At 53.1% G+C, this 115,343-nt stretch carries 93 protein-coding genes, 1 pseudogene, 1 riboswitch and 1 other annotated feature (2 of these 96 only partly in view); of the genes and pseudogenes, 36 read left to right on the forward strand and 58 right to left on the reverse strand.

What is annotated here, in order from left to right; all coding sequences use genetic code 11:
- The 8 genes in view from KXR87_RS06465 to KXR87_RS06500 are tightly spaced (at most 39 nt apart) and all read left to right on the forward strand, a layout consistent with a single transcriptional unit that may run on beyond the window.
- Window positions 1-228 carry the end of a 1-propanol dehydrogenase PduQ gene (locus tag KXR87_RS06465; RefSeq protein WP_437431431.1) on the forward strand. 885 nt of this gene lie to the left of the window's left edge, so the window shows 228 of its 1,113 coding nt (coding positions 886-1,113); the start codon falls outside the window, past its left edge; the stop codon is at window positions 226-228.
- A complete protein-coding gene (locus KXR87_RS06470) occupies window positions 225-1,595 on the forward strand; it encodes a 4Fe-4S dicluster domain-containing protein (RefSeq protein WP_437431432.1) in 1,371 nt (456 codons plus the stop codon). Before KXR87_RS06465 ends, KXR87_RS06470 begins: the two co-directional genes overlap by 4 nt.
- 2 nt (window positions 1,596-1,597) lie before the next feature.
- Entirely contained in the window at window positions 1,598-2,152 is a 555-nt protein-coding gene (gene pduT / locus KXR87_RS06475) for a propanediol utilization microcompartment protein PduT (protein ID WP_437431433.1), read from the forward strand.
- Complete coding sequence (pduU, locus tag KXR87_RS06480) at window positions 2,152-2,502, forward strand: propanediol utilization microcompartment protein PduU (RefSeq protein ID WP_437431434.1); 351 nt, start codon at window positions 2,152-2,154, stop codon at window positions 2,500-2,502. The genes pduT and pduU overlap by 1 nt, the downstream gene beginning before the upstream one ends.
- 4 nt (window positions 2,503-2,506) lie before the next feature.
- Window positions 2,507-2,959, forward strand: coding sequence for a propanediol utilization protein PduV (pduV, locus tag KXR87_RS06485; protein ID WP_437431435.1), 453 nt, complete (start codon window positions 2,507-2,509; stop codon window positions 2,957-2,959).
- A complete protein-coding gene (locus KXR87_RS06490; protein ID WP_437431436.1) occupies window positions 2,944-4,152 on the forward strand; it encodes an acetate/propionate family kinase in 1,209 nt (402 codons plus the stop codon). Before pduV ends, KXR87_RS06490 begins: the two co-directional genes overlap by 16 nt.
- Window positions 4,149-4,892 carry a uroporphyrinogen-III C-methyltransferase gene (gene cobA, locus KXR87_RS06495; protein WP_437431437.1) on the forward strand — a complete coding sequence of 248 codons (744 nt, stop codon included), beginning with the start codon at window positions 4,149-4,151 and terminating at the stop codon, window positions 4,890-4,892. The genes KXR87_RS06490 and cobA overlap by 4 nt, the downstream gene beginning before the upstream one ends.
- A gap of 39 nt (window positions 4,893-4,931) precedes the next feature.
- Window positions 4,932-5,798 carry an L-threonine kinase gene (locus tag KXR87_RS06500; RefSeq protein ID WP_437431438.1) on the forward strand — a complete coding sequence of 289 codons (867 nt, stop codon included), beginning with the start codon at window positions 4,932-4,934 and terminating at the stop codon, window positions 5,796-5,798.
- Window positions 5,799-5,822: 24 nt separating this feature from the next.
- Here KXR87_RS06500 and KXR87_RS06505 read toward each other — a convergent pair whose 3' ends face one another.
- The 4 genes from KXR87_RS06505 to dacD form a co-directional block, all read right to left on the reverse strand.
- Window positions 5,823-6,158, reverse strand: coding sequence for a DUF496 family protein (locus KXR87_RS06505; RefSeq protein ID WP_437431439.1), 336 nt, complete (start codon window positions 6,156-6,158; stop codon window positions 5,823-5,825).
- A gap of 167 nt (window positions 6,159-6,325) precedes the next feature.
- Window positions 6,326-7,384, reverse strand: a complete 1,059-nt coding sequence (locus tag KXR87_RS06510; protein WP_437431440.1) for an FUSC family protein — start codon at window positions 7,382-7,384, stop codon at window positions 6,326-6,328.
- 132 nt (window positions 7,385-7,516) lie between these two features.
- On the reverse strand, window positions 7,517-7,987 hold the full coding sequence (sbmC, locus tag KXR87_RS06515) for a DNA gyrase inhibitor SbmC (RefSeq protein ID WP_437431441.1): 471 nt from the start codon (window positions 7,985-7,987) through the stop codon (window positions 7,517-7,519).
- Window positions 7,988-8,107: 120 nt separating this feature from the next.
- Window positions 8,108-9,271, reverse strand: a complete 1,164-nt coding sequence (gene dacD, locus KXR87_RS06520) for a serine-type D-Ala-D-Ala carboxypeptidase DacD (RefSeq protein ID WP_437431442.1) — start codon at window positions 9,269-9,271, stop codon at window positions 8,108-8,110.
- A gap of 206 nt (window positions 9,272-9,477) precedes the next feature.
- Between dacD and sbcB the strand changes: the two genes are divergently transcribed.
- Window positions 9,478-10,902, forward strand: a complete 1,425-nt coding sequence (gene sbcB, locus KXR87_RS06525; RefSeq protein WP_437431443.1) for an exodeoxyribonuclease I — start codon at window positions 9,478-9,480, stop codon at window positions 10,900-10,902.
- Between the two features lie 49 nt (window positions 10,903-10,951).
- Here the strand turns inward: sbcB and KXR87_RS06530 are convergent, their stop codons facing one another.
- The gene (locus tag KXR87_RS06530) at window positions 10,952-12,313 is read right to left on the reverse strand and encodes an APC family permease (protein WP_437431444.1); all 1,362 of its coding nucleotides are present in this window, start codon (window positions 12,311-12,313) and stop codon (window positions 10,952-10,954) included.
- A 385-nt stretch (window positions 12,314-12,698) separates the two neighbouring features.
- Window positions 12,699-13,523: an SDR family oxidoreductase gene (locus tag KXR87_RS06535; RefSeq protein WP_437431445.1), complete on the reverse strand. Its 825-nt coding sequence runs from the start codon at window positions 13,521-13,523 to the stop codon at window positions 12,699-12,701.
- A 176-nt stretch (window positions 13,524-13,699) separates the two neighbouring features.
- Between KXR87_RS06535 and hisL the strand changes: the two genes are divergently transcribed.
- From hisL to KXR87_RS06585, 10 genes are all read left to right on the forward strand, one after another.
- The gene (gene hisL / locus KXR87_RS06540; protein ID WP_437431529.1) at window positions 13,700-13,750 is read left to right on the forward strand and encodes a his operon leader peptide; all 51 of its coding nucleotides are present in this window, start codon (window positions 13,700-13,702) and stop codon (window positions 13,748-13,750) included.
- Window positions 13,726-13,849: a sequence feature (His leader region), on the forward strand. Its footprint overlaps the gene before it by 25 nt.
- 34 nt (window positions 13,850-13,883) lie before the next feature.
- Window positions 13,884-14,783, forward strand: coding sequence for an ATP phosphoribosyltransferase (gene hisG / locus KXR87_RS06545; RefSeq protein ID WP_437431446.1), 900 nt, complete (start codon window positions 13,884-13,886; stop codon window positions 14,781-14,783).
- A gap of 87 nt (window positions 14,784-14,870) precedes the next feature.
- Window positions 14,871-16,175 (forward strand): histidinol dehydrogenase, encoded by a 1,305-nt coding sequence (gene hisD / locus KXR87_RS06550; RefSeq protein ID WP_437431447.1) that lies wholly within the window; start codon window positions 14,871-14,873, stop codon window positions 16,173-16,175.
- Window positions 16,172-17,233 (forward strand): histidinol-phosphate transaminase, encoded by a 1,062-nt coding sequence (hisC, locus tag KXR87_RS06555; RefSeq protein ID WP_437431448.1) that lies wholly within the window; start codon window positions 16,172-16,174, stop codon window positions 17,231-17,233. The genes hisD and hisC overlap by 4 nt, the downstream gene beginning before the upstream one ends.
- Window positions 17,230-18,297, forward strand: coding sequence for a bifunctional histidinol-phosphatase/imidazoleglycerol-phosphate dehydratase HisB (hisB, locus tag KXR87_RS06560; RefSeq protein WP_437431449.1), 1,068 nt, complete (start codon window positions 17,230-17,232; stop codon window positions 18,295-18,297). Before hisC ends, hisB begins: the two co-directional genes overlap by 4 nt.
- On the forward strand, window positions 18,297-18,887 hold the full coding sequence (gene hisH / locus KXR87_RS06565; RefSeq protein WP_437431450.1) for an imidazole glycerol phosphate synthase subunit HisH: 591 nt from the start codon (window positions 18,297-18,299) through the stop codon (window positions 18,885-18,887). The genes hisB and hisH overlap by 1 nt, the downstream gene beginning before the upstream one ends.
- Window positions 18,887-19,624, forward strand: a complete 738-nt coding sequence (gene hisA, locus KXR87_RS06570) for a 1-(5-phosphoribosyl)-5-[(5-phosphoribosylamino)methylideneamino]imidazole-4-carboxamide isomerase (RefSeq protein ID WP_437431451.1) — start codon at window positions 18,887-18,889, stop codon at window positions 19,622-19,624. Before hisH ends, hisA begins: the two co-directional genes overlap by 1 nt.
- Entirely contained in the window at window positions 19,606-20,382 is a 777-nt protein-coding gene (gene hisF, locus KXR87_RS06575) for an imidazole glycerol phosphate synthase subunit HisF (RefSeq protein WP_437431452.1), read from the forward strand. Before hisA ends, hisF begins: the two co-directional genes overlap by 19 nt.
- Entirely contained in the window at window positions 20,376-20,987 is a 612-nt protein-coding gene (hisIE, locus tag KXR87_RS06580) for a bifunctional phosphoribosyl-AMP cyclohydrolase/phosphoribosyl-ATP diphosphatase HisIE (protein WP_437431453.1), read from the forward strand. The genes hisF and hisIE overlap by 7 nt, the downstream gene beginning before the upstream one ends.
- Before the next feature lie 144 nt (window positions 20,988-21,131).
- Window positions 21,132-22,136 (forward strand): NAD-dependent epimerase, encoded by a 1,005-nt coding sequence (locus tag KXR87_RS06585; protein ID WP_437431454.1) that lies wholly within the window; start codon window positions 21,132-21,134, stop codon window positions 22,134-22,136.
- Between the two features lie 44 nt (window positions 22,137-22,180).
- On the opposite strand, the gene ugd is transcribed toward KXR87_RS06585, so the two are convergent.
- From ugd to KXR87_RS06755, 34 genes are all read right to left on the reverse strand, one after another.
- Window positions 22,181-23,347: a UDP-glucose 6-dehydrogenase gene (gene ugd, locus KXR87_RS06590; RefSeq protein WP_437431455.1), complete on the reverse strand. Its 1,167-nt coding sequence runs from the start codon at window positions 23,345-23,347 to the stop codon at window positions 22,181-22,183.
- Window positions 23,348-23,900: 553 nt separating this feature from the next.
- On the reverse strand, window positions 23,901-25,307 hold the full coding sequence (gene gndA, locus KXR87_RS06595) for an NADP-dependent phosphogluconate dehydrogenase (RefSeq protein WP_437431456.1): 1,407 nt from the start codon (window positions 25,305-25,307) through the stop codon (window positions 23,901-23,903).
- A 191-nt stretch (window positions 25,308-25,498) separates the two neighbouring features.
- Window positions 25,499-26,839: a glycosyltransferase gene (locus KXR87_RS06600; RefSeq protein ID WP_437431457.1), complete on the reverse strand. Its 1,341-nt coding sequence runs from the start codon at window positions 26,837-26,839 to the stop codon at window positions 25,499-25,501.
- A 24-nt stretch (window positions 26,840-26,863) separates the two neighbouring features.
- Complete coding sequence (locus tag KXR87_RS06605; protein ID WP_437431458.1) at window positions 26,864-27,796, reverse strand: NAD-dependent epimerase/dehydratase family protein; 933 nt, start codon at window positions 27,794-27,796, stop codon at window positions 26,864-26,866.
- 78 nt (window positions 27,797-27,874) lie between these two features.
- A complete protein-coding gene (locus KXR87_RS06610) occupies window positions 27,875-29,215 on the reverse strand; it encodes a glycosyltransferase family 4 protein (protein WP_437431459.1) in 1,341 nt (446 codons plus the stop codon).
- Window positions 29,216-29,226: 11 nt separating this feature from the next.
- Window positions 29,227-33,021, reverse strand: coding sequence for a methyltransferase domain-containing protein (locus KXR87_RS06615; protein ID WP_437431460.1), 3,795 nt, complete (start codon window positions 33,019-33,021; stop codon window positions 29,227-29,229).
- A gap of 59 nt (window positions 33,022-33,080) precedes the next feature.
- On the reverse strand, window positions 33,081-34,526 hold the full coding sequence (locus tag KXR87_RS06620; protein WP_437431461.1) for an ATP-binding cassette domain-containing protein: 1,446 nt from the start codon (window positions 34,524-34,526) through the stop codon (window positions 33,081-33,083).
- The gene (locus KXR87_RS06625; protein ID WP_437431462.1) at window positions 34,516-35,334 is read right to left on the reverse strand and encodes an ABC transporter permease; all 819 of its coding nucleotides are present in this window, start codon (window positions 35,332-35,334) and stop codon (window positions 34,516-34,518) included. The genes KXR87_RS06620 and KXR87_RS06625 overlap by 11 nt, the downstream gene beginning before the upstream one ends.
- 56 nt (window positions 35,335-35,390) lie before the next feature.
- Window positions 35,391-36,320 carry a glycosyltransferase family 2 protein gene (locus tag KXR87_RS06630; protein WP_437431463.1) on the reverse strand — a complete coding sequence of 310 codons (930 nt, stop codon included), beginning with the start codon at window positions 36,318-36,320 and terminating at the stop codon, window positions 35,391-35,393.
- A gap of 101 nt (window positions 36,321-36,421) precedes the next feature.
- Entirely contained in the window at window positions 36,422-36,970 is a 549-nt protein-coding gene (gene rfbC, locus KXR87_RS06635; RefSeq protein ID WP_437431464.1) for a dTDP-4-dehydrorhamnose 3,5-epimerase, read from the reverse strand.
- Between the two features lie 12 nt (window positions 36,971-36,982).
- Window positions 36,983-37,864, reverse strand: a complete 882-nt coding sequence (gene rfbD / locus KXR87_RS06640; RefSeq protein ID WP_437431465.1) for a dTDP-4-dehydrorhamnose reductase — start codon at window positions 37,862-37,864, stop codon at window positions 36,983-36,985.
- A 27-nt stretch (window positions 37,865-37,891) separates the two neighbouring features.
- On the reverse strand, window positions 37,892-38,758 hold the full coding sequence (gene rfbA / locus KXR87_RS06645) for a glucose-1-phosphate thymidylyltransferase RfbA (RefSeq protein ID WP_437431530.1): 867 nt from the start codon (window positions 38,756-38,758) through the stop codon (window positions 37,892-37,894).
- Window positions 38,759-38,773: 15 nt separating this feature from the next.
- Window positions 38,774-39,862: a dTDP-glucose 4,6-dehydratase gene (gene rfbB, locus KXR87_RS06650; protein WP_437431466.1), complete on the reverse strand. Its 1,089-nt coding sequence runs from the start codon at window positions 39,860-39,862 to the stop codon at window positions 38,774-38,776.
- A 409-nt stretch (window positions 39,863-40,271) separates the two neighbouring features.
- Window positions 40,272-41,165, reverse strand: a complete 894-nt coding sequence (galF, locus tag KXR87_RS06655; protein ID WP_437431467.1) for a GalU regulator GalF — start codon at window positions 41,163-41,165, stop codon at window positions 40,272-40,274.
- 173 nt (window positions 41,166-41,338) lie between these two features.
- On the reverse strand, window positions 41,339-42,760 hold the full coding sequence (wcaM, locus tag KXR87_RS06660) for a colanic acid biosynthesis protein WcaM (protein ID WP_437431468.1): 1,422 nt from the start codon (window positions 42,758-42,760) through the stop codon (window positions 41,339-41,341).
- 12 nt (window positions 42,761-42,772) lie between these two features.
- Complete coding sequence (gene wcaL / locus KXR87_RS06665; protein ID WP_437431469.1) at window positions 42,773-43,993, reverse strand: colanic acid biosynthesis glycosyltransferase WcaL; 1,221 nt, start codon at window positions 43,991-43,993, stop codon at window positions 42,773-42,775.
- Window positions 43,990-45,267: a colanic acid biosynthesis pyruvyl transferase WcaK gene (gene wcaK, locus KXR87_RS06670; protein WP_437431470.1), complete on the reverse strand. Its 1,278-nt coding sequence runs from the start codon at window positions 45,265-45,267 to the stop codon at window positions 43,990-43,992. The genes wcaL and wcaK overlap by 4 nt, the downstream gene beginning before the upstream one ends.
- Before the next feature lie 167 nt (window positions 45,268-45,434).
- Complete coding sequence (gene wzxC / locus KXR87_RS06675) at window positions 45,435-46,913, reverse strand: colanic acid undecaprenyl disphosphate flippase WzxC (RefSeq protein WP_437431471.1); 1,479 nt, start codon at window positions 46,911-46,913, stop codon at window positions 45,435-45,437.
- Between the two features lie 10 nt (window positions 46,914-46,923).
- A complete protein-coding gene (gene wcaJ, locus KXR87_RS06680) occupies window positions 46,924-48,318 on the reverse strand; it encodes an undecaprenyl-phosphate glucose phosphotransferase (RefSeq protein ID WP_437431472.1) in 1,395 nt (464 codons plus the stop codon).
- 80 nt (window positions 48,319-48,398) lie between these two features.
- On the reverse strand, window positions 48,399-49,769 hold the full coding sequence (gene cpsG, locus KXR87_RS06685; RefSeq protein ID WP_437431473.1) for a colanic acid biosynthesis phosphomannomutase CpsG: 1,371 nt from the start codon (window positions 49,767-49,769) through the stop codon (window positions 48,399-48,401).
- Between the two features lie 193 nt (window positions 49,770-49,962).
- Window positions 49,963-51,399, reverse strand: coding sequence for a mannose-1-phosphate guanyltransferase (cpsB, locus tag KXR87_RS06690; RefSeq protein WP_437431474.1), 1,437 nt, complete (start codon window positions 51,397-51,399; stop codon window positions 49,963-49,965).
- Window positions 51,396-52,700, reverse strand: a complete 1,305-nt coding sequence (wcaI, locus tag KXR87_RS06695; protein WP_437431475.1) for a colanic acid biosynthesis fucosyltransferase WcaI — start codon at window positions 52,698-52,700, stop codon at window positions 51,396-51,398. Before wcaI ends, cpsB begins: the two co-directional genes overlap by 4 nt.
- Window positions 52,697-53,170 (reverse strand): GDP-mannose mannosyl hydrolase, encoded by a 474-nt coding sequence (locus tag KXR87_RS06700; RefSeq protein ID WP_437431476.1) that lies wholly within the window; start codon window positions 53,168-53,170, stop codon window positions 52,697-52,699. Before KXR87_RS06700 ends, wcaI begins: the two co-directional genes overlap by 4 nt.
- A gap of 2 nt (window positions 53,171-53,172) precedes the next feature.
- The gene (gene fcl / locus KXR87_RS06705) at window positions 53,173-54,138 is read right to left on the reverse strand and encodes a GDP-L-fucose synthase (protein WP_437431477.1); all 966 of its coding nucleotides are present in this window, start codon (window positions 54,136-54,138) and stop codon (window positions 53,173-53,175) included.
- 2 nt (window positions 54,139-54,140) lie between these two features.
- Window positions 54,141-55,262: a GDP-mannose 4,6-dehydratase gene (gene gmd / locus KXR87_RS06710; protein WP_437431478.1), complete on the reverse strand. Its 1,122-nt coding sequence runs from the start codon at window positions 55,260-55,262 to the stop codon at window positions 54,141-54,143.
- A 27-nt stretch (window positions 55,263-55,289) separates the two neighbouring features.
- Entirely contained in the window at window positions 55,290-55,838 is a 549-nt protein-coding gene (gene wcaF / locus KXR87_RS06715; RefSeq protein ID WP_437431479.1) for a colanic acid biosynthesis acetyltransferase WcaF, read from the reverse strand.
- Between the two features lie 35 nt (window positions 55,839-55,873).
- Window positions 55,874-56,623: a colanic acid biosynthesis glycosyltransferase WcaE gene (gene wcaE / locus KXR87_RS06720; protein ID WP_437431480.1), complete on the reverse strand. Its 750-nt coding sequence runs from the start codon at window positions 56,621-56,623 to the stop codon at window positions 55,874-55,876.
- A gap of 13 nt (window positions 56,624-56,636) precedes the next feature.
- Entirely contained in the window at window positions 56,637-57,857 is a 1,221-nt protein-coding gene (gene wcaD, locus KXR87_RS06725) for a colanic acid polymerase WcaD (protein ID WP_437431481.1), read from the reverse strand.
- Complete coding sequence (wcaC, locus tag KXR87_RS06730) at window positions 57,832-59,049, reverse strand: colanic acid biosynthesis glycosyltransferase WcaC (RefSeq protein WP_437431482.1); 1,218 nt, start codon at window positions 59,047-59,049, stop codon at window positions 57,832-57,834. Before wcaC ends, wcaD begins: the two co-directional genes overlap by 26 nt.
- Entirely contained in the window at window positions 59,046-59,537 is a 492-nt protein-coding gene (gene wcaB, locus KXR87_RS06735) for a colanic acid biosynthesis acetyltransferase WcaB (RefSeq protein WP_437431483.1), read from the reverse strand. The genes wcaC and wcaB overlap by 4 nt, the downstream gene beginning before the upstream one ends.
- Complete coding sequence (gene wcaA / locus KXR87_RS06740; protein WP_437431484.1) at window positions 59,537-60,379, reverse strand: colanic acid biosynthesis glycosyltransferase WcaA; 843 nt, start codon at window positions 60,377-60,379, stop codon at window positions 59,537-59,539. Before wcaA ends, wcaB begins: the two co-directional genes overlap by 1 nt.
- Window positions 60,380-60,683: 304 nt before the next feature.
- The gene (wzc, locus tag KXR87_RS06745; protein WP_437431485.1) at window positions 60,684-62,846 is read right to left on the reverse strand and encodes a tyrosine-protein kinase Wzc; all 2,163 of its coding nucleotides are present in this window, start codon (window positions 62,844-62,846) and stop codon (window positions 60,684-60,686) included.
- A gap of 2 nt (window positions 62,847-62,848) precedes the next feature.
- Window positions 62,849-63,292, reverse strand: coding sequence for a low molecular weight protein-tyrosine-phosphatase Wzb (wzb, locus tag KXR87_RS06750; RefSeq protein ID WP_437431486.1), 444 nt, complete (start codon window positions 63,290-63,292; stop codon window positions 62,849-62,851).
- A 6-nt stretch (window positions 63,293-63,298) separates the two neighbouring features.
- Window positions 63,299-64,438 (reverse strand): polysaccharide export protein, encoded by a 1,140-nt coding sequence (locus tag KXR87_RS06755; RefSeq protein ID WP_437431487.1) that lies wholly within the window; start codon window positions 64,436-64,438, stop codon window positions 63,299-63,301.
- 695 nt (window positions 64,439-65,133) lie between these two features.
- Here KXR87_RS06755 and KXR87_RS06760 point away from each other — a divergent pair.
- Entirely contained in the window at window positions 65,134-66,717 is a 1,584-nt protein-coding gene (locus tag KXR87_RS06760; protein ID WP_437431488.1) for a TerC family protein, read from the forward strand.
- Window positions 66,718-66,751: 34 nt separating this feature from the next.
- On the opposite strand, the gene asmA is transcribed toward KXR87_RS06760, so the two are convergent.
- From asmA to udk, 3 genes are all read right to left on the reverse strand, one after another.
- A complete protein-coding gene (gene asmA / locus KXR87_RS06765; protein WP_437431489.1) occupies window positions 66,752-68,605 on the reverse strand; it encodes an outer membrane assembly protein AsmA in 1,854 nt (617 codons plus the stop codon).
- A 26-nt stretch (window positions 68,606-68,631) separates the two neighbouring features.
- On the reverse strand, window positions 68,632-69,213 hold the full coding sequence (dcd, locus tag KXR87_RS06770) for a dCTP deaminase (RefSeq protein ID WP_437431490.1): 582 nt from the start codon (window positions 69,211-69,213) through the stop codon (window positions 68,632-68,634).
- A gap of 80 nt (window positions 69,214-69,293) precedes the next feature.
- On the reverse strand, window positions 69,294-69,935 hold the full coding sequence (udk, locus tag KXR87_RS06775; protein WP_437431491.1) for a uridine kinase: 642 nt from the start codon (window positions 69,933-69,935) through the stop codon (window positions 69,294-69,296).
- Between the two features lie 354 nt (window positions 69,936-70,289).
- On the opposite strand from udk, the gene KXR87_RS06780 reads away from it, so the two are divergent.
- Window positions 70,290-73,619, forward strand: a complete 3,330-nt coding sequence (locus tag KXR87_RS06780; RefSeq protein WP_437431492.1) for a diguanylate cyclase — start codon at window positions 70,290-70,292, stop codon at window positions 73,617-73,619.
- Here the strand turns inward: KXR87_RS06780 and alkA are convergent.
- On the reverse strand, window positions 73,612-74,457 hold the full coding sequence (alkA, locus tag KXR87_RS06785) for a DNA-3-methyladenine glycosylase 2 (RefSeq protein WP_437431493.1): 846 nt from the start codon (window positions 74,455-74,457) through the stop codon (window positions 73,612-73,614). The two genes, KXR87_RS06780 and alkA, sit on opposite strands and share 8 nt — an antisense overlap.
- Window positions 74,458-74,590: 133 nt before the next feature.
- Here alkA and yegD point away from each other — a divergent pair, with 133 nt between their 5' ends.
- From yegD to KXR87_RS06825, 8 genes are all read left to right on the forward strand, one after another.
- Entirely contained in the window at window positions 74,591-75,943 is a 1,353-nt protein-coding gene (gene yegD / locus KXR87_RS06790) for a molecular chaperone (protein WP_437431494.1), read from the forward strand.
- A gap of 249 nt (window positions 75,944-76,192) precedes the next feature.
- Window positions 76,193-77,434: an MdtA/MuxA family multidrug efflux RND transporter periplasmic adaptor subunit gene (locus tag KXR87_RS06795; RefSeq protein ID WP_437431495.1), complete on the forward strand. Its 1,242-nt coding sequence runs from the start codon at window positions 76,193-76,195 to the stop codon at window positions 77,432-77,434.
- A complete protein-coding gene (locus KXR87_RS06800) occupies window positions 77,434-80,556 on the forward strand; it encodes an MdtB/MuxB family multidrug efflux RND transporter permease subunit (RefSeq protein WP_437431496.1) in 3,123 nt (1,040 codons plus the stop codon). Before KXR87_RS06795 ends, KXR87_RS06800 begins: the two co-directional genes overlap by 1 nt.
- Window positions 80,557-83,634: a multidrug efflux RND transporter permease subunit MdtC gene (mdtC, locus tag KXR87_RS06805; RefSeq protein WP_437431497.1), complete on the forward strand. Its 3,078-nt coding sequence runs from the start codon at window positions 80,557-80,559 to the stop codon at window positions 83,632-83,634.
- Window positions 83,631-83,807, forward strand: a complete 177-nt coding sequence (locus KXR87_RS06810; RefSeq protein ID WP_437431498.1) for a hypothetical protein — start codon at window positions 83,631-83,633, stop codon at window positions 83,805-83,807. The genes mdtC and KXR87_RS06810 overlap by 4 nt, the downstream gene beginning before the upstream one ends.
- Entirely contained in the window at window positions 83,804-85,249 is a 1,446-nt protein-coding gene (gene baeS / locus KXR87_RS06815) for a two-component system sensor histidine kinase BaeS (RefSeq protein WP_437431499.1), read from the forward strand. Before KXR87_RS06810 ends, baeS begins: the two co-directional genes overlap by 4 nt.
- Complete coding sequence (gene baeR, locus KXR87_RS06820) at window positions 85,246-85,968, forward strand: two-component system response regulator BaeR (RefSeq protein WP_437431500.1); 723 nt, start codon at window positions 85,246-85,248, stop codon at window positions 85,966-85,968. Before baeS ends, baeR begins: the two co-directional genes overlap by 4 nt.
- A 132-nt stretch (window positions 85,969-86,100) precedes the next feature.
- Window positions 86,101-87,429, forward strand: coding sequence for a HEAT repeat domain-containing protein (locus tag KXR87_RS06825; RefSeq protein WP_437431501.1), 1,329 nt, complete (start codon window positions 86,101-86,103; stop codon window positions 87,427-87,429).
- A 34-nt stretch (window positions 87,430-87,463) separates the two neighbouring features.
- Here KXR87_RS06825 and KXR87_RS06830 read toward each other — a convergent pair whose 3' ends face one another.
- Entirely contained in the window at window positions 87,464-88,801 is a 1,338-nt protein-coding gene (locus tag KXR87_RS06830; protein WP_437431502.1) for a fimbrial protein, read from the reverse strand.
- Window positions 88,802-89,136: 335 nt separating this feature from the next.
- Here KXR87_RS06830 and trhP point away from each other — a divergent pair, with 335 nt between their 5' ends.
- Window positions 89,137-90,498 carry a prephenate-dependent tRNA uridine(34) hydroxylase TrhP gene (trhP, locus tag KXR87_RS06835; RefSeq protein WP_437431503.1) on the forward strand — a complete coding sequence of 454 codons (1,362 nt, stop codon included), beginning with the start codon at window positions 89,137-89,139 and terminating at the stop codon, window positions 90,496-90,498.
- A 253-nt stretch (window positions 90,499-90,751) separates the two neighbouring features.
- Window positions 90,752-91,663, forward strand: a complete 912-nt coding sequence (yegS, locus tag KXR87_RS06840; RefSeq protein WP_437431504.1) for a lipid kinase YegS — start codon at window positions 90,752-90,754, stop codon at window positions 91,661-91,663.
- Between the two features lie 98 nt (window positions 91,664-91,761).
- Here the strand turns inward: yegS and fbaB are convergent, their stop codons facing one another.
- The 3 genes from fbaB to thiM form a co-directional block, all read right to left on the reverse strand.
- Window positions 91,762-92,814 carry a class I fructose-bisphosphate aldolase gene (gene fbaB, locus KXR87_RS06845; protein WP_437431505.1) on the reverse strand — a complete coding sequence of 351 codons (1,053 nt, stop codon included), beginning with the start codon at window positions 92,812-92,814 and terminating at the stop codon, window positions 91,762-91,764.
- Between the two features lie 147 nt (window positions 92,815-92,961).
- Entirely contained in the window at window positions 92,962-93,762 is an 801-nt protein-coding gene (gene thiD, locus KXR87_RS06850; RefSeq protein ID WP_437431506.1) for a bifunctional hydroxymethylpyrimidine kinase/phosphomethylpyrimidine kinase, read from the reverse strand.
- On the reverse strand, window positions 93,759-94,547 hold the full coding sequence (gene thiM / locus KXR87_RS06855; RefSeq protein ID WP_437431507.1) for a hydroxyethylthiazole kinase: 789 nt from the start codon (window positions 94,545-94,547) through the stop codon (window positions 93,759-93,761). Before thiM ends, thiD begins: the two co-directional genes overlap by 4 nt.
- Before the next feature lie 34 nt (window positions 94,548-94,581).
- Window positions 94,582-94,678: riboswitch (TPP riboswitch) on the reverse strand.
- An 883-nt stretch (window positions 94,679-95,561) separates the two neighbouring features.
- On the opposite strand from thiM, the pseudogene KXR87_RS06860 reads away from it, so the two are divergent.
- From KXR87_RS06860 to KXR87_RS06870, 3 genes and pseudogenes are all read left to right on the forward strand, one after another.
- A pseudogene (locus KXR87_RS06860) lies at window positions 95,562-96,206 on the forward strand (HNH endonuclease signature motif containing protein); the annotation flags it as partial.
- 16 nt (window positions 96,207-96,222) lie between these two features.
- On the forward strand, window positions 96,223-96,717 hold the full coding sequence (locus tag KXR87_RS06865; protein ID WP_437431508.1) for a YrhA family protein: 495 nt from the start codon (window positions 96,223-96,225) through the stop codon (window positions 96,715-96,717).
- Window positions 96,718-96,899: 182 nt separating this feature from the next.
- Window positions 96,900-97,259, forward strand: coding sequence for a putative T6SS immunity periplasmic lipoprotein (locus tag KXR87_RS06870; RefSeq protein ID WP_437431509.1), 360 nt, complete (start codon window positions 96,900-96,902; stop codon window positions 97,257-97,259).
- A 743-nt stretch (window positions 97,260-98,002) separates the two neighbouring features.
- Here KXR87_RS06870 and KXR87_RS06875 read toward each other — a convergent pair.
- The 4 genes from KXR87_RS06875 to KXR87_RS06890 all read right to left on the reverse strand — a co-directional run bounded on the left by KXR87_RS06875 (window position 98,003) and on the right by KXR87_RS06890 (window position 105,192).
- Window positions 98,003-101,329: an AAA family ATPase gene (locus KXR87_RS06875; protein WP_437431510.1), complete on the reverse strand. Its 3,327-nt coding sequence runs from the start codon at window positions 101,327-101,329 to the stop codon at window positions 98,003-98,005.
- Window positions 101,330-101,340: 11 nt separating this feature from the next.
- Complete coding sequence (locus KXR87_RS06880) at window positions 101,341-102,921, reverse strand: hypothetical protein (protein ID WP_437431511.1); 1,581 nt, start codon at window positions 102,919-102,921, stop codon at window positions 101,341-101,343.
- Complete coding sequence (locus KXR87_RS06885; RefSeq protein WP_437431512.1) at window positions 102,911-103,831, reverse strand: helix-turn-helix transcriptional regulator; 921 nt, start codon at window positions 103,829-103,831, stop codon at window positions 102,911-102,913. The genes KXR87_RS06880 and KXR87_RS06885 overlap by 11 nt, the downstream gene beginning before the upstream one ends.
- A 287-nt stretch (window positions 103,832-104,118) precedes the next feature.
- The gene (locus KXR87_RS06890) at window positions 104,119-105,192 is read right to left on the reverse strand and encodes a LacI family DNA-binding transcriptional regulator (RefSeq protein ID WP_437431513.1); all 1,074 of its coding nucleotides are present in this window, start codon (window positions 105,190-105,192) and stop codon (window positions 104,119-104,121) included.
- A 268-nt stretch (window positions 105,193-105,460) separates the two neighbouring features.
- Between KXR87_RS06890 and KXR87_RS06895 the strand changes: the two genes are divergently transcribed.
- Window positions 105,461-106,726 carry a maltoporin gene (locus tag KXR87_RS06895; protein WP_437431514.1) on the forward strand — a complete coding sequence of 422 codons (1,266 nt, stop codon included), beginning with the start codon at window positions 105,461-105,463 and terminating at the stop codon, window positions 106,724-106,726.
- A 248-nt stretch (window positions 106,727-106,974) separates the two neighbouring features.
- On the opposite strand, the gene KXR87_RS06900 is transcribed toward KXR87_RS06895, so the two are convergent.
- The 6 genes from KXR87_RS06900 to KXR87_RS06925 all read right to left on the reverse strand — a co-directional run bounded on the left by KXR87_RS06900 (window position 106,975) and on the right by KXR87_RS06925 (window position 114,362).
- Window positions 106,975-107,289: a glucose PTS transporter subunit EIIB gene (locus KXR87_RS06900; protein WP_437431515.1), complete on the reverse strand. Its 315-nt coding sequence runs from the start codon at window positions 107,287-107,289 to the stop codon at window positions 106,975-106,977.
- A 69-nt stretch (window positions 107,290-107,358) separates the two neighbouring features.
- The gene (locus tag KXR87_RS06905) at window positions 107,359-109,416 is read right to left on the reverse strand and encodes a beta-galactosidase (protein WP_437431516.1); all 2,058 of its coding nucleotides are present in this window, start codon (window positions 109,414-109,416) and stop codon (window positions 107,359-107,361) included.
- Between the two features lie 159 nt (window positions 109,417-109,575).
- Window positions 109,576-110,778, reverse strand: coding sequence for a glycoside hydrolase family 53 protein (locus KXR87_RS06910; protein ID WP_437431517.1), 1,203 nt, complete (start codon window positions 110,776-110,778; stop codon window positions 109,576-109,578).
- 4 nt (window positions 110,779-110,782) lie between these two features.
- Window positions 110,783-111,634, reverse strand: a complete 852-nt coding sequence (locus KXR87_RS06915) for a sugar ABC transporter permease (RefSeq protein ID WP_437431518.1) — start codon at window positions 111,632-111,634, stop codon at window positions 110,783-110,785.
- Window positions 111,635-111,643: 9 nt separating this feature from the next.
- Entirely contained in the window at window positions 111,644-112,951 is a 1,308-nt protein-coding gene (locus KXR87_RS06920) for a carbohydrate ABC transporter permease (RefSeq protein ID WP_437431519.1), read from the reverse strand.
- Window positions 112,952-113,129: 178 nt separating this feature from the next.
- Window positions 113,130-114,362 carry an extracellular solute-binding protein gene (locus KXR87_RS06925; RefSeq protein ID WP_437431520.1) on the reverse strand — a complete coding sequence of 411 codons (1,233 nt, stop codon included), beginning with the start codon at window positions 114,360-114,362 and terminating at the stop codon, window positions 113,130-113,132.
- Between the two features lie 356 nt (window positions 114,363-114,718).
- Here KXR87_RS06925 and KXR87_RS06930 point away from each other — a divergent pair, with 356 nt between their 5' ends.
- Window positions 114,719-115,343, forward strand: the 5' portion of a protein-coding gene (locus KXR87_RS06930) for an ABC transporter ATP-binding protein (protein ID WP_437431521.1). 485 nt of this gene lie beyond the right edge of the window; 625 of the gene's 1,110 nt are visible here — the first part of the coding sequence; the start codon lies at window positions 114,719-114,721; its stop codon lies beyond the right edge, outside the window.

Here is a 115,343-nt window from a genome sequence, read left to right on the forward strand (position 1 = left end):
ACGGCTAATGAACAGTTGGCCGTCAATGCTCTGGTGCGACAGATCGAGCAACTGAAAAAGCAGTGCAACATTCCGACCCTTGCGGGGGCGCTCAATACCACCGCTTCTGCTTTTCGCGCGCGCATTCCCGGCATGGTCGACGCTGCTCTGGCAGATGTCACCCTCAAAACGACACCGCGCCATGCTGATGCCAGCGCCATTCGTCATTTGCTGGAGGAATTATTGTGAGTGAAGTCGCCTTTGTCGCCCCTGCGTGGGGAGAGGTTAGCCCTGCCAGCGCAGATGATATTCGTGAAAGCGTCCGTGCTGGAGGCGTGGTTGGTGCCGGAGGCGCAGGTTTTCCCACCCACGTGAAATTACAGGCTCAGGTCGAGATTTTTCTCGTTAACGCCGCTGAATGCGAGCCTATGTTAAAAGTGGATCAACAGCTTATGCCACAGCAGGCCGCGCGTCTGGTGCGCGGCATTCTTTATGGCATGCGCGCGACCGGGGCAACGCAAGGCATTATCGCGCTAAAAGAGAAGTATCACGCCGCAGTCGAGGCGCTAACCCCCTTGCTGCCGCCGACAATCCGTCTGCATATTTTGCCGGATGTCTACCCTGCGGGAGATGAAGTTATCACCATCTGGCTGGCAACGGGTCTGCGGGTGCCTCCGGCGGCATTGCCTACCAGCGTTGGCGTGGTGGTGAACAATGTGCAGACGGTGTTGAATATCGCCCGGGCCGTGGAAGATAACTACCCCGTTACGCGCCGCACGCTGACCGTCAACGGCGCGGTTCATCATCCACTGACGGTGACCGTTCCCCTGGGCATCTCCCTCAGGGAGGTGCTTACCCTTGCCGGAGGAGCAACGGTTGATGCGCCGGGTTTTATCAACGGCGGGCCTATGATGGGAGGGCTTATCACCTCTCTGGATACCCCGGTCACCAAGACCACCGGCGGCTTGCTGGTTCTGCCAGATACGCATCCGTTAATTACCCGCCGCAGGCAGGATGACAAAACGGTACTCAGTATTGCCCGTACTGTTTGCGAGCATTGTCGACTCTGCACCGATTTATGCCCGCGCCACATTATTGGTCATGAACTCTCGCCACACCTGCTGGTGAGAGCGGTCAATTATCAGAATGTCGCCACCCCTTCCACGTTACTGAGCGCATTAACCTGCTCAGAGTGCAACGTTTGCGAAAGCGTTGCCTGCCCGGTCGGCATTTCGCCTATGCGGGTAAATCGTCTCCTTAAAGCCGAACTTCGCGCCAGCGGCGCACGTTATGAAGGCCCGCTGCGTGAGGCTGATGAAATGGCGCGCTATCGCCTGACGCCGGTCAAAAGGCTGATAACCAAACTCGGATTAAACGACTGGTATCAGGATGCACCAATTAAAGCGCTCACCGTTACCCCTGCTCAGGTGGTACTCCCGCTGCGTCAGCACATTGGCACGCCCGCCGTACCCTCCGTAAGGCAGGGCGACAGGGTTTCACGAGGTGAATGCATTGCGGACGTTCCTCTGGGGGCGCTCGGCGTGCCGCTGCATGCCAGCATCGACGGCGTTATTGCGTCGGTGACGGACCAGGCAATTACAGTTGTACGAGGATAACCATGTCACAAGCTATTGGAATACTTGAACTTACCAGCATTGCGAAAGGGATGGAGCTTGGCGATGTCATGCTGAAAAGCGCTAACGTCACGCTACTTGTGAGTAAAACCCTCTGCCCCGGCAAGTTTCTGCTGATGATTGGCGGTGATGTGGGTGCCGTGCAGCAGTCCATTGCGGCCGGTGAGAGCAGAGCCGGCGAAATGCTGGTCGACAGCATTGTGCTTGCCAATATTCATGCAGCAGTCTTACCTGCGATCAGCGGACTGAACGCTGTAGAAAAACGGCAGGCCGTGGGTATCGTCGAAACCTGGAGCGTGGCCGCCTGCATCAGTGCCGCCGACAGGGCAGTCAAAGCAGCGAACGTGACGCTGGTACGCGTACATATGGCTTTCGGCATCGGTGGTAAGTGTTACATGGTGGTTGCGGGCGACATTTCTGATGTTGAAAACGCGGTGACAGTGGCCAGTGAGAGTGCAGGAGAGAAAGGGCTGCTGGTCTATCGGTCCGTTATTCCTCGTCCTCACGAGGCTATGTGGCGACAGATTGTGGAGGGCTAATGGAAACGCAACACACTACGGAACGCATGATCCAGGAGTATGTCCCGGGTAAACAGGTCACACTGGCCCATCTGATAGCCAATCCCGGAAAAGATCTCTACAAGAAACTGGGGTTGAGCGAGACGGCATCGGCGATTGGTATTTTAACCATTACCCCCAGTGAAGCCTCCATCATTGCCTGCGATATCGCCACAAAATCAGGTGCCGTCGAGATCGGTTTTATCGATCGATTTACCGGTGCCGTGGTACTGACCGGGGATGTCTCTTCAGTGGAATATGCCCTGCGTCAGGTGACCCGTTCGCTGGGGGAAATGCTGCGCTTCACCACCTGTCAGGTGACACGGACCTGATGCCATGAAAAGAATGATGTTAATTGGCCCAAGCCAGTGCGGTAAAACCTCACTCACCCAGCGTCTGCGGGGTGAGGCGATTCGTTACCAGAAAACACAAGCTATCGTCTGGTCACCGGAAACGATTGATACACCGGGTGAGTACCTTGAAAACCGTTGTCTCTACAGCGCGCTGCTAACCAGCGCCTGCGAGGCAGACATTGTCGCACTGGTACTCAATGCCGATGCCCGGTGGTGTCCGTTCTCCCCGGGATTTACCTTACCGATGAATCGCCCGACCATTGGCATCGTCACTAAAGCCGATCTGGCTGGTAAAGACCAGACAGACCTGGCAGGTCAGTGGCTGACGCAATCCGGCGCTCAACAACTTTTCATCACCAGCGCGCAGACCGGTCAGGGCATTGCGGCGGTGATTGCTCATCTTCAGTCTCAGGAGTCTTCATGTCCCGCACCATAATGGCGGTTAACGCCGGTAGTTCTTCCCTGAAATTTCAGCTCATTACCATGCCTGCCGGAACGGTACTGTGTCAGGGTTTGATTGAACGTATTGGGCTTTCAGATGCCATCTTTACCCTGAAACAGGGTGAGAAAAAATGGCAGGAGACTCGCGCCATAGCCGATCACAACACCGCGGCGATGCTGCTGCTGGAAACGCTGCTTTCACATCAGATAATCTCCTCATTGGCGGCGATTGACGGCGTCGGGCATCGTGTCGCGCACGGTGGTGAAAGCTTTAAAGATTCGGCCCTCATAACCGATGAGGTGCTGGCAGAAATTGAACGCTTGTCAGAACTGGCGCCGTTACACAATCCGGTCAATGCGGCAGGCATTCATGTTTTTAAGCAGGCACTGCCCCACGCTCCTGCCGTTGCCGTTTTCGATACCGCTTTTCACCAGACGCTGGATCAGGGGGCTTTTATCTATCCTTTGCCGTGGCGTTATTACACCGATCTGGGCATTCGTCGTTACGGCTTCCACGGCACCAGCCACAAATATGTCAGCCAGTTAATGGCAGAGAAACTGGGTGTACCTTTGAGTGCTTTGCGCGTCGTTACCTGTCATTTGGGCAACGGTAGTAGTCTGTGCGCCATTAAAGAGGGGCGCTCTGTTAATACGTCGATGGGCTTTACGCCGCAGTCAGGTGTGATGATGGGCACGCGCAGTGGCGATATCGACCCCTCGATTTTACCCTGGGTGGCACAGCGTGAAGGGCTTACGCCACAACAGCTGAATACCCTGATTAATAATGAATCCGGATTGCTGGGTGTATCGGGCGTGTCCAATGATTTCCGCGATGTCGAAGAGGCCGCCCGGGAAGGCAACGAGCGTGCGGCGCTGGCGTTGACGCTTTTCGTGGAGCGCATACGGGCAACCCTTGGAAGCTACATAATGCAAATGGGTGGGCTGGACGTCCTGCTGTTTACTGGTGGTATTGGTGAGAACTCGGCGCGTGTGCGAGCGGCGGTGTGCCGCGATCTTCACTTCCTGGGAGTGGAGGTTGACGCCGGAAAAAACAGCCGCAATGAGACCTTTATTCAGACGGAACAATCGATGGTAAAAGTCGCCGTTATCAGCACCAACGAAGAGCTGATGATAGCGCGTGATGTGATGCGTATTGCGCTGCCGGAATACGCCGGGGAGTGCGTATGATAGGTAAAGTCTGGCTGGTCGGCGCAGGCCCCGGCGATCCGGGGCTGATGACGGTAAAAGGATTAGCATGTTTGCGCGACGCGCAGGCAGTGGTCTATGACAGACTGGTTAATCCGCTTCTGCTTAAGGAAGCGCCTGATAACAGTGAGTTTTATGATGTGGGCAAAGAAGCCAACTGCCACCCGATTCCACAACCACAGATCAACCAGATCCTGATTGACTGCGCCCGTCGTGGACTCAGAGTGGTCCGCCTGAAAGGTGGTGACCCTTTTGTTTTCGGACGCGGGAGTGAAGAGGCTCAGGCCTTGCATGAAGCAGGGATCGCGGTCGATATCGTACCTGGAATAACGTCTGCCATCGGCGGACTGGCAATGGCGGGGATCCCAGTGACGCATCGCCACTGTGCTTCCAGCTTCCATGTTGTGACGGGTCATTTACAGGATGGCAAAGCCCCGCAGGACTGGAGCGCACTGGCGCAACTGTCGGGTACGCTGGTCATTCTGATGGGTATGTCGCAGATTCATACGATTTGCGATGAACTTATCAGGGCGGGGAAAGCGTCGGCAACACCCGCTGCGGTCGTGATGCGGGCAAGCACCCCCGCCCAGCAGGTACTGACGGCTCCGCTGTCGCAACTTGCAGCAAAAAGTGACGCCGCAGGCTTTTGCGCACCGGCGCTCATCGTCATCGGTGAGGTTGTTTCATTACGAGAAATCCTGGCCTTCAGCGGATCCGCGTGACACTATCCGTCGGTAAGTGCTTTAGTTGAGAGGTAAAGTGTGGCGCTGGCACGGTGTCCCGCATCCTGCGGTGAAATCATTCAGGGTTGGATCCTGGGCAGTGAAAAACTGGTTTCCTGCCCGGTTGACTGGTACAGCGAGGTTGAAATCTCCACTGGTTCACCTTTGCCGACTGAACGCACGCGGATGCGGGCGATGGTTAATCTTGTGCTCCGACACTGGCAACTTCCCTCTTCCTTAAGCCGGGAGATTCGTATTGAGTGCCGCTCGACCATTCCGGTTGCTAAAGGAATGGCGAGCAGTACAGCAGATATTGCCGCCACGGCCGTCGCTACCTCACGGCACTACGGCTATTCACTGGATGAACCGACCCTTGCCCGGCTCTGCGTCATGCTCGAACCCACCGACAGTACCGTTTTTCGCCACCTGACCCTCTTCGATCACAATAGCGCCAGCATGCATATCGCCTGTCACGGTCTGCCCGCAATGGATATCCTGCTGCTTGAAAGTCCGTTGATTTTGCGTACGGAAGATTATCATCGTCTGCCGCGTGAGCCTGTACTGAAAACCCATGCGGCGGAACTGGACAGTGCGTGGCAGCAGGTGCAGCAGGCCTGCGCGCACCGCTCTCCTGCTTTACTTGCCGAAGCGGCCACCCGCAGCGCGATCGCCAGCCAGCGGCTGCTTCCTAAACCCGCCTTTCGGGAGTTAATGTCGCTGGTGGAGAAGTGCGATCTCTATGGCTTGAATGTTGCCCATAGCGGCAGCGTGGTTGGGCTCTTTTGTGACAGGAAAAAGCAGGATGTGGAAAAAGTGTGCTGGCATCTGAAAAAAACGCAGCTATCTGCTCACTGGCCAGAGCAGCATCTGTTACGGCTGGTTGAGGGGGGAGTAAAAGAACGGTGAGGAGTTCCCTCACCGTAATAAGCGTTATTCTGCTTTAAGATCAATGGTTTTTTGTTCGCCCATTGTTTTCAGCTTTTTGGAGATTTCGCGACGCTCTTTAGAAATTTCAGCGTTTTTGATGATGTAATCATCTACGCGATCTTCGTAATCGCTTTTCATGCTGGCGATGATGCCCTGGATGGCTTCAACGCTCATACCCGGTTTGATGTAGTCGCTCAGGTTGTCCAGCAGCAGAACACGCTTCTGGTTGTCACGGATCTTTTTCTCGACGTCCTGGATTTCACGCTGCAGTTTATTCTTACGACGGAACAGACGAACAAACTCCAGAACGTCCTGGAATGAAGGCTTGGTTGTTTCCATTTTGACACCCCTGATAATGTGAGATTCGGATTCGTTAAAGCAACCGCTGAAGGGTAGACCTTACTTTTTGCCGTTGCTGATGACAATGGTTTTATCCTTTTACCTATCATAACCTCAAATCAGGCTGAATCGAAACAACCTCCCTGCTTTTCAGCATCAGATGAGGCTTATTTGCGCAGCGCCCGGCAAATGAGGTGCGACAGTAATTCCAGCTGGCGGGCCAGTTCCATACTCAGCCACACATACCCGTGAATGGAGTTTTCCGCCAGCGCATCACCCTGATGATCGCGCAGAAGCTCGCGCAGCTCGGTAACTATCTCAGTGAGTTTTTCGGTATTAGCTATAATCGGCTGCGGATTCCCTTCGTATAATGCATGCGCAATGGTCAACAGCGTCTGTTGAGTCATCTGCTGCGTTTCACGAAGCGTGTGGGCATTGAGCATCACAAAATGGCTGGAGCGCGATGCCCAGTGGGCGTTAATCTGTAACTCGAGCATGCAAACCAGATTGCGGCTGACCGTCTGAATGGCTTCAAAAATAGCTTTCTGGATGTGAGTCTCTTTGCTCGCAGGGGTGATCAGTCCGCGCATTCTGACGACATCATTAAGGATTTTTTGCAGATGTTTTTCCAGGCGGGGACGTTCAACCAGATTCACTGAGAACCCCGCCTGGTAGACCCGGTTAAAGGCCGTGACATAACCCGCCATCTGAATTCGCCAGTGCAGAAATGCCCGTTGAGGCCAGATGCCGGTAAATAACATGGCCAGAAGAGAGCCAAAAATGACATCACCGCTTCGCCAGAGTGCCGTTTCCATGTCGCCTGCAGGCGCACCCACGACCACTGCCAGCGTAATACCAATAAGCAATGCCTGATAGGGTTTCTTCCCCAGTGCCAGCCAGCCGCAAAGGAACATAGCGGCCGCGCACCAGAGCAGCATGACTGGCATTGAGAGGAGTTCAAGCCGCAGGGCAACCAGGCCCAGAGCAGAGCCGCAGATAGTGCCGCCAATACGGTCAAAGGCCCGGGGAACCACATTCCCCCAAAAGGAGATGGGCCCCATCACGACAACAAGCGTAATCAAAGGCCAGGTCCCTTCAGGGATGTTCAGCAGACGCACCAGTAAAAATGTCAGAACGAAGGCCAGCGCAATACGCACCCCATGCACAACGCGGTAGTGACGATAAAGCCTGATTTCAAAAGGACTGAGTGACTTGTCGGGACGCACACCCGTTCTCCAGCCAAAAACGAAAGCGCGATTGTAACGACTTTTCTGCGGTACAGATCACTGTTCAGGACAAAAAAAGGGTAACTGACCGCATTCTGCGCTTCAGTTACCCGGTACAGGCAAGGCTAACTGTCAGGACTTGGGCTCAACCGGAATGTACATGTCGATTTCCCAGTAGCCATCCTCCTGGTCACCATTGAGGTAAAGCTCAAAGCACGGGCGCAGCGCAATCTGGTAGTGCTCATCCACCAACAGCTCGTCGAAGAAAAGATCCCAGGATTTTTCAAACTCATTGTTATAGACCTTCGCGCGAGCCACGGCGTAGTCCCCACCCGGTAACTCCGTTTTCATTACCCCTTCGCTGTTTTCCGGAATAACAAAGTCCTCGGGCACAGACACCACCACATCACAACGTAACTTGTCCGCCGGAACCTCATCGGGGTTATCGTAGTAAGCGCAAATCCAGTCGATGGGCTGAATGTGCTTATTCTTTACCCACATGTTCAACTGCGCGAAGCCCTGTTTCACCGTGACATCCCACGGCCCCACCAGATGGAACCCGGCGATAGTGCGCGTATCAACCTGCTTAACGTGGTATTCCATGCGACTCTCCTCACTGACACCGATGTTTTATACAGTGTAAATAACGGATGCTCGTCCGCCATCCTGCACGGGTCAATTATGGGAGCAGACTCGTGCACTCGCCACTTTGCCATGTCAGCCTCATTCTGGATGGTGGAAGTAATCGCTCAGACGGGAAAACAGTCCACCCTTGCCCACGTTGTCCAGGGCTACCAGCGGCCAGTGCGCTATCACCTGGTCGCGATCGTAAAGCTGGATCTCTCCTACCCGCTGGTGTGCCGCCATCGGCGCTTCCAGACTCTTGTTGTCCATGATGTAGCGCGCTTTAATATTGGGCAATTCGGCTTTTGGCAGCGCTAGCCAGAAATCATCCTCGGTGCCGACGTTCACCTTTTCTTTATCGCCGTACCAGATACGTTCACTGCCCACCTTTTTGCCCTTGTGCAGAATTTGTACGGTGTCAAAATTATCCTGCCCCCAGTGCAACAATTTACGCGCCTGCTCTTCACGCCCTTTCGGGCTTTCCGCCCCCATGATGACCGCAATCAAACGACGCTGCCCGTCCACACTTGAGGCGATAAGATTGAAGCCTGCGCCAGAGGTATGGCCGGTTTTCAGGCCATCCACATTCAGGGACTTGTCCCATAAAAGACCATTACGGTTCTGCTGGGTGATACCGTTCCAGGTCAGGCTCTTTTCACTGTACATATGATAAAAAGCGGGCTCGCCATGAATGATGGCACGTGACAATACGGCAAGGTCATAGGCCGAGCTGTGTTGGCCCGGCGCATCCAGCCCATGCACGGTTTCAAAGTGAGTGTCTTTAAGGCCAAGTTTGTGCACATAGTCGTTCATCATGGCGACAAATTGCGGTTGCCCACCGGCGACATGGTCAGCCAGGGCAACACAGGCATCGTTGCCTGAGTCGACAATCAGGCCCCGGCTCAGGTCGCGCACCGTGATCCGATCGCCGGGCTTAATAAACATGAGCGATGACCCTTCAAACACCGGATTTCCTCGTGCCCACGCGTCTTTCCCTACCGTGACCACATCGTCAGCACTGATGCGATGGCTATCAATCGCACGGTCGACCACATAGCCGGTCATCAGTTTAGTGAGGCTGGCCGGGTTACGCTGCTGGTGTTCATTGCCTGCGGTTAAAATCTGTCCGGTGGTAAAATCCATCAATACCCAGGCACCGGCCTGAATGACCGGAGGCTTCGGTGCCTGAGGCATCTCATCAGCACAGGCATGATGGACGGCGGCTGACAGAAGAGTGAAGGCAAAAAACAAACGGCATTTCAATGGAATATCCTCATTTACGTCAAATTCGCCGTCCTTTTTACGCAACTTAGTGTGTAGATACTCGGACAAATTGCAAAAAAATGTGACGGAGATCAGCTTTTACCGGCCTGATGGAGGCAAAAAAACGGGCATAGCGGGGTTTTTCTTCGGCAGAAATGGCCTGATGGTTTACCATGCAGGGGTTATTAATGAACAGGATAAGCTCAGTGTCAGATTCCAACGCAGCGCCGACATTTCTCTTCCATGACTACGAAACCTTTGGTACCCATCCGGCGCTGGACAGGCCCGCGCAGTTTGCTGCCATTCGCACCGATGCTGATTTCAACATCATCGGGGAACCTGAAGTTTTCTTCTGCAAACCTGCCGATGATTACCTGCCACAACCTGGTGCCGTACTTATCACCGGCATCACTCCGCAGCAGGCGAAAGCGAAGGGGGTGAATGAAGCCGGGTTTGCCAGGCGTATTCACGATCTGTTTACCGTCCCGAACACCTGCGTACTGGGCTACAACAACGTTCGCTTTGATGACGAAGTGACACGTAACATTTTCTACCGCAATTTCTACGATCCCTATGCCTGGAGCTGGCAGAATAATAATTCACGTTGGGATCTGCTTGATGTCATGCGCGCCTGCTATGCGCTGCGCCCGGAAGGTATTAACTGGCCGGAGAATGACGACGGCTTACCCAGTTTCCGGCTTGAACATCTCACCCGGGCGAACGGGATTGAGCACAGCAACGCCCATGATGCGATGGCTGATGTATACGCCACCATTGCGATGGCAAAGCTGGTGAAAACACATCAGCCGCGTCTGTTTGAATACCTGCTTAGCCACCGAAGCAAGCAAAAGCTGGCCACCCTGATTGACGTGCCGCAAATGGCTCCGTTAGTGCATGTTTCAGGCATGTTCGGAGCCGATCGCAGCAACACCAGTTGGGTCGCACCTCTGGCCTGGCACCCGGAAAACCGCAATGCAGTGATCATGGTTGATCTGGCAGGCGACATGACGCCTCTGCTGGAATTGAATGCCGATGCGCTTCGTGAACGGCTCTATACGGCAAAAGCCGCGCTTGAGGGGAAATCCCCCATCCCGGTGAAACTGGTGCACCTCAATAAATGCCCGGTGCTGGCGCAGGCTAAAACGCTACGTCCTGAAGATGCTGAACGGCTGGGCGTTGACCGCAAACGCTGTCTTGATAATCTGAAAATCCTGCGCGAAAACCCGCTGGTGCGGGAAAAAGTGGTCGCAATTTTTGCAGAAGCGGAACCCTTTGTGCCTTCGGATAACATCGATACACAGCTCTATAATGGTTTCTTCAGCGACGCGGATCGCGCAGCGATGCGCATCGTACTGGAGACTGATCCGCGTAACCTGCCTGCCCTGGACATCACCTTTGCCGATAAACGCATCGAGAGATTACTCTTCAACTACCGGGCGCGTAATTTCCCCGGCACGCTGGATGAAGTTGAGCAGCAGCGCTGGATGGAACACCGTCGCGAGGTGTTTACGCCCGCGTTTTTGCAGGCCTATGCTGACGAATTACAGATGCTGTTTGCACAATATGCGGATGATAAAGAGAAGGTGGCCCTGCTGAATGCCCTGTGGCAGTACGCTCAGGAGATAGTGTAGGGTAAAAAAAACCGGAGGTCAGAGCCTCCGGTTTTTAATGACGCCGTTATTACTGCGGAATGTCTTCGTACTGCGGCACCGGGTTGCGGAAGCTTCTGGTCACGCAGGCCAGATACAACAGACCAATCGCACCCCAGATAAGACCCAGAATCATTGAGCTCTGCTCCAGGTTCACCCACAACGCGCCAACAGTAAGCGCACCACACATCGGCAGTACCAGATACTGGAAGTGGTCTTTCAGCGTTTTGTTACGCTTCTCGCGGATCCAGAACTGAGAGATCACCGACAGGTTTACAAAGGTGAAGGCGACCAGCGCACCGAAGTTAATCAGAGCCGTTGCCGTGACCAGGTCAAAGTTAATCGCCAGCAGCGCAATGGCACCTACCAGCAGTACGTTCCACGCCGGCGTACGCCATTTCGGATGAACGTAGCCAAAGAAACGGGTCGGGAAAACACCGTCACGGCCCATCACGTACATCAGACGGGAGACACCTGCATGAGCAGCCATGCCGGAAGCGAGAACGGTGATGGTAGAGAAGACCAGCACACCGAACTGGAAGGTTTTACCCGCCACGTAGAGCATGATTTCCGGCTGTGACGCATCCGGATCTTTAAAGCGAGAGATATCCGGGAAGTACAGCTGCAGGAAGTACGACGCCACGATAAACACCAGACCCCCGATCAGCGCGGTCAGGAAGATGGCTTTCGGAATCACACGCTCTGCGTCTTTGGTCTCTTCAGACAGTGAAGAGATACCATCGAAGCCCAGGAACGAGAAGCACAGAATGGTCGCACCGGTAATCATCGGCACCACATGCGCACCTTCAGACCAGAACGGACGTGAACTGGTCAGGGTCCCTGCGCCTTCGCCGTGCGCCACACCGTAGACGATCAGGCCAACGATAATGGCAACGATACCCATCTGCAGAATAACAATCAGGGTGTTGAAGTTCGCAACGGACTTAATGCTGCGCAGATTGGAGATGGTCATAAAGGCCACCAGCGCAACCACAAACAGCCACGACGGTACGCTCGGAACCAGCGCTTCAAAGTAAATTTTTGCCAACAGAATGTTGATCATCGGCATGAACAGGTAGTCCAGCAGCGACGACCAGCCCACCATAAAGCCAACAGCCGGGCTAATGGATTTCTGGGCATAGGTATAGGCAGAGCCAGCGGACGGGAAGCGGCGGACCAGCTTACCGTAGCTCAGCGCAGTAAAGAGGATGGCAACCAGAGCAAAGGCATAGGCCGTTGCAACGTGACCATCAGTCAAACCAGAGACAATGCCGAATGTATCGAACAGCGTCATCGGCTGCATATAGGCAAGACCCATCATGACAACCGGAATCAACGTAAGCGATTTACGCAATTCCACGCGAGAGGTTTTTGGAGTAACGTTATGCGACATGATTATCCTCCTGAATGGCGGAAACCATTGCAAATACAAAAAATTGCCCCATTTTTTTCTGTTTCCTCAGCGACAACAACTGTCGGTTTTTAAGTAAATATCTATCCGGTACGAAGCCCGGCCTCTTGGTATTGAATGATGTTTCAAGAATGCAAAAAAATAACCGACGTGTTTACGTCGGCTATTCCTTTTTTGCGGGGCATATTTTGCACCAAACTGAGGCGCAATGACAACCCTGTGAGACGCGGCTCAACCAATAATTTCTGTCAATCGGTTGATTTTTAACACCTCAGGCAGGATTCGGATAAAAAAAAAGCATTTTTTGCAACAAATAAACGCGCCCCCGCAGGGGGACGGTTAGCCCCCTGCGGTTTGGTTAACCCGGTTAGTTCATTGGCATGGTCATCGGGTCGGGGTACTGGTATTCAAAACCCAGTTCATGGCAGATTCGGTTGCCGTCGACAAGTTTGCCTTTTCCCTGGCCGGGAGCGTCAAGAAAGAGAGGTTCAGCCAGACCAAGCTGGCGGGCCATCAGCGGATAAAAAACCGAACGGGCCGGGTGCTGCGGCGCGCAGAGATTATATATATGTCCGCCTTTTGGGGACTGAAGCAGCAATGTAATTGCAGAGATAACATCGTCCAGATGCACCAGATTCACGCCGTGCTGCCCATCCGGTGCCGTTTTGCCTGCAAAGAAGCGTCCGGGATGGCGCCCTGGCCCCACCAGCCCGGCGAGCCGTAAAATATCGACGGAGGTTCCCGGCAGATTATGCAACCAGTCTTCCAGCTCTTTTAGCACCCGCCCGCTCGCGGTAACCGGGTTGCGTGGCATCGTTTCTTTAACACTACCGCTGACATCACCGTAGACCGAAGTCGAGCTGGTAAAGAGTATCCGCGGAACACGCCAGGCCAGCGCGCTGTCGACAATTTCCTGTATCGCCTGCAAATAGAACTCTTCACCCGGACCGCTGCGCCGTGCCGGTAGCGTGATAACCAGCGCATCTGCCTGCATTAACGCCTCCAGATCGTCGGCGTCGCAGACCAGTTCAGGCTCAAGTTTCAGCACGTAGCTTTCGACGCCGCTCATTCTGGCCGCCTCCACCCCGTCCTGGGTCGTTTTGCTGCCGACCACCTGCCAGCCTCGCGCGGTAAGCGACAGCGCTAATGGCATACCCAGCCACCCTAAACCGACAATTGCGACCTTTTTCATCTGTCTCTCCCGACGTTTTGCTGATTCCCTTGTAAGGCTACGCCAGCGGGGCAGAACTGACAATTCATACCCTGAATATGAAATCATTTAATGATGTAAAAAAGCCCTTGCCTTCGTAGGCAAAAGTGGTTTAGGTTAAACGACATCAATGTGAATAAGCATTCAACGAGATTTTTATGACAAGCGTTCAGATTAAACTTCACCACCATCATCATCATCCTGACTAGTCTTTCAGGCGATGTGTGCTGGGAGACGATAAAATCTTCCAGTGGTGCATGAACGCAGAAAAAAGCCCCCGGAAGATCATCTTCCGGGGGCTTTTTTTTGAACCAAATTTAGCAGGATAACGAGGACAACAGAATGTTAGACAACAGCCGTTTACGCATAGCTATTCAGAAATCTGGCCGACTTAGCGAAGAGTCCCGCGAATTACTCGCCCGCTGTGGCATTAAAATCAACCTGCACACCCAGCGTCTGATTGCTCTGGCCGAAAATATGCCGATTGATATTCTGCGCGTGCGTGACGACGACATTCCAGGGCTGGTCATGGATGGCGTGGTTGATCTGGGTATTATCGGCGAGAACGTGCTGGAAGAAGAGCTGCTGACCCGCCGCGCTCAGGGAGAAGATCCTCGTTATTTCACCCTTCGTCGTCTCGACTTTGGTGGCTGCCGCCTGTCACTGGCGACCAACGTAGATGAAGTCTGGGACGGCCCGGCGGGGCTTGATGGCAAACGTATTGCCACCTCCTATCCGCACCTGCTCAAACGCTATCTGGATCAGAAAGGCGTCTCCTTTAAATCCTGTCTGTTAAACGGTTCTGTTGAAGTCGCGCCGCGCGCTGGACTGGCGGACGCTATCTGCGACCTCGTCTCGACAGGGGCTACCCTTGAAGCCAATGGTCTGCGGGAGGTGGAAGTCATTTACCGCTCCAAGGCCTGCCTGATCCAACGTGACGGTGAAATGGACGATGCCAAACAGCAGCTCATCAACAAACTGCTTACCCGTATTCAGGGTGTGATTCAGGCCCGTGAATCGAAGTACATCATGATGCATGCGCCTACCGAGCGCCTGGACGAAGTGATTGCTCTGCTACCGGGCGCTGAACGCCCGACTATTCTGCCGCTGGCAGGTGACCAGCAGCGCGTCGCCATGCACATGGTGAGCAGCGAGACCCTGTTCTGGGAAACTATGGAAAAACTCAAAGCACTGGGTGCCAGCTCCATTCTGGTTCTGCCGATTGAGAAGATGATGGAATAACCCTGCCTTTACGCCCGGTGAAAATGCGCCGGGCCAACGGGTTTAACGTGAGTGGGCCTCAGGCGCTTACAATAAAGGAAAACACTTATGAGCTTTAACACCCTCATCGACTGGAACGGCTGCAGCCCCGAACAGCAGCGCGCGCTACTTATGCGCCCGGCAATGTCGGCCTCCGAAAGCATAACCCGCACGGTGGCGGAAATACTCGAAAACGTCACTGCCCGTGGCGACAGCGCCCTGCGCGAATACAGTGCAAAATTTGATAAAACGGATGTCACTGACCTGAAAGTCACCGCCCAGGAAATCGCCGACGCCAGCGCGCGCTTAAGCGATGATATTAAACAGGCGATGGCCGTGGCGGTGAAGAATATCGACACCTTCCACGTGGCCCAGCAATTACAGACCGTGGATGTCGAAACCCTACCCGGCGTGCGTTGCCAGCAGGTGACCCGCCCTGTCGCCTCGGTGGGTCTCTACATTCCCGGCGGCTCCGCCCCGCTCTTTTCAACCGTGCTGATGCTGGCAACCCCTGCGCGCATCGCGGGTTGTAAAAACGTCGTGCTGTGCTCCCCGCCACCGATTGCCGATGAGATTTTGTATGCCGCGCAACTTTGCGGGGTACAGGAGGTGTTTAAAGTCGGCGGTGCGCAAGCGATTGCGGCCCTGGCCTTTGGCACCGAATCCGTTCCGAAAGTGGACAAAATCTTTGGTCCTGGCAACGCATTCGTGACCGAAGCCAAACGTCAGGTAAGTCAGCGTCTGGACGGTGCCGCCATTGATATGCCTGCCGGCCCGTCTGAAGTGCTGGTGATTGCTGACAGCGGTGCGACGCCTGATTTCGTCGCCTCTGACCTGCTTTCTCAGGCCGAACACGGCCCCGATTCACAGGTGATTTTGCTCACGCCGGATGCCAGCATGGCACGTGCGGTAGCCGACGCCGTTGAACGCCAGTTAGCCGACCTGCCGCGTGCGGAAACGGCACGCAAGGCGCTCTCCGCGAGCCGCCTGATTATTACCAAAGACCTGGCGCAGTGCGTGCAGATTTCCAACCAGTACGGCCCGGAGCATTTGATTATTCAGACCCGCAATGCACGCGACCTGGTCGATGATATCACCAGCGCTGGCTCCGTCTTTTTGGGCGACTGGTCACCGGAATCGGCGGGTGATTATGCCTCCGGCACCAACCATGTGCTACCGACCTACGGTTATACGGCAACCTGCTCCAGCCTTGGGCTGGCGGACTTCCAGAAGCGCATGACCGTACAGGAGCTCTCGCGTGAAGGCTTTGCCGCACTCGCCCCGACCATTGAAACGCTGGCAGCGGCTGAACTGCTGACCGCCCACAAAAACGCCGTCACCCTGCGCGTTAACGCCCTTAAGGAGCAAGCATGAGTATTGAGGAACTGGCTCGCGCCAACGTTCGTGCCCTGACCCCGTACCAGTCAGCGCGCCGTCTGGGTGGTAAGGGTGATGTCTGGCTGAACGCCAATGAATTCCCGACGGCGGTGAACTTTGATTTATCGCAACAGACCCTGAATCGCTATCCGGAAGGCCAGCCGAAAGCGGTGATTGAACATTATGCCCGCTATGCCGGGCTCAACAGCGATCAGGTGCTGGTCTGTCGCGGGGCGGATGAAGGTATCGAACTGCTGATTCGCGCCTTTTGTGAACCAGGCAAAGATGCCATCTTGTTCTGTCCACCAACGTACGGGATGTACAGCGTCAGCGCAGAAACCTTTGGGGTGGAGTATCGCACTGCGCTGACGAAGGACGACTGGCAACTGGATCTGGAGAGCATCTCCAGCCAGTTGGATAACGTTAAACTGGTTTACATCTGCAGCCCGAACAACCCGACCGGGCAGATCATTAACCCGCAGGATATTCGTGATGTTCTTGAGATGACCCGCGGTAAAGCACTGGTGGTGGCTGACGAAGCCTATATTGAATTTTGCCCACAGGCGACACTCACCGGCTGGTTGAGCGAATATCCGCACCTGGTGATTCTGCGTACGCTCTCAAAAGCCTTTGCGCTGGCCGGTCTGCGCTGTGGCTTCACCCTGGCGAATGCCGAGGTGATTGCCATGCTGATGAAAGTGATTGCCCCCTATCCGCTTTCTACACCGGTCGCTGACATTGCCGCCCAGGCGTTGAGTCCTGAAGGGCTGGTGGCCATGCGCCAGCGGGTTGCACAAATCGTTGAAGAACGTGAATTCCTGGCCAACGCCCTGCGCGACATTCCTTGCGTAGAGACGGTATTCAGCTCCGACACTAACTATATTCTGGTGCGCTTTGTTGCCTCCAGCGCCGTCTTTAAATCACTGTGGGATCAGGGCATTATCCTGCGTGACCAAAATAAACAACCCACCTTAAGTGGCTGCCTGCGCATTACTATCGGCACCCGCGAAGAGAGCCAGCGCGTCATTGACGCTTTACGTGCGGAGTCTGTATGAGCCAGAAGTACCTTTTTATTGACCGTGATGGCACCCTGATCTCTGAACCACCGAGTGACTATCAGGTTGACCGTTTTGACAAACTGGCCTTTGAGCCAGAAGCCATTACCGCGCTGCTGAAACTGCAAAAAGCGGGCTTTAAGCTGGTGATGATAACCAATCAGGACGGGCTGGGCACCGCAAGCTTCCCGCAGGCGGAGTTCGACGGCCCGCACAATCTGATGATGCAGATTTTTACTTCGCAGGGTGTGACCTTCGAAGAGGTGCTGATTTGCCCGCATCTGCCGGCGGACAACTGCGACTGTCGCAAGCCGAAAGTGCAGCTGGTTGAGCGCTGGCTGGTTGAGCAGGCGCTGGACAAAGCGAACAGCTACGTCATCGGTGACCGTCAGACCGACCTTGAACTGGCCGAAAATATGGGCATCACCGGCCTGCGTTATAATCGCGAGACGCTGAACTGGACAATGATTGTTGACCAGTTGACCCGGCGCGACCGCTACGCACAGGTTCTGCGCAACACGAAAGAGACGCAGATTGACGTGCAGGTGTGGCTGGACAGAGAAGGCGGCAGCAAGATCAAAACCGGCGTCGGTTTCTTTGATCACATGCTGGATCAGATTGCTACCCACGGCGGTTTTCGCATGGCCATCACGGTGAATGGCGATCTCTACATTGACGATCACCACACCGTGGAAGACACGGGCCTGGCACTGGGTGAAGCGCTGAGGAAAGCGCTGGGTGACAAGCGCGGTATCAACCGTTTTGGCTTCGTCCTGCCAATGGATGAGTGCCTGGCGCGTTGTGCGCTCGACATCTCTGGCCGCCCGCACCTGGAGTATAAAGCCGAATTTGCCTACCAGCGCGTCGGCGATTTGAGTACCGAGATGGTGGAACATTTCTTCAGCTCGCTCTCCTATACGATGGGTGCCACGCTGCACCTGAAAACCAAAGGCAAAAACGATCACCACCGCGTTGAGAGTCTCTTTAAAGCCTTTGGCCGCACCCTACGCCAGGCGATCCGCGTTGAGGGCGATACCCTGCCTTCTTCAAAAGGAGTGCTGTGATGAATGTGGTGATTCTGGACACCGGTTGCGCCAACCTCAACTCGGTTAAATCCGCCGTCTCCCGCCACGGTTATGAACCGCTGGTGAGTCGCGATCCCGACGTGGTACTGCGTGCAGATAAGCTGTTCCTGCCTGGTGTTGGCACGGCACAGGCAGCGATGGATCAGCTACGTGAGCGCGATCTTATCGACCTGATAAAAGCCTGCACCCAGCCGGTACTGGGCATCTGTCTGGGTATGCAGTTGCTTGGCCGTTTTAGCGAAGAGAATACAGGCGTCGACCTGCTGGGCATCATTGAAGAAGAGGTGCCGAAGATGGTCGACGTTGGCTTGCCGCTGCCGCACATGGGCTGGAATCGCGTCTACCCGAAAGCCGGTAATCGTCTTTTTCAGGGCATTGAAGACGGTGAATATTTCTACTTCGTGCACAGCTATGCCATGCCGGTCAACCCTTACACCATCGCGCAGTGCCATTACGGTGCCCCCTTTACTGCCGCCGTGCAAAAAGACAACTTCTACGGCGTGCAATTCCACCCGGAACGCTCAGGCCGTGCAGGCGCACAGCTGCTGAAAAACTTCCTGGAGATGTAATGATTATTCCTGCATTAGATTTAATTGACGGCACCGTGGTGCGTCTGCACCAGGGGGATTATGGTCAGCAGCGTGATTACGGCACCGATCCCCTCCCCCGCTTACAGGATTATGCCGCGCAGGGCGCAGCCGTGCTGCACCTGGTGGATTTAACCGGCGCAAAAGATCCGACGCGTCGCCAGATCCCACTGATTAAAACCCTTGTCGCCGGCGTTACTGTCCCAGTACAGGTTGGCGGCGGCGTGCGTACTGAAGAAGATGTTGCAGCCCTGCTTGAAGCGGGCGTGGCACGCGTTGTGGTCGGCTCAACGGCGGTGAAATCGCCGGAGGTGGTAAAAGGCTGGTTTGAACGTTTTGGTGCCGAGGCGCTGGTACTGGCGCTTGACGTACGCATTGATGCAGAGGGCAAGAAACAGGTTGCGGTCAGCGGCTGGCAGGAAGATTCCGGCGTCTCGCTGGAAGCGCTGGTGGAGACCTATCTGCCGGTTGGCCTCAGGCACGTGCTGTGCACTGATATCTCCCGCGACGGTACGCTCGCCGGGTCAAACGTCTCTTTATATGAAGAGGTCTGCGCGCGCTATCCACAGGTCGCTTTCCAGTCCTCCGGCGGGATTGGCGACATCAACGATGTTGCCGCTCTGCGCAATACGGGTGTTCAGGGGGTGATCGTCGGTCGCGCCCTGCTGGAAGGTAAATTCACCGTAACGGAGGCTATCCAATGCTGGCAAAACGGATAATTCCTTGTCTTGATGTACGCGATGGTCAGGTGGTAAAAGGCGTGCAGTTCCGCAACCACGAAATTATTGGTGATATCGTTCCGCTGGCCAAACGCTATGCAGAGGAAGGTGCCGACGAACTGGTTTTTTATGATATCACCGCCTCCAGCGATGGCCGTGTGGTTGATAAAAGCTGGGTGTCGCGCGTAGCAGAAGTGATCGACATTCCCTTCTGCGTAGCGGGCGGCATTAAGTCTGTTGAAGAGGCGGCAAAAATTCTCTCTTTCGGCGCGGACAAGATCTCTATTAACTCCCCGGCGCTGGCCGACCCGGAGTTAATTACCCGTCTGGCAGATCGCTTCGGCGTACAGTGTATCGTGGTCGGCATTGATACCTGGTTTGATGAGGCGACCGGTAAATATCACGTCAATCAGTATACCGGCGACGAAAGCCGCACCCGGGTGACCCAGTGGGAAACGCTGGACTGGGTACAGGAAGTGCAAAAGCGCGGCGCAGGTGAAATCGTCTTGAATATGATGAACCAGGATGGCGTGCGCAACGGCTACGATCTGGAGCAACTGAAGAAAGTGCGCGAGGTCTGCCATGTGCCTCTGATTGCCTCCGGCGGCGCGGGCACGATGGAGCATTTCCTCGAAGCCTTTCGCGATGCGGACGTGGACGGTGCGCTGGCAGCGTCCGTGTTCCATAAACAAATCATTAATATTGCTGAATTAAAACTTTACCTGGCAAGTCAGGGTGTGGAGATAAGGGTATGTTAACGGAGCTTCAACTCAGCCAACTGGACTGGGAAAAAACCGACGGGCTGATGCCTGCCATCGTGCAGCACGCGGTGTCTGGCGAAGTACTGATGCTGGGTTATATGGATAAAGCCGCGCTGGCAAAAACCCAGGAAACCGGCAAAGTCACCTTCTTCTCGCGGTCGAAAGGCCGCCTGTGGACCAAGGGCGAAAGCTCAGGCCATTTCCTGAATCTGGTGAGCATTGCCCCGGATTGCGATAACGACACGCTGCTGGTCCTCGCAAACCCTGTTGGCCCTACCTGCCACACCGGCAGCTCAAGCTGCTTTGGCGATACCCGCCATCAGTGGTTGTTTCTCTACCAGCTTGAAAAGCTGCTGGCTGAGCGTAAAACTGCCGACCCGGCCAGCTCTTACACCGCAAAACTGTACGCCAGTGGGACCAAGCGTATTGCGCAAAAGGTGGGTGAAGAAGGCGTGGAAACCGCGCTTGCCGCCACGGTGAATGACCGTGCTGAACTGACCAATGAAGCCTCCGACCTGGTCTATCACCTGCTGGTCCTGTTGCAGGATCAGGATCTTGACCTGACGGCGGTGATTGAAAACCTGCGTAACCGTCACAAATAACCCTGCGGGGAGCCTCGCGCTCCCCTCTTCCCTTCGCTAATAAACAGTTATCTTTCTTCCCGGTAGCAGGTATGATCGTCCGACTGGTTCAGCGTTTGCCATAAAACGCTGCATGTTTAGTACCACCAAATATTGAGGTTGAAGATGAAATTTCTGGTCACCGGCGCGGCGGGCTTTATTGGTTTTCATGTCAGCGAGCGTCTTTTGCAGGCTGGCCATCAGGTCACAGGGATAGATAACCTTAATGATTACTATGATGTCAGCCTCAAACAGGCACGACTGGATCGCCTGACGTCAGCACACTTCAGCTTTAAGAAACTTGATCTGGCGGATCGTGAAGGCATGGCCCGGCTGTTTGCCGACGGGAAATTTGATCGCGTCATCCATTTAGCCGCACAGGCTGGGGTGCGTTATTCACTGGAGAACCCGCATGCCTATGCTGATGCCAACCTTATCGGTCATCTGAACGTACTGGAAGGTTGCCGTCATAATCGAGTAGGTCACCTGCTGTATGCCTCCTCCAGCTCGGTCTATGGTCTGAACCGTAAGATGCCATTCTCGACGGACGACACCGTTGACCACCCGGTATCACTCTACGCCGCGACCAAAAAAGCCAACGAACTGATGTCTCACACCTACTCCCATCTGTACGGTTTGCCGACTACCGGTCTGCGCTTCTTCACCGTTTATGGTCCGTGGGGCCGCCCGGACATGGCGCTGTTCAAATTCACCAAAGCGATGCTCGAAGGCAAAAGTATTGACGTCTATAACTACGGCAAAATGAAGCGTGACTTCACCTACATTGATGACATTGCCGAAGCCATTATCCGTTTACAGGATGTTATCCCGCAGGCGGACCCTCAATGGAGCGTTGAGGAAGGTACCCCGGCGACCAGTTCCGCGCCATACCGTGTTTACAACATCGGCAATAGCTCCCCGGTTGAACTGATGGATTACATTACCGCACTGGAAGAGGCGGTCGGCATCGAAGCTCAGAAAAATATGCTGCCTATCCAGCCTGGCGATGTGCTGGAAACCAGCGCGGACACCAAAGCGCTGTACAGCGTGATTGGTTTCAAACCTCAGACCTCGGTGAAACAGGGCGTGAAAAACTTTGTTGACTGGTATCGCGCTTTTTATCAGGTATAAAAAAACGGCCCTGACGGGCCGTTTTCTTTGGAGCGGTTTATGGCTTAGTCGTTGCCGAAAAGATCGCGGGTATAGACTTTCTCCGCCACGTCAGAAAGCTCTGGCGCCATACGGTTTGAGATAATGACGTCCGCTTCCTGTTTGAAGGCTTCCAGATCACGTACCACACGGGAATGGAAGAACTCCTCTTCCTGCATCACTGGCTCATAGACGATAACCTGTACGCCTTTGGCCTTAATGCGTTTCATGATCCCCTGAATGGAGGAGGCGCGGAAGTTATCCGAGCCGCTCTTCATAATGAGTCGATAGACCCCCACCACTTTCGGACGTTTTGCCAGGATGGAGTCGGCGATAAAGTCTTTACGCGTACGGTTGGCATCCACAATCGCGGAGATAAGGTTGTTCGGCACCGACTGATAGTTCGCCAGCAGCTGCTTCGTATCCTTCGGAAGACAGTAACCGCCGTAGCCGAATGAAGGGTTGTTGTAATGGTTGCCAATACGCGGATCCAGACATACCCCTTCAATAATCTGGCGCGTGTCCAGCCCCAGCGTCTCTGCATAGCTGTCGAGTTCATTAAAGTACGCGACGCGCATCGCAAGATAGGTGTTGGCGAAGAGTTTGATTGCTTCAGCTTCGGTAGAGCCGGTGAACAGCACATCGATATCTTTCTTGATAGCACCTTCCTGCAGCAGAGCAGCAAAGCGCTCAGCACGTTCGGAGCGCTCCCCGATGACGATACGCGACGGGTGGAGGTTATCGTACAGAGCCTTACCTTCACGCAGAAATTCTGGCGAGAAGATGACATTGTCGATGCCCAGCTCTTCTTTGACAGACTGGGTGAAACCCACCGGGATGGTGGATTTAATGATCATTACGGCGTTCGGGTTGATGTGGTGAACATCGCGGATAACGGATTCTACGCTGGAGGTGTTGAAGTAGTTGTTTTTGGGATCGTAGTCCGTTGGCGTGGCGATGATGACATAATCCGCATCACGATAGGCGTCATGCTTGTCAGTGGTTGCTCGAAAGTTGAGCGGCTTATTCTGTAAATACTCCTGGATTTCCTTGTCCACTATCGGGGAGATCTTCTGATTAAGCATGTCAACTTTGGCCTGAACAATATCCAGCGCCACAACCTCGTGGTTCTGCGCAATCAGAATACCGTTTGATAAGCCAACGTAACCGGTTCCGGAGATGGTTATTTTCATTAGATAAGCAACTTATGTGGTTTAGGTTTAGGGCGAACGAACTCTCGTTGCCAGATCAATGTTACTATCGAGGGTTCTACCCCCGCTGGTAGTAAGTGTCAAGAAAACAGCGATATTATAAGAATTTACCGAATAAAAATCTCCGCAATATGCAATAAATTGTTTTCATTCAGTGCGCATAAAGGCCAGGTGTGTTGTGGCGGCAGAGTAAATTCACGAAATATCATAAAAAAACGTTGCACTGTAAAAACAGGCGCGAAAGAGGCGGGCTTAAAATATTGTTATCCGGCGAGGGCTTCGCATTCCTGCGCGAAAATATAAACCCATCAAATATAAACACCCTGAATCACATAAAACTCAAATATATTATTGCGACGCATCAGCAAGCCTTAGTAATAAAATACGCTGAACGCAGTGAAGCCAGACCGGCTCAGCGATACGAAATTCGGTTTCATTCAGGAATGTGCATTAACAGGGTATAGCGAACCTGAAAAAAAAGACCATCCTTGCGGATGGTCTTCGATTTAAAACGCCAGGTCGTTACAGCGGAAAATTAATCCAGCCATTCCGTGTGGAATACGCCATCTTTATCAGTACGCTTGTAGGTGTGCGCACCGAAATAGTCACGCTGTGCCTGAATCAGGTTGGCTGGCAGTACCGCAGCACGGTAGCTGTCATAGTAGGCCACTGCAGCGCCGAAAGTCGGAACCGGAATGCCGTTCTGTACAGCGTAAGCCACGACATCACGCAGCGCCTGCTGGTACTCGTCAGCGATCTGCTTGAAGTAAGGCGCCAGCAGCAGGTTAGCAATAGCTGGAGTCTGCGCGTATGCATCGGTAATTTTCTGCAGGAACTGGGCGCGGATAATACAACCGGCGCGGAAGATCTTCGCGATTTCACCGTAGTTCAGATCCCAGTTGTTTTCGTCAGAGGCGGCACGCAGCTGCGAGAAGCCCTGTGCGTAAGAGACGATTTTACCCAGGTAGAGTGCACGACGGACTTTCTCAACAAACTCAGCTTTGTCACCAGCAGGTTTAGCCTGCGGGCCAGTCAGCACCTTAGAGGCCGCGACACGCTGCTCTTTCAGAGAGGAGATGTAGCGAGCGAAGACGGATTCCGTTATCAGGGAGAGCGGTTCACCGAGATCCAGGGAGCTCTGGCTGGTCCATTTACCGGTGCCTTTGTTCGCCGCTTCATCCAGAATCACATCAACCAGGTATTTACCCTCTTCATCTTTTTTAGTGAAGATGTCTTTGGTGATATCAATCAGGTAGCTGCTCAGCTCACCTTTATTCCACTCGCTGAAGGTTTCCGCCAGCTCTTCATTGGTCAGGTTCAGACCGCCTTTGAGCAGGGAGTAAGCTTCGGCGATCAACTGCATGTCACCGTACTCAATCCCGTTATGAACCATTTTCACGTAGTGACCCGCACCGTCAGCGCCGATATAGGTTACGCAGGGTTCGCCATCTTCTGCAATCGCAGCAATTTTAGTCAGGATCGGAGCGACCAGCTCGTAGGCTTCTTTCTGACCGCCAGGCATGATTGATGGGCCTTTCAGTGCCCCCTCTTCACCGCCGGAAACGCCGGTACCGATGAAGTTAAAGCCTTCAGCAGAGAGTTCACGGTTACGACGAATAGTGTCCTGGAAGAAGGTGTTACCACCATCAATGATGATGTCGCCTTTATCAAGATACGGCTTCAGAGAATCGATCGCCGCATCGGTGCCTGCACCTGCTTTAACCATTAACAGGATGCGGCGAGGTGTTTCGAGGGATTCAACAAACTCCTGAACGGTAAAGAAAGGAACCAGTTTCTTGCCAGGGTTTTCAGCAATAACTTCTTCGGTTTTATCGCGGGAGCGGTTGAAAACGGAAACGGTATAGCCACGACTTTCAATGTTAAGCGCCAGGTTGCGCCCCATCACTGCCATACCAACAACGCCGATTTGTTGCTTGGACATTACATACTCCTGTCAGGTGTGATCGCCCGGACTGAAACAGATGGCCGGGTATAAGTATCAGGAATGTTAACTCAATACTGTCCGCCAGCGATAGTCATAGCTGCTCGCCGAAAGAGCAGTTCGTACAGATTACGCAGATTTAGATAAAAGACGTAAGGCACACTGGCAGACAAGCGCCAGAAAACAAAACCTTATACCCTCCAAATTCCGCTCAGTTCATCCACGTAATACGCCGTCGTTTTGGGAGGGACGGCATTATTACTTAATGTGGCGATCCCTATGGTTTGCGCCTCTGTTATTTTTCTCGCCAGATCCTGTTCACTTCCGGCCTCAAACAAAAGCCCGTTTACGCCATGCGTGATAACGGCTGAAATGCCCGGCATATCCGAACCGATGACCGGACATTTTGCCTGTTGGGCCGAATAGATAACTAAAGGCGTATTTTCAAACCAGACTGAGGGAATGATCAGGATATCCAGCTCCTGAAGAATGTCGGTCATCCGGTTGTTAGGAAAGGTGCCGCAGAAGGTAATGGCTTCATTACCTTTGGTAAGCGCGTCAAGCTCTTCCAGATACTCAGGGAACTCATCACCATTCCCATAAATCTTTAAGGTCGCCACGCCCGGCTCAAGATGATTTAACGCTTTTATTAATACGTGACAGCCCTTGTGGGGCGCCAGCGTCCCAATAAAGCCTAATCTCAGGGGCGAACCGGGTTGCGTTTCTTTCACCGGTACAAGGGTGCTGACAGGCTCACACTCAATGCCGAACGCAGACTCATGCAGGCGATGCGTCTCAACACCATAGCGCTGAAAAAGGTCATACATAAATTGGTTTGGCGCCACAATACCCTGCAGACGATTCAGCGCACCCACGGTTGACGCTAAACGAGACGTGACTGCCCGCACCTCGTTACTCATCGGATACTGAAGCACCTTTGCGCCGCGCGTTATTCTGGCGATTTCGCCAAATACCCGGTCAGGCGTGAGCGAAATAACCTTTGCTGCAATGCCATGCACCGCGTCATAAGCGAAATGCTTAACGCAGTTTCCGGAAAGCGCATCGGGGCCCTGGCAGGACGTGCCATCTGGCAAACGTAACTGCGCCGTTGGACAAACCATCCAGAAATCCGTTGGCGTATAAAACTGTGGAATAGCGTTATCGGCCAGCCAGTTAATTAACCCTATTCCCAGGCGATTAAGATGGAAATGGTGTACCAGCTCAACCTTAAAATCATCACATATTTTCCGGAGGTAGCGGACTGCCAGTTGATTTTTATAACCCACTTCAATCATGGAATTTTGCCCGGCCATCGGGACATAGGCGTGATGAAAGCGATAAATATGAATACCTTCATATTCATATTCATCAAAACGTTCATCTTCCGTAAGCACTGCCGTGGAAGGATAACCGGTAAAAATTCGAACATCATGACCGCGCCGAATCAACTCTCTGGCAACGGATAACGTCAGAACTTCAGTGCCTGCTTTATAATCCGGAAAAAATTGATGAACGGTTAATAAAATACGCATTACAGATGACTTATTCCCCGCGGCTTATTTTTCCAGCGATTTCTTCATCCAGCCTGCGGCACGAGACAGGCCATCACGCATGCTGACCTGTGGCTCCCAGCCTAATTCTTGTCTGGCGAGTTGATTACACAGAACGCTGATATCGAGGTCAAAGGTTCGGCCAGGTTTATACTGAACGTCGAGTGGTTCAGGAATAATGTCACCGAGCATCGAAATTAACTCATTCAGGCTCGTCCCCTTCCCTGAGCTAATATTGAAGCACTCTTTGTCGCCGTTATACTCGATGGCTTTGGCAAAGGCATCAGCAACATCGCTGACATGAACATAGTCACGCTGCACGCTGCCATCACCCCAAATTTCAATAGGCTGACCACGTAAAGCACGATGCAGGAAAACGCCTACCGCCCCCTGCGCCGTTTCAACTCGCTGTCTTTCACCATAGGGGTTCGCCACGCGTAAGATGACCGGCTTGATTCCATGTAATTTATGGAACATATGCAGGTATTTCTCAATCGCCAGCTTGGTAATGCCGTAGGAGACAACGGGTTCGGTCGGATGTTTTTCATCAATAGGAATATATTGTGGGCTACCGTAGACCGTTCCGCCGGAAGAGATAAAGACTATCCGGGAGACCTTCATTTCCACCATCAAATTCAGCATGGTGATAGTCGGTACAATGTTCGTCTGAACATCATATACCGGGTCGTCATTCGAGCTTTTCGGCAGCGTGGTGGAAACCAGGTGCACCACCCCTTCCATTCCCTGAATGGCATCCCGCAGATCGTGTGTGCTGCTGAAATCGCCGGTTGTCCATTCAACCTTTTCATTTTCTGCAAATACCCGATAGGGGGGAACGCGTGGACGCTCAAAAATGCGCAATTCATGACCATCAGCCAGCAGCCGCTCACAAATAGCAGATCCGATAAATCCACCACCGCCAAAAACAACAAGTTTCATTTTCCCTCCGGGAGATTACAGTGCTTCACCATGAAAACAGATGATCCCGGAAGCCTTTGCAGACTCCCGGGTCTTTTATTAGTCCAGTTGGTAAAGGCTAAATGTTTCTTTCGCCATGACTTCCGTGGTACGCAAATACTCTGTCGTCAGAGACAGTTTTCGCAGCAACCCGGGCGTTTGCAATACATAGGCAAGTTTCTCGGCAAGGCTGTCGGCATCGCCACGTTTGAAACTGTACCCATTCTCCCCTTCGGTTAGAAACTCTGTCATGCCCTCTACGTCTGAAACCAGCACCGGCGTGTGAGTTGCCAGGGAATTCAGCAGTACCAAAGGACTGTTTTCATACCAGCGAGACGGAATGACAAAGAGATCAAGATCGCGGAAAACCTCCGCAGTGAGCGATTGCTCGAAAGTGCCCATAAAGTGTACACCCTCTACGCCCTCGCTCATTTTGTACAGCTCTTCCATATAGCTCAGCGACTGATTGGTCGGGCCATAAATTTTAAGCACCGCGCTGTTTGCAGGCAGACGTTTAAAGGCCTCAATAATAAGGTCAGTTCCTTTATGAGGCGCAATCTGACCGATATAACCTATTACCGGAATATGGTCGGGACTGCGTTCAGGTTTTGCCTGGCGGTCAATATCCATACCAAACCACAGTTTGGTCATCGGCACGGTAATGCCGTTACTCTCATAAGCTTTTTTAAGGAAGGCGGTGGGCGCAACGGCCCCTTTATACCAGGAGTTATAAAGGTAAGCGAGCGTATCCGGTCGCTGAATTAAATCCTCCGCCAGCCCTTTAAGATGACCATTTTTGAGGATCCCGGCTTTATGGGTTCCGACCAGTCCTTTGGCGATAATTGTCGCCGCGGCGGGCATCGCTGCTTTTTTAAGCCAGCCACTGGCATAACCGTTTTGTGCGGACTCTTTGAGGTAACAGGCAACGCAGTTCGCTCTCGTCGGGGACGGCCCGGTGCACAAATCCCCATTTGCCGCTTCCAGTTTGTTATTAAAACAAAAACCAAAGAAGTCGGTGAACGTCGTATAGGTGGGGATCTTAAGCTTGCCGGTGACTTCAAGCAGCACTGACGTATGGTTTATCAGATGGGTGACATGAACAACATCTGGCTTCAGCTCCGTCAGCACCTCTTCCAGCACATCACGCATTTCCGGCTGGTAGTACGTTTCCTTAATTCTCGAATGCGGGATCGCATTTTTATCAATAGAGACGACCGGAATGTCTTCCCAGGTATAACGAGTAATCAGCTCTGATTGCTTAGGTTCACCCTGAAAAACAGCAGAAACGACAGAGACATCGTGCCCCCATGCACGATAGTGCTTTGCGAGGCCCAGCGTATAGGTTTCCGTACCATAAAAATGGTCAGGAAAAAAACAGTGTACAAAAAATACAATTTTCATAGTTCGCCGTATTATTTTTTCGTCATTTCAGCGTAAAGGCCAGCATAGGCGCTGATCATTGCCTGCACGGAGAACAGCCCTTCCGCACGCTGCTGATGTTCGCGTCCTAATGATGCACGCAACTCATCGTTTTCCAGGACTTCAACCGCAATTTCAGCCAATTTACTGGCATCACCCGCTGGTGCAAGCATCGCTTTTGAATTAACGATTTCGCTGATAGCCCCCACGTCATAACCGATTACCGGTACGCGCATATTCATGGCAAACGGACTGACCTGCCCGAAGCTCTCTTTCCACACCGGGGCAATGAAGAGCGACATACGGCGGTAGTAATCCGGCAGGGTGTCGTAATCGACATAGCCTGTGAATTCGAACTGCGACTCGACTCCAGCCTTTTTCACGGCTTGCTGGAAGGGGCTCAACAAGCTTCCGCCGCCAACAATCAGTATTTTGGTTTGCGGGCGTTTAAGCGCTATCGCAATAAAGGGCTCAATGGCGTGTTCGTTTAATTTATCGCACTCGAGGCGATAGACCATCCCGACACAATCGCCCGGTACCGCTTCACTGTCATCCCGCATGAAGTGGGAGAAGTCAGAGCCAGGGTAGATGGTGACGTGGGAATCGTCAGGTCGACCAAAGACATGACGGACATAATCACTCACGTAGACATAACGCTTCACCGCCGGAGACATGTGCGGGGCGATTGGCGTATTCACGTTTTCAACGACCGGTATATCCAGCACTCTTGCCGCTTCGATCGCCTGAGCATACCAGGGTTCATCCACGTCGCCCCAGTAATGCACATGGACGAAGTCAGGTTGTGTCCGCTTGAAGTAGTTAATAAACGGCGTGATGTCGTTGCAATCACGCTGCTCTTCAATACTCATACCAATATAGGCAGGCGGATTAGGCGCATAGCTGGTTAAAACAAACTGTTCATAGTCATGGCCCAGGTATTCAACTAAATCCACCACCAGACGCGAGGAGCCGCCGGTCATAAAGTTGGCAATGACGTGAGAAATTTTAGGCGCGCCAGGTTTGGTAACCGGCATTTTAATACGATAACCGCTTGAAACTTCAGCTACCGTGGTCGTGGTCTCAGCGCTTTCCACCTTCGCAACCGGCGCCGGCCGACGCGAGAAACGGGAACGCAACCACTGGGTCATTGGCTGCATGGTGCGGCGTAATGCGCGTGGCGTGGCGAGCGAGGCGCCCAGGTAGCCCATATGCAGCACTTTACGCGCCCCCCAGGGCTGATAGAGCATGACGTTACGCAGGCGCATCAGTCGGGTTTGCATAATGGCATTGAGTTGATGAATATTTGCAGCCTGCTCGGCAATGGCCTGATCTTTGAGCTGCAAGGTATTCATCAGTTCAGTAACCGTGGAGTTTAGATCCGCAATAGTGGTGCTCAGATCAACAACGGTGCTGTTCAGATCGGCATTGGTATTATTGAGATCCTCGACCGTAGTACTCATCTCCATGACGGTACTGTTCAGATCGGTATTGGTGTTATTAAGACCTTCGATCATCGCGCTCAAATCAGCAACGGTATTATTTAAATCCGTCACCGTGGTGTTCATTCCCGTAAGCGTCGTATTTTGCTCGGTAATAACAGATTGCAGTGAATCGATAGTGGTGTCTTTCACCGCCAGAACGTGCTTAAGCGCCTGATACTCTTCCTGCTGCTTACGCAATACGTTAGTCTCTTCAACGGCTTTTTCCAGGGACTGCGCGTACTGACCAAGGGAGGCCAACTGGACGTTAAGCACGCTATTTAACGCGCCTTTGGAAGCCGCCTGAGCATGTGGGCTACGGCTTACCTGCAACCACCACCAGGGTTTATCTTTAAAGCTGTCGATGTTCACCAGCGCATAAGCGCAGTTACTTGCAAAGTCGAGGACCGTCGAAAGCTCCGGCAGACCGAATTCGACCGGATCGCTTAAATCACCGAGACTCTTTTTCCAGTCGGTGCTTAGCGCTCTGTGAGCAAAGGCGATGCCTTCAGCCCAGGATTTGGTGGCAGCCTCAACCTCACCTGCATTCAGATTCAAAATCCCCAGATAGAGATAGGACTCCACCACCCGGTTCGCCAGTAACGGGCTAAATTGCAGCGGATCGGTCGCCACACACTGCTCGAATGAGGCTTTCGCTTTTTGATGCAGGCCGGCTTTGAGCCATAACCGCGCCATGACGAAATGTAACGAGACCATCCAACGGATTGCGTGCGGTGTGCTGGGGTTGCTGGCGATATAACTATCAACACGCTCAGAGAACGCCGTCAACCTGTCGAGATCGGTGCCTTTTTTCTCCCCAAGGAGCTGATAGCCCTGAACGCAGAGTGCCGCGCCCGCGTCGGCGCTATTGTCTTTATTAGAAACGTAAACCTGTTCAGCCATCTGCGTCAGCAGCGCTTTATTTTTCTGTCGCCAGCCAATATCAACAATGCCCCGCACTAACCACGGATTTTTATAATCTCTGGCGAAGGCGGTCACATTCCAGTCAGGGTCCTGATAGGTTTTGTGCTGCGTTTCCTGGTAAGGGACATCCTGCGCGGCTAACGGCGACTTCATGCCCACCGCCAGCCACCACTCTGATGGCGGCGCGTCAGATTCGCTGATGTTGGTATCAATACTGTAAATCTCGCGTCTGGCTGGCACCCACTCTTTGCTTCCCGCCGTTTTCTTATAATGGGTGGCGGACTGCACGGTGATATTTTCGATATCAAAATGGGCGTTTATCTGACTGCGAATTTTATCAAGCGTGTAAACGTGTAAATGGAACGGATTCGGATCTTCTCCCGTTTCGTCGCTCCAGTCATTCGGCACGCTAACAATAATACGGCCCGCAGGCGTCAGGATACGCTGGAATTCTTTAAGCACGCCCTGCGGATCAGGGATGTGCTCCAGGGTTTCAAAGGAGATAACCACATCGACAGAGTTGTCAGCAAAACCATATAACGCTTCCGGGAGCATACCGGCTTCAAAGCGCAGATTTTTCACTTCCGGCGCAAAATTGATGTTCGCATAATCGATTGCATAATCACTGCCATCGATGCCGATGGTCTGCTTTGCCATCGTGCCGCACTGAATAAGATAACTGCCATATCCGAGGCCACAGGCCGCATCAAGGACGGTGTCACCGGGGCGAACAAAAGACGCAGCCCACTGATAACGGGCAATATGGGCATCGGAACGCTCCCCGGCTTCACGGGTCATATCCATGTGCAGATCGCGTTCTTCTTTCAGCGCCTCCAGGGGGTAGCGAGACATTGCTTTCTCAGAGACGCGCTCTAAAAGAATAATGGCCTCACCGCTTTCACGTCCCAGCGCTTCGTAATCGTTAATCAGATAATAAGAAGGATGTTTGCGGAAACCTTCGTCAAAGAAAAGGCGTTCCCATGCATTTCTGTCCTGCACGGTACGGGTTTCATTATCCTCAGGGCGTTCAGTCGTGGTAATACGCAAATAGAGAGAGCGACGGGTTACCCGGCTAATCTCTTTAATCACCGCAGCAAGTTGCTCAGGTTCAATATTTTCCAGACAGAACAGGGCTATTGTGGTGTCGATTTCATGGTCACCAAAAGGCAGCTGCTGGTAATCCGCTTGCGTGAAGCGTTCAGGCATAATGCTATTTGCATAGGCCACGGCATCTGCTGAGTCATCTACACCATGTGCGTCCATACCCCGGGAGAGGAACTCCTGAACAAGCTTGCCGTTTCCGGAGCCGATGTGAAGGTAGCGCTGGCCGCCACATGAATTTAAAATTTCACGAGTAATAACATCAGCGTTTTCAAAATTCTTCATTTAAGTAGCCTGTAATTATCAGGTTTATTTCAGAAACCATGTCGTGGTTTTTAAAAAAATCAAAGCAAGTCACTGGTCATGCGCAAATCGGCAACACCACCAAAATGATAAGCCTGTGGATCCGTGTTAACCGTAAAGAATGCAGCCTCATCAATCCAGTGGATCATCCTTTGTTCGGCATAGTACGGTTTTCCTTCTTCGGTAATCGAAACCTGAATTTCGTAAAGATTCGGTCCCATCCCGCAGATGAATTCAAATTTCACGCTGAAGCGGTGATCTGAGTCGAACTCACGGTGCCAGAAAACATCCTGAGCATCAGAGGCACCATTGAGAATGGCCATATCCTGATTAAGGGTACCCCAGGAGTACATCTTCACGCCCTCTTTATTTCGGATACGTAATCCGACATTAAGATGCTTGAGCGCAGTGTGCGTCTTACATTGCACAATAACCGTGACGGGATCGCGAGGATCAAAATTCGAGCAAGGTTCACCCTGGGCGTTAAAGAGGGAGACATCCAGCACTTCTGCGTCCAGATCGCCAAAGGAGAAGGCTTTTAATCTTTCAGACAGTGCAGGCATTGCCTGTCCATCTGCATCAGCCTCAACGGCAGCTTTTGTATTTTCTTCGCCGTTTTTAACCGCCTGCTCCGCTTTCAGCTGCGCTTTCTCATTCATGATTTCGCGCGTCTGACGGGCCTTCTCTTTCAGCTGCTGCGCCGCCTGATTCAAGCGCTTCGATTCCACTTCATGCAGCGATTTACGATATTCCAGCAGCGCATCCGCTGAAGTCCCGGAGAATTTAACCACGCCATGTTCAAGGAAAATGGCCTTGTTCGTCATGGTACGAACAGATTCCTGATCGTGGGATACAAAAAGCAGTGTCGTCCCGTTAGTACGCAGTCGATCCATTCGCTCGAAACAGCGTTTCTGGAATAAGGCGTCGCCAACGGCCAGGGCTTCATCGACAATCAGAATATCGGGTTCAATACAGACCTGAACGGCAAAGGCGAGGCGTACCAGCATACCGCTGGAATAGGTCTTGGTAGGCTGATCGATAAATTCACCGATGTCGGCGAAATTCAGGATTTCGTCAAACTTCTCGTTAATTTCGGCTTCGCTTAAGCCTAATACCGCGCCGTTCATATAGACGTTTTCGCGCCCGGTAAATTCCGGGTTAAAACCTGAGCCGAGCTCAAGCAGGGCCGCTACGCGTCCGTGGGTTTTGACAAAACCAGAGGTCGGGTTGAGCGTCCCACAGATAAGCTGCAATAATGTCGACTTGCCGGAACCGTTCTGCCCGATGATGCCGACTGATTCGCCTTTTAAAATATCAAAGGAGATATCATGCAGTGCCCAGAATTCACGAAATAACGGTTTCGCTTGCTTGCCGACCAGACGGCGAAGCCCGGAATAGATAGATTGTTTTAAACGATCGGAAGGACGATCGTAAATTTGGTAGCATTTACTCAGGTTTTTAACCTGAATGGCAAAATCAGAGCACATCCGCAAACCCCTTACGCGTTTTCTGGAACCAGGCAAAACCGATCCAGGCAATAACAAAAGCAGCAACCCAGTAAATGGCAAGCACACCAAAATCAGGGTGTTTACCCCAATAAAGCGTGTTCCTTGTTTGTTCAATCACTGTGGTTAAGGGGTTGAAGTACATAAGTTGTCTGAACTCAGGCGGGAGAATTTCCGCTGAGTAAAAGACAGGACTGAGAAACATCAGCGCAGTAGTAAATAAGGTTATGAACTGATTAATATCACGCAAATAAACACCAAGCGACGCCAGTATCCAGCTCACGCCCAGGGTGATAATCATCAGCGGTAGCAAGATAAGCGGGAAATAGAGGACCGTCAGGTGCGGTATCCCAAAGAATACACAGTACGCCACCAGCCACACAAACAGGCTAATCAGGGTGTGAAATAACGCTGACCCTAAGGCAACAACGGGTAAAATCTCGAGTGGGTAAACGACTTTCTTCACATAATTGACGTTAGACAAAATCAACTGCGGCGCTTTGTTCAGACACTCAGAGAAAAGGTTGAAGACAATCAGCCCGGCAAACAAAACCAGTGCAAACTCACCTTTTGACGTACTACCACCGTGCCATCTGGCTTTGAATATTTCACTGAAGACAAAGGTGTACACCGTCAGCATAAACAAGGGGTTAATCAACGACCACACTATCCCCATTGACGAACCACGATAACGCCCCTGCACTTCCCGAATGGTCGTAGTTTTTATTAAATATCTGTTTCGCCAAAGAGTCGCCAGCATTTCAAATGGGCTTATTGAAAATAATTGCATTAAAACACCTTATTGATAACGCCTAAAAAGACATAGCTACGTTGCATTAACATCCATCACACTTTTTTTAATAGTGCTGATATAAAAACAGCTAACGTATCCACAGTATTCTGTCTGTAGACACCCAGTTTAAGAAAATAATAAACCCGGGTTAAAATACATTTGTTATGTATTGCCTTAAACCAGGTAAACTTTTCTTGATTTTCCGCCGTGAGCAGCGCCCGGTTTTTATCAAGCTCACGGATATGCAGCGCATTCCAGTTACGATACTGACCCTGAATAATTTTTTTCAGTCTTAACAGACGTGCGCGATAACCAAGGTTGGTGCCAATCAAATTCTCACCGTGCTGTCTGTAAGCCAGCGTCGGTTCAGAATCATAATGAATGGCGCCATTTGCCCCGGAAATAAGGATGTAAATCCACCAGTCATGACTGACCACGTTCACCAGACCTGCCTGTTTGATCAGGTCCCGTGCAGCCTTGTTCATCACCATCGTATTCCCACCACCAATGTTTTGTACTAACGCATTAGAGAATGAGGGCAGACGACGAAACAGCGGTGAATTCCCAAGGCTTTCCTTATCATTATTGACGAGATGCGTCCGGGAGCAATATAAGGCAGGTTTATCAGAGGGTATCTCTTTCAACCACGCCACCGCACGCTCCAGCTTATCATCAAACCAGATATCGTCTTGATCAGAAAAAGAAAAATAGTCAGCTTCAATGTCGTCTCTGAACAGCAACGAGAGAAAATTACTGACGAAACCTTGTCGTGGTCCGTTGACAATATTAACTTTCGCCGGATTCCTTGATGCAAAGTCATGGACCATGTCGAGAGTCTTATCAGTGGAGCCATCATCTGACACTATTAACTGCCAGTTATCGTAAGTTTGTCTTTCAAAAGAATCCAGCTGGTCGCTAATATATCGTTCACCTTGATATGTAGCCATCAGTATTGCAACGCGGTGTTCTTTTGCAAATGTCATTAAAAGTCTTCTCGTTAAAACATCTAGTCAGGCAAGCCAATAACAGCAAAAATCAAATATGAATTTACATCCATTTTTGCACGATACTTCATGACTATTCTTTATTTGTAGCATTCCGCTTCGGACAAAGATTTACCAGACATATCTTTTTGAGATAATTGCAATTCAGGAAGTTCAGGCCACTCGATATTCAGTGTCGGATCGTTCCAGATAATGCAACGCTCTGTCTGCGGCGCATAATAATTGGTTGCTTTATAGAGAAACTGTGCGCGTTCGCTAAGGGTAACAAAGCCGTGCGCAAAACCTTCTGGGATCCACAGCTGGCGTTTATTTTCAGCGCTTAAAACGACGCCTGTCCACTGCCCAAAGGTCGGTGAAGATTTCCTGACATCAACCGCGACATCAAATACTTCACCCACCACGCAACGGACCAGTTTACCCTGCGCACAGGGGTCAAGCTGATAATGCAAACCACGCAAAACGCCACGCTGTGATTCGGAGTGGTTATCCTGCACGAAATCAACGCTACGCCCTACCGCTTCATCGAAAATGAGCTTGTTGTAACTTTCTAAGAAAAACCCACGCGAGTCACCAAAAACATTTGGCTCGAAAATAATAACTTCCGGAAGATCTGTTTTAACTATTTTCATCTTGAGGCCTGACTACTTTTGCAAAATTTCAGTAACGACACGTTCCACACCAACTTCCCATGCGGGCAAAACAACATTAAATTCACGCTGGAATTTTTCATTCGACAGGCGTGAATTCAGCGGACGTTTTGCAGGCGTAGGATAAGAAGAGGTTGAAACCCCTGATAGCGCATTGATTTTTAATGTTTCGCCCTTCTCTTGTGCAAGAGAAAAAATATAGCTGGCGTAGTCGAACCAGTTTGTCACACCGCTGGCCACCAGATGATAGATGCCGTAGTTTGTGGAACCAGAACGAATCGCAATCGCAGTGCAATCAGCCAGTAACTCAGCACCCGTAGGGGCACCATGCTGATCGTTGATGATGGAGAGCTGCTCTTTCTCTTTCGCCAGCCGAAGCATGGTTTTGGCAAAATTGGCGCCGCGAGTGGCGTAGACCCAGCTCGTACGGAAGATAAAGTGGCGAGGGTTAAAGGCAGCGATGGCAACTTCACCGGCCCGTTTGGTCGCGCCATAGACATTCAGCGGCGCGGTCTCCTCATCCTCAAGACGGAAATGATCGCTTAAGCCATCAAAGACGTAGTCCGTGGAGTAATGGATCAGTAATGCACCCAGTTTTGCCGTCTCCTGGGCAATCACAGCGACGCTGTCAGCATTTAAAAGCTGAGCGAGCTCTTGCTCGCTCTCTGCTTTATCCACTGCGGTATGCGCGGCCGCGTTGACAACAACATCAGGTTTCACGGTGCGAATAGTCTGCGCGATGCCTTCAGGATTTGTCAGATCACCGCAAAGTTCAGTGTCAAAAAAATCGACAGCCACCAGTTCGCCGAGCGTAGAAAGGGAGCGTTGCAGCTCCCATCCAACCTGACCGTTTTTGCCTATCAATAAAATCTTCATGTGTTTACAACCGCAGCAATGTCAGGGTTACTCGCTAATCAGGTTTTGCAGATAGCGACCGTAATCTGTTTTGGAAAGGATCTTAATCTGGTCAGCTACCTGCTCTTTACTCAGCCAGCCTTTACGGAAAGCGATCTCTTCCAGGCACGCCACTTTCATACCCTGGCGTTTCTCAATGGTATGAATGAACTGAGATGCTTCAACCAGGCTGTCATGCGTCCCGGTATCAAGCCACGCAAAGCCACGGCCTAACAACTCAACCTGCAGCTCACCCCGATCCAGGTACATCTGGTTCAGCGTGGTGATTTCCAGCTCGCCACGGGCAGAAGGCTTAACCTGTTTTGCCATTTCCACAACGTTTTTATCATAGAAATAGAGGCCTGTTACCGCCCAGTTGGACTGCGGCTTCAGCGGTTTTTCTTCAATCGAGAGCGCTTTGTAGTTGGCATCAAACTGAACCACGCCAAAACGTTCAGGATCCTGAACCTGGTAACCAAAGACCATCGCGCCCTGAGTTAACTGCGCGGCCGCTTCCAGTTTTTTGCCGAAGCTTTGACCAAAATAGATGTTATCGCCCAGTACCAGCGCACAAGGTTCGTTGTTAATAAACTCTTCACCAATAATAAAGGCCTGCGCGAGACCGTCCGGGGAAGGCTGAACCTCATAACTTAAGCGAATGCCGAACTGCTCGCCATTGCCCAGTAGCCGCTGGAATGCTGGCATATCATCAGGCGTCGTGATAATTAAAATGTCACGAATACCTGCCAGCATTAGCACAGAGATGGGGTAAAAAATCATTGGCTTATCGTAAACAGGCAACAACTGTTTAGATACACCCTGAGTAATAGGGTAAAGGCGAGTACCGGATCCACCCGCTAAGACGATGCCTTTCATCATTATTTCCTTTAATTAATCCGCAAGACCTAAACGTTCACCTGCATAAGAACCATCCATTACACGCTGCCACCACTCTTTGTTGTTCAGATACCAGTGGACGGTTTTGCGAATGCCCGATTCGAATGTCTCTTCAGGAACCCAGCCCAGGTCTTCTTTAATTTTGGTTGCATCAATGGCGTAACGCAGATCGTGACCAGGACGATCGGTTACATAGGTAATCAGATCGGCAAAATGCGCGATCCCTTGCGGTTTGTTCTCAATGACCTCATCAAGAATGGCGCAAATGGTTTTCACGACTTCAATGTTCTTACGCTCATTGTGGCCGCCGATATTATAAGTCTCACCGGCTGTGCCACTGGTTACCACTTTGTACAGCGCGCGCGCATGGTCTTCAACAAACAGCCAGTCACGAATCTGTTCTCCGTTGCCATAGACAGGCAGCGGCTTACCGGCCAGCGCATTGAGAATAATGAGCGGGATCAGTTTTTCCGGGAAATGGTAGGGACCATAGTTGTTTGAGCAGTTGGTTACCAGGGTAGGCAAACCATAAGTGCGGCGCCAGGCGCGAACTAAATGATCGCTGGAGGCTTTGGAGGAGGAGTAAGGACTGCTTGGAGAGTAAGGCGTCGTTTCTGTAAACAGCGGCAAAGGTTCGCCAGCAGGAACGTCATCCGGATGCGGCAGGTCGCCGTAGACTTCATCCGTTGAAATATGATGGAAGCGAAACGCGGATTTACGGGATTCATCCAGTTGCGACCAGTATTTACGGGCGGCTTCCAGCAATACGTAAGTACCCACGATATTCGTTTCAATAAATGCAGCAGGCCCTGTGATTGAGCGGTCAACGTGGCTCTCGGCGGCCAGATGCATAACAGCATCAGGCTGATGGGCGGCAAAAATTCGCGCCATCGCCTCGCCATCACAAATATCCGCATGCTCAAATTGATAACGAGAATTATTTTCAATATCAACTAACGACTCAAGATTGCCTGCATAGGTTAACTTATCGACGTTAACGACAGCGTCCTGAGTGTTATTAATGATATGACGAACAACAGCAGATCCAATAAAGCCTGCCCCACCTGTGACCAGTATTTTCACGAGAATATTCCGTTTACTTATGCAAATTTCATCTGTCCCACTGGAAAACAGAGACCAGGACCGTAGACAGTGGTCAAAACAAACCATGCTACCGCCCCTGGCTCATCAGCTACCAGCGTGCTATGTGTGACTACATACAATCAATCTGGATAATGCGTCGGTTACTTAACGTTCAACCTCAACCGGCACAAAATGTTAAAACTATTTTCTGCTTTTATAAGCACTGAAACAAGAAAAATCTCAACGATTTAAATGAGAAAATTCTCATCCCGCTAATTATTACTTCTTGATCTAACAGCAAAAAACAAAAAAAACAGTGGGAATGTTCTGAAGCCAACCGCAGCCCATTACCACTCACCACTGTCTTTTTTTTATAAGTTAATTATTTTGCGGGAAATTTTTGCGCGCTTCACTGCGTTAACAATTTTTGAATTCTCTCCCGGAACTTCTGGCCTTCTTTTAAATTTCTCAGGCCGTAACTGACGAATGCCTGCATATAACCCATTTTTTTACCGCAGTCGAAGCTGTCGCCCGTCATCAGCATAGCGTCTACAGACTGCTTACCGGCCAGTTTGGCAATGGCATCTGTCAGCTGAATACGTCCCCATGCGCCCGGCTCGGTTTGCTCCAGCTCCGCCCAGATATCTGCAGAGAGCACATAACGCCCTACCGCCATCAGATCGGAGTCCAGTGTTTGTGGCTGATCGGGTTTCTCAATGAACTCAACAATACGGCTGACTTTCCCTTCGCTGTCCAGCGGCTCTTTGGTCTGAATCACCGAGTATTCGGAGAGATCGCCGCTCATGCGTTTAGCCAGCACCTGGCTACGACCGGTCTCGTTAAAGCGGGCTACCATGGCCGCGAGGTTGTAACGCAGCGGGTCAGCGGAGGCAGAGTCCAGTACGATGTCCGGCAGAACAACCACAAACGGATTATCACCAACGATAGGACGCGCACACAGAATGGAGTGGCCCAGACCCAGCGGCTGCGCCTGGCGCACGTTCATGATGGTCACGCCCGGCGGGCAGATAGACTGTACTTCGGCGAGTAGCTGACGCTTAACGCGCTGCTCCAGGAGCGCTTCAAGCTCATAGGAGGTGTCAAAATGGTTTTCAACCGCATTCTTGGAAGAATGGGTGACAAGAACGATCTCTTTGATGCCTGCAGCCACAATCTCGTCGACAATGTATTGAATCATCGGCTTGTCAACGATCGGCAGCATCTCTTTAGGGATTGCCTTGGTGGCGGGGAGCAAATGCATCCCTAAACCGGCTACCGGTATAACTGCTTTCAAATTAATCATTATATCTTCCACCTGTAAATGATTGATAAATTATAGACCTTCAACTTTTTTTCGCCAGTAAAGCCATGACGATGCGCGGCGAAAGATGTTACGCCGATTGTCGAAAAATTGCTGTAGATGTAATCCCAGCAGCGGGCGCAAGTCTCCAGGATTCCTCGCATTTCATTGTGAGGTCAGGGCCAGAAAGGGCGCGACGGTAAGCGGAAATTGACGTTTTCAACATTAACGGTATGGTGGTCAACGCGATCGATATCGACAGAATTTTCACCTTTTTCATTCACCGCTTTAATATTTGCCAGTGACAATAACGTATCCTGCTTCGCCATAAAGCGACCGCGCACATCTTTACGCAAATCAAAATTCAGTTTCAGAGCAGCGCCCACTTTGGAATCCTGCATCACATTGATATTCCTGAGAAAGAGATGTTGTGGTTTGTTATGCAGCTCGAGACTGGCGCGGCGTAAATTAAGATTTGTGATGGCTACAAAGGAGGTCGCATTACCTGAAGAGATCTGAATGCCGCGCAATTTATACTCACTTTCACGGTTATCAAGTTTGATGTCATTCAGCTTGAAGTTTTGCGGTATGGACAAATAATCGCCTTTTATGACGCCATAACCGATGAGCATTCCGGCACTGTTCACCATGGTTACATCATCAATCACAAAATTATCACAGCCATAAATGGCAACCGTGGCGTTATCAATACCCGCTTTTTTACTGTAATCGGGGGTAATATTTTTTGCGTTGATATTGCGAATAATGAAATGCTTGCCGTTTTCAACATGGACCAGTTGCCGGCAATGGCTGCCGGTGATATTCGCGACCACAAAGTTTTTTACCGCCTGCGCTTCAGGATACGCATTGTCATAGGTGCTTCCCGCAAGACCAATGCCGATACCCCAGTTAATTTTGCCGTTGGTACAGTCGATATGGTCGATAACATGATCGGAAATCAGGATATCGTGATCGTTGATAGCCACGTTCCACTCAATAGCATCGCCCTGCAGGTAGCTGAATCTACTGTTTGTAATGCGCGCCCCCACGACCTGATTATGAAAGCCCTGCCGCAGGATGGCGTAGTTGGCTTTCGTCACGGTAATGTTATCAATAAGCAGGTTGCGCATCACCTGGGGCTTTTTTCCACCGATATAGATTTGCGTCACCGGCCCATAACCACTCAGGCTAATGCCCTGGATAACGCAGTCCGAGCCCCGGACATCCAGCGTCAGGTTGTAGAGACTACCGCCTTTCTCCCCAATCACTTTACTGCCATCCTGCAGCACCAATCGCCCGCGACCATTACTTTTAATGGCCCCGCGCACTAACAGCGTTTTACCCGGCGGGATAAAGACGCCGGTATTCATATTTTCACACACCAGGTCGGCCGGAATTTCAACCGTCTGCGCCTCACTAAAGCCCTGCTTTAACGCAGCGGGCCAGTCGGTCGTCTGGTAGCGCCGAATGTCGACAGAGTGGCTGCCAGTGGCTGCACGCAGCAAAGGCGCGTGCAGCAGCGGCAGTGCCGCCAGTGCGCTACCGGTTGCAAGGAACTTTCGTCGTGTAAAGACCGTTTTTGCATGTTGTTCAGCCATAAAACCTCTAAGTCAAAGTGCCTGAAGCAGCGTGGCAAGATTCTGATTAATACGTTGCTGATTAAAATCGGTTTCAACTTTCTCGCGGGCAAGGGTAATGACGGGGGCCAGATCCTGACTCAGCATGCCGGAAAAGGCCGCCAGCCGCTGCGCCAGTGCCACGGCGTCGTTTTCTGGTACCAGCCAGCCGGATCTGTCGGCGTCCACCAGTTCAGGAATGCCGCTGTGGACCGTTGAAACCACCGGGATCCCCACCGCCATCGCTTCCATCAGGGCCACCGGGATCCCTTCCATGTCGCCATCGCTACCGGTTACCGACGGCAGGAGGAAGACATCGGCATCGTCAAGAATGGCCTTGACCTCATGGCTCGGTTTAAAACCGGGCATCTCGATCACATCTTCAAGTTCAAACTGCTCGATTAGGGTACGAAGACGACGCTCCCACGGGCCGATACCGAGGATCCGGTAAGTAAAGGAGACGCCCTGCGCCTTGAGTAACCGGCAGGCTTCAATGGCCACATGCAGCCCTTTTTTCTCCGTGAGGCGGGCAACCGAGACGATTTGCAACGGTGTGCCCGGGGTTTTCACCGGTCGCAGGGTGAAACGGGTGATGTCCACGCCCATACGGGAAATGGCAATTTTTTCCTCCGGGCAGCCCATCGCAAGCAGGCGGGAGGCCCACAGCTCGCTGATGGGCAACATTAAATCGCCACGGCGGAAAAGTTGCTGGTACTCCGGGGTGTAGTGGTTAAGCACGTCGCGGTGGGAGACATCAATACCATGAAAGACGGTAGCAATTTTGCCGCGCAACATGCCAAGCTCGCGCAGTTTGGCGGCCGTCACCCCCGCCGGGCCAAAGTGGGCGATAAACACGTCAGCGGTGAACACCCGAGGGGAAAGACCGCAGATAGCCGCCAGGATCAGATTCCGTGCCTCGTCGCCATAGCGCGACATATTCAGGGCTTTCCAGGTGCTGGCTCTGCCCGCCCCGCGCACAATGGCCTTCCCGCGGTAACGCAGTTTTGCAAGCTTGCCTTCCGGCTCATCCAGCAACCAGTGCGTTTTTTCTGCCAGCTGATAGTCCGTCCACGCCGCATGGGTATTGCTCAAATCCCCTTTATGCAAGGCAACGATTTCCACCTCGTAGCCCATATTGATAAAGGCAACAATCTGGTTCAGTACGAAGGTTTCAGAGGAGAGCGGAAACTTCAGCAGGAAAAAGCTGACTTTCATTTCACCTCCCGGATACGGTCCAGCACCGATTTCACCATCACTGCCCCTTTCTCCCGTTCGGCAGCAACCGCAGTTGCAAGGCGCTGGTTTAGTGCGGGGAGCTGCCCGAGAGTGTCGGCGGTCATGGCCGCAAGAGAGCCGTCCAGCAGATGGCGAATGTCGACCGCCATCTCCGGCATGCCGAGCTGCTTCATAATCCCGGCTGATTTATGCTCATAGTTAATAGCAATGGCAGGGGTGCCAAAGTTCATCGAGATAATGGCGGAGTGCAGACGGGTGCCCACCGTTAAGTCGCAGGCTGCAAGAATTTTACCCATCTCCAGATCGTTAAGCTCATCCATCACCACGTGGTAGCGCGAGGGATCGCTGATGTGCTGACGCAGGTTCAGCGCCACCATCCGGTCATCTTTGTTATAACTATCAATACCGGTACAGGTAGAGAGGGCGATGACCTGCCAGCCGGCATCAATAACCCGGTTTACCACGTTGGCAAAGGCGGCTTCATAGGCCTGCTGCGTGGTACCGAGACGTTTATCAAACGGTGCCAGTTCACGCAGGGTGATCGCGACCGTTTTCTGCCGACCTGCCACCTCCAGCCAGTGACGCACCGCATAGCTCGGGGTGAAGTCCTCATCGTCCTCGACCAGCCAGGCGGTATCCACGCCCTGCTCCACTTTCGCGGTGGTGATGTCACTTTTCTTCATCAGGTCAAGACTGACGCTTTCACGCAGGATCAACGCCTCACAATGACCAAAGGCGTAGTTTGCCAGTTGATTAAACTGTGGATCCTGGAACGGCCCCACGCTGTGCCCAATCATATAGAGGGGTTTTTTCGCCATAAAAGTACAGAGGGCATGCTCAAACTGCGGTGCGCCATAGAGGTCGACGAAAAAGGAGCCGCCCACCTGTACGATGGCATCGTAATTCGCGAGCAGGCGCACAAAGTCAGTAAAGCCCTGGGCAATGGCGATGTTACGCAGTTTGCCGCTGTCGGTGACGCGCGAGAGCAGCACCTGATGCTGATAGCGTCGACGAAGAATTTTTTTAACCCGTCCCACCAGTCCCGCCGCCGTGTTGTGAGCTTTCATCTGGCTGTATAACGGGTCACCCATCACCGGGCGGTTAAGCAGCCACGAAGAGCTGACCGGATAACGGCTCATCACGTCAACGTCTGCCTGGGGCTCAATACGGGCAATCGCGTCCAGTAACCCGCGCAGAATGGCGCTGTCGCCACGGTTACCGCAGGTGTGATTACCAAGAATTAATAGTTTCATACTGACCTCTTAAAGTATTCCCCTCACCCTAACCCTCTCCCCTGAGGGGAGAGGGGACTGCATGGCGCGTCTGTTCACCCTCGCCCCTCAGAGGGAGAGGACGGCACGGCGCGTCTGTTCACCTTCGCCCCGCAAAATAGAGGGCCGGGGTGAGGGGGAAATTAATTTCAACCTGCCCGCAGTAGCGTTTTCATTTTCTCGCTGCGGCAAAACTGGCGTTTCAACTCAACCACCAGGGCATTGCGCGACAGCACAATCATCAGCGCAAAGGCCAGCACACCGGCTCCCACCTGAAGCGCGAGTAAGGCGGCTGTCGACAGATGACCATCAAGCGCAAGGCCAAGGCCATAACTCACGACAAGCGTTGGCAAAGAGAGATAGAACGGCAGCCACAGGCTCAGGATGTACTGCCGATAGCTTGAGCCGAGCACCGGTTTTATCATCACGAAGTAGCTGAGAATGGTGTTGATAATCTGCACCAGCAGGAAGCCCAGCGTGACGCCAATGGCCCCCGCCATATGACCACCAATAACAATGGCCGGAATGAACAAAAAGGTTTTGAAGACATTGAATTTAAAGCTGATATCCACCCGTGCTTTTGCCATCAACAGTGAACCTATAGGGTTACCCACAGCCCGTAACAGCCCGACGATGCACAGCAGCTGCAAAATGGGGATGATGCTGTTCCATTTTTCACCGAATACCAGCGGCACGAAATTATTGGCCACCACCAGCAGCCCCAGCAGAACCGGAAAGTTAATGATGCCAACCACGGAAAGTAGCTTGTAGAAGTTGAGGCGCAGCTTTGCGGTGTCATCCTGGATTTTGGCAAAAGCCGGAAACAGGACGCGGGTAATAATGGGGTTGAGCTTCATGGGCGGCACAACCGCCACGTTGTAGGCCAGGTTATACCCCCCCGCCACACCTGCGCCAAGAATACGGGCCAGCACCAGGGTTGAAAGATTGGTATTAACGTAATTAATGATGCTGTCCGCCGTCAGCCAGGCACCGAATTTCAGGTTCGAACTGACCGAACGCAGGGAAAAATGCAGTCCCGGACGGTAAATTTTACGGCCAAACCAGCCAAACAGCAGGGTACGCACGGTGCTGTTCACCAGATAACCGAGAATGGCCGTCATTGCCAGCGGCCAATAGAAGGCACTGATGACGGTGAAGGAGAAGCCTGCCAGCACCGACAGCGTCTCAATACTGCCGATTTTATTGAACTCCATCTCTTTTTGCATAAGTGCACGAAACTGCTGTCCGTGAGGAATTACCACGAACGCCAGCGACAGTGTCCTGATAAGCGGCGCGAGGTCGGGGTTATTCAACACATCGGCAATCAGGTCGCTCAGGGCAAAAATCGCCGCACACACCACCAGCCCCAGCCCCACATTCAGCCAGTAGAGCGTTGTCAGCTCAAGATGGCTTATCTCCTTGCGCTGGATGATGGAGTTGGCAATGCCAAAATCCGACAGCGTGTCCGCCAGGGCAATGATCACCAGTGACACGGTCAGCAGTCCGAACTGATGGTTATCGATGATGCGCGCCAGCACGGTCATCTGGATCAACCCAAGGCCGATGATGGTCAGCGTGGCCATCGCTGACCATTTTGCCCCGCTGATGGTTTTTTCTCTCAGGCTCAAGGCAAACTCCCTAGTAGGCCGCTTTATTAACAAAGCCTTTGAAAATCGTCAGAAAAACAATTTTGATATCGAACCACAGGCTCCACTCGCGGATGTATTCCAGGTCGAATTCAATACGTTTTTCCATTTTTTCCAGCGTGTCGGTCTCGCCGCGCCAGCCGTTAATCTGTGCCCAGCCGGTAATGCCGGGTTTAACCTTGTGGCGCAGCATGTAGCCTTCGATCAACTGGCGGTACTGCTCATTGTGCGCGACCGCATGCGGGCGAGGACCGACAATCGACATCCCGCCCGTCAGCACATTGATAAACTGCGGCAGTTCATCAAGGGAGGTGCGGCGCAGGAAGCTCCCTACTCTGGTCACCCGCGGATCGTTCTGTGTGGCCTGGGTGACCACCTTGTCGTTCTCCATCACTTTCATGGAGCGGAATTTCCATACCATGATGGGTTTACCGTCCATGCCATAACGCTTCTGACGGAAAATCACCGGCCCTGGCGAGGTGGTTTTCACCGCCAGGGCAATCCCCAGCAGCACCGGAGAGATGAGCATCAGAATAAGCGAGGCGAGTACGATATCCTCCAGCCGCTTGAGCACGCGGTTAATGCCGGAAAGCGGGGTGTCATACAGCGGCACGACGGGCACGCCATTCACCTCCTCAATGCGTGAATGGAGGATATTAAAGGTGAAGACGTCCGGGATAAGAATAACGGAGCAGGTGGTGTCGGCGAGGTCACGTACCAGCTTCTTAATGCAGGCCGCGTCATTCATGGACATGGCAATGTAAACGTTATGGATCTTGCCGGCACGGGCGTCATCGAGCAGTTGATCAAAGTTCCCTACCCAGTCATTACTCACCCCGCCGGGTTTTGCATCATGGTAAACCCCAATCACCTCGTACCCCAGCCAGGGTTCATTGCGAAAACTGTCAAGCAGCGCCTGGCCCGCAGGGAGGTCGCCTACTACCGCAACACGACGGGTGTTGTAACCATGATTACGCAGCCAGCCTGCCGCAAAGCGGATCACGCCACGGCAGATGATTAGGCCTGAGCTACTGAGTAAATACCATGCGAAGTAGAGGGCAAAGGTGTTGTTGATTTCGCTGCGAAAGGCCACCAGACCTGCGCTGAAGATAAAGCTGAGCGTCCAGTTTTGCAGCAGCAAAACCAGTTCGGTCATAAAACGCACGCCACGCCATGAACGATAAAAATCGGTCATGCCGCCAATCATCTGGAAAACCACCAGCGTAATCAGGGCCATCACCAGATGCTGATAAAAGAACGGCAACGCATTGAGTCTACAGACCACATATAGCCCACCGAACATGATGGTGATGTCTGAAAATCGCTGCACGATTGAGATTAACGATGCATTCGTTCTGGCCCGGTCGCGCTTTTTTAGATTTGTCATCGTCTTACCTGTTCATAAGTTCTGCCCCCGCCCCTCCCCGCTCATCACGCAGAGGAGGAGGCGTGGGGGAGAAACATGGGTTACTGATTCAGCAGTGCCAGAATGTCCTGTGTTCGCGCCTCCATCAGCGCCACATTGCCACGTGATTCAACGTTGAGGCGCACCACCGGCTCGGTGTTGGAGGAGCGTAAATTAAAGCGCCAGTCCGGGAAGGTCATGCTGATGCCGTCGGTTCTGTCGACACTGAGCGCACTGGCCTTAAAGTGCTGTTCTACCCGCGAGATAGCCTCCGCAGGCTTCACCAGTGTGCTGTTGATTTCACCGCTTGCCGGGAAGGCGAGCATGCGATCCTGAACCAGTTCGGCCAGGGTCTTACCCTGCAGGCAGAGCAGTTCGGCCACCAGTAACCACGGGATCATGCCGCTGTCGCAATAGGCAAAATCGCGGAAATAGTGGTGTGCGCTCATCTCACCGCCGTAAATGGCGTCTTCGTGGCGCATACGCTCTTTAATAAAGGCATGACCGGTTTTCGACATGACCGGCTCGCCGCCAGCGGCCTTAACCACATCCACCGTGTTCCAGGAAAGACGCGGGTCGTGGATGATTTTGGCGCCGGGGTGCTTTTCAAGAAACGCCTGCGCCAGCAGACCCACGATGTAGTAGCCCTCGATAAACTGCCCTGCGCCATCAAAGAAGAAGCAGCGATCAAAATCACCGTCAAAGGCGATACCGAGATCTGCCCGGTGTTCAATCACCGCATTACGGGTGTCATCACGGCACTCCGGCAGCAAGGGATTAGGAATACCGTTGGGGAAGGTGCCATCCGGGGTGTTATGGATTTTAATAAAGGTGACCGGGATGTTCCGGGCCTTGAAACGCGCTTCCAGCGCGTCAATGACCGGGCCTGCTGCACCGTTGCCGGCGTTAATGACCAGTCGTAGCGGCGTGAAATTGGCCAGAGAGACATAGCTCAGCAGATGGTCAATGTAGGCCTCGCGCAGAGAGATTTTCTCATAGCTGCCGCGTTTACCGGGATCGACCAACGGGAAGTCGTTCGCTTCTGCCAGACGCTGGACGTCACGCAGACCGGTGTCGCCACTAATGGGGCGCGCACCCTGACGCACCAGCTTCATCCCGTTGTAATCCATAGGATTATGGCTGGCGGTCACTTCAATTCCGCCATCCACGCCGAGATGGAAGGTGGCGAAATAAATCTCTTCAGTGCCGGAAAGCCCGATATCCAGCACATCAACACCCGCATCCTGCAACCCTTTCGCCAGCGCCAGTTTTAACGCTTCACTGGTTAAACGGACGTCGCCGCCCAGTACGATGGTTTTCGGCTTTAAATATTCGCCGTAAGCGCGGCCAATGCGCCAGGCAATATCTTCATTGAGTTCTGAACCCAGCTTGCCGCGAATATCGTAAGCTTTGAAACAGGTTAATTTTTCCATTATTACCTCGTTTTCAGGCAACAGTCGGCCCTCTCCGCTGCGGAGAATTAATCAAAATTATCAATTTTTTATATCCACTCTTTACGCGTCACTGGTGGGGTGCGGCTCCCTGGCTTCCCGGACGCTCAGTCAACACCGTGACCTGCGTGAGAAAAAGCGCTCCCCCCTGCGGCGTAAAAGAGGTTGGACAGAATCAAATACGTCCGTATCGATCTTCAAAGCGCACAATGTCGTCCTCTTCGAGATAAGAACCCGAACGCACTTCAATCAAATCGAGCGGAATTTTGCCTGGATTTTCCAGGCAGTGCCGGGCACCGAGGGGAATATAAATCGATTCGTTTTCGCCCAGCAGCTTCACCTCTTCATCGATGGTGACTTTAGCCGTCCCCGCGACCACCACCCAGTGTTCTGCCCGATGGTGATGCATCTGCACCGAGAGTCCCTCGCCCGGTTTCACCGTGATCCGTTTCACCTGATAGCGATCGCCGGCATCAATGGAGTCATATTTGCCCCAGGGACGGTAAACTTCGCGGTGAATATGGTGTTCATGACGGCCATCCGCTTTAATCTGCTCGACCACCTTTTTCACGTCCTGAACGTGATTGCGGTCGGCAATCAGCACCGCATCCTTGGTCTGCACCACCACCAGATCTTTCACGCCGACGGTGGTGACCAGACCGGACTCCGCGTAAACGAAGCTGTTTTCCGTTTCATGACTGATGACGTCGCCGTGATGTACGTTTCCCTCAGGGGTATGGGCACTGATTTCCCAGAGCGAGGACCAGGAGCCGACATCGCTCCAGCCTGCGTCCATTGGAACCACCACCGCATCGGCGGTTTTTTCCATTACCGCATAGTCAATGGATTCGTCAGGACAAGCGAGGAACGGCTCCTCTGCTACACGGATGAAATCCAGATCCGGGTCAGTGACGTTCATCGCCTTTTCGCATGCGCTGTAGATATCGGGACGGTACTTTTTCAGCTCTTCCAGATAGCGCCCGGCACGGAAGAGAAACATACCGCTGTTCCAGTAATACTCACCGCTGGCTACGTAGGCCTGTGCGGTGTCAAGATTGGGTTTTTCAACAAATTGTGCCACGTCAAAGGCAACGGCATCTTCCTCGCCCTGCGCCAGGTCGCCACGACGAATGTAGCCATAGCCGGTTTCCGGCATATCCGGCACGATGCCGAAGGTCACCAGTTTGCCCTTCTCTGCCCAGGGCATCGCCTGACGTACTGAGGTACGAAAAGCTTCTTCATCAGCGATAACGTGGTCGGCTGCCAGCACCAGCATCAGCGGGTCCGCCTCCGGGTTGTGCCGTTTTACCGCCATCGCTGCGAGGGCAATCGCTGGGGCGGTGTTGCGCCCGGCCGGTTCCAGAATAATGTTCTCTGTCAGCTTATTAAGCTGGCGAAGCTGCTCGGCAACAATAAAGCGGTGCTGTTCATTACAGATGACAACAGGGCTTTCACACTCCACGCCCTCCAGACGACAGACCGTGGTTTGCAGCATGGTCAGGTCGCCTTTCAGGCACAAAAATTGTTTCGGGTAGAGCACGCGGGACAGCGGCCACAGACGGCTACCAGAGCCTCCGGCCATCACGACCGGGTACAATTGTGTTTGACTCATGATTTATCCCCATTCCCTTCGTAATTCAGCGTGTCACTCTGCGACGAGGCAGTGCGGGCTTCGCCAGCGGCTGGATCACGACGGGAAATATCAGTCATAAACTGGGTTAAGACGCGCTCTTTTTCGAGCGTGTTTTCGGCATATTCACGTGCCACCGTGTTGTTATGCGGCATCAGCAGCGCCTGCTGGATCCCGGCCGTCAGTGCTTCAACGGATTCGGGCTCGACACGCACGGCAATGCCAGGAAAGGTCTGGCAGAGTTCGCCAAGTTCGGTGCCCGCTTCGGCGGTAATCACCGCATTCCCGCCTACCGCCAGAATATTGGTCAGTTTTGAAGGCAATACCGCGTCTGCGGCGCCGCGTTTCTGAATCACCAGATGGCAGTCAGCCATTTTTAACAGCGCAGGCAGTGCGTCGTAGGGCTGCAGAGGATAAAACCTGACGTTGTCGAGCTTTTCTGCCTGCACCTGTTTTTCCAGCCGGGCTTTTCCCCCACCCTGCCCGACAATCACAAACAGCAAAGGCTGCTCGCGTAGCGCAACGGCGGCGGCAATCACATTTTCCAGCCCCTGCTTTTCGCCAATATTGCCGGAGTAAAGAATGATTTTTTTGTCATCCGGCAGACCCAGCTCACGCTTAAGCTGCATGACGCGGGGAGCGTCGACATCACGAAAACGGGCCACTTCAGACCAGTTCGGGAAGAAGATCACGCGCTCGGCGTTGACCCCTTTCTCGCGCGCCTTGTTCATCATGGAGCGGGAGATGGTAGAGACGTTATCGACATTGCGCAGGTTGCTGCGCTCAAAAGCGCTGGCAAGCTTAGCGACAATGCCGCCTTTGCCTTTGCCAGCCATGCCTAAACCGAGCATGGCATCGACTTCATAATCCTGTATATGCACCAGCGTGCGCGCGCCGGTCAGTCTGGCCAGCAGGCGCATACCCGGTATGCAGAACAGGGTCGGAACCACCCCGATGATGCGATCCGGCTTCCAGCTGCGCTGCGCCATCAACGGGAAAAAACTGCTCACGGCAAAACTCGTCAAATGGATAAGCCGCTTGATGGTCGAGGGCTGAGCGGGAACATACAGCGGGCAGCGCCAGACGGTTGCCGCCCCCGTTTCCCGGCGATAGCGCCAGGCTGACCAGGGCTTAGCGACACGCCATTGTGGATAGTACGGCGGCGCTGTAATTACGCGAACGTCATGGCCCTGCCGGGCCATCCACTCCACCATTTCGCCGGTGTATTTCCCGATACCGGTTAATTCCGGCGACGCGTTGATGCCGTAGACCAGAATTTTCATAGCCCCGGCACCCCACGCGCTTCCTGGAAATAGGCGCGGCTGTTGTCGTGTACCAGCGGGTCAGCAATCAGTACATCCGGCGTCAGCCAGCGGTAGTCGTCGTGCTGATCCTGCGGTAACGCCAGGGTGTCCTGATCCACGCGCAGTCTGAACCCCAGCACAATGTAGTGCGTGCTGAAGTCGCTTCCGGAGAAGTTATCGTCGTAGAAGTGTTGCCAGACGCCATAAAATTCCCCGGCAGACATAGGAAGACGCAGGCCCAGTTCGGCCAGCGTCAGGCGTTCAAAGGCGACAGCCAGCGGCTCATCTTTCTGTACCCGCCCCCCTGGCACGAACCAGTACCCCTGCGCGGGGCGGTTGGTGCGCTTACCGACCAGATACTCCCCATGCGCATTCTCAACGATAAGATCGACAGAAATGAGCGGGGTAGAACGTACTACCGTGGCAAAATCGTCCGGACGTAAAAACATAGTTACCCCCTGAACCGCTGCTGGTTTTCAAGGAACCACTGGTAGGTGCTGGCCAGCCCCTGCTCCAGGGAAATCTCGTGATACCAGCCAAGCGCATGCAGGCGTGTGACATCCAGCAGTTTGCGCGGCGTACCGTCGGGTTTTGTGGCATCAAAGACCACGCGCCCTTTGTAGCCCACCACCTGTGCCAGCGTCTGCGCCAGTTCACGGATGGTGCAATCGATGCCGGTACCCACGTTAATGTGCGACAGCATGGGCTGGGTATTCTCCTGCCACACGCTCTCATCAAGCTCCATCACATGGATACTGGCTGCCGCCATGTCGTCTACATGAAGGAACTCACGCATCGGGGTACCGCTGCCCCATACCACCACATCTGGCGCATTGCTGACGGTCGCTTCGTGGAAGCGGCGAAGCAGTGCGGGTATCACATGGGAATTGCTCGGATGGAAGTTATCGTTCGGCCCGTACAGGTTCGTAGGCATCACCGAGCGATAGTCGCGGCCATGCTGACGGTTGTAGGACTCACAGAGCTTGATACCCGCAATTTTCGCAATGGCATAAGGCTCATTGGTGGCCTCAAGGGTGCCCTGCAGCAGTTCGCTTTCAGCGATGGGCTGGGCCGCCAGTTTCGGGTAGATGCACGAGGAGCCCAGGAACAACAATTTATTCACGTTATGCGTGTGCGCAGCGTGAATGATGTTGCTCTCGATCATCATGTTCTCGTAGATGAAATCTGCCGGGAAGGTGTTATTGGCCACAATGCCCCCCACCTTCGCCGCCGCCAGGTAAACCTGATCGATGCGCTCGGTGGCAAAAAAAGCATTTACCGCAGCCGGGTCAAGGAGATCGAGCGCGTCGCGATTACGCAACACCAGCTCCACCTCCTCCCGCTGTTCAAGCTGGCGAACGATCGCCGAGCCGACCATGCCGCGGTGACCCGCGACAAAGATACGTTTTTTCGTCATGCTCAGGACTCCAGCGCGATGGCCACCTCGTAGCCGTGGGCCCGCAGCAACGAGTGTTTTTTCGCTGCTTCAAGATCGTGTGCCACCATCTCGGAGACCATTTCCTGCAGCGTGGTTTCTGGTTTCCAGCCCAGCTTCTCATGCGCTTTCGTCGGGTCGCCCAGCAGGGTTTCCACTTCAGCAGGACGGAAATAGCGTGGATCAACGGCAACAATCACATCACCTGGCTTCACGCCCGGCGCATCATGCCCGGTAACAGAGACCACAATCCCTTTCTCTTCCACACCTTTACCTTCAAAGCGCAGTTTGATGCCAAGCTGAGCCGCCGCCATCTCAACGAACTGACGCACCGAATACTGAACGCCTGTGGCGATAACGAAATCTTCAGGTTTGTCCTGCTGCAGCATCATCCACTGCATTTTTACGTAGTCTTTGGCATGGCCCCAGTCACGCAGGGAGTCCATGTTGCCGAGGTAGAGGCAGGACTCCAGTCCCTGGGCAATGTTGGCAATCGCACGGGTGATTTTGCGGGTCACGAAAGTCTCGCCACGACGCGGGGATTCGTGGTTAAACAGGATACCGTTGCACGCGTACATGCCATAAGATTCACGGTAGTTGACGGTGATCCAGTAAGCGTAGAGTTTTGCCACGGCATACGGAGAGCGCGGGTAGAACGGCGTGGTCTCTTTCTGCGGAATTTCCTGCACCAGACCGTACAGTTCGGAGGTGGAGGCCTGGTAGAAACGGGTTTTCTTTTCAAGACCCAGGAAGCGAATCGCCTCCAGCAGACGCAAAGTACCCATACCGTCAACGTCGGCAGTGTATTCCGGTGATTCGAAAGAGACCGCCACGTGGCTCATCGCGCCCAGGTTATACACCTCATCCGGCTGCACTTCCTGCAAAATACGGGTCAGGTTGGAGGAGTCGGTCAGGTCACCGTAGTGCAGATGAAACTTAGGATTGCTGGCATGTGGATCCTGGTAAATATGATCGACACGTTCAGTATTAAAGGAAGAAGCACGGCGTTTAATACCATGAACCTCGTAGCCTTTCTCCAGAAGCAGTTCCGCCAGATAAGAACCATCTTGCCCGGTTACGCCGGTGATGAGAGCGACTTTTGACATTTTCTATTCCTCTGTACTTATCAGAAATTATTCAGTTTCTACGCGTTCGCGTATCACCACTGCGGGATTGCCCCGGCAAATTTTGTTTGCCGCAAGCGTCTTAAAAACACTGCTACGCGCACCGACGACCGTTCCGTCGCCAATGCAGACACCGGGCGCAACGAAGACATCCGTCGCCAGCCAGCATTTATCGCCAATCACAATCGGCTGCGCATTAATATCAAAATGCGCGCTCATATAATCGTGACTGCCCGTACACAAATAACACTTCTGCGAAATCACCGAGTTAGCCCCAATAGTAATATCGCCTAAGGTGTATAACACCGCGTCATCACCCACCCAGCTGTAATCGCCAAGGGTAAGTTTCCACGGATAAGTAATTTTCACTGAAGGACGTATTACTACGTTTTTTCCGATTTTTGCTCCAAACAGACGTAGCAAAAAAGCCCGCCAGCGATACATAATTTGTGGCGACCAGGCAAATAAGGTTGACTGTACCGCCCACCACAGCTGAACTTTAATAGCATTGCCGCCCCGAAAGCCTTTCGGCACGGAAAATCCTTGTAATTCTTGCATTATTAACCCTTAGCGCTCGGTGCTATTTTTTCTTATCACCAGGATTTGTTATATAAGGCTTTTGTTTTACCGGTAGTACGTAGCCGTAGGAGATAAGATAATTGCGCCCAAAATCCCGGTACGCGTAATATCTTGCGCTGGACATTGCGCGCATCCTGGCATAATTCCAGATTATTCGAGGTTGACACGCCGCCCATAGAGAATTCGGAAATTAATCCCGTCAGGCGTTTAAACGGAAAACCTGCTTTATACATTCTTGCAGCCAGAGCGTAATCGGAAGAAACTTTATATTGTAAGTCGTAGGGGTAGGTTTTCAGCGCACTTACCGGGAAGAATATCGCCTGATGGCTGGCCGGTAAGCTGTGGTAAATATACCAACCGTGTTTAGCGCCACGGCGAATTTTGGTGCCATCGCCAAAATCTAATAACGCATCGGCAATATACATCGCATTATCACGGGCACCGGCAAGCTGGCGAATCACATTTACGCTGTCAGCGTGCAGAATATCGCCAGAGTTCAGGAACAGCGCGAAGCGGCCGTTCGCCATATCGATACCCTTGTTCATGGCATCGTAAATACCATTATCTTTCTCGCTTACGTAACGTAAGTTGTACTGACCCTTAAGGTTTTCGAGAAATTCTACTGTACCATCCTGCGAGCCGCCATCAACCACAACCCACTCGAACGTCACGTCGGTTGCCTCAGCGAGATGCGCCAGTGACGCCCAGGTTTTCACAATGCCTTCGTAATTTCGAAACGCAACGGTAATAATACTTAGCAGCATGTGACGCACCTCATCAGGAACTCGTTATATTCAGCGCTTTGCGCAGAATAAACGGGCAGACAATTAAAAAAGCGTATTCTGGACTAAAAATCGAACCGGTAAAGAACAACGATATCGGCGTAAAGAGATAAAGCTGAACACGATAATTCTGATTATCACCAAATGCGTTCATCATCATCTTCATGACTTTTATCAGATACCACGCGGTTAATATTACAGCGAACCACGAAAAATAAATTATTAACAGATACAGGCCATTGTCTATGGTTTTACCCACATCCGCACCGTTAAAGATTCCGAATGATGCGACATATTCATAAAGTGAGCCAAATCTTACTACACCATCAACATTGGTCAGGGAATATCCCACCATCACAAGCGGACCAATGATGCGATAATAAGAGGATGAGCCTTCTGTTCCTAGATCACCGAGACGTTCCGCAATATAAGGAAAGGCGAAGACAACCCCGACTACAAATACGGCCAATGAAATGATGGCCAAAGGAAGTTTCTTGCGGATCGCCTCTTTGTTCAGATACTGAAAAGCCCACTCCAGTAAATAGAACAGGATAAATGTCATAACCCCGGAAAACGATCCTGAAAGAACTATCCCTGCCAAAATCATAGCATCGGTCTTTGGCGTTTTGATACCAAACTGTTTGATGCTGAGCCAAATTGAGATTAACGCCAGAGCAAAGAATGCCGGTTCGAAATAAAGTGCAGTGGTTCGCTTACCGCCAAATTTGATAAAATTCAGCACGTAACTGTTACTGTAAATCAGATATTTCGAAATTGTCTCCATCAAACTACTGCCGCCACTGAGAATAATTTGCGCCATTTCGGCGGCCGCCAGCATGACAACCAGCCCTACCACCAGCCAGAAAAAGCGCAATATCTTACGGTGGTTATGGGGCGATATCGTCTTAAAGCGAATACTCCAGACCATGCCAATAATGATAACGATATAGACAAACAGCATGGTTGAGGTGACGTACTTACCAGCATTGAGCGACTGACCAAAGAGGTAGTTAAACAGCGTTAACGCTGCCCCTGCTCCCAGGGCAATCATTAACTTCTTCAGGTTAATTTTGTCTACATACAGCAGTAACAGCAGCGGAAGAAACGTCACAATGGTTATCGGGAAGCTTTCGCCAAGCTGGAGAAGTTTGACGTTCACCAGCAGATAGATAAGCGGCAGCAGAAGATAACTACAGATTCTGATAGAACGAGACATATTCCTCCAGCATCTGTTGACCACTGTAGGCGACGCGGCTGCGGGCGCTGAACGCCTCAAGCGACGTGGCAAAAACAGCCTGGGCAATATCGGCTTTAGACTGTTGCACCAGAGGGAGGATCTCCTCAGCGCGGAAGGTTTTTCCCCCGGATTTATGCAGCACCTCACGCGCTGCATCGCTGTGGGTCGCGATGACCGGTACGCCAATCGACAGCGCTTCACACAAAATGAGCGGGTAATTATCCACTCTTGAGGTGAACAGTAACGCATCCATCTGGTTCAGCTCGCTCATCAGTTGGCGTTTATCGGTCATAAAACCATGATTCACCACGTTGGGACCTTCAAAAGGCGAAAACTTACCGAAGGTATGCAGCTCAACGTTTTCGCCGGTGGCGATGACGTCACGCACCAGTTTCTGGTTGGTCTTCCCGTCATAGCGCAGGTCATGGGCCACCACGGCAATTTTCGGGCGACCGCGCGTCACGGTGACCGGCGACAAATCGGCCAGAATCGCTTCGGTAGCCACATCGATGCCGTTATTGATGATGCGGCAGCGCCCTGCGCCGTAAAGGCTGTTAAAAGCGTCGGCAACATGCTGGCTGGGGGAGATAAACTGACAGCCGAGCGCCAGCATTTCACGAAACCACTGCCGCTTTTGCCCTACAAGACGATGGGCACGATCGACCTTCACCGGCGGATAATTGGTCAGCGTCGGACAGGCCTCGCAGCCGGTTTTCCAGCCCTCACAACCATCAGTGAAGGCGCAGCGTCCGGTCACACTCCAGTGATCGTGCAGGGTCCAGACCAGAGTCACATCCGGTTTATGGGTTTTCACTTTCTGACAGAAGGTGACGACGTCCGCCAGATTGAGCCAGTAGCTGTGCATCACATGAAAATGCAGCACTACCGGGCCGCTGGTACGGCTGACCGTCCGGTAGAGGTTGTTAAGGTTGCCAAACAGGTCGCGGTTAAACAGACGAAACAGCGCCAGGTTGGCAAGGGAGGTCAGGCGCGGTGTCTGCTTTATCACCTGGGGGTAATCATTGTGACTGACGCTTTTCTTACCGCCTTTGCCGTACCCATAAACAAAGCGGGAGTGCATCCCTTTTTGTAACGCGCGCTGATGTAAATCCAGCGCTACGCCAGCGGCGCCCCCTTCAGCAAGGCGCACGTTAAATTGTAATATCTTCATTTAATCACCTTCACGCGGGCTTTCTCGCCCACCACCAGCGCGTTGTCCGGCACGCTGTCCAGAACCACGCTGCCCGCTCCGATAACCACGTTATTGCCGATGGTTATCTCTCCCAGCAGGACCACATTCGCCCCCAGCTCAACCCCGTTACCAATCACCGGGCAGGCGAGTGTCTCTGCCCCACGGTTACCGATGGTTACGCCGTGGCGAATGGTGAAATCATCACCCGCGACCACATGCTTGTTAATCACCACGGCATAGCCATGATGAATGGTAAAACGCCGACCAATGGTCGCCGCCGCCTGAATCTCGTAACCGAACAGACATTCGGTAATGAAACGGTAGGCCAGCAGGATCGGAGCTGCCCACAGGTTGTGCAGGACATTTTTTTTTCGCCATACCGAGCAGAAGTGAGCGATGCGATACGCCGCCACCATACAGCACGGACGCAAACTCCAGTGGTTGGCGCGAAAATCTTCCAGACGCATTATTTCCCCCGCAGGCCATCGGCCAGACGCTTACCGTTACGCACGGACAAGAGGGTAAATAAGGTGCGCCAGTTCATGCGCTTATTGCGGATTTGATAAAGCGTAAACAGCTGATATTTCTTACTGGCTCGGTCAAATTTGGCTTTGTGTTTACGGTAAAAATGGAAGTAGCCGGAGAACTTTTTCGGCGACGAGGTGATCTGCATTTCACCGTGATTAATGTGCAGGATCTGAGTGGCCTTTTCGATTTTCCAGGGTTCACCGTACTGCTCTACCATGCGCAGAAAAATGTCGTAATCCTGCGCGGCTTTCAGTTGCGTATCAAACAGGCACTCCTTAAAACGCCATGACCAGCTGAACACCTGGTTGCCAACAATGTTGCGCTTGTAGAACAGCTTGCGGGAAAACGGCGATTTCGGGTACAGCGGCAGGCTGGCAGGCTGCGAGTAAACTTCACCCTGACAGACATAGTCGTTGGCATATAAAAACGCCCGCGTTTTAAGATGATGGCAATGCGCCAGGAAGACCGACAGGCGGTCAGGCGTCCATTCGTCATCGTCATCGATGCCGGTAATAAACTGCCCGGTGGCTTGCATAATGGCCTGGTTACGCACGGCGCATGCCCCGGAGTTAAAAGGATTGCGGGTATAGCGCACGCGCGCATCACCCAGCTCGTTCACAAAGCGCTCCAGTTGTTCAAAGGTCGTTGAGCAGTCATCGACAATGATCATTTCCCAGTGGTCATAATCCTGGCGCAGCACCGATTTAATGGCACGAATTGCCAGCTGCTGACGGTTCCACGTCGGCATATAAATCGAGATTAATGGACGTTCTGTGGTCATTTTTTCCCCGACTGTTTGAAGTGTTGTGCGCATATTCCCCTCACCCTACCCCTCTCCCCTGAGGGGAGAGGGAACGGTTTGCGCCTTTCAGCCTCTCCCTCAGGAGAAGAGGAAACGGTTTCGCCTTTCAGCCTCTCCCTCACGGGAAGAGGAAACGGTTTGCGCTTTTCAGCCTCTCCCTCACGAGAAGAGGAAACGGTTTCGCTTTTCCCCCTCCCCAGTTGAAAAGGAAACGGTTTCGCTTTTCCCCCTCTCCCCTGTGGGGAGAGGGAGGGGTGAGGGGTACAGAGCCAACATGGCTTTATCACTTGTTGTCAGATTTATATTCGTACTCGTAGTACCCGTAATCCTGGTAACCGGTCGCCCGGCGGAAGATAGAGTTAAGAATGACGCCCTTAACGTGGATACCGTTCTGCTCAAAGCGGCTAAGGCTTGTCTGCACCTCTTTCACCGTGTTAACCGCGTAACGCGCCACCATCAGCGTGGTACCGGCATGGCGACCCACAATGGCGGCATCGGTCACGGCGAGGATAGGTGGGGTATCAATCAGAACCAGATCGTAATTTTTACTTGCCCACGCCAGCAGTTGCGTAAAGCGTTCGCTCATCAGCAACTCAGAGGGGTTGGGTGGGATCTGACCACGGGGTACCAGGTCGAAATGGGGAATCGACGTCTGCTTGGCACATGTTTCAATGCTGCCTTTACCTACCAGAAGCTCAGAGAGGCCGTTAACGTTGTCCGTACCCAGCAGCTCGTGGCTATACCCTTTGCGCATATCGCAGTCGATCATCAGTACCCGTTTATTGGCCTGACTAATGACCGCCGCCAGGTTGGCGCAGACGAAGGTTTTACCGATGGAGGGGCTGACCCCGGTCATCATCAGTACATTGTTGCTGGCCTGCATCATGGCAAAATGGAGGCTGGTGCGCAGGCTGCGAACCGCTTCAATCGCCAGATCCGTCGGGTTACCCACTGCCAGCAGCTGGCTCTGTTTGTAACGTTTAACCCCTTTGACGGTTTTGACGCTATCACGGGATTTTTGCCATTCCGACAAGGGGATGCTGGCGTAGACGCTGATCCCCTGCTCTTCCAGCACCTGCGGGCTTTCAATCCCACGGTTAAAGAGCGAGCGCAACAGCACCACCACCACCGACAGAATCAAACCAAGAATGATACTCCCCAGTACGATCAGCGCTTTTTTCGGTTTCAGGACGCCAGGCTGGGTGATAGCGGGATCGACAATACGCACATCGCCCACGGTGCTGGCTTCCGTTATCCGCAGCTCCTGCTGTTTATTAAGCAGTTGCATGTAAACCTGCTGCCCGGACTCCACATCACGCGTCAGGCGAACAATCTCCTGCTGCGTTTTGGGCATTGCGGTGACGCGGTTATTGAGTTTTGTTTTTTCATCTTCCAGCGCCTGGCGCTTTTCAAGCAGCGTGCGGTATGCCGGGTGCGCTTTGGTGTAAAGCTTGGAGATTTCTGCTTCTTTAAAGGTCAGTTCATTTAACTGGGCATCAATATTGACCATCGAATCCAGTACCGCTTTCGCTTCCTGGGGCAAATCGACGGAGTCTTTTTCCTGACGGTAGGTATTGAGTTTGTTCTCAGCCGCGTCCAGCTTCCCACGCACATCAGGCAGCTGTTTGTCGAGGAAGGCGAGGCTTTTCGCCGCTTCTTCTGACTTGCGCTGAATATTCTGCTCAAGGTAGTTCTTCGTGATGCTGTTGAGGATGGCACGGATCTGTTCACGATCTTCACCGGTGTAAGTCAGGCTCAGTACGCCAGTGTCTTTGCCGTTTTCGGTGACGCTGAGATTACTCTGCAGATTGTTGATCATCCCAAGCGTAGAATAGCGGGTGACCGTAAATTCGCTGTCGGTCCCTGCGGCTATCTCACTGACGGTAATGCTTACCCCATCTTTTGACAGCATCTGGCCCACTGTACCTTTGGCGCTAAATCCACCGTCGCTGGTAAGCTGGTACTGTTTCGGGCTGAGCACGGTGAGGGTGAAGGTCTGTTCCGTCATGCCCTTTGGCACCTCAAATTGGGTAACCTTCACGGCCTCATTCTGCCGACCCATCAGCCGATCCCAGCCGGAGCCAAATACCGGAAAGGTATTTTTGGTCACTGCAATATCAAGATCCAGATCGTCGACGGTTTTCCCCAGTACCATGCGGGACTGAATAAGCTGAATTTCAGCCTCCGAGGCGGGCGGTTTATTTGCCAGCGCACTGTTCAGGTTCTGAACCAGCGAGTTTCCACCGTCCTGTTCAATTTGTACCAGCGCATCAGCGCTGTAGATGGGTGTCGCAAACAGGCAGTAGATGATGGCGCCGATGGCAAAGAGTGAGGTAATCGCCAGTACCCACCAGCGGGCTTCCACAACGGTGCCAATCAATCGGCCAATGTCGATCTCATCGTTACCCACCGCCGGGGCGGCAGAATGGTGTGTTTTTTCGGTCATTGTTATCCCTGCTGAGCGTTAAGGGCCTGCGCCCACTGACGGGCAGACTGGTCAATTAAGGTGTAAACGGCCTCGAAAGCGTCACGGCTTTTGCGGTAGGGGTCCGGGATCTCCCGTTCCCCATCCCAGTGACCCAAAAGCATCACTTTGCCGCGCATTTCGGGCGCGATTTCGCACAGTGCGGCAATGTGCCGCTTCTCCATAACCAGTATCAGGTCGTATTCCCGGCACATCTTCCCGGAGATCTGCCGGGCAATGTGCCCCTCAAGGGAGACACCATTGTCCTGAGCCACGCGCGCTGCCTGCGCATCGGCCCCTTTTCCCACCAGCGCCCCTAATCCTGCGGACGCCACCGTTAATGACGGCTGATATTTCTGTAGCAGCCGCTCCGCCGTGGGGGAACGGCAAATGTTCCCCACACACACCACCAGAATTTTATTAAACATCGCGTATCACCAGGTATGAACGTCACGTGCCGTGTCCGTCATATAACGAACGCCATTGATGGTTGGCAGCAACTGGTTGATGAGACGGTTCCAGCGGGCAACCGGAGCGGTTGTGACATACACCACGTCATACGGCTGGAGACGGAATTCCGTTGCCATGACCAGTGAGGTGGCATCGGACATATCAAGCTGATAGATATTGGCAATCTTGCCTTTTGCACTGCCCTCGCCTTTCAACGGCCTGATGACGAAAATACCGCTGGCATTGGAGGTGGTGAGATCGATGCCTTCGGCCTGGCCCAGCGCTTCGGTCAGCGTCATGCCACTGAAGTCCATTTTGAGGGTGCTCTGTTTCTTAACTTCGCCCATAACAAACACTTTCAGGTCGTCGTTACGTGGTACGAAGAGAATGTCGCCGGGGTAAAGCAGGCGGTTCTGGCTCAGATCGCCATTTTGCATAAGTGCCTGCAGGGAGAGGCGTTCCTCTTTCCCGTTATGCGTCAGCACCACGTTGCGCCAGTCTGCCGTATCCGTCAGCCCACCGGCGGCATTGATAGCATCGAGTACGGTGAGCGGCACGTTCGTAATGGCCTGCTGGCCCGATTTTTCAACCTGACCCGAAACATAGGCTTTCTGCGAACGAAACGCAGCGATGTTAACGTCCACCTGCGGGTCAGCGATGTACGTCGCTAAGCGGCCGGTAACATCGCTGCGGATTTCGGCGAGTGTTTTTCCTGCAACATGCACGCGGCCAATATAGGGATAGAACATGGTGCCGTCCGGTTGTACCCAGTTACCGGTGTCGCTTGAGCTGCGGTATTGCCCTGCCGGGGTGGTCAGTTCCGGGTGGTCCCAGACGGTGACGCTCAATACGTCGCCAGGCCCAACGCGATATTCATAGTTGGATATTTCCTGGTCTAAGGAGATATTGGGTTGAGCCACATTGGGTCGCGGGCGTAATTGTTCAACCAATCGTGGCGTCAGTGGGTAAACATTCACCATGCGGTCTAAATCAAAATCAGCATCCTGCTGTTTGATCACATCCTTTCCCATCGTAGACATATTGCTACCGGGAAGTACGGTGCAGCCACTCATCAAGGTCATGGACACCAATAATGGTATCAATTTCGTTTTGGATTTCATCATTGATTAATTATCACTTTTGCAGAGTAATTATCCTGTGTATTTAAATAAGCGCTTGCGTTTCCAGGGAAGCAGAATGCAGTTAATTGAAACTTAAATTAACGGGTATCAGTCCTAAAATTCGCTTATTCAACCACATGCTATTGACAGAATAATCCAGACGTTTCGACACGCTGTCAGGCATGCTACCGCCCTTGGCTTCCAGCTACCAATCTACTGTTTAAACAGTAACTTATTGATTCACACCCCTCGTACCTCAGTCGTTTCACGCATTTTTCTGAATGCGGAAGATTCGGCAGGCATAAGAAATAACGCTGATAAAATGCATTTAAAATAACTTTACGGGTATATTTGAAACAGGCTGGGGGAATTGTTGCAGCTAAGCGAATTACAGGCAAGATAACATCCTGCCAACCACAACTTTTTAAGATTAATATTAAGCGCAAATATTCCGCGTTTTAGGATTTTCTCGATATTGACAAAGCCCTTACTCACTTTTACGTGTGCGAAATATCCGAAAACGAGATTGTTAAAATAAAAAGATTAATCTCACTTTTATTAAGGGAAAATGAAATTATTTATATTATGCCTGTGGAGCAATTATAAGATAAATCGTAGGCTGCCATTGCAATTTAGGTCAGCTTTATCCATGATCTCATTATGACAATTGTCATATTACATAAGGTGTTAAGCATAAGATGGAATGGATTGCCGATCCTTCAATATGGGCGGGGCTGGTCACGCTGATTGTGATTGAGCTGGTGCTTGGTATTGATAACCTGGTTTTTATTGCGATTCTTGCGGAGAAATTGCCGCCAGCTCAACGCGATCGCGCCCGCGTAACGGGACTGATTCTGGCTATGTTGATGCGTCTGCTTCTGCTGGCCTCAATCTCCTGGCTGGTCACCCTGACGAGCCCCCTCTTTTCATTTCGGGATTTCAGTTTCAGCGCCAGAGATTTAATCATGCTGGTGGGGGGGCTGTTCCTGCTGTTTAAAGCCACGGTTGAGCTCAACGAACGGCTGGAGGGTAAAGACAGTGATAATCCCACCCAGCGGCGCGGGGCCAAATTCTGGAGCGTGGTGGCGCAGATAGTGATCCTTGACGCCGTGTTTTCCCTCGACTCGGTGATAACTGCCGTGGGTATGGTGGACCATCTGGCCGTGATGATGGCGGCGGTCATTATTGCTATCTCGCTGATGCTGCTGGCCAGCAAAGCCCTGACCCGCTTTGTGAATAGCCACCCAACCATCGTTATCCTCTGTCTGAGTTTCCTGCTAATGATAGGGTTTAGCCTGATTGCCGATGGATTCGGTGTCCATATTCCGAAAGGCTACCTTTATGCGGCTATTGGCTTCTCGGTGATGATTGAAGCGCTTAATCAGCTGGCAAACTTTAACCGTCGTCGCTTCCTGTCGGCGAACCAGACACTGCGTCAGCGTACCACTGAAACGGTCATGCGCCTGCTGAGCGGAAAAAAGGAAGATGCGGAACTGGATGCCGACGCCGCCTCGATGCTCGCCGACCACGACAACAGCCAGCTCTTTAATCCGCAGGAGCAGCGAATGATTGGCCGGGTGCTCAATCTGAACCAGAGAACGGTAAGCAGTATCATGACCTCGCGCCACGATATAGAGCATATCGATCTTAATGCCCCGGAAGCAGAGATCCGCGAACTGCTCGATAAGAACCAGCACACCCGCATCGTGGTGACAAGCCAGGATGAAAAAGAGGATTTACTGGGGGTCGTACATATTCTTGACCTGCTGGCGCAATCGCTGCACGGCGAGCCGTTGGATCTGAAAGTGTTGATTCGCCAGCCGCTGGTCTTTCCGGAAGGGCTGCCGCTTCTACAGGCACTTGAACAGTTCCGTAACGCGCGCACCCATTTCGCCTTTGTGGTGGATGAGTTCGGCTCCGTAGAAGGGATCGTCACCCTGAGCGATGTGATGGAAACCATCGCCGGTAATCTGCCCAACGAAGTGGAGGAGATTGACGCGCGCCACGATATTCAGAAAAACAGTGACGGGAGCTGGACGGCGAATGGTCACATGCCGCTGGAAGACCTGGTGCAGTTTGTGCCGCTGCCGCTTGATGAGAAGCGTGAGTATCACACTATTGCCGGGTTGCTGATGGAGTATCTGCAGCGTATCCCCGTTCCCGGTGAAGAAGTTGAGGTGGGAGATTATCTGTTAAAAACCCTCGACGTCGAGAGCCATCGGGTGCAGAAAGTGCAAATCTTTGCACGGCACTCCCCTGACGACCCCGACGACGAACTCTGACGCACGCCGGGGAAACCCGGCGTTGAGTAATGACTCAGAGCTTATCGAGTAGTTTTTTCAAATCTTTGCCGTTCTGACTCTCTTTATTGCGATCCGCCCACTCATTGAGTCGGCGTTTCGCCTCCTCCTGCAGATGCTTACGCAGGATCTGATCCACCTGCAGGCTGTAGTTCAGCGACTGCCATTTGCCGTAAACCGTTAACGGGATGGCGGTATTTTTCAGATAGTCAATCAGCTTACCGTCACCTTTCCAGCCCTGGAGCACGCGCACGGCAAAGCGGGTGTCACACTGTTCATTAACCAAATCCAGTTCGCCTTCGCCGGAGAGCGTCAGCAGAGGGGAGGCCCCTTGCATATCACTCATCGTCATGATGCCCTGGTCCAGGGTTAGCCCGGTACGGAAGCTGTCCAGTCGGGTGGTATTGTCATAATTCTGCTGCACCTGAACATCACTACTGCGCGCCACCGCCTGCTGAATCAGCTGCTGGAAATTAAGACCTTCCATGCGGCTGTTTTTCAGCTCGACCTTCGCCGTACCCTGCCAGTTCTGGCGGAAGTCATCAGCATCAATCCGGTTGCCGGAGAAATCACCGTCCAGCGAAAGGTTACCGGTCAGAGAAATGGGGTAACTGAAGGCCTTAAGGATGGTGCCAATCTCAACATTATCCAGGTGCGGCTGGAAGCGGGCCAGGGAGCGCTCGGTACGAACATCAAGCGTACCCGGCAGGGAGATCAGCCCCTCCCCCATTTTCCCTTGCAGGGTAGGGATGGTTAGCAGACCGGCATCATTGGTGAATGTGCCGCTTACGTCGGCAAACTGCATTCCGCGCCACTGAATATGGTTAGCGGAGAGCGAGATGTTGGCCGAGAAATCACGCAGACTGGTGTATTCAGGCGGCACCGAACTGCTGGCAATGACCGGGCGCGGCAAGCGCGGCGGCAATTTTTGCCCCTGCTGAGCACTCTCATTGTTGGTGGAGGGACTGCGCTGCACCGGCAGCAGGTTATCAAGATTGAGGGTGTCAAATTGCACATCGAGCGCCCATTGCGGGTTCCCCGCGAGGGTCACACTGCCTTTACCGCTGAAGGCGCTGTCGTTTGCTGTTAACTGTAATGCATCGAGAGTGACACGCTGGTTGTCGCTCTCCCAGCGGGCGGCAAAGCTCCCCTGACCGGCGATCCCCTGAGGGGGCACGTCGCCGCCCTGGATTTGCCATTGCAGATCGCTGACGGCGGCGCTGAGATTGCGCGGATAGTCGCTGGCGTCAACCTTTGCCTTGAGGGAGAGACTAAGGTCACGCTGATCGCGATTCACCCGGCCAGATACGTCAAGGGTCGCTTTATGCTGATTATCCTGCTCCATCCGCAGATGGATATCACGAACGGTAATCTGTTCGTCACCTTCCTGCTGGACCACCAGCACGCTGTCGGCCACCTGCAGACGCGCGATATCCCATGACCACCCCCGATCTTCGGCCACCTGAGGCAAGGTGTTCTCTTTCGGGGCGACAGGCGCATCCTGCTGAACCACCGCACGCGTCTGCGGGGTCAGTTGAATCACGGCCCCCTTGAGCATGACCTGTTTGACCTGTAACTGATGCGAAAGCAGCGGCAGCAGGCCAACATCAAGCCGCATGTTATCGGCTTTGACCACGGGCCCGGCGGCACCGGGCGCGGTAAGCGCGACCCGTCCGGAGAGGATGCTAAGCTGAGGCCAGACATGCCAGCGCAGAGGGCCGTCAAGCTGCAGCTGATAGCCGCTGCGAGCCTCGACCTGGCGCACCATGTACGCGCGAAAATCATTAGGGTTGACCATTATGACCAGCGCCGAGAGGCCTGCGACAAGCACGACCAGTAGAATCATCAGCGTGGTTAATACTCTTCTCATGGGCAGCCTCAGTGGGGGTGAATCACTCAGTCTTTATCAATACGACTGGCTACAGCGCCTTGTTGATCGCGATATTTCGCATCCTGGCGACGATTGTAAGGACGATCGGCCGGACCTGAGAGGGGTTCAAAGCTCAGTGCGCCAATCAGCATTCCGGGACGGAGCGCCAGCGGCAGTTTGCCGGAATTATAAAACTCCAGCACGATACAGCCTGACCAGCCCGGATCGATACGGTGCGCGGTGACGTGCACCATCAACCCCAGACGCGCCAGTGAGGAGCGCCCGTCAAGCCAGCCGACTAAATCGGATGGGAGCGTAACGGATTCATAAGTCACCGCCAGCGCCAGCTCGCCTGGATGAAGGAAAAAGGCATCGCCATCGGGAAGGACAATTTCATCACTCATCACCCGTTCGAGCGCTGCACTGACCTCATCTTTCGGGCCGCTCAGGTCGATAAACGCGGCGGTATGACCGCGGAATGTACGAAATTTATTACCCAGACGGACGTCCACCGTAGCGCCATTAATGCGCTCTACGGGCGGTCGCGGTTGAATCGACAAACGACCCTGGTCAAGCCAGGCTTCAATATCGCGATCACAAAGACGCATAGCACTCTCTCCTGTCGTGCATCAGGCCCCTGAAAAAACAGGGCCAGACAAATTAACTTAAGGGTACAGCCTAACATGTATTATTCAAAAAACTGGCTGATTTTGGCTTTAAGTATGTCAATCGCAATACGGTTTTTACCACCGCGCGGCACAATGATATCGGCGTACTGCTTGGAGGGTTCGATAAATTGCAGGAACATCGGACGCACAGTTTTTTGATATTGCGCCATCACCGAGTCCATAGAACGACCGCGCTCATTAACGTCACGCTTGATACGACGCATCAGGCAAATATCCAGGGGGGTGTCGACAAAAATGGAAAAATTCATTTCATCGCGCAGACGGGCGTCTGTTAATAACAAAATCCCCTCAAGAATAATGACTTTTTTCGGCTGAATATGGATAGTTTCGGGCGTGCGGGTGTGTTCAACATAGCTGTAGACCGGCAACTCAATGTCCTGACCACTTTTCAGCATCTGAAGATGTTGAAACAGCAGGCTGTGATCCATTGAACTTGGATGGTCATAGTTGGTTTTGACACGCTCTTCCATCGACAGATGGCTCTGATCTTTGTAGTAACTGTCTTCTGGAATAACGCCGATGTGCTCATCGCCGACCTGTTCGCGTAATTCGCGATAAAGCGTACTGGCAATAAGACTTTTACCCGAAGCCGATGCGCCGGCGATGCCAATAATGACGCACTGATGTGACTTATCAGTCATAAATTTAGCGACCTGATTAACCTGGATGTAAAGGAAGGAGACGCCGTGGCGTCAAACGCGGCAATTATAGGGATTTCACCGCCATGATACCAGTCGAATAGGCAACGGATGTTGCAGAACAGAGAAGTTGGCTACTTTCAGCGCGCCGCATGACTTTTCCAAAATTTTAACGGTTAAAATTACGGCGCCCGTGAGCATTTTAACGCGGACTAAGTAATTAATATCCTTATGATGTCAAATTCTGAGCAGACAGCATAGGAATTGTAAATTGTTTGTACTAGCATAACCCGAATTCATCTTTCACTCGTCCGGACCCCGTTCCCGACGGTTCAGGGGTCGGCGGATTAAGCGGTAATGAAGAAACAACATCAGCGAGCTTTGATTGCCACTCCTTTCCCTATTCTGCGTCTTCTCAGTTTGGGGTTGCTGTCGTTCATCTTTACGCTGTTCTCGCTGGAGTTGACTCGTTTCGGCACCGGTCTCGCCCCGCTGTGGTTCCCGACAGCATTAATGATGGTGGCCTTTTACCGCCACGCCGGCCGTATGTGGCCGGGCATTGCTGCCGTCTGTTCAGCAGGGAGTCTTGCCGCATGGGGGGTTTTATTCTCTTTTGCCAGTATCAAGCTGACCTACACCGCCATCAACATTGCTGAAGCGGTGGCCGGGGCCATTCTGCTACGTAAGCTTCTGCCCTGGTATAACCCTCTGCAGAACCTGAACGACTGGATCAAACTCGCGATCGGCAGCGCCCTTGTTCCCCCGCTGCTCGGCGGCCTGTTAGCCTGCCTCGTGACCGGTACGGACGACGTTCTGCGCACCTTTTTTGTCTGGGTACTTTCAGAAGCCATCGGGGCACTCGCGCTGGTGCCTATCGGCCTCTTGTTCAAACCGCATTACCTTTTGCGGCACCGAAAACCGCAACTGCTGATTGAAACCCTGATAACCCTGGCGGTGACGCTGGCGTTGAGCTGGCTGGCATTACACTACCTGCCCTGGCCCTTTACCGCCGTGATTGTTCTGCTGATGTGGAGCGCTATTCGTCTGCCACGCATGGAAGCCTTCCTGATCTTCCTCATCACGGTCATGATGGTATCGCTGTTTATGGCAACCCATCCTTCGGTCGAGGTGACCCCCAAAACCGGTGTGATGCTGAACGCGCCCTGGCTTCCCTTCTTAATGATGCTACTGCCGGCAAACATCATGACCATGGTGATGTACGCCTTTCGCGCAGAACGAAAACACATTACCGAGAGTGAAGAACGTTTCAGAAATGCGATGGAGTATTCTGCCATCGGGATGGCGCTGGTAGGTACGCAGGGGCAGTGGCTGCAGGCTAACAAAGCGTTGTGTAATTTTCTTGGTTACAGCCAGGATGAGCTGCGGTTAATGACGTTCCAGCAGTTAACGTGGCCGGAAGACCTGAACAAAGATCTCGAACAGTTAGAGCAGCTTGTCCGTGGGGAAATTAACAGTTACTCCATGGAGAAACGTTATTACACCCGGAATGGTGACCTGGTCTGGGCGCTGTTGGCGGTATCCGTTGTTCGTCATGCCGATGGCACACCCCGCTACTTCATCGCCCAGGTCGAGGATATCAACGATCTCAAGCAGACCGAATGGGTCAATAAGCGTCTGATGGAACGCATCACGCTCGCTAACGAAGCCGGGGGTATTGGCATCTGGGAGTGGGAGCTTGAACCGGACATCATCAGCTGGGACAAACGCATGTTCGAGCTGTATGAAATTCCGTCGCACATAAAACCCACCTGGCAGTTATGGTACGACCGGATTCTGCCGGAAGATCGTGCAGAGACCGAGCGCGTCATTCGGGACTCGCTGGTCTCCCGCGTCGCCTTTAAGCTCGAATTTCGTATCAGCGTTAAGGAAGGGGTGCGCCATATCCGCACCCTGGCTAACCGTGTGCTGAATCGTAACGGCGAAGTAGAACGCCTGTTAGGGGTCAACATGGACATGACCGAAGTGAAACAGCTGAACGAAGCCCTCTTCCAGGAAAAAGAGCGGCTGCACATCACCCTCGACTCTATCGGCGAAGCCGTGCTCTGTACCGATGTGCATATGAACGTCAGCTTTATGAACCCGGTCGCAGAGAAGATGAGCGGCTGGACGCAGGAGCAGGCTATGGGCCAGCCGCTGCTCACTGTCCTGCGAATCACCTTCGGCGATCATGGCCCGGCGATGGAAAACATTCACAGCGGCGATATGTCGCGCTCGGCTATCGAGCAGGATGTGGTGCTCCACTGTCGCACCGGCGGCAGTTATGACATTCACTACAGCGTAACGCCGCTTAGCACCCTTGACGGGCAGAATATCGGTTCGGTGTTGGTTATCCAGGATGTGACCGAATCCCGTAAAATGCTGCGTCAGCTGAGTTACAGCGCCTCCCACGATGCCCTGACGCACCTGGCCAACCGGGTCAGTTTTGAAACGCACCTTAAACGCCTGCTGCAAACCGTGCAGGAGCTGCATCAGCGGCACGCGCTGGTGTTCATCGATCTTGACCGCTTCAAGGCCGTAAACGATACAGCCGGCCACGCGGCAGGCGACGCCTTGCTGCGGGAAATCTCCTCCCTCATGTTAAGTATGTTGCGTTCCACCGATATTCTGGCCCGCCTTGGCGGCGATGAGTTCGGTCTGCTGCTACCTGACTGCAACGTTGAAAGTGCCCGTTATATTTCCGGTCGTATTGTCCAGGCCATCAACGATTATCATTTTATGTGGGAAGGCCGCATGCACCGGATCGGTGCCAGCGCCGGGATCACGATTATTGACGAAACCAATCATCAGGGCTCTGAGGTTATGTCTCAGGCGGACATTGCCTGTTACGCCTCGAAAAATAACGGGCGCGGCATGGTGACGGTTTACGAACCTCAGCAGGGCACCATGCATCATGAACGCAGCATGATGTCCCTGGAGGAGCAGTGGACGATGATCAAAGACAATCATCTGATGATGATTGCCCGTGGCGTCGCCTCTCCTCGCGTTCCTGAAGCCTGTAATTTCTGGCTGTTGACGCTACGCCTGTGGACCAGCGAAGGTGAAGTTATGGAAGAAAATGCCTTCCGTACAAACCTCAATGAACCGGAACTGATTCGCGCACTGGATCGCCGGGTATTTCAGGAGTTCTTCCGTAACCATGCTGCCGCCGTGGCGGGTAAAGGGCTTGGCGTTGCCCTGCCGCTCTCTTCCGCTGGGTTGTCCAGCCACAGCCTGATTGCTGAGATAATAGACCTTATAGAGCAGGGTCCGCTTCCGGGACGCCTGCTGCACCTGATGATTCACGCCGATGCGTTACTGCGGGAAGGTAAGATCATTAGCGATAACCTGAAGAAACTGCGCCATGCAGGTTGCCGTATTATCCTCAGCCATATCGGTCATGATCTTGAAATCTTTAACCAGCTTGCGCCACACACGGCGGATTACATTCTGCTCGACCAGGAGCTGGTGAATAACGTACATGGCAATTTAATGGATGAAATGATGGTGACTATCATCCAGGGCCATGCCCAGCGGCTGGGGCTGAAAAGCATTGCCGGGCCGACTAACCAGCCCCTGATGATGGATACCCTTTCAGGCATCGGCATCGATCTGATTTATGGTGACACCATCTCTGCGCCGCAACCGCTGGATCTGATGCTCAACACCAGCTATTTCGCTATCAACTGACGTCGTCAGGTTTCCAGCCATCGGTATACCAGATGTGTAATAGCGCATAGGAACGCCAGGGGTGCCAGCGCAGGGCGTAACGACGGGTCTGCGCTGGCGTCATGCCGGCGAAGCGCTGCTTTATCAAATAATCATCAGCAAGAAACACATCCTTCGCCTGCCAGCCGCGCAGGGCGAAGTAGTTTGCCGTCCAGCGTCCGATCCCCGGAAAGGTTATTAAGGTTTTTATTCCCTGCTCAATGTCCTCAGGCGGCGTAAGCGGAAAAGTGCCGTTTTGCACCGCGCGGGCGAGGAAAATCAGGGACTCAGCGCGTTTGACGGGCATACCCAGCGCCTTAAGGGCCAGCGGATCGACGGCTGCAAGCTGGGCTGGTTGCGGAAAAAGCATGAACTGCGCATCAAGCCGCTCGCCGCAGAGTGCGACTACCCGTGACGTCAGTTTTGCCGCCATCGCAACGCTAACCAGTTGCCCTAAAATGGCCCGCACCGCCTGCTCGAAGGGATCCATGCAGCCTGGCAAGCGCAAACCCGGCCGGGCTGCGCCCAGTGTTCCGAGCGCGTCGTTGACGACGTGTGGCATACACTGCAGATCAAACAGTTTCCCCAGGGAGTGTAAACAGGCTGCCGCCACGGGTTGTAGCCCGTCGCTTAGTGTGACGTTAAGCACACCCAGGGCTTCATCTGGTTCTGCACAAAGGGTGCCCCGATATTCACCGAGGGCGAATGAGCGGGTGTAAGCGGTCTCGCTGACTATCTCCACACCCGCCACCGCGCGCGCACGTAAAAAATTTAACATCCATGACCAGTCGTAAGGCGGCTGCCAGCGCAGTTTGTACATAGTGACTCCTGTTATGTAAGCCCATGAGCATATAACGGATTATGAATTTCTGCTTTGCGTTGATATTCCGGTTGTCCTGTTTTGCGCATTCCGTTAAAGTCGCCCCCCTTCTTCACCGGCATGGGGATTAAACGTGTTTGTAGGCTTTGATTATGGTACCGCTAACTGTTCCATCGCGGTTATGCAGGACGGTAAACCGTCGCTGCTGAAAATGGAAAACAACAGCACTCTGCTGCCCTCTATGCTTTGTGCACCGACACGTGAAGCCGTCAGTGAATGGCTCTATCGCCACCATGATGTCCCGGCAACCGGTGCTGAAACCCAGGCGCTTTTACGGCGTGCCGTCAGCTTTAACCGCGAAGAAGATATCGATGTCCAGGCCACCAGCGTCCAGTTTGGTCTGAGCGCGCTGCGCCAGTATGTCGACGACCCGGAGGAGGTTTACTTTGTTAAATCACCAAAATCTTTTCTTGGCGCCAGCGGATTAAAAGCTCAGCAAATCGCCCTGTTTGAAGATCTGGTCTGCGCCATGATGGTCCATATCCGTCAGCAGGCCGGGTCACAGTTGCCAGAGGTAATCGATCAGGCGGTGATTGGCCGCCCCATTAACTTCCAGGGGCTCGGTGGCGCAGAGGCCAATGCGCAGGCGCAGGGGATCCTGGAGCGTGCCGCTAAACGCGCGGGCTTTCATGATGTGGTGTTCCAGTACGAACCGGTTGCGGCAGGACTCGACTTCGAAGCAACCTTGCAGGATGAGAAACGGGTGCTGGTGGTGGATATCGGCGGCGGTACGACTGACTGCTCCCTGCTGCTGATGGGACCAAAATGGCACGACCGCCATGATCGCGAAAACAGCCTGCTAGGCCACAGCGGATGTCGTGTGGGGGGAAACGATCTGGACATTGCCCTCGCGTTTAAAAATCTGATGCCCCTGCTGGGCATGGGTGGGCAGACGGAAAAAGGCATCGCCCTGCCGGTTCTGCCGTGGTGGAATGCTATCGCCATTAACGATGTCCCGGCGCAGACCGATTTCTACAGCACTGCTAATGGTCGCAAGCTGAACGATATGCTGCGTGACGCCCGCGACACGGATAAAGTCGCCTTGCTGATTAAAGTCTGGAAACAACGCCTGGGCTACCGACTGGTGCGCAGCGCCGAAGAGAGCAAAATCGCCCTTTCCGACCAGCTGCAGACTCAGGCACATTTGCCGTTTATCGGTGAATCACTGACGACCGCTATTGACCAGATGGGGCTGGAAGCAGCACTGGATCAGCCTTTGCGTCGCATTCTGGAGCAGGTGCAACTGGCGCTGGAGAGCAGCGAAACCTCACCGGAAGTGATATACCTCACCGGCGGGAGCGCACGTTCACCGATTATCAAGAAAGCGCTGGCGCAGGCCCTGCCGGGTATTCCTGTTGCCGGCGGCGACGATTTTGGTTCGGTAACCGCCGGTCTTGCCCGTTGGGCGCAGGTAGTATTTCGTTAACCACCAACGGCTCACCAGACGGCGTAAGTTTTAAGCCCACCGCACAGGAGTATGATGACCCTCTCATCATACTCCTTCGTTTATTAAGACCCTTCCCGGCCTTCATTACCGCGGAAAGACCGGGGCGACAGAGAGTACGTTCTCAGACGATTCCCGACCGTCCTTCATATTCTCTCCATTTTTCTGACGGTCTGACTTACTAAACTAGTATGATTCAGGCAAATGTTTCAGGACGAGATACGTAGAACGATGAAAGGCAAAAAGAGTTCCCGCCAGGTTTTAGCGGCAGCAGTAGTATTGTTGATTGCGGGTATTGCCGCCGTCTGGTACGGATTCGGCCCTCAAACGGATGGGAAAAACGCCACCGCCACCAGCGGACAGCAGCCGCGTGGCAAAGGCCAGAGCGGCCGTCAGGGAATGCGCGCCCTGCCGCCGGTTCAGGCCGCCACGGCAAGCCATGAGTCGGTTCCCCGTTATCTGACCGGGCTTGGCACGGTGACCGCCGCCAGCACCGTGACGGTGCGAAGCCGCGTCGACGGTCAATTACTGGCCCTCCATTTTCAGGAAGGGCAACAGGTAAAAGCCGGCGACCTGTTGGCAGAGATAGATCCCAGTCAGTTTAAGGTGGCGCTGGCTCAGGCCCAGGGGCAACTGGCGAAGGACAACGCGACCCTGGCAAATGCCCGACGGGATCTTGCCCGCTATCAGCAGTTGGTGAAAACCAACCTGGTTTCCCGCCAGGAGCTGGATGCCCAGCAGGCGCTGGTCAGCGAAACGCAAGGCACAGTGAAGGCGGATGAAGCTGCCGTCGCCAGCGCGCAACTGCAGCTCGACTGGAGCCGCATTACTGCGCCGATTGACGGGCGCGTCGGTTTAAAGCAGGTCGATGTAGGTAATCAAATCTCCAGCGGCGACACCGCCGGCATTGTGGTACTCACGCAAACACACCCTATCGATCTTGTTTTTACCCTGCCTGAAAACCAGATTGCGACCGTGGTACAGGCGCAAAAGGCCGGTCAACCGCTCAACGTCGAGGCCTGGGATCGCACGAATAAACAGAAACTCAGTACCGGTGCATTGCTGAGTCTGGACAACCAGATTGATGCCACTACCGGCACCATCAAACTGAAAGCACGCTTTGCTAATCAGGATGATGCGCTCTTCCCAAACCAGTTCGTCAATGCCCGAATGCTGGTCTCCACTCAGCAGAATGCGGTGGTGATCCCGGCGGCTGCCCTGCAGATGGGTAACGAAGGCAACTTCGTCTGGGTACTGAATGAACAAGACCAGGTCAGCAAACACAGGGTAACGACCGGCATTCAGGACAGTCAGAAAGTGGTGATTTCAGCCGGCCTCTCCGCTGGTGACCGTGTGGTCACCGACGGCATCGATCGCCTGACCGAAGGGGCGAAAGTGGACGTGGTTGACGCGTCAAGTGCCGTTCAGATGCCCGCTAAACGCGAACATCCGGCGAAAGGAGCGCAGTCCTGATGCAGTTGCTACCGCCAGGCAGAACCGGCGGGCCGTCCCGCCTGTTTATCATGCGTCCGGTCGCCACCACCCTGATGATGGTGGCGATTTTACTTGCCGGTATAATCGGTTATCGCTTCTTACCCGTTTCAGCGCTACCGGAAGTCGACTACCCCACGATTCAGGTCATCACGCTCTACCCCGGCGCCAGCCCGGATGTCGTCACATCGGCGATAACCGCCCCCCTTGAACGTCAGTTTGGCCAGATGTCTGGTCTCAAGCAGATGTCATCGCAAAGCTCAGGCGGCGCATCGGTCGTCACGTTACAGTTTCAGTTAACGCTGCCGCTGGACGTCGCCGAGCAGGAAGTGCAGGCCGCTATTAACGCCGCCAATAGTCTGCTTCCCTCCGACCTGCCAAACCCACCGGTCTATAGCAAAGTGAATCCGGCCGATCCGCCCATCATGACGCTCGCGGTAACCTCCACGGCGCTGCCCATGACCCAGGTGGAAGATATGGTGGAAACCCGGGTCGCCCAGAAAATTTCACAGGTTTCAGGCGTCGGTCTGGTGACCCTTGCCGGGGGCCAGCGTCCCGCGGTGCGCGTGAAGCTGAACGCCCAGGCAATTGCGGCCCTGGGCCTGACCAGTGAAACCATCCGTACCGCCATCAGCAGCGCTAACGTCAACTCCGCAAAAGGGAGCCTGGACGGCCCCACGCGCGCGGTCACCCTCTCCGCCAATGACCAGATGCAGTCGGTCGAGGAATACCGCAAGCTGATTGTCGCCTACCAGAACGGCGCACCGGTGCGGCTGGGGGATGTGGCCACCATTGAACAGGGCGCAGAAAACCGCTGGCTCGGAGCATGGGCAAACCAGCAGCAGGCGATTGTGATGAATGTCCAGCGTCAGCCTGGTGCAAACATTATTGATACCGCAGACAGCATTCGTACCCTGTTGCCAGCCCTTACTGAAAGTTTACCGAAATCGGTAGAGGTAAAGGTACTTTCCGACCGGACCACCAATATTCGCGCCTCGGTCAGCGACACGCAGTTTGAACTGATGCTGGCTATCGCTCTGGTGGTCATGATCATCTATATCTTCCTGCGCAACATTCCGGCGACCATCATCCCCGGCGTGGCGGTCCCGCTTTCCCTGATTGGCACGTTTGCGGTGATGGTGTTCCTCGACTTTTCAGTCAACAACCTGACCCTGATGGCCCTGACCATCGCCACTGGCTTTGTGGTGGATGATGCGATTGTGGTTATCGAAAACATCTCCCGTTATATCGAAAAGGGGGAGAAACCCCTTGCCGCCGCCCTGAAGGGCGCGGGGGAAATCGGCTTTACCATCATCTCACTGACCTTATCCTTAATAGCCGTCCTGATCCCGCTGCTGTTTATGGGGGATATCGTGGGTCGTCTGTTCCGCGAGTTTGCCGTCACCCTGGCGGTGGCGATCCTCATTTCAGCGGTGGTGTCCCTGACGCTCACGCCGATGATGTGCGCCCGCATGCTGAGCGCCGCATCGTTGCGTAAACAGAATCGCTTCGCCCGTGCCTCGGAGCGGTTTACCGAAAGGGTTATCGCCGGTTACGGACGGCTGCTGGCAAGAGTGTTAAACCACCCGTGGCTGACGCTCGGCGTCGCCCTCGGCACCCTGCTGCTGTCAGTTATGCTGTGGGTCTTTATTCCTAAAGGATTCTTCCCGATTCAGGATAACGGCATCATTCAGGGTACCCTCCAGGCACCGCAGTCGGCGTCGTTTGCCAGCATGGCCGAACGCCAGCAGCAGATTGCGAAGATCATCATGAAGGACCCGGCGGTGCAAAGCCTGACCACCTTCGTCGGTGTCGATGGTACAAATCCGGCGCTGAACAGTGCGCGGTTGCAGATCAATCTCAAACCGCTGGCGGAACGCGATGACCGGGTGTTGCCGGTCATTGAACGTCTGCAGCAGGCCGCCGGACGGATACCGGGTGCGGCGCTCTACCTGCAACCGACTCAGGACTTGACCATTGATACCACTGTCAGCCGTACCCAGTACCAGTTCACCCTGCAGGCTACAACGCTTGATGCGCTCAGTACCTGGGTTCCGCAGTTAACGAAAAAATTGCAAACCCTGCCCCAGCTTGCTGACGTGAGCAGCGACTGGCAGGACAAGGGGCTTGCGGCCTATGTAAACGTGGACAGAGACAGCGCCAGTCGCCTTGGCATCAGTATGGCCGATGTGGACAATGCCCTCTACAATGCCTTTGGCCAGCGCCTTATCTCCACTATTTATACTCAGGCCAACCAGTATCGTGTGGTACTGGAGCATGACACCACCCACATCGCCGGGCTGGATGCACTGGAGAGCCTTCGCCTTTCCGGCAGCGACGGTGCCGTGGTGCCGCTTAGCGCCATCGCCAGGATTGAGCAGCGCTTCACACCACTGTCGATTAACCATCTCGATCAGTTCCCCTCCACCACTATCTCGTTCAATGTGGCTGACGGCTACGCCCTGGGTGAGGCGGTACAGGCGATACTTGATAGCGAGAAAAACCTGAACCTGCCAGCCGACATCACCACGCAGTTTCAGGGCAGTACCCTCGCTTTCCAGGCGGCACTGAGCAGCACCGTCTGGCTGATTGTCGCCGCGGTAGTGGCAATGTACATCGTGCTGGGCGTGCTCTATGAAAGCTTCATTCACCCCATTACCATCCTCTCAACCCTGCCGACCGCAGGTGTGGGTGCGCTGATGGCGCTGATGATCGCGGGTAACGAACTGGATGTGATAGCCATTATCGGCATCATTCTGCTGATTGGTATCGTAAAGAAAAACGCCATCATGATGATCGACTTCGCCCTCGCCGCCGAGCGTGAAGAGGGTATGTCGCCCCGGGATGCCATTTATCAGGCCTGTCTGCTGCGTTTTCGCCCGATCCTGATGACCACCCTGGCCGCCCTGCTTGGCGCCCTGCCGCTTATGCTCAGTACCGGCGTGGGTGCCGAGCTTCGTCGCCCGCTGGGCATTGGTATGGTAGGAGGACTGCTGGTAAGCCAGGTGCTGACGCTCTTTACCACGCCGGTGATCTACCTGCTCTTTGACCGACTCGGGCTCTACGTGCGCAGCCGTTTTCCCGCCCGTGAAGAGGAGGCGTAAGTGAAGTTTTTCGCCCTCTTCATTTACCGCCCGGTGGCGACCATCCTGATTTCACTCGCCATCACCCTCTGTGGCGTGCTGGGCTTTCGCTTGTTGCCGGTCGCCCCACTGCCCCAGGTGGATTTCCCGGTGATTATGATCAGCGCCTCTTTGCCGGGCGCTTCACCAGAAACGATGGCTTCGTCCGTTGCCACGCCGCTTGAGCGCTCCCTGGGGCGCATTGCCGGGGTCAGTGAAATGACCTCATCGAGCTCACTCGGCAGCACGCGCATTATCCTCGAATTCAATTTTGACAGAGACATCAACGGTGCCGCGCGCGATGTGCAGGCCGCGCTCAATGCCGCGCAGAGCCTGTTACCGAGCGGTATGCCGAGCCGCCCGACCTACCGTAAAGCCAACCCGTCAGACTCGCCCATCATGATCCTGACGCTCACCTCCGATACCTACTCTCAGGGGCAGCTTTACGATTTTGCCTCCACCCAACTGGCGCAAACTATCGCCCAGATTGAGGGCGTCGGTGATGTGGCCGTAGGGGGCAGCTCCCTGCCTGCCGTGCGTGTCGGCTTAAATCCGCAGGCGCTGTTTAACCAGGGTGTGTCACTGGATGCGGTGCGCACCGCCATCAGCGAGGCCAATGTGCGCCGCCCGCAGGGTGCAATTGACGATGGCGATCGTCGCTGGCAGGTGCAGGCCAACGATGCGCTGAAAACGGCCGCTGAATATGAGCCGCTGATTATTCATTACCGCAACGGCTCGGCCGTGCGCTTAAGCGATGTCGCCACTGTGACCGACTCGGTACAGGACGTGCGCAACGCCGGGATGACCAACGCGAAGCCGGCAATTTTGCTGATGATCCGCAAGCTACCGGAGGCCAACATCATCCAGACGGTCGACAGCATTCGCGCCCGTCTGCCGACGTTACAGGCGACTATCCCTGCGGCTATTAATCTGCAGATTGCCCAGGATCGCTCTCCGACCATCCGCGCCTCGCTTGAAGAGGTGGAGCAGACGCTTGTCATCGCTGTGGCGCTGGTGATTCTGGTGGTATTCCTCTTTCTGCGTTCCGGTCGGGCGACCTTAATTCCGGCGGTGGCGGTGCCGGTGTCGCTGATTGGCACCTTCGCCGCCATGTATCTTTGCGGCTTTAGCCTGAACAATCTGTCATTAATGGCGCTGACCATTGCCACAGGCTTTGTCGTGGATGATGCCATTGTGGTGCTGGAAAATATCTCCCGCCATCTTGAAGCGGGCATGAAGCCGCTTCAGGCTGCCTTACAGGGCACGCGTGAAGTCGGCTTCACGGTGCTCTCGATGAGTGTTTCTCTGGTGGCGGTATTTCTGCCGCTGCTGTTGATGGCAGGGTTGCCGGGCCGTCTGTTGCGCGAGTTCGCCGTTACCCTGTCGGTAGCAATAGGGATATCGCTGGTGGTCTCCCTGACTCTGACCCCCATGATGTGTGGCTGGATGCTAAAACGGCAAAAAACCCACCCGCCCACGCGCGCGAAAGGCTCTGCTCGCCTTCTGGTGGCTTTACAGCAGGCTTATGCCCGTTCGCTGAAGTGGGTGTTGCGCCACACGCGGCTGGTTGGGCTGGTGCTGATTGGCACCATTGCGCTTAACGTGTGGATGTACATTTCTATTCCCAAAACCTTCTTCCCTGAGCAGGACACTGGCGTACTGATAGGCGGAATACAGGCCGATCAGAGCATCTCTTTTCAGGCCATGCGCGTAAAGTTGCAGGACTTTATGAAAATCATCCGCGACGATCCCGCAGTGGATAATGTTACCGGCTTTACCGGTGGCTCGCGCGTGAACAGCGGCATGATGTTTATCGCTCTTAAACCCCGCGATGCCCGTCATGAAACCGCCCAGCAGGTCATAGATCGGCTGCGCGTTAAGCTTGCGAAGGAGCCCGGCGCGAGTCTCTTTTTGATGGCAGTGCAGGACATTCGCGTCGGCGGCCGTCAGGCCAATGCCAGCTACCAGTTTGCCCTGCTCTCTGACGATCTGAGCGCACTCCGCGAATGGGAGCCTAAGATCCGCAAAGCACTGGCCGCGCTGCCGGAGCTGGCTGACGTCAACTCCGACCAACAGGATAATGGTGCGGAGATGAGCCTGATTTACGACCGGGAGAGCATGTCACGTCTTGGGATCAGCGTACAGGAGGCTAACAGCCTGCTGAATAACGCCTTTGGGCAGCGGCAGGTGTCCACCATTTACCAGCCGCTTAACCAGTACAAAGTGGTAATGGAAGTGGACCCGCGCTATACCCAGGACATCAGCGCACTGGATAAGATGTTCGTCATTAACAGCGAAGGCAAGCCTGTCCCGCTCTCTTATTTTGCCCGCTGGCAGCCAGCCAATGCGCCACTCTCGGTCAACCATCAGGGACTCTCTGCGGCCTCGACTATCGCCTTTAACCTGCCCGGCGGCGTGTCGCTTTCCGAGGCCAGTGATGCTATAAACCGCGCCATGACCCAGCTTGGGGTGCCCTCCACGGTACGCGGTAGCTTTGCCGGAACGGCGCAGGTGTTCCAGGATACCATGAACTCGCAGGTGATTTTGATTCTGGCGGCAATCGCCACGGTCTACATCGTGCTGGGGGTCCTGTATGAAAGCTATGTGCATCCGCTGACTATCCTCTCGACCCTGCCCTCAGCAGGGGTAGGCGCGCTGTTAGCCCTGGAGCTATTCGGGGCCCCCTTTAGCCTGATTGCCCTGATTGGCATTATGTTGTTGATAGGCATTGTGAAGAAAAACGCCATCATGATGGTGGACTTTGCGCTTGAGGCACAACGCAAAGGTAATCTGAGCGCCGAAGAGGCCATCTTCCAGGCCTGCCTGTTGCGTTTCCGGCCAATCATGATGACTACCCTGGCCGCCCTCTTTGGCGCGCTGCCGCTGGTGATGTCCGGTGGGGATGGTTCTGAGCTACGCCAGCCGCTGGGGATTACCATCGCCGGAGGACTGGTAATGAGTCAGCTACTGACGCTTTACACCACGCCGGTCGTCTATCTCTTCTTCGATCGCCTGCGTCTTCGATTCGCACGCCACCGCAGGGAGCCTGTGACAGAGTGACCGAATTTGCCCACAACCTCTGGCGGTTATCGCTTGTCGCCTTCGGCTTATTTTTGCCGCTACGTGACGCCTCCATTACCCCTGGCGCGCTGCCAGCCTTTATCTTTGCCCGTCTCCCGGCGGCGGCCGGGCAGCGTGCCGTGCCCGCCCGGCGCAACAGGAGTTACTCATGAAATTCTGGCGACCCGGTATCACTGCCAAACTCTTTCTGGCTATCTTCGCCACCTGTATCGTTCTGCTGGTAACGATGCACTGGGCCGTGCGCATCAGCTTTGAGCGCGGGTTTATCGACTATATCAAGCACGGCAATGAGCAACGCCTGCAACTGCTGAGCGATGCCCTGAGCGAGCAGTATGCCCAACAGGGAAGCTGGCGCTTTTTACGCAATAACGATCGCTTCATCTTCCAGCTCCTGCGCTCGTTTGAGCGGGAAAATGAGCACAATGAAGGCGGCCGGGATCGTGCGCCACCGCCAGGCCCTCCGCCAGGGCCGGGCAACGGGATGCCACCGCATGGCTGGCGCACCCAGTTCTGGGTAACCGATGCGGAACATAATGTGCTGGTTGGCCCACGCGCACCCGTTCCATCCGACGGTAGCCGCCGCGCCATCACCGTGAACGGCGAGACGGTTGGGTGGGTTATCGCTTCCCCCGTCGAGCGACTGACCCGCAACACCGACATCAACTTCGACAGGCAACAGCGGCGCACCAGCTGGCTTATCGTGGCGCTGGCGACGCTGCTTGCAGCGCTGGCAACACTGCCTCTGGCTCGCGGTCTGTTGGCACCGGTTAAGCGTCTGGTGGAAGGTACGCACAAACTTGCCGCTGGCGACTTTACCACCAGGGTCAACACGGGCAGCGCCGATGAACTGGGGAAACTGGCGCAGGACTTTAATCAGCTTGCCAGCACCCTTGAGCGCAATCAGCAGATGCGGCGCGATTTTATGGCCGATATATCCCATGAGCTACGCACCCCGCTCGCGGTTCTGCGTGGCGAGCTGGAAGCTATCCAGGACGGGGTTCGCCAGTTTACCCCTGAGTCCGTCGCCTCCCTGCAGGCGGAGGTGGGCACCTTGACCAAACTGGTCAACGATCTGCATCAGCTGTCGATGTCCGATGAAGGGGCGCTGGCGTACCAGAAATCCACCGTTGATGTCGTCTCGCTGGTGGAGGTCGCCGCTGGTGCCTTCCGCGAACGTTTTACCGCACGTAAGCTGACGCTCATTCTGTCGCTACCGACGCACGCCTGTGTGTTTGGCGATCCGGACCGCCTGATGCAACTTTTCAATAACCTCATGGAAAACAGCCTGCGCTACACCGACAGCGGCGGCAGTCTGCACATCAGCGGACGTATTGAGGCCGATACGCTGGCTCTTGAGTTTGCAGACAGCGCCCCTGGGGTCACCGACCTTCAGCTTGGCCGCCTCTTCGAGCGTTTTTATCGCGCCGAAGGGTCACGTAACCGTGCCAGCGGTGGCTCCGGGCTGGGTCTGGCCATTTGTGTGAACATAGTCAGCGCCCACGGCGGAAGCGTCAGTGCGGCACATTCGCCATTCGGTGGGGTTAGCATTACAGTAAAACTGCCGCTGGAACGGGAGAAAGCGAAAAGCGTATGAATGAATTACCGATTGATGAAAACACACCACGCATTTTGATTGTGGAAGATGAGCCCAAACTCGGGCAGTTACTGGTGGATTACCTGCGTGCGGCAAGCTACGCGCCGGTGCTTATCAGTCATGGCGACCAGGTTCTTCCCTATGTACGTCAGACGCCGCCGGATATGGTGTTGCTGGATTTAATGCTTCCCGGCACCGACGGGCTGACGTTGTGTCGTGAGATCCGCCGTTTTTCCAACCTCCCCATCATCATGGTGACGGCAAAAATTGAAGAGATAGACAGGCTGCTGGGGCTGGAAATTGGTGCTGATGATTATATCTGTAAACCCTACAGCCCGCGGGAAGTGGTGGCGCGCGTGAAAACGATCTTACGTCGTTGCAAACCTCAGCGTGAGTTGCAGGCAATGGACGATGAAAGCCCACTTATGGTGGACGAGAGCCGTTTCCAGGCGACCTGGCGTAATCAGCCGCTTGATTTGACCCCGGCTGAATTCCGTCTGCTGAAAACCCTCTCCTGCGAGCCAGGTAAGGTTTTTTCCCGCGAGCAGTTGTTGAATAATTTGTACGATGACTATCGCGTCGTAACTGACCGCACCATCGACAGCCATATCAAAAACTTACGTCGTAAGCTTGAGACGCTGGATGAAGAGCAGTCGTTCATCCGCGCGGTGTATGGCGTCGGTTACCGCTGGGAAGCGGACGCCTGCCGGCTGGGATGATCCTGCTGTCGGATATTGGGATCGGTTAGCCGGATGAGACAGACTGACCGGCTTACGTTTGCACGAAGCGCATAAACCACTATGGACATTAAACAGCTCCTGACACACTGGTTCACCGGGAAAGGAAACCCCATGTACGATAACGAAGCGCAGTTACATCAGCAGATCCTGGCACTGCTTGATAAGCCCTGGTGCGGCTATGTCACAACCGGAGGCGACGGCAGGTTCCTGGTTGACGCGCTGCGCGAGCTGACGCGGCACCATAATGGCTATGTCCGGGAAAAAGCGGTTAAGGCACTGGCGTTAAAGCGTGATATCTCGGCGCTCGGAGAACTTATCGTCGCCGTTAATGACTGGGTTGAACCTATTCATCATGCTGCCGATGAGGCCGTCAGAGCGCTGCTGACCGTCGACCATATTCCGGCGTTTATTGACAAGCTACCAGCCATTCGCCAGCTTGCCGGGCGCACGCGCTACGACCATCGTGAATTTGTGGCGGCCGTTTCGACTTTTCTGGTGACCAAAGATCTCCCCGCTTTGCAACAGGCGCTGTGCTCCCCACAACGCGCGGTACGCGATGCGGCACTGCACACGCTGATTGAGCAGGACAGGCTCGATGATGAAGACGCACTGCTCGCGGTGCTTGCCAACCGTGACAGCAACCTGCGCGCACTGGCGGTCGACGACTGGCTGGCGCGTAACCGCGCGCTCTCTGCCGCGCTGCAAATACGCCTGCTTTGCGACCCCTGGGTGCGTATTCGCCGGGCAGTGCTTTTCTATCTTGATGAACATCGGCAATTACCTCCCGAGACGCTGCATCAGCGCTTGTTACTGGATAAAAACGCGCTGATTCAGCAGCGTACACGCCATATGCTCGAAGAGTGTATTGATGCCCGTGCATTCTGGCTAGAGATATTAAATTCCACCGATGCCGCCCCAACCCAACGCCGCGCGGCGCTATATGGGCTAAAAGAGGCGCGTTATCCGGAATTGCTGCCGCTGGCAAAGCGCGCCTGGAGACAAGCGGAACCGGGAGTGCGTAAAGCAGCTCTGCATATTCTTATTGAGTTGCAGGGGGAAGAGAGCAAACCTCAGCTGCTGGATGCGCTGCTACAGCCTTCGCTGTCTATGGCACTGGCTGCACACCATCTGCTCACACGGGCGTCATTTACCCTTACGCCTGATGATGTGAAGCAGCTTTTGAACACCTCCCCCTCTCCCGCACATCGCGCTATCTACTTACGCTTGCTTCGGCAATTGAACAAGTGGGATGGCTTGATTCTGCTCCTGCACCACTCCACCCGATTGACCGCGGATGAGCGCGAAGCCGAGTGCCAGCTGTGGATCAGCCGCTTTAATCAGGCAGGCATCCCCCCTACTTCCGTGCAGCGCGAAACTCTGGCAGCACTGTTGCCGCATGAACCCAAGATAGACAAGATGATATCTGGCTACCTGCCGTAAGCGTTCTAACGACTGGCCAGTGTTCTCTTTCAGGTCAGTTATAACTGGCGATCACTTCCACAGCTGAATTAGCCGTGCCGGGTGCGACGGCCCCCGGTGTGCGGATGTAACGAGCCGCCATTTTAATGAGTTGCGGGGCCGGGATCTCGCCCAGGTTATAGGTTTTTGTGACGTAATCTGAAATAGTGGCGGCATCAACGGCCTGGGTAAAACTCACGGCTTTGGCAGGAGGTGCATTTGTTGTCGGTAAGGTTGAAATATCTCCCCACGCAAGCTGCACACCATATCCGGTTGCCGAACTGGTACCGTCGAGGGTGATAATGCCATTCACCGCATCCTGCACCGTTGCGCCTCTTAACGGCGAGACGGATATGATTAACCCGCTGTTTTTGTATTTTGCATTACTGGTGCTGGCAACCACTGTATTTGAAGAGAGCGTATAGTCAACACCGTAGCCCCTGGCTGCCGGGCATTGCACGGTAAAACTGGCGTCTTTCCAGTCGGATATACCGCCAGTCATATTCATATTGTGGGAACCCATAGATACGGTTTTATTGTTTAAAGAGCAGGTACCGGAGGTAGTGTCCAGTTCCCCTCGAATTTCGAATGAACTTATTGTCCAGCTGTTAGCCAGTGAATAGGTACCATTATTAGGTGAAGTTGCACTGTAATAATCCATCGCACTGTCATTCATTTGTGCGGCGATGATAGTCGCACCGTTAAATAAAACCTTACCGACAGATGGAATTTCTGACTGCCCGCTGATTACCGGAATTTTCCATAAGGATACTTTAAATTTTAGAGGAAAATTACTAAAATTACGGCCTGCCTTTACTGAAAGGGAGGTTTCAAGTTTCAACGGATTTGATGGCGGACCAACTGGGGCATTATTGGTTACAGGAGAGACTGACCCCATGTCACGGAAAGAGAGACCCAGGCCTTTTATTGAGGTTGGAAAGATATAATCACTGCCGTTTCGCAGAACCGTTGTTCCCGGATAGGCTTCAATATAAGTGACGTAATGGGTCGCACCCGCTGATGTTCCGCCTCGTGGGTGACATTCGGCGGCCCTGGTGCTGCCCAGAAACTGTACCCAAGACGCTATTTCACGATACTGCCCAGAGAAACCGGCCAGTCCCGTTGTCATCGATTTTTTGTTCGAAGGCACGGGTAAATTAATGACGGCTTTTGACGCTCCGCTTGAACAATCAATGGCGACTGCAAATGTTTTCGGTACGACCAATAAAGACAAAAAAATTAACAGAAGATATTGTTTCATCGCATATTCCTTTGCTTCCTGAAGGAACCGAAAAAATAAAGACAATAGTTCCTCAAGAAAAGATATATATCTCTTCAAAAAAGCTAAATCCATCCTCCCTCGTCCGTAAAATTTTTACATAACTGCTTGTGTCCTTTATAAATATCAATATTAATCAATAACCTCATAATATAAACTGAATAGCGTTTTTCTGGTTTGTTCTTTATGTTTAATTTCGTAATTTTTTACATCCGTTTTACTCGCTACAAATTCTCAACATAAATGATAAGCCATCATACGTGTCCTGCGTGCCCACGCAGACAAACCCGGTCAAACAGTGGTTTACTCACTCCGTGCGCAGCGCTACAATCCCGCCCTAAATTTATGGGATCTCCCCTACTGCCTCACCTGGTGAGGTGGATCTGACCTGTCATCAGAAAGAGCACATCATGTTTAAACCGGAACTCCTCTCCCCGGCGGGAACGCTGAAAAATATGCGTTACGCTTTCGCTTACGGTGCGGACGCCGTGTATGCGGGCCAGCCTCGTTATTCACTGCGCGTGCGTAATAACGAATTCAATCACGAGAATTTGCAGTTGGGCATTAACGAGGCCCATGCGCTCGGTAAAAAATTCTATGTGGTGGTAAACATTGCACCGCACAATGCCAAGCTGAAAACCTTTATTCGCGATTTGAAACCCGTAGTGGATATGGGGCCGGATGCACTGATTATGTCCGATCCGGGCCTGATTATGCTGGTACGTGAGCACTTCCCGCAGATGGATATTCACCTCTCCGTGCAGGCTAACGCCGTTAACTGGGCGACGGTGAAATTCTGGAAACAGATGGGGCTGACCCGTGTGATCCTCTCTCGCGAGCTCTCACTGGATGAAATCGAAGAGATCCGCACCCAGGTGCCGGACATGGAAATTGAAATCTTCGTTCATGGCGCGCTGTGCATGGCCTACTCCGGCCGCTGCCTGCTTTCCGGTTACATCAATAAACGCGATCCGAACCAGGGCACCTGTACCAACGCCTGCCGTTGGGAATATAAGGTTCAGGAAGGCAAAGAGGACGATGTGGGTAATATCGTGCACGTCCATGAACCTATTCCCGTACAGAACGTAGAGCCGACCCTTGGCATTGGTGAGCCGACCAGCAAAGTGTTCATGCTCGAAGAAGCCCAGCGTCCGGGAGAATACATGACCGCGTTTGAAGATGAACACGGTACATACATCATGAACTCCAAAGATTTGCGCGCCATTGCCCACGTGGAGCGTCTTACCCAAATGGGCGTACATTCGCTGAAAATTGAAGGCCGCACCAAGTCCTTCTACTATTGCGCCCGTACCGCGCAGGTCTATCGCAAAGCGATCGACGATGCGGCTGCAGGTAAACCTTTTGATCCAGCGCTGCTCGATACCCTGGAAGGGCTCGCCCACCGTGGTTACACCGAAGGCTTCCTGCGTCGTCACACTCATGACGACTACCAGAACTACGAATATGGTTATTCCATCTCCGAGCGTCAGCAGTTTGTCGGCGAATTCACCGGCGAGCGTAAAGGCCCGCTGGCCGCCGTTGCGGTGAAAAATAAATTTACGATGGGCGACAGCCTCGAACTGATGACGCCGCAGGGCAACATTAATTTCACGCTGGAGCAGATGGAAAATGGCAAAGGTGAAGCGGTAAGCGTAGCGCCGGGTGATGGTCATACCGTCTGGCTGCCGGTTCCGGATGATGTGCAGCTGGAATATGCGCTGTTAATGCGTAACTTCAACGGGCAGAGCACGCGTAACCCGCACGCGAAGTAGTTCACTGACGTTATTTTTTACCAGCAGAAGAATCTTAGAATCGGATCACATACCGCTGCGCTCAATATGGGTATTATCTTTTTCGCTGAAAAACATAACCCATAAATGCTAGCTGTACCAGGAACCACCTCCTTAGCCTGCGTAATCTCCCTTACGCAGGCTGATTTTTTTCTCCTCTCCTTTTCCATCCGCAGGCACACTTCTCACTCCTGAGATACACTTTCCCCAACAGTGTTCTGATAAGGCAGAAAGGATGAGCAACTTTCCGAGCAGTTTATTGATCCTCAACGGGAAAAGCGCAGGTGACGAACTCCTGCGTGAGGCCATTACGTTACTTCGCAATGAAGGAGTGGCGATCCAGGTTCGGGTGACCTGGGAGAAAGGGGATGCAGAACGCTACGTTGCCGAGGCGATTGCGCTGGGCGTTGAGACCGTGATTGCCGGTGGCGGAGATGGCACCATCAACGAGGTGGCCACGGCGCTGGTCCGCAGCCAGTCTCAGCATGCACCGGCAATGGGTATCTTGCCGCTGGGCACGGCAAATGATTTTGCCACCAGCGCCGGGATCCCAGAACCTCTGGATAAAGCCCTTCAGTTAGCTATCGCTGGCGACGCCGTCTCCGTGGATATCGCCGAAGTTAACGGCAACACCTGCTTTATTAATATGGCAACAGGCGGTTTCGGCACCCGTATTACTACCGAAACCCCGGAGAAACTCAAAGCGGCCCTTGGCAGCGTCTCTTATGTCGTTCATGGCCTGATGCGTATGGATACGGTAAAACCAGACCGCTGTGAAATCACTGGCGAGAATTTTCACTGGCAGGGTGATGCGCTGGTGATTGGTATTGGCAACGGACGTCAGGCAGGCGGCGGGCAACAGCTCTGTCCTCAGGCGCTTATTAACGACGGTCAGCTGGAGCTACGCATCTTCACCGGCGATGAAATTCTCCCGACGCTGTTTACCACGCTGACGCAGCCGGACGACAACCCGCATATTGTAGACGGACAGTCCGCCTGGTTTGAAATTAGCGCGCCGCATGACATCACCTTTAACCTCGACGGCGAACCGCTTAAGGGGCAGAACTTCAGCATTCACATCCTGCCCGCCGCCCTCAAATGCCGCCTTCCTGCCGACTGTCCGTTACTGCGCCAGGCGGCCGTCTGACGCGCCAGAGCTTTCCCGGTACAGGTGCAGGAGAAGTGAACAGGTGCAGCCATCATCACACCGCGTCCCTCCCCCTCACGAGGGAGGGAAAAGTGGCATTACGCGATGGTGACTTTGCTGTCCAGATAGACATCCTGAACGGCATTGATCAGCTTCACGCCATCAGCCATAGATTTCTTAAACGCTTTGCGCCCCAGAATTAACCCCATGCCGCCGGCGCGCTTATTGATAACCGCCGTGCGCACGGCGTCGCTCAGGTCTGTTTCCCCGCCTGCGGCACCGCCGGAGTTGATCAAGCCTGCCCGCCCCATGTAGCAGTTGGCCAGTTGATAACGCACCAGGTCGATAGGGTTATCACTGGTAAGCTTGCTGTAGACTTTATCATCGGTATAACCGAAGTTTACTGCTTTATAGCCACCGTTGTTTTCCGCCATTTTTTGCTTAACGATGTCCGCCCCGATGGTCGCGGCAATGTGGTTTGCCTGGCCGGTCAGATCCGCCGAAACATGATAGTCGACACCATCTTTCTTAAAGGACGAATTACGCAGGTAGGCCCAGAGCACCGTCACCATTCCCAGTTCGTGAGCGCGTTCAAAGGCGGCGGAGATCTCTTCAATCTGACGACGCGACTGTTCAGAACCGAAGTATATGGTTGCGCCGACAGCAACGGCCCCCATATTGAACGCCTGCTCTACGCTCGCATAAAGGGTCTGGTCATACTCCGTGGGATAGCTCAGGGTTTCGTTATGATTCAACTTAACGAGGAACGGAATACGGTGCGCGTAGCGGCGTGAAACCGACGCCAGCACCCCATAGGTGGATGCAACGCAGTTGCAGCCCGCTTCAATCGCCAGCTCAACGATGTTTTTAGGATCAAAGTAGAGTGGATTAGCAGCGAACGACGCGCCGGCAGAGTGCTCAATACCCTGATCCACCGGCAAAATAGACAAGTAGCCTGTCTTCGCAAGCCGCCCGGTGTTATAGAGCGTCTGCATGTTACGCAACACCGCTGGCGGGCGATTGTTATCCATCATGACGCGGGTGACATAATCCTCCCCCGGCAGGTAGAGCTGATCCGCCGCAATGGTGGTGCAGCGGTGTTGTAAAAGCGTGTCGGCATCTTTGCCAAGCAACTGCGCAATATCAGTCATTTTCATGCTCCCGTAAGCTTCGCCCGGCGGCGAAGGTGGTTGTCCTGACCCGATAAATGGGCAGACTAAGCCTGGTACGCATGCCCCCTTTTTGCCACCGCCGCCGCTTTTTTCAGCATTTTCTGCTGGCACGTTTCGGGTATAACGTTACCACCACTGATGAAAATGATGCACCGGGCCCGCGCCGTGACCAACTTCCAGGCTGTCCGCCTGCGCAAGCGCCCCATTAAGCCAGATTTTTGCCGCATCCACCGTTGCGTGCCAGTCAGCGTGACGCGGGCGCAGTGCCGCCAGCGCAGCCGACAGCGTGCAGCCGGTGCCGTGGGTATTTTTGGTCATTATGCGAGGCGCAGTGAAACGGGTTGCTCCCTCGCGGGTAAAAAGCCAGTCCGGGCTTTCGGCGTCATCGAGATGCCCGCCCTTAATCAGCACCGCCTCACAGCCCAGCGCCAGCAGTGCCCGACCCTGTTCATGCATCTCCCGTTCGTTACTCGCATGAGGCGCATCGAGCAGAGCTGCGGCTTCCGGCAGGTTCGGGGTAATCAATGAAACCTGCGGCAACAGATGGTCCCGCAGTGCTCCTACCGCCGAAGGCGACAGCAGAGGATCGCCACTCTTTGCCAGCATTACAGTGTCGAGGACAACGTTTGCTACCTGATAGTGACGTAATCTGGCGGCCACTGCTTCAACGATATCGGTCTGCGCCAGCATGCCTACCTTGGTGGTATCAATACGGACGTCACTGAAGACAGAATCGAGTTGCGCAGCGACGAAGTCAGGATCAATGCGATAAACCGACTGCACACCCCGCGTATTTTGCGCCACCAGCGCGGTGATAACCGAGCAGCCATAGGCGCCCAGCGCCGAAAAGGTCTTCAGATCGGCCTGAATCCCCGCGCCACCGCTGGGATCCGTACCGGCTATCGTCAGTGCATTGATACGTTTCATGCCATTCCCTCCCCGCCCAGGGTATAGAGCGCATCGAGAAACGCAGGTACAAAGCTGCCCGGCCCGCTACAGTTCGTCATCGCCAGGCTCCCCGCCTGCGCCACAAACGCGCATCCGGCTGCGACGTTACAGAGCCGGTCACCGGGCAGCACGCAGCAGGCCGCCACCACCGCCGAGAGTGCGCAGCCAGTGCCAACCACGCGGGTCATCAGCGGGTCGCCTCCGATCACTCGTAGCGTTTGCATGCCATCCGTGATGTAGTCCACTTCACCAGTAACGGCAACCACTGCGCCGGTCTGGCGGGCAAGCGCCTTAGCGGCAGGAAGTGCCGTACTGGCCGCGTCGGTGGTATCGACACCGCGACCACCTTCGCTCATCCCCGCCAGGGCGAGAATTTCAGATGCATTGCCACGGATGGCCGCAGGCTGCAGCATCATAATCTCGTGACAGAATCGGGTACGAAACGACAACGCGCCCACGGCAACCGGGTCCAGTGTCCAGGGCGTTCCGGCTTCGCGCGCGCTATGAATGGCCGACAGCATCGACTGTGCGCGTTCATGGGTAAGGGTGCCCACATTGATGAGCAGGGCATCGGCAAGTGAGGAAAACTGTTGTGCTTCTTCTGTCTCAATGACCATCGCCGGAGAAGCCCCCAGCGCCAGCAGCACATTAGCGGTAAAGGTTTGCACGACGTCGTTAGTCATACAGTGAACAAGGGGAGAACGGGTTCGAAACTGGTGAAGGATTTGCGCGACGTGGGCGCGGTGAAGCAGGTCAGGTTGCATGGTTCGCTCCTGCCAGGCTGTGAAGAAGGGATGCCTGGCAGGCATCTGACTTCCCTACGCTGGCATTATCCAGATCAGGTGGTACGGGTATTTCTCAGCCTTCACAAAGAAGGGCACCCCGAGTCATAGTGATAACATTTATTTATCGGTTAGCAGGTTACGCGAAGTCACGTGTTGACACAAGATTGAGCTTATGAATATTACATTTTCACGCTATCTTACCTTGTACCCCATTTTGTACCCCACAAGAAAACTAAAGAACTTAATGTTTTTTCAAATCAACGTCTGACCTACTCAAACCATTAGCATCTCTACACTCAGTATCAATCAATATATATACGGCGTAAGATTAAATGTGCAAGGGGAGAAGCAGACAACCATGAATCCCCATTAAGCATTAGCATGTAATAACCCATATAAAATACCACTTGCATTAACAATTTATTTTTGTAAAACGGATTTTTTCAATGCCCTCTGGTTATAAAATGCAAAAACCGTTACCAAAAGAAGCTGGTTATGAGTTTTAGTCTGCCGGGGTTTTACTTGTTTTACCTTTCAAGGGATAATCTTGAACCAGAGTAGTATGAACTGATAACCCGTCCTTCTTTTAAAGGGGATTACATCAAACAGGAGTACGAGTTTGATGATAAATACCGTAATCATTATTACGTTAAAGGGCTGAGACCACGACCCTCATATTCGCGTAGCTATGCGTATCAGAATAATCATTCCAATGGATTCATTACGGAAAGACGTATAAGGTATCTTGTTTTCAGAGGCGAAGTCGTGATGTTAAACCGGTACGGTTCGCCTGGAGGACTTTTCTATATTGATGAAGAAGGCTTACTTATCTGTAAGAATTACCAGGCCTTTGAATTGAATGGTGCTGAACAGATCCTGAAAGAGTACCGGAATTCTGTAGGATGCAGATACTACCGTTCAGGAAAGCCCCGCCCAACTTCGTTTTTACTGTCGTTCTCCGGGGGAACATCAGCACCAGCTTCTGAGCAGACATACCAGACGATTAACAGCAAGTCCGCAGGACGTTTACTGGCTGCTGGCGGTGTTTATAATGGTAATGTTGAGGGCTTCAGGAAAACAGCAGAGCAGTAAGGCGGAGACGCAGTAAAGGGTTATGATCAAGTACTGAATGAACAAACGGCTGGTACAGCTATTGCGGCGGCTTCAATTCTGTTAGCGAAACGACCTAATAGTGATTCTTTAGAAGGGGTATATAATTACTTAGATAAGGTAAGGGGAGAGACGAAAGTATTAAACAATATAGAAGTGAAAGAAATAAACTATATAAAACGTGATCCTCCTGAAACTATGTTGCTGAGGAAAGAATTTAATAATACAGTGAGGAAGAAATTTCTTAATCAATTATCAGATTCTTCTGATGCAGCTAACGTCTTCAAACCTTCAGATTTGTTCAAAATGAGTAAAGGTACAGCACCAAATGGCTGGGAAGTTCACCATAAATTACCTTTAGATGATGGTGGAACAAATGCTTTTGAGAATTTATCTTTAATTGAAAAAGAGCCGTTCCATAAGGTGTTAACAAATATGCAAAGAACATCGACAAGAGGTATGCTACCGGGAGATAGCAAAGTTACTCCATGGGTTATGCCTACCGGCTCGATTTATCCGCTTAAATAATTTGATGGGTATAAAAATGAATTCAGATGTAATAAGCATGCTAAAACAATTGAGAACGATGATGACCGATTTGGAGTACCCAATCGAACAGCCCATTAACGCATCATTTCTTGATGATTTAAAAAAAGGATGTGAAAAAACGGCATCATCAATACTTAATCAAATTGGAAATGAAACTCGTCTTCTTCTAGTAAATCAACCTGATTATAAGACATTGATAGAAACGATGGATGGGTTTGAATATAACGGGCTTACAATGTTCAGTTTATCAATTCCAGGACCAATAGTTAAAAATTTATTCATCATGAATGAGTTTTATCGAAATAATGATTATTTAGATCCTGAATTACAAGAACGCTTAGTTATTGGCGAGGATGGCATATCATTATTTACATATGATACACAAATGAATCTATTTGAAATTCGTGATAATGCCTCTACAGAATCGATATACGGTTCATTTGATAACTTTAGTGATTTTTTAAAAGAAATACTCGATGCAGTCAAATAAACACTTTCCTTGTAAATCCATATGTAAGTGGCTTTATGTAGGCCACTTTGCTTCTTCTGAATTAATTGGTACATAGGTTCTTATGGTCACGGTAATCTTTATGCCTGGAGAGAGTATGATCCATCAGTACCTGCAAGAGATTTATTATCCAAATATGAGAAAGTATTAGGGAGATTTCAGAGATGATAAAATATTTTTTTGTTCTTCCAATAGTTATATTGCTAACTGGATGTCTAGGAAAAGGTCGAGAAGGGGCGGAAACAGGTGAACGGCAATCAATCTATATCGATAATGGGCGGGTTTGTTTTACCGTAAATAAAAAAGATATACTTAGCCGTTATGTTCTTTCTACAAATGGAAGTAATTATAAAGAATTACTGGTTGGTGATAGGGTTCGTCTTTCATATCCAGATAGTTGCTTTTCAGTAAGTTTAGAGAAAGGTATTATATACGGAGTAAGCTACACCCTGAATGGAAAAAATTATTACTACACATTCATTCTTGATAATGATGGAAATGTTCTTGATCTAAATGAGGAGTAAAGGTTACTTCTGTTACCTCTTGTATATAATGCCCTACAATAAAACCCTCTATAATAGAGGGCCTTATATCTAAATAATTATTAATAGCTTTCCTATACCATAGAGATGAGAGCTGTTAAGATTACTTGCCTTCAAAACACAAAATAACTGAAACCCTGCCCATCCATTTTTTGCTAATAAATCCAGGTATTCATTTACTCAGAAAAAAGTATAGCCAATTTTTATCGCCTAAATTAAAATCTCGTTCACTCGAGCCGCTTCAACCCCGCCTACAGAATGCCGTGTACTCAGATTACAGAATTAATCTTTCCACTAACCTGATATCGACTAAAACACAAACGTTTAAAAATCTCTTCGGGGTACACCCTGTCGATACTTTAATCACAACCTATTTTGGCAATGGTAACTTCTCATTAATAAAATATGAGAAAAAGGGTTTAAATATGACGTTATTTTAGGGTGTCCACTACCGGTAAGTAGATTAAAAAGACTTCGTACGGAATGCCAGGCTGGTCACGCACACCAGCAAATTCTTTACTGTTAGTGCTTCTCCCGTAAATAGCCAACCCTCCGCCGTTCCTGCATTACCAATTCCTTTTACAATCGCAGTGCAGCGTGCCAGATATTTTCTGACAGAAACCCAAAAATTAAGAAGCCCCCGCCGTTGATGCGCGACGGGGTGCTTGATTACCCGATCCTTTACACGTGCATGCCGCAAGGATGGAAGTGAAGGCATGACTTATTCACTCCACCGTGTTGGCATCCCCTTCAGCCTTGAGCAGAGCAATCCTTTGTCGCAGATAACGCCGTTCTTCGTCGAATTCCCGCGTCCTTTCGTTATCAATCAGATCGGCAATGCAGTTAACCTCTTTGATGATACCGTCATCCAGCGCACTGACGCGTCCTCCCCTGCGGGAGGCTATTGCCTCCAGGTGCCTGCTCTGTTCTTCCTTTAGAAGGAGGATTGCTTGCAGCAGTGTCTTACGTAATGCCGGCATCTTTTTGCTTCTCTCGACCAAGAGTTCCCGCACTTTAGGTGTCAGCGCAGGGTTACCCAACAGATTAGCCAGTACGCCAGCCTGAGTGCTTTTCGCGAGCATAATTTGTACCGACGGTGCCAGCGACGGGTTTGTGGCTAACTGAGGGTGGACTGTAACACTGCTTTCGAAAAGACGCATTTGCACCTCTTCATCACAGGCAGGGTTCATTGCAAGGTCGGTGAAATTCGTCTCACTGGCCACCAGTTGCTTTAGCTGCTCCGCGTGCAGATGCGGGTTTTGTACCAGCGCCATGCGATTTTTATTTTGTTTTGCTAAATCGTTAAACAGCTGAGGTGCCAGATTGGGGTTGAGGCACAATGCGGCATTAACCGTATCATCGTCGTAATACCGGAATAAAATTTCCTGATTCTCCGGAGTCAGCGCCGGGTTTCTTGCCATCAGCACTGTTGCGGTCGTCAGCGTCCAGAAATTATCAATGATGTGCTTTTGGTGTTCAGGAATGAGATTGGGGTTCAGCGCCAGCCCCTTAACCACATCCTCAACATCGTCTTTTATCACTTTATCCTGCACCGCCTTGCTCAGCGTCGGGTGCAGCATCAGCGCTACTTTGGTTGCGAGCACACCGGTGTCGTAGAGGTACATTTGCAGCTCTGGCGTCAGGGAAGGATTGGTTGCAAGAACATTGCGCACCTCAGCCGGACACTCCTGGGCGATTTTCCGCTGCACGTCGGCGGTAATGCTTGTATTGGCCGCCAGGGTAGCTAATACGGCTTCATTGCTACTCTCACGGATAATCTGCAACTGGACGTCGCATGTCAGCGTGTTCTGCCCGGCCAGCGCCACCAGACGCAGCGGCGACAGGGTGTCCAGACACTCACGTACCGGCGCGGTCTGACCGCTCGGGTCGGCTGCTTTCATCGCCGCGATAAACGCATCCCGTACCCCGATATCATCATCGCGGGAAAGCTCTACCCGGGTCGCTTCATTAAGGTGGCGGTTATAGGCCAGCGCGATACGCACGTGCGGATTGCGATCGCTAAGTAAGATCTTCTGCTCTTCATCCGTAATCGCCGGGTTACTGGCGAGGGCTGAACGGAACGCTTCGTTATGGTCAGCAATATGGTTAGCGCGCAGCGTGTGGGAACAATGAGGATGGCGTAAAACCGCAGCCTGCAACGCCTCATCCCCCGAGCGGAAAACATCCTCCAGCAATAACTTACTGCAATGAGGCTGCTCAACCAGGGAAAGCAGCAGACTGGCCGGCAGCATATCTTTACTGATGAGCGAATGCATCAGGCTCTCCGGCGCGTTGCGATGCAGGCAGGCGATGCTGAACAGGTGGTCGACCGGCGCCCCCTGATCGATAGGTTCCAGATAGGTACTCAGAATAGAAGACGGGCAGTCGGGATTGTTAAACACCGCATTGCGTACCTCCTGATGATTGTCGCGCGACAGTTTGATAAACAGATCCACCGAGCACTCTTCGTTACGGGCCACCCGCACACGTTCGTAAGGGTTAGGATCGTCTGCCAGCGCAATCATCTGCGCGAGACTCAGACCTTCATTACGCGACGCGGCCTTAAGCTTCATCTTTTCAAACAACGTTTCATAATGATTCACCTGGTCGCGCAGGGTTTCACGCAGCGGCACGGTATGATCAATGGCTTCCCGCAAATGGGAGAAACCTATCTCCTGCCCGGATAAAAACGCCGCTTCCCGCGCTTCCATAACCGCGTTACGGATGTCTGCTCCGGCAAAGTCACGACACTTCACCGCCAGTTGTCGCTGGTCCTCTGCACTCAGGTTCCGCCACACGTCCTTCAGGTGAATGCTGAGGATCGACATGCGTTCCGAGATATGCGGAAAACCGACGTAGAACACATCGTCAAAACGCCCTTTACGTAGCAGCTCCGGTGGCAATGCCGAGATGTTATTCGCCGTGGCGACCACAAACACCGCCCCGGTTTTCTCCTGCATCCAGGTCAGAAAGTAGCCCAACAGGCGTGAAGTGACCTCCGAGGTGTTGTTGCCTCCGATACCAACAAACGCCTTTTCCAGCTCATCCACCCACAGAACGCAGGGACTGATGGACTCTGCCATTGCCAGCGCACGGCGCATGTTGTGCTCACTCTCGCCCACATATTTGCCGAGCAGCGAACCGATATCCAGGCGTAGCAACGGAAGCTGAAACAGGTTCGCGACGGCTTTAGCGGTCAGGGATTTTCCGCATCCAGGCATCCCGGCTACCAGGACACCACGCGGCGACTGTAATCCTTTGCTCTCGGCTTCAGCCAGACGGTGAAGCACGCCAGCCTTGCGTTTGAGCCAGGCTTTAAGGTTTTCTAACCCGCCAATATCATCAAGATTCTCCGAAACTTTCACCATCTCCAGTACGCCACTCCTGGCGATTTTCTGCTCTTTTTCCGCCAACAGTGTCTCAAGCGCAGTCTCGTCCAGCCCCCGGTGATGCGCCATCGCCACGGCCAGCGTCTGGTGGATTTCGCAAACGGTTAATCCCGTCAGGACGGCACCGATTCTCCCAATCAGGGTTTCATCCAGTACCAGGCCCTGCGCGTTGGCAAAACGTCCGATCAGGACAGCTATTTCATCACGGGTCGGCAGGGAAATCGTCACCCGCGTGATCAGCGGTTCGATAAGCGCCGGGATCTCGACGCGTTCATCAAGCAAAATCACACAACTTTCGCCGCAGTGGTGGCGCTGTACACGCAGCAGTAGCTGTTGCAGACGCGCCACCGCTACCGGGTTCGTGGTCAACGCCTCGCGGGCGTTTTTTATCACAATCAACCGATTTTCCAGATCCTCGTCCAGCAGTCCGGCCAGATCGGCGCACAAATCCGGCAGATAGTTATCCTGCTCACGGATTGGCTGTTTATTCCCCGCACTGACCCAGCCCCATGCCTGGTTCCACTCCAGCAGGTTAAAACCGGTCTGCGTCGCCAGTACGGCGAGCAAATCATTAATCCGATCATCTTCATTGCTTTGCAGATAGAGTCCGGGATGCCCGGCGTTAATCCATGTTTTCAGGCGTGTCGCCAGAATTTTGTCCACTCTTTATTACCTCACCCGAAGAGCTTTGCAAACGCACGCCCGGCTTTTTTCACACCTTCCCAGCCTGCGGAAACCGCTCGCCCGACGGTTTCCACGCCGGTTTTAATCAGGGCTTTGCCCGCATTGTATAATTTGTCAGCGATGGCCGACCCGGCAATACCCCCGACAATTCCCCCGGCCAGCCCCCCGGCAAACGTACCGACGGGTCCAAATACCGATCCCCAGGCAGCGCCGAACGCCATGCCTTCTCCGGCGGCCATCAGCCCGGCCGCCGAGGTCAGGGTGGTATGAGCCATCTGATCGACAGCCTCCTGCTTGCCAATCTGCCCGCGCGCAAGGCGGCTCAGCACTCGCAGATTATCTACCGCTACTGAGCCAATCATCGCAATACGTCCGGCCGGGCTGTTTTTTAGCAACTCTCCCAGCAGCCCGCGTTTTGCCGCCACCATCAGCGCGCCCGAGACGGCCACCGTCACCGCGGTACTGGCCCCGGTCTCAATGGAACGGGTCACAAACTCTTTTAGATCTTCCCCTGGCGTGGCGTTGGGCTTACCGGTTAATGCATTCCAGCAACGACGCGCGATGATACGTCCTCCCTGAAAGGCCACGCCCAGACCGGCGGCCATCGCCGCCTCTTTACCGATACGTTTGCTGATTGCACCCGCATCAGCTGTTTTCCAGTCAAAGCTGTCAATTTTCCCGCTGCGCTGCGCCTCATTCTGCTGGCGTTTAGCCTCTTCTTTGCTGTACCGCCTGGATTGAACGCCGTCATATTCAATGGTTTCAGTGGCCTTGCGCTTCATCTCGCCGGCATGATCTTCGGGCACCAGCGAACGCTGCCCCTGATAGTTGCCTTTATTAAAGAGATCTTCTGTCGCCCCGGCGTCTTTACCGTATTTCGCCTGGTAGCGACGCACCACCTTGCCGTTAGCGTCTTTAATCTGCACATCAACGGAGTTTTTGGGAAAGCGTTCACCGGGGCGAATAACCAGTTCCGCTCTGGCCCCGGAGCCTGCCGCAGCGGCATTAATGTTAAAGGTACTGACGTGATGAGCTTCGGCGATAAAACCGTCCAGATTGCGCGCCTGGCTGACAATGCCGTTTTTGGTCAGGATAATGTCCTGCATCTGCTGGTTAGTCTTTTTCAGCGCAGTATCAATAACCTGCCCGTACTGGCTAACATTCAGCGTGCCATGACGTGTCGCCGCATCACTCAGTTGCCTGGCAAACCAGTTGCTGGCGCTTTTGCCGCTGTTTTGTGCTGCCTCAAGAGACTGGCGCAACGTCTGCTGCCGTTGTGCGGTTTCAACAATCGTGTTCGCATCGCGCAGCAGGGTCTCATCGTTATCCCACAAACTGGCATGATGGCGAAAACGCGTCACCAGCCAGTGGTGTAAATCCGCATGTTCAGTGCGCGGCAGGTCAACAACAAATTCGGTAATAAGCGATGAGGTCTCCAGCGCCTGATCCGGGGTGATACTGCCCGTCTCTGCATCGCCCTGCAGGAGATCGATTTGTACCTCATCCTGATGTAATGCTGCCACCAGCACACTTTTCGCGTCCGGGGTCGTAGTTTGTTCTTCATTCAACATGCGTCATGCCCTGCCCTTCGCAAGAAAGTGCTTCCAGCGCCTGCCGGAGCTCCCCTTTCAGTTTTTCAGTGAGTGATGCCGGGGTCTGGATTTTAAGATGGGGTAGCCAGTAGCGGATGACAGACAAAATCTGGCGGTCATCCGCTACCCGCGTAGACAGCAGCAGGCTGCCATCTGCTTCCCGGCGCAGGATCTGCTGATGCGGCAAAAGATCCCTGCGCAGAAAGTATTCAGCCGCCGCGGCCGCAACCGTCAGGGTGACTTCAAATTTCTCAAGGCTGAACCATGCCTCTTCTTCATCCTGAATGGTCTTCAGGACCGCCGGGTCTGGAGTGAACACCTCACGCGTCACGGTCAGAAATTCAATCAGGCTCAGCCGGAAAGCTTTGAGCTGGTTATCTTCAATAGCCGCCAGATACCAGATGTTTTTGATATTTCTGAGCTGGTAAGGATGGGCCTGCCGTGGCTTCCCTTTGTAGTTAAAGGTGCAGCAGCGATGGCTGTCGACAGCACTCTGCAGCAGAGTAAAGTAGCGGTTTATCGCTTCCCCTGCCGCATGCTCGGCATTCAGCGTTTTGACGAAATAGCTGTTCTGGTGTGAAGCTAGCGAGCGCATCACCCTGGCGTCCGGCATCGAAAAATGGCCCGCGCCGCCGGTAAGATCAATGACCGTTTGCAGTATGCCCGCCTGTAACCGCTGACGGTACTCGTCCCGCAACCGGTAACGCTCGCCGCCGATATGCTCGATGACGCCTTCAAAGCGGCTAAGGTCCCGAAATACCGTCCTGTCACTGACGCTGAACCGTTCGGCAAGATGGGTGCGGGTAACCGAATCATTTTGTTGTAATACCACCAACGTCTCTGCCAGACGCCGCGCCAGCTTCTCACTGTTTTCAGAGCGTTTATTCATAACATCTCTCCCTGTATTTATGAGACTTATCTTAACGAAACGGAATGACAGGGTGTGTCATTGATGCCATGAATTGAAAAATATTTTCCCGCCTGTCAGAGATCTTCCCTGCACTACCCGTACTCTCAGCACGCGCTTTTACCAGCCTGGTACGGTAGCGAAAGGGGAAATAACATTGACGTCTTTACACGGTGAGACGAGGGAAAGGGATTTACGACCGGCGCCGTATTGTTAACTGCAATGTGTTGCGGCAAACCAGGGGCCGGTTGCCGGCCCCTGACGGTTACTTATTTCATCAACTGATGTGCTATTGCCTGTAACTGTTCAGCAATGGCCTGCAGGTTGGTCGCTTTGCTCTGCAGCGGCCCGGTGGAATGGCGCACAATCAGGCGCGCCGGTAACACTGATGATGTGCGCGCCGTATCACTATGTCCACTATCCAGCAGCCGGCGAACCGCCTCTTTACCCTGTAGGTCGAGATCCAGAGAGACGGTGGTGAGTGCCGGGTAAAAAAACGAGCTCTCGTAAGTGTCATCGTAACCCACTACGGACTTCTCGCCCGGTATGGCGATGTGGTGCTGATGAAAAGCGCTCAGGGCACCCAGTGCCATCTGGTCATTGGCCACCAGCACGGCGGTGAAGTTCGGCGTCTCGCGCAGCATCTTCAGGGCGCCCGCATAGCCGCTTTGCGCATCCCAGTTGCCGTGAAAAATCAAAGCCGGTTTCAGCCCATAACCACTGAGAGTTTCAACCCAGCTTTTGAGGCGCAGATTAGCCGAGACTGAGTCCTGTGGCCCGGCAAGCAGCGTAATCTCCCGATGCCCGTGATCGTAGAGATGCTTGACGCTGGCGCGGGTGCCATCAGCAGGGTTAAACGAAACGTTAAACACCGAACTGTAGGGGTCGACATCGAGAAACAGACACACAATATCATCGTTGTCCGCTGCGATTTTTTGCGCTCTTTCGGTCTCCAGTGGGACGTTGATAATCATCTTATCGACACGCTGAGACTTAAGCTCGTTGATGGCGGCCTGGATATGATGATTGACGTTCTCATCAATCATTGAGATCAGGACCTGATACCCGTCCAGATTAGCATAGCGTTTTACCGCTGCGGCAACCTGAGAAGGGGCATGTAACGCCAGAGAGGTGGTCACTAACCCAACGGTCTGACTCTGCTTACCTACCAGCTGTTGAGCGAGGCGGTTAGGCACATAGCGTAGTAGCTCAATGGACTTCTCTACCTTGAGACGTGTGGCTTCGGATACATTGGCAGATTTATTGAGTACCCTGGACACGGTCTGATAGGAGACACCCGCATGACGGGCAACGTCTTCTAAGGTCGCGCTTTTAGACTTCATGGTCCGGTTCCTTATGTTGTTATGCGCCAATTGTAACAGGGGCCATTTAAAAAAACGCTCACTCCGCTTTTCCTCGGTTAAAAAACGATAACTAAGTATCACGCTCACATTACATGACATCGTGAACGCATTCTCTTTTTGTCACAAAAAAGACTGATTTATTTGCAGTTAATCACACAATTGCAATCGTTAGTTTGCCAGTTTTTACATTTAGGCATTTTATGGCAGCGTTTATGTGAACGTAATACAAAACTATAAGAGGAATGATATGAACACTACGCTACGCACACTGACGATAGCGTTAGCCGCTGCGCTGACTTCACCTTCATTACTGGCCGCGTCATCTGTCCCTATCGACTTTCACGGCTACCTGCGTTCCGGCATCGGCGTCTCCGGCGATGGCGGAATGCAGGAGTGGCAAAAGAACAAAATTGGTCGTCTGGGTAACGAAGCAGATACCTATGGCGAGCTTGAGTTAGGCTCTGAGGTCTATAAAAAAGACGAAGTGAGTTTTTACCTGGATACGATGGTCAGCATGGTATCCGATGGCTCTAATGACAGTGAAACGACCTTCGGCGACGATGCTGAATTCGGCTTACGCCAGTTAAACCTGCAGATTAAAGGCCTGATCCCGGGCGATCCTAATGCCGTGATTTGGGGCGGTAAACGCTACTACCAGCGTCATGATCTGCACATCATCGACACCAAATACTGGAATATTTCAGGTGCAGGGGCAGGTATTGAAAACTACAGCGTCGGGCCAGGCGCCGTCTCTGTTGCCTGGATCCGGGGTGATGCCAACGACGTGGACTATCGCGTGGATGGTGATAACGATGTGAACATCAACTATATCGACCTGCGCTATGCCGGCTGGAAGCCCTGGTCTGGTGCATGGACGGAGTTTGGCGTGGACTACGCCATGCCAAACCCAACCGACAAACAGAAAAACTATGGCGGCCTTTACGAAGCAGATAATGGCGTGATGGTCACCGGTGAAATCAGCCAGGACATGCTGGGGGGTTATAACAAACTGGTGTTGCAGTACGCGGATAAAGGTCTGGCACAGAACATGGTGTCTCAGGGCGGTGGCTGGTACGACATGTGGCACTATGTTAACGATGCCTCCGGCTACCGCGTCATTAACACCGGGCTTATCCCGATCACTGATAAGTTCTCCTTTAACCATGTGCTGACTTACGGTTCCGCAGACGATATCACCGATTACACCGACAAATCTCGCCTGGTGTCGCTGGTTGGGCGCGCGCAGTACCAGTTCACTGACTATGTGCGTCTGATTGGCGAGGTGGGTGGTTTCTACCAGAAAGACACCTACAATAACGGCACGCATTACAAACAGAGCGGTGAGAAATATACCCTTGCCCTGGGGCTGGCCGATGGCCGTGACTTTATGTCGCGCCCGGAACTGCGTGTATTTGCCTCTTATCTGAATGATTCAGAAAACGGCAAATCGTTTGATGATCACACCGCCAATAATACCTGGAACTTTGGTGTGCAGGTGGAAGCCTGGTGGTAATACCCGCATCGTTCACGTTGCAAGTGTGCTGGCTGCGTTTGTTTATCCCGTCATGTTATTCAGGGGATTCTCGCTCTCGCCGGTTTATGCAACGCGCATGAATGAGGGTGAATATTTTTTGTATTTACTGCGCTTAAACATCGTTATTTATCTCCGGGATCTGGCCGTTAATTAGCGGGTAGTGACCTTTATTTCCCTGGATTTACTTATTGACTATTCTGGATGCCCTTTCGGGCATCCTTTTTTATTTAACGTCGGGAGGTAAAATGCTCATCCAGTAATTTCCTCAGCGCATCTGACTGCTTACCAAATATCGCATGAACCTGTTGACCGAGAATAATAACCCCTAACGCCCCTTCCTGTTGCAGCGCCTCGGAATCCACCAGCGCAAGATTATTTACCGTGACGCGCAACCGGGTAATACAGGCGTCCACGTGACTGATGTTCTCTTCACCACCGAATGCGGCAATCAGACGCTGAATAGTCGCCACCTCGCTGTCGCTGAGTGGTGTACTGGACTGAGGTTGAGAGAAGTAGTGCAGAAACGATTTAAGGCTCACCATGACAATTGTCTCCTGATAATCAGCAGATAAAAAAACGCCTGCTCAGGTGAGCAGGCGTGGTAGGAATACTCAGGCTTTACGGCGAAGGATACGGCAGTCGAAGGCAGAGAGAACCAGCGGCGCAGTGACAGGTGCGCTGGAGAGACAGTCGGTGTAACCCTGCGGTAACGTCACCGTCTGTGACTGCCGGGAATAGTTCTGGATAAACACGAAAGTGGCCTCACCGTCGGTACGCGCTGTCGCTACAACCCCAGGCGGGAAGTCAGCTTCCACCGCGCGCGGCAGGCCCAGCGTATCGATAATATGACCGAAGAAATCACGCTGGAAAGCGAGATCGTTACGCGAAGCCACATGCCAGGCTTTCCCCTGCCCAAAGGTATTGACCGTAACCGCCGGGCGACCGGCGTAGAAATCATCACGATAGATAGCAAGCGAGATGGCGCTTTCCGTGTGGATCAGTTCACACAGGTGGCGTACCTGGTACGGCCCCTGAAGCCCGACTTCATTCCCTGCCAGGCCCTGAATCAGATTGCTTTCGCCCTCCGCCAGACAATCGATCTCCTCAGCCCAGATGCCCAGCAGCGGGCGCAGTGGACCAGGGAAGCCTCCGGTAAAGCAGAGATCGGTATCATTGACTATCCCGCTCCAGTAGGTGGTGACCAGATGCCCGCCCTGTTTAACGAACGTTTCCGCCCGCCCGGCAAAGCCTTCACGCACCATATAGAGCATTGGCGCGATGACAAGCGCGTAGCGGCTTAAATCACCATCCGCATCAATAATGTCCACGGCAATGCCTTTCTCCCAGAATGCCCGGTAGTGCTCATTAACCGTTTTTTCATACTCCATGCCGACGTTGCGCGGCCCCTGCGCATCATCCAGCGCCCAGCGGTTCTGCTGATCGAAGATGATGGCCACTCGCGCGTCAGTGCGACAACCCATCACCCCGGACAGGCGGCTTAAGATATCACCCAGTGCCGACACTTCACGGCCGACACGGGTATCCAGATGCCCCACATGGTCAATGATCGCTCCGTGGAACTTCTCCACCGAGCCACGGCTTTTACGCCACTGGAAATACTGCACCGAATCCGCACCGTGCGCCACCGCCTGCAGGGAGGAGAGAATGTGCATCCCCGGTTTTTTCAATTTGCTGGTAGGCTGCCAGTTGGTGACGCTGGGCGATGACTCCATCAGCACGAAAGGCTTCCCTCCTTTCAGGGTGCGCATCATGTCGTGGTACATCGCCGTGTAACAGGCAAGCGTCGAATCGTCTTTATCACGATGCCACATCGGGTAGCTGTCCCAGGAGATAAAATCCAGAGGTTCTGCTAACTGCCAGTAGTCGTAATCGTAGAAATACTCCATAAAGTTGGTGGTGACCGGCAGCGATGCGTTCGCCGCTTTCAGGGGCACGATTTCATGGCGACAGAAGTCAGTTACCTGCGCCGTATTAAAACGACGCCAGTCCAGATTCAGACCATGAATGGAAACCTCCCCCTGCGGCGCAGGGGACTGAACCTGCGACCAGTCGCTGTAGGTGTGGCTCCAGAAGTCGCTCCACCAGGCATGGTTGAGGGCATCAAGGGTCTGATAACGCGCTTTCAGCCAGTCACGAAATTTTCCCTGACACAGTTCGCAGTGGCATTCGCCACCGTACTCGTTCGACAGGTGCCAGCCGAGCACCGCCGGGTGCTGGCCGTAACGCTCTGCCAGCAGGCTGTTAATCTTCAACGTCTTTTCACGGTAAACCGGCGAGGTCATACAGTGGTTATGACGACCCCCGTGCAGCGCCGGTACACGGTCACGCCCTACCCTTAAGACTTCCGGGTATTTTTGCGACATCCAGGCCGGACGCGCGCCGCTTGGCGTTGCCAGAAATACATGGATCCCCGCCGCATAAAGTTTCTCCAGGATGTTATCCAGCCAGCCAAAATTAAATACCCCTTCCTGCGGCTCCAGTTTCGACCAACTGAATATACCAACAGACATGACATTGCATTTTGCCTGTTTCATCATGGCAATATCTTTATCAATAATATCGGGGTAATTCTCCCACTGCTCCGGATTGTAGTCAGCGCCATGCAATAGCGTGGCGACCTTCGGACTCAAAGGCGCAAATTTATTCATATTAAAAATCCTTCAAAATTGACAGCGTATACCCTAAATAATTCGAGTTGCAGGACAAGGTACTGGTGCCTTGAACAGCGCTTGCGCAGGCCCCAAAGGGACGAGGTCAAAGGCCGAGTAATGCCAACGCACATGCGACTTGAAATATGACGGGTAAAATTAGTTAAAGACTTTTACCGACGGCAGAACTTTCCCATTGCAATCAAATAACGCCTGATTTTCACGGGCATTCCCCTCTTTCCACTGGTCGTTGATATATTTCATTCCGGCCTGAGTAGCCCAGGTATTTCCACCAACTGCAATCCAGGTTGGCTCCCAATAAAAAATGCCTTTCCCGCGATGATCCTGAACATTTATAACGGCCTGCATTAAGTCATGAATATAGTTATATTGTCCCTGAACGGTGGCGGGATAACCGCCGTCTTTTTCCTCTTTCGCCTGGAAACTGTTTTCTGCGTTATCGCAATTTTGCAGGGTATAAGCGTAGGCCGCCTCCACCACAATCACGTCTTTGTTATAACGTTTACTGATGTCATCCATGTTGTTTTTCAGCGCGCTGAGAGGACCGTTCCAGTAGGTGTACATCGACAGGCCAATGACATCGAAGGGCACATTGCGTTTAGTGATTTCATCAAACCACCAGCGGAAGGTATCGTTTTTTGTGCCTTCAGCCAGGTGAAGCATGATTTTGACCTGCTCACCACCCTTAAGGTTCTCTTTGAGGCCATCGATAGCAGAATTCAGCAGGCCGGCCAGACGGTCGAACTCACCGCCACCCTGCCCCCAGCTTTTACCTTCCGGCCACAGCATCCCGCCGTTGATTTCGTTGCCAATCTGCACCATGTCCGGCAGCACACCTTCCTGTTTAAAGCGCGCGATGGTATCGCGGGTGTAGTCATGGATAGTGGTTTTCAGCTGCGGATAATCCATTTTCTCCCAGGCCTTCGGTTTAAACTGTTTGCCCGGATCGGTCCAGAAATCGCTGTAGTGGAAATCCAGCAGCAGCTTCATGCCCTGCGCTTTTGCCCGTTTTGCTAGTGCAATAGTGCTGGCAAGATCGTTATCACCGCCGCCATAGGCTTTGCCCTGCGGGTCCTTAGGGTCAACCCACAGTCGCAGGCGCACGTAGTTGACGCCATTCTCTTTGAGAATGGCTATCGCATCCTGTTGCTGATTTTGGTCATTCAGGAACCTCGCGCCGTGCTTTTCCGTATCCAGTAACGTGGAGATATCAGCCCCTTTGATAAAGTCCGCTGGCATGGCGTTAAAGGGCCGTGTGGTCAGGGTCTCAGCGGCCAGCAGGCTGGCGGAAAAACTGCAGCTCAGGCAAACAGCAAGCAAAGCGGGTGCAAACCTTTTCATATGATCATCCTTTGGTACTGCCGGAGGTCAGGCCGGAGACGAAGTACTTTTGTAATGCCAGGTAGAGGATTGCCACCGGCACGGCGATAAGAACCGCTCCCGCCGCATAGGTGGTGTAACTGGCGCCCATTTTTTGCGCCACCAGGTTATAAAGCCCGATGGGCAGCGTGAATTTGTCCGGAGTACGCAAAATGGTGCTGGAGAGAATGAAATCCCCGAGCGGCCCGGTAAACGAGAACAGCGCCACCACTGCCACAATAGGTTTAGAGAGCGGCATGATTATCTCGATGAAAATACGGAAGTTGCTCGCCCCGTCCATGCGTGCCGACTCATCCAGATCTTTCGGAATGGCATCAAGATAGCCCTTCATCAGATAGGTATTCATCGGGATCATCCCGGCAACGTAGATCAGCACCAGCGCCAGATGGCTGTTAATAAGGCCCAGCAGTTGCGAGAGCACAAAAATGGCAATCAGCGCGGAAAACTGCGGGATCATCTGCAACAACAAAAACAGCATCAGCCCATTCTGCCGCCCCTTAAAGCGAAAGCGGGAGAAGGCGTAGGCGGTAAAGCTCACGCTTATCAGCGTCAGTACCATGGTCATGAAGCTGATTTTCATCGAGTTCCAGTACCATGTGAGGTAGTTCACCTGACCGTTAAACAGATCGGCATAGTGCTGGAAGGAGACGTTTTCCGGGATTATCGAGGTGCTGAGCAGGCTGTTACCCGCGTTCAGCGATGCCCCGACCGTCCATACCAGCGGGTAGATGATAATCAGCGAAACCAACACGATAATCAGCCAGGAGAGAGAGAGGCGAACCCACTTCTCACGACGAATGCTTTGTGATGTAGCCATTTTTCTTCCTTATGCCATGTCGTCGTTTTTGAAGGATTTGGTGGCGCGGAACTGCCACAACGCCAGGCCGACAACAAAAATCGACAGCAGAATGGTGATGGTCGCGGCAATGGCGTACTGCGAAGAGGACATGGTCAGCTTATAGATCCACGATACCAGGATGTCCGTTCCGCCTGCGTTTGACCCCGCCACCGCCGGGCCACCGTTGTTAAACAGGTAAATGATGTTGAAGTTATTAAAGTTGAAGGTGTACTGGGTGATGATGATGGGTGCAATTGAGTAGAGCACCAGCGGCAGCGTAATCGTGCGCAGCCGAGTCCAGGTACCCGCGCCGTCCATCTTCGCCGCTTCATACAGGTCATCAGGAATGGCCTGTAACACGCCGGTCGTCATCGCAAAAACAAACGGAAAGCCGAGCCAGGTCTGCATCATGATGAGCGCCGTTTTGGTCCAGAACGGGTCGGTCAGCCAGGCTTTGGGGCCAATGCCAAAGAAGGCGAGAATCGCATTATTGATAACCCCGAAGGTGTCGTTAAACATCCCGGCGAAGACCAGAATGGTAACAAAGCCCGGCACCGCCCACGGCAGAATAAAGATGGTTCTGACAAGCGGCTTAAAGCGAAGATCCTTCTGGTTCACCAGGATGGCGAGCAGCACCCCTACCGTGCATTGCAGCGTGGTGGCAAGCAGGGTCCACACTACCGTCCACTGCAGCACGTCAAGGAAGGTTGAGCGCCAGATGGAGAGCGTGAAGATGTTGACGAAATTTTTCAGCCCCACCCAGTCCACCAGTTTCGCTGGGGGCGTGTGGTAAAGGTTGTAGTTGGTAAAGGCGATAGCAAAACCAAAAAGAATCGGGAATATCACCACAAACACCAGCAGGATGAAGCCTGGCGTTATCATCAGATAGGGAAAGCCGTCGCTTAAGAGCATCTGGTACTGCTTACGCACGCTGTTGAGCTGATGGCCTTCGTCGCGTTTTTTCCCGTTCACCCAGGCATCACGCAGCGAGAAGTAATACACCGTGACGCCAAAGGCGATTATCAGGACGCTGATTATCCCTTCCGCGAGCAAAAAGATGGAGTTGTCGCGCGGAACCTCTTCCCCCAGGGTATAAAGCCCCCAGAGACCTTCGCGCAGAAAATCATAGAAAATGCCCATAAAGCTGCTGAGCAGCACCAGGAAGATAAGGCCTTTTAACCACTGGCGGTGATAAAACTGGCCAAAGCCCGGCACAATAGCCAGCAGCAGCCCACACCACGCGTGCCGTCCGGCACCACGCGCTTTCGCAAAATTTTCGCTGGGACTGATAATCACGTACGACTCCTTCTGAAAACGGGAGGAACGCCCTCCCGTTTAATACTTCTTTATTTACGCTATGCCCTTAAGACGTCCTGTTTCAGTCTGGCGCCAAGAGCGTGCGCTCCCGGCACGCATAGGTTGGCAACCGGGAAAAACGCCGCCATACACCTGCAACCTGAAGAGTGATGAGCCTTTATTGGTTGCTGGCCTGCATGGCTTCAACCTGCATATGGATCTGTTTCGCAGCACCGTCCAGCGCCGCTTTTGGCTCCTGTTTTCCGGTCAGGCTCAGTTCCAGCGCGGCGTTCGCCGGTCCCCAGACTTCGCCCATTTCCGGAATGCCTGGCATCGCGGTGGCGCGGGCAGCCTGGACCGCGACCGCACTGGCTTTTTCATCATTTTTAATCATCGGATCGTCGATCATGGCTTTCTGCGCTGGGATCTCACGGGTTGAGATGTAGCGGATTTTCACGTACTTCGGCTGGTTGATAAACTCGATGAATTTCTGCGCCATCGCTTTATCCTTACTCCAGGTGGAGACCACATAGCCTTTCACCCCGAGGAAGGAGCTCATCGGTTTGCCGTCCGGCAGCAGGGGGAGTGGCGCCACGCCGTAGTTGATCCCGGCCGCTTCATACGGCTGGAACGCCCACGGGCCGTTGATCACAGCCGCCGCTTTCTTTTCCGTAAACAGAGAGTCGATAGCATTCAGGCCGTTGTCACCGAGGATCCCTGATGGGAAGACGCCTTCGGAATAGAATTTTTTCAGGAACGTCACGGCGGCCACTGCACCCGGCTGGTTGAGGCCAATGTCGGTTGGGTTGTAGCCGCCTTTGTCGTTTTTACCGAACAGGTAGCCGCCCATCGGGCCAATTGCGCCCCAGCTGTAATAAATCTGATCAAACTTTGCCAGCAGGCCGTACTTGTTTTCTGCACGCTGTTTTTTCGAGTAGTCGAGCCAGGATTGCAGGCTGTCCAGCGGTTTGTCGATCAGATCCTTGTTGTAAATCAGCACCAGGGTCTCAACGGCTTTTGGTACGCCATAGAGTGCGTTATCCATGCGAAATGCGTTGATTGAGGCAGGCGTGAAGGCGTCAATCTGTTCTTTGTCCAGATTCAGGGGGGTCAACAGACCTTGCACAACGGCACCGCCGACCTGATCATTGGGGATGACCAGTACGTCCGGGCCAATGCCCGCCGGGCCATCCAGGCGTAATTTTTCCAGCTGCTGGGCGAAAGGCATCTCCTGCACGTTGACCTTCACGTCGTTCTCTTTTTCGAAATCCTTGATGGCATCCTGAATGCCAACCGATTTCTTAATGTCCTCCCAGACGTTCAGTTGGGTGGTGGCATGTGCCTGAAGGGTCAGGCTCTGACCCACGGCCAGTGCGGAGAGGATCAGTGCAGTAAGGGTGTTCTTTTTCATTATCAACCTCATGTCAAGGTATAACAATTTCATGGTTTTTATGGCGCGCTACCTGATGTCGTTACAACAAAACCACCTGATATTGCGTGAGTTAAAGCGTATTCACTCGCTTTATTGATTTTGTTATACGCTACACTTGAGGTCGCAATAAAACGAGAATTAACTGCCAGTTGTGTGACAAGTACGACAAAATCGAAAATTCGATATAGGGCGCGTAAATGCTGGAAGTTATAGTCTGGCCATGAATTATCGCTGTTGAATGGCATTATCGCTGGCTTGTTATACGTAAAACAAAACCACACTAAACAGCCTGATTAGCAACAGCCACTAACCGCTACCAACTCCGGGGAAACTTGATGTCCAATATACGACTGAGGAATGTCACCAAACGCTTTGGCGACACTGTCACGCTGCACAATGTGAATCTGGATATTGAAGACGGCGAATTTGCCGTGTTTGTTGGCCCGTCCGGCTGCGGGAAATCTACGCTGCTGCGCATGATTGCAGGCCTTGAAGAGGTGAGCGACGGCGAGGTGTTGATTGGCGATGAGGTGATGAACGATGTCGCCCCGGCGCACCGTGGCGTGTCGATGGTGTTTCAGTCTTATGCGCTCTATCCCCACATGACGGTGGCAGAGAACATGGGCTACGGCCTGAAAGTCAACAAAGTGCCGAAAGACGAAATCCGTCGCCAGGTGGAGATGGTAGCGAAAACCCTCCAGTTAGTGCATCTGCTGGACCGCAAACCTAAACAGCTCTCCGGCGGGCAGCGCCAGCGTGTGGCCATTGGCCGCGCCATTGTGCGTAATCCGCGTGTATTTATGTTTGATGAGCCGCTTTCAAACCTCGATGCGGAACTGCGCGTCGACATGCGTCTGCACATTGCCCGTCTTCACCATGAACTCAAAACCACCATGGTCTATGTGACGCACGATCAGGTTGAGGCCATGACCCTCGCGGATAAAATCGTGGTGATGAATT

The organism is Yokenella regensburgei (assembly GCF_051486985.1).
In the GTDB taxonomy this organism is placed as follows: Bacteria; Pseudomonadota; Gammaproteobacteria; order Enterobacterales; family Enterobacteriaceae; genus CBFFRJ01.

Coding starts and splice junctions, on each gene's coding strand:
- hisIE (WP_437431453.1), top strand. CDS start 20,376: ATGTTAACGGAGCTTCAACTCAGCCAACTGGACTGGGAAAAAACCGAC.
- pduU (WP_437431434.1), top strand. CDS start 2,152: ATGGAAACGCAACACACTACGGAACGCATGATCCAGGAGTATGTCCCG.
- wcaD (WP_437431481.1), bottom strand. CDS start 57,857: ATGTCTCGTTCTATCAGAATCTGTAGTTATCTTCTGCTGCCGCTTATC.
- KXR87_RS06885 (WP_437431512.1), bottom strand. CDS start 103,831: ATGAATAAACGCTCTGAAAACAGTGAGAAGCTGGCGCGGCGTCTGGCA.
- KXR87_RS06755 (WP_437431487.1), bottom strand. CDS start 64,438: ATGATGAAATCCAAAACGAAATTGATACCATTATTGGTGTCCATGACC.
- galF (WP_437431467.1), bottom strand. CDS start 41,165: ATGATTAATTTGAAAGCAGTTATACCGGTAGCCGGTTTAGGGATGCAT.
- cpsG (WP_437431473.1), bottom strand. CDS start 49,769: ATGGAAAAATTAACCTGTTTCAAAGCTTACGATATTCGCGGCAAGCTG.
- wcaK (WP_437431470.1), bottom strand. CDS start 45,267: ATGAAACTATTAATTCTTGGTAATCACACCTGCGGTAACCGTGGCGAC.
- wcaA (WP_437431484.1), bottom strand. CDS start 60,379: ATGACCACAGAACGTCCATTAATCTCGATTTATATGCCGACGTGGAAC.
- KXR87_RS06615 (WP_437431460.1), bottom strand. CDS start 33,021: ATGAAGAATTTTGAAAACGCTGATGTTATTACTCGTGAAATTTTAAAT.
- rfbA (WP_437431530.1), bottom strand. CDS start 38,758: ATGAAAGGCATCGTCTTAGCGGGTGGATCCGGTACTCGCCTTTACCCT.
- KXR87_RS06925 (WP_437431520.1), bottom strand. CDS start 114,362: ATGAAAAAGAACACCCTTACTGCACTGATCCTCTCCGCACTGGCCGTG.
- hisA (WP_437431451.1), top strand. CDS start 18,887: ATGATTATTCCTGCATTAGATTTAATTGACGGCACCGTGGTGCGTCTG.
- wcaB (WP_437431483.1), bottom strand. CDS start 59,537: ATGCGTCTGGAAGATTTTCGCGCCAACCACTGGAGTTTGCGTCCGTGC.
- rfbC (WP_437431464.1), bottom strand. CDS start 36,970: ATGAAAATAGTTAAAACAGATCTTCCGGAAGTTATTATTTTCGAGCCA.
- gmd (WP_437431478.1), bottom strand. CDS start 55,262: ATGTCAAAAGTCGCTCTCATCACCGGCGTAACCGGGCAAGATGGTTCT.
- KXR87_RS06490 (WP_437431436.1), top strand. CDS start 2,944: ATGTCCCGCACCATAATGGCGGTTAACGCCGGTAGTTCTTCCCTGAAA.
- udk (WP_437431491.1), bottom strand. CDS start 69,935: ATGACTGATAAGTCACATCAGTGCGTCATTATTGGCATCGCCGGCGCA.
- hisB (WP_437431449.1), top strand. CDS start 17,230: ATGAGCCAGAAGTACCTTTTTATTGACCGTGATGGCACCCTGATCTCT.
- baeS (WP_437431499.1), top strand. CDS start 83,804: ATGAAATTCTGGCGACCCGGTATCACTGCCAAACTCTTTCTGGCTATC.
- rfbD (WP_437431465.1), bottom strand. CDS start 37,864: ATGAAGATTTTATTGATAGGCAAAAACGGTCAGGTTGGATGGGAGCTG.
- KXR87_RS06700 (WP_437431476.1), bottom strand. CDS start 53,170: ATGTTTTTACGTCCGGACGATTTTGCCACGGTAGTACGTTCTACCCCG.
- wcaF (WP_437431479.1), bottom strand. CDS start 55,838: ATGCAAGAATTACAAGGATTTTCCGTGCCGAAAGGCTTTCGGGGCGGC.
- cobA (WP_437431437.1), top strand. CDS start 4,149: ATGATAGGTAAAGTCTGGCTGGTCGGCGCAGGCCCCGGCGATCCGGGG.
- wcaJ (WP_437431472.1), bottom strand. CDS start 48,318: ATGACAAATCTAAAAAAGCGCGACCGGGCCAGAACGAATGCATCGTTA.
- wcaE (WP_437431480.1), bottom strand. CDS start 56,623: ATGCTGCTAAGTATTATTACCGTTGCGTTTCGAAATTACGAAGGCATT.
- KXR87_RS06535 (WP_437431445.1), bottom strand. CDS start 13,523: ATGAAAAAGGTCGCAATTGTCGGTTTAGGGTGGCTGGGTATGCCATTA.
- trhP (WP_437431503.1), top strand. CDS start 89,137: ATGTTTAAACCGGAACTCCTCTCCCCGGCGGGAACGCTGAAAAATATG.
- KXR87_RS06795 (WP_437431495.1), top strand. CDS start 76,193: ATGAAAGGCAAAAAGAGTTCCCGCCAGGTTTTAGCGGCAGCAGTAGTA.
- KXR87_RS06605 (WP_437431458.1), bottom strand. CDS start 27,796: ATGAAACTTGTTGTTTTTGGCGGTGGTGGATTTATCGGATCTGCTATT.
- fbaB (WP_437431505.1), bottom strand. CDS start 92,814: ATGACTGATATTGCGCAGTTGCTTGGCAAAGATGCCGACACGCTTTTA.
- sbmC (WP_437431441.1), bottom strand. CDS start 7,987: ATGGAATACCACGTTAAGCAGGTTGATACGCGCACTATCGCCGGGTTC.
- KXR87_RS06760 (WP_437431488.1), top strand. CDS start 65,134: ATGGAATGGATTGCCGATCCTTCAATATGGGCGGGGCTGGTCACGCTG.
- wcaI (WP_437431475.1), bottom strand. CDS start 52,700: ATGAAAATTCTGGTCTACGGCATCAACGCGTCGCCGGAATTAACCGGT.
- KXR87_RS06585 (WP_437431454.1), top strand. CDS start 21,132: ATGAAATTTCTGGTCACCGGCGCGGCGGGCTTTATTGGTTTTCATGTC.
- pduT (WP_437431433.1), top strand. CDS start 1,598: ATGTCACAAGCTATTGGAATACTTGAACTTACCAGCATTGCGAAAGGG.
- thiD (WP_437431506.1), bottom strand. CDS start 93,762: ATGAAACGTATCAATGCACTGACGATAGCCGGTACGGATCCCAGCGGT.
- hisG (WP_437431446.1), top strand. CDS start 13,884: ATGTTAGACAACAGCCGTTTACGCATAGCTATTCAGAAATCTGGCCGA.
- baeR (WP_437431500.1), top strand. CDS start 85,246: ATGAATGAATTACCGATTGATGAAAACACACCACGCATTTTGATTGTG.
- cpsB (WP_437431474.1), bottom strand. CDS start 51,399: ATGAGTCAAACACAATTGTACCCGGTCGTGATGGCCGGAGGCTCTGGT.
- hisH (WP_437431450.1), top strand. CDS start 18,297: ATGAATGTGGTGATTCTGGACACCGGTTGCGCCAACCTCAACTCGGTT.
- KXR87_RS06825 (WP_437431501.1), top strand. CDS start 86,101: ATGTACGATAACGAAGCGCAGTTACATCAGCAGATCCTGGCACTGCTT.
- KXR87_RS06880 (WP_437431511.1), bottom strand. CDS start 102,921: ATGTTGAATGAAGAACAAACTACGACCCCGGACGCGAAAAGTGTGCTG.
- fcl (WP_437431477.1), bottom strand. CDS start 54,138: ATGACGAAAAAACGTATCTTTGTCGCGGGTCACCGCGGCATGGTCGGC.
- dcd (WP_437431490.1), bottom strand. CDS start 69,213: ATGCGTCTTTGTGATCGCGATATTGAAGCCTGGCTTGACCAGGGTCGT.
- KXR87_RS06620 (WP_437431461.1), bottom strand. CDS start 34,526: ATGTGCTCTGATTTTGCCATTCAGGTTAAAAACCTGAGTAAATGCTAC.
- KXR87_RS06800 (WP_437431496.1), top strand. CDS start 77,434: ATGCAGTTGCTACCGCCAGGCAGAACCGGCGGGCCGTCCCGCCTGTTT.
- KXR87_RS06905 (WP_437431516.1), bottom strand. CDS start 109,416: ATGAATAAATTTGCGCCTTTGAGTCCGAAGGTCGCCACGCTATTGCAT.
- KXR87_RS06630 (WP_437431463.1), bottom strand. CDS start 36,320: ATGACATTTGCAAAAGAACACCGCGTTGCAATACTGATGGCTACATAT.
- thiM (WP_437431507.1), bottom strand. CDS start 94,547: ATGCAACCTGACCTGCTTCACCGCGCCCACGTCGCGCAAATCCTTCAC.
- gndA (WP_437431456.1), bottom strand. CDS start 25,307: ATGTCCAAGCAACAAATCGGCGTTGTTGGTATGGCAGTGATGGGGCGC.
- KXR87_RS06625 (WP_437431462.1), bottom strand. CDS start 35,334: ATGCAATTATTTTCAATAAGCCCATTTGAAATGCTGGCGACTCTTTGG.
- hisD (WP_437431447.1), top strand. CDS start 14,871: ATGAGCTTTAACACCCTCATCGACTGGAACGGCTGCAGCCCCGAACAG.
- KXR87_RS06890 (WP_437431513.1), bottom strand. CDS start 105,192: ATGAAGTCTAAAAGCGCGACCTTAGAAGACGTTGCCCGTCATGCGGGT.
- wcaC (WP_437431482.1), bottom strand. CDS start 59,049: ATGAAGATATTACAATTTAACGTGCGCCTTGCTGAAGGGGGCGCCGCT.
- KXR87_RS06830 (WP_437431502.1), bottom strand. CDS start 88,801: ATGGATTTAGCTTTTTTGAAGAGATATATATCTTTTCTTGAGGAACTA.
- alkA (WP_437431493.1), bottom strand. CDS start 74,457: ATGTACAAACTGCGCTGGCAGCCGCCTTACGACTGGTCATGGATGTTA.
- hisC (WP_437431448.1), top strand. CDS start 16,172: ATGAGTATTGAGGAACTGGCTCGCGCCAACGTTCGTGCCCTGACCCCG.
- yegS (WP_437431504.1), top strand. CDS start 90,752: ATGAGCAACTTTCCGAGCAGTTTATTGATCCTCAACGGGAAAAGCGCA.
- hisF (WP_437431452.1), top strand. CDS start 19,606: ATGCTGGCAAAACGGATAATTCCTTGTCTTGATGTACGCGATGGTCAG.
- KXR87_RS06910 (WP_437431517.1), bottom strand. CDS start 110,778: ATGAAAAGGTTTGCACCCGCTTTGCTTGCTGTTTGCCTGAGCTGCAGT.
- wcaM (WP_437431468.1), bottom strand. CDS start 42,760: ATGGCTGAACAACATGCAAAAACGGTCTTTACACGACGAAAGTTCCTT.
- wzc (WP_437431485.1), bottom strand. CDS start 62,846: ATGACCGAAAAAACACACCATTCTGCCGCCCCGGCGGTGGGTAACGAT.
- KXR87_RS06900 (WP_437431515.1), bottom strand. CDS start 107,289: ATGGTGAGCCTTAAATCGTTTCTGCACTACTTCTCTCAACCTCAGTCC.
- KXR87_RS06505 (WP_437431439.1), bottom strand. CDS start 6,158: ATGGAAACAACCAAGCCTTCATTCCAGGACGTTCTGGAGTTTGTTCGT.
- KXR87_RS06915 (WP_437431518.1), bottom strand. CDS start 111,634: ATGGCTACATCACAAAGCATTCGTCGTGAGAAGTGGGTTCGCCTCTCT.
- ugd (WP_437431455.1), bottom strand. CDS start 23,347: ATGAAAATAACCATCTCCGGAACCGGTTACGTTGGCTTATCAAACGGT.
- asmA (WP_437431489.1), bottom strand. CDS start 68,605: ATGAGAAGAGTATTAACCACGCTGATGATTCTACTGGTCGTGCTTGTC.
- KXR87_RS06530 (WP_437431444.1), bottom strand. CDS start 12,313: ATGTCGCATAACGTTACTCCAAAAACCTCTCGCGTGGAATTGCGTAAA.
- KXR87_RS06865 (WP_437431508.1), top strand. CDS start 96,223: ATGAATTCAGATGTAATAAGCATGCTAAAACAATTGAGAACGATGATG.
- KXR87_RS06600 (WP_437431457.1), bottom strand. CDS start 26,839: ATGCGTATTTTATTAACCGTTCATCAATTTTTTCCGGATTATAAAGCA.
- KXR87_RS06610 (WP_437431459.1), bottom strand. CDS start 29,215: ATGAAAATTGTATTTTTTGTACACTGTTTTTTTCCTGACCATTTTTAT.
- wcaL (WP_437431469.1), bottom strand. CDS start 43,993: ATGAAAGTCAGCTTTTTCCTGCTGAAGTTTCCGCTCTCCTCTGAAACC.
- wzb (WP_437431486.1), bottom strand. CDS start 63,292: ATGTTTAATAAAATTCTGGTGGTGTGTGTGGGGAACATTTGCCGTTCC.
- KXR87_RS06895 (WP_437431514.1), top strand. CDS start 105,461: ATGAACACTACGCTACGCACACTGACGATAGCGTTAGCCGCTGCGCTG.
- KXR87_RS06870 (WP_437431509.1), top strand. CDS start 96,900: ATGATAAAATATTTTTTTGTTCTTCCAATAGTTATATTGCTAACTGGA.
- pduV (WP_437431435.1), top strand. CDS start 2,507: ATGAAAAGAATGATGTTAATTGGCCCAAGCCAGTGCGGTAAAACCTCA.
- KXR87_RS06780 (WP_437431492.1), top strand. CDS start 70,290: ATGAAGAAACAACATCAGCGAGCTTTGATTGCCACTCCTTTCCCTATT.